Source organism: Microbacterium karelineae, from assembly GCF_009745985.1.
GTDB classification, from domain to species: Bacteria; Actinomycetota; Actinomycetes; order Actinomycetales; family Microbacteriaceae; genus Microbacterium; species Microbacterium karelineae.
Window position 1 is genome coordinate 512,477 of record NZ_WFIX01000190.1, and the last position, 115,343, is coordinate 627,819.

The 115,343-nt window shown below is 71.5% G+C and carries 104 protein-coding genes and 1 pseudogene (2 of these 105 running past the window's edge); 75 read left to right on the forward strand and 30 right to left on the reverse strand.

Annotation, left to right across the window (positions count from 1 at the left end):
• From GB932_RS15535 to mftR, 5 genes are all read right to left on the reverse strand, one after another.
• Nucleotides 1-78: the 5' portion of a hypothetical protein gene (locus GB932_RS15535; RefSeq protein WP_156761581.1), read on the reverse strand. 96 nt of this gene lie to the left of the window's left edge; the window shows 78 of its 174 coding nt (coding positions 1-78); it begins with the start codon at nt 76-78; its stop codon lies off the left edge, out of view.
• Entirely contained in the window at nt 78-2,387 is a 2,310-nt protein-coding gene (purL, locus tag GB932_RS15540) for a phosphoribosylformylglycinamidine synthase subunit PurL (RefSeq protein WP_156761582.1), read from the reverse strand. Before purL ends, GB932_RS15535 begins: the two co-directional genes overlap by 1 nt.
• Before the next feature lie 65 nt (nt 2,388-2,452).
• Complete coding sequence (locus GB932_RS15545) at nt 2,453-3,280, reverse strand: IclR family transcriptional regulator (protein ID WP_156761583.1); 828 nt, start codon at nt 3,278-3,280, stop codon at nt 2,453-2,455.
• A gap of 79 nt (nt 3,281-3,359) precedes the next feature.
• Nucleotides 3,360-4,916 carry a mycofactocin dehydrogenase MftG gene (gene mftG / locus GB932_RS15550; protein ID WP_156761584.1) on the reverse strand — a complete coding sequence of 519 codons (1,557 nt, stop codon included), beginning with the start codon at nt 4,914-4,916 and terminating at the stop codon, nt 3,360-3,362.
• On the reverse strand, nt 4,913-5,542 hold the full coding sequence (gene mftR / locus GB932_RS15555; RefSeq protein ID WP_156761585.1) for a mycofactocin system transcriptional regulator MftR: 630 nt from the start codon (nt 5,540-5,542) through the stop codon (nt 4,913-4,915). Before mftR ends, mftG begins: the two co-directional genes overlap by 4 nt.
• Nucleotides 5,543-5,661: 119 nt before the next feature.
• Between mftR and mftA the strand changes: the two genes are divergently transcribed.
• From mftA to mftF, 9 genes are all read left to right on the forward strand, one after another.
• Nucleotides 5,662-5,763 (forward strand): mycofactocin precursor MftA, encoded by a 102-nt coding sequence (gene mftA / locus GB932_RS15560; protein WP_156761586.1) that lies wholly within the window; start codon nt 5,662-5,664, stop codon nt 5,761-5,763.
• Between the two features lie 11 nt (nt 5,764-5,774).
• Nucleotides 5,775-6,050 (forward strand): mycofactocin biosynthesis chaperone MftB, encoded by a 276-nt coding sequence (mftB, locus tag GB932_RS15565; RefSeq protein ID WP_156761587.1) that lies wholly within the window; start codon nt 5,775-5,777, stop codon nt 6,048-6,050.
• Entirely contained in the window at nt 6,047-7,288 is a 1,242-nt protein-coding gene (gene mftC, locus GB932_RS15570; protein ID WP_156761588.1) for a mycofactocin radical SAM maturase, read from the forward strand. Before mftB ends, mftC begins: the two co-directional genes overlap by 4 nt.
• A gap of 97 nt (nt 7,289-7,385) precedes the next feature.
• Nucleotides 7,386-8,252, forward strand: a complete 867-nt coding sequence (locus GB932_RS15575; protein ID WP_156761589.1) for an SDR family NAD(P)-dependent oxidoreductase — start codon at nt 7,386-7,388, stop codon at nt 8,250-8,252.
• The gene (locus GB932_RS15580) at nt 8,249-9,661 is read left to right on the forward strand and encodes a 3-oxoacid CoA-transferase (protein ID WP_197517515.1); all 1,413 of its coding nucleotides are present in this window, start codon (nt 8,249-8,251) and stop codon (nt 9,659-9,661) included. Before GB932_RS15575 ends, GB932_RS15580 begins: the two co-directional genes overlap by 4 nt.
• Nucleotides 9,658-10,545 carry an amidohydrolase family protein gene (locus GB932_RS15585; RefSeq protein ID WP_156761591.1) on the forward strand — a complete coding sequence of 296 codons (888 nt, stop codon included), beginning with the start codon at nt 9,658-9,660 and terminating at the stop codon, nt 10,543-10,545. Before GB932_RS15580 ends, GB932_RS15585 begins: the two co-directional genes overlap by 4 nt.
• A 5-nt stretch (nt 10,546-10,550) precedes the next feature.
• The gene (gene mftD / locus GB932_RS15590; protein WP_156761592.1) at nt 10,551-11,804 is read left to right on the forward strand and encodes a pre-mycofactocin synthase MftD; all 1,254 of its coding nucleotides are present in this window, start codon (nt 10,551-10,553) and stop codon (nt 11,802-11,804) included.
• Between the two features lie 18 nt (nt 11,805-11,822).
• Nucleotides 11,823-12,503: a mycofactocin biosynthesis peptidyl-dipeptidase MftE gene (gene mftE / locus GB932_RS15595; RefSeq protein ID WP_156761593.1), complete on the forward strand. Its 681-nt coding sequence runs from the start codon at nt 11,823-11,825 to the stop codon at nt 12,501-12,503.
• Entirely contained in the window at nt 12,500-13,936 is a 1,437-nt protein-coding gene (gene mftF, locus GB932_RS15600) for a mycofactocin biosynthesis glycosyltransferase MftF (RefSeq protein WP_197517516.1), read from the forward strand. Before mftE ends, mftF begins: the two co-directional genes overlap by 4 nt.
• A 15-nt stretch (nt 13,937-13,951) precedes the next feature.
• Here the strand turns inward: mftF and GB932_RS15605 are convergent, their stop codons facing one another.
• The 4 genes from GB932_RS15605 to GB932_RS15620 form a co-directional block, all read right to left on the reverse strand.
• Nucleotides 13,952-14,191 (reverse strand): hypothetical protein, encoded by a 240-nt coding sequence (locus GB932_RS15605; protein ID WP_156761594.1) that lies wholly within the window; start codon nt 14,189-14,191, stop codon nt 13,952-13,954.
• A gap of 105 nt (nt 14,192-14,296) precedes the next feature.
• Nucleotides 14,297-15,412 (reverse strand): LacI family DNA-binding transcriptional regulator, encoded by a 1,116-nt coding sequence (locus tag GB932_RS15610; RefSeq protein WP_231916249.1) that lies wholly within the window; start codon nt 15,410-15,412, stop codon nt 14,297-14,299.
• Nucleotides 15,409-15,627: a hypothetical protein gene (locus GB932_RS15615; RefSeq protein ID WP_156761595.1), complete on the reverse strand. Its 219-nt coding sequence runs from the start codon at nt 15,625-15,627 to the stop codon at nt 15,409-15,411. The genes GB932_RS15610 and GB932_RS15615 overlap by 4 nt, the downstream gene beginning before the upstream one ends.
• A 78-nt stretch (nt 15,628-15,705) precedes the next feature.
• Nucleotides 15,706-16,611 (reverse strand): SDR family NAD(P)-dependent oxidoreductase, encoded by a 906-nt coding sequence (locus tag GB932_RS15620; protein WP_156761596.1) that lies wholly within the window; start codon nt 16,609-16,611, stop codon nt 15,706-15,708.
• 158 nt (nt 16,612-16,769) lie between these two features.
• Here GB932_RS15620 and GB932_RS15625 point away from each other — a divergent pair, with 158 nt between their 5' ends.
• The 12 genes from GB932_RS15625 to GB932_RS15680 all read left to right on the forward strand — a co-directional run bounded on the left by GB932_RS15625 (nt 16,770) and on the right by GB932_RS15680 (nt 30,242).
• Nucleotides 16,770-17,924, forward strand: a complete 1,155-nt coding sequence (locus tag GB932_RS15625; protein WP_156761597.1) for an NDMA-dependent alcohol dehydrogenase — start codon at nt 16,770-16,772, stop codon at nt 17,922-17,924.
• A gap of 19 nt (nt 17,925-17,943) precedes the next feature.
• Entirely contained in the window at nt 17,944-19,434 is a 1,491-nt protein-coding gene (locus GB932_RS15630) for an aldehyde dehydrogenase family protein (protein ID WP_156761598.1), read from the forward strand.
• Between the two features lie 14 nt (nt 19,435-19,448).
• Complete coding sequence (locus GB932_RS15635) at nt 19,449-20,570, forward strand: NDMA-dependent alcohol dehydrogenase (RefSeq protein WP_156761599.1); 1,122 nt, start codon at nt 19,449-19,451, stop codon at nt 20,568-20,570.
• Between the two features lie 5 nt (nt 20,571-20,575).
• The gene (locus GB932_RS15640; RefSeq protein WP_156761600.1) at nt 20,576-21,112 is read left to right on the forward strand and encodes a UGSC family (seleno)protein; all 537 of its coding nucleotides are present in this window, start codon (nt 20,576-20,578) and stop codon (nt 21,110-21,112) included.
• Nucleotides 21,109-22,158: a hypothetical protein gene (locus GB932_RS15645; protein WP_156761601.1), complete on the forward strand. Its 1,050-nt coding sequence runs from the start codon at nt 21,109-21,111 to the stop codon at nt 22,156-22,158. The genes GB932_RS15640 and GB932_RS15645 overlap by 4 nt, the downstream gene beginning before the upstream one ends.
• A gap of 34 nt (nt 22,159-22,192) precedes the next feature.
• On the forward strand, nt 22,193-23,299 hold the full coding sequence (locus tag GB932_RS15650; RefSeq protein ID WP_156761602.1) for a zinc-dependent alcohol dehydrogenase: 1,107 nt from the start codon (nt 22,193-22,195) through the stop codon (nt 23,297-23,299).
• Nucleotides 23,300-23,329: 30 nt separating this feature from the next.
• Nucleotides 23,330-24,334 carry an amidohydrolase family protein gene (locus GB932_RS15655; protein WP_156761603.1) on the forward strand — a complete coding sequence of 335 codons (1,005 nt, stop codon included), beginning with the start codon at nt 23,330-23,332 and terminating at the stop codon, nt 24,332-24,334.
• Between the two features lie 132 nt (nt 24,335-24,466).
• The gene (locus GB932_RS15660) at nt 24,467-26,242 is read left to right on the forward strand and encodes an ABC transporter substrate-binding protein (RefSeq protein WP_156761604.1); all 1,776 of its coding nucleotides are present in this window, start codon (nt 24,467-24,469) and stop codon (nt 26,240-26,242) included.
• On the forward strand, nt 26,239-27,291 hold the full coding sequence (locus tag GB932_RS15665) for an ABC transporter permease (protein WP_156761605.1): 1,053 nt from the start codon (nt 26,239-26,241) through the stop codon (nt 27,289-27,291). Before GB932_RS15660 ends, GB932_RS15665 begins: the two co-directional genes overlap by 4 nt.
• Nucleotides 27,278-28,159, forward strand: a complete 882-nt coding sequence (locus GB932_RS15670; RefSeq protein ID WP_197517517.1) for an ABC transporter permease — start codon at nt 27,278-27,280, stop codon at nt 28,157-28,159. The genes GB932_RS15665 and GB932_RS15670 overlap by 14 nt, the downstream gene beginning before the upstream one ends.
• Entirely contained in the window at nt 28,156-29,223 is a 1,068-nt protein-coding gene (locus GB932_RS15675; RefSeq protein WP_156761606.1) for an ABC transporter ATP-binding protein, read from the forward strand. The genes GB932_RS15670 and GB932_RS15675 overlap by 4 nt, the downstream gene beginning before the upstream one ends.
• Entirely contained in the window at nt 29,220-30,242 is a 1,023-nt protein-coding gene (locus GB932_RS15680) for an ABC transporter ATP-binding protein (protein ID WP_156761607.1), read from the forward strand. Before GB932_RS15675 ends, GB932_RS15680 begins: the two co-directional genes overlap by 4 nt.
• Here GB932_RS15680 and GB932_RS15685 read toward each other — a convergent pair.
• The 3 genes from GB932_RS15685 to GB932_RS15695 are packed head-to-tail and all read right to left on the reverse strand — an operon-like array spanning nt 30,211 to nt 32,923.
• Entirely contained in the window at nt 30,211-30,936 is a 726-nt protein-coding gene (locus GB932_RS15685) for a cupin domain-containing protein (protein ID WP_156761608.1), read from the reverse strand. The genes GB932_RS15680 and GB932_RS15685 overlap by 32 nt on opposite strands.
• A complete protein-coding gene (locus GB932_RS15690; protein WP_156761609.1) occupies nt 30,933-32,021 on the reverse strand; it encodes a Gfo/Idh/MocA family protein in 1,089 nt (362 codons plus the stop codon). Before GB932_RS15690 ends, GB932_RS15685 begins: the two co-directional genes overlap by 4 nt.
• Complete coding sequence (locus GB932_RS15695) at nt 32,018-32,923, reverse strand: DUF6807 domain-containing protein (protein WP_156761610.1); 906 nt, start codon at nt 32,921-32,923, stop codon at nt 32,018-32,020. Before GB932_RS15695 ends, GB932_RS15690 begins: the two co-directional genes overlap by 4 nt.
• Nucleotides 32,924-32,998: 75 nt before the next feature.
• On the opposite strand from GB932_RS15695, the gene GB932_RS15700 reads away from it, so the two are divergent.
• Nucleotides 32,999-34,012, forward strand: coding sequence for a LacI family DNA-binding transcriptional regulator (locus GB932_RS15700; protein WP_156761611.1), 1,014 nt, complete (start codon nt 32,999-33,001; stop codon nt 34,010-34,012).
• Here GB932_RS15700 and GB932_RS15705 read toward each other — a convergent pair.
• Entirely contained in the window at nt 34,003-35,613 is a 1,611-nt protein-coding gene (locus tag GB932_RS15705) for a GH35 family beta-galactosidase (RefSeq protein WP_156761612.1), read from the reverse strand. The genes GB932_RS15700 and GB932_RS15705 overlap by 10 nt on opposite strands.
• 199 nt (nt 35,614-35,812) lie before the next feature.
• Between GB932_RS15705 and GB932_RS15710 the strand changes: the two genes are divergently transcribed.
• The 5 genes from GB932_RS15710 (at nt 35,813) to GB932_RS15730 (ending at nt 41,731) form a co-directional block, all read left to right on the forward strand.
• Nucleotides 35,813-36,790: an ABC transporter permease gene (locus GB932_RS15710; RefSeq protein WP_156761613.1), complete on the forward strand. Its 978-nt coding sequence runs from the start codon at nt 35,813-35,815 to the stop codon at nt 36,788-36,790.
• A complete protein-coding gene (locus tag GB932_RS15715; protein WP_438616720.1) occupies nt 36,784-37,710 on the forward strand; it encodes a carbohydrate ABC transporter permease in 927 nt (308 codons plus the stop codon). Before GB932_RS15710 ends, GB932_RS15715 begins: the two co-directional genes overlap by 7 nt.
• Before the next feature lie 54 nt (nt 37,711-37,764).
• The gene (locus tag GB932_RS15720) at nt 37,765-39,414 is read left to right on the forward strand and encodes an extracellular solute-binding protein (protein WP_156761614.1); all 1,650 of its coding nucleotides are present in this window, start codon (nt 37,765-37,767) and stop codon (nt 39,412-39,414) included.
• Between the two features lie 87 nt (nt 39,415-39,501).
• Nucleotides 39,502-41,031 carry a GH39 family glycosyl hydrolase gene (locus GB932_RS15725; protein ID WP_156761615.1) on the forward strand — a complete coding sequence of 510 codons (1,530 nt, stop codon included), beginning with the start codon at nt 39,502-39,504 and terminating at the stop codon, nt 41,029-41,031.
• A gap of 10 nt (nt 41,032-41,041) precedes the next feature.
• Nucleotides 41,042-41,731, forward strand: a complete 690-nt coding sequence (locus tag GB932_RS15730; protein WP_231916250.1) for a glycosyltransferase — start codon at nt 41,042-41,044, stop codon at nt 41,729-41,731.
• On the opposite strand, the gene GB932_RS15735 is transcribed toward GB932_RS15730, so the two are convergent.
• From GB932_RS15735 to GB932_RS15745, 3 genes are all read right to left on the reverse strand, one after another.
• Nucleotides 41,718-43,211 (reverse strand): hypothetical protein, encoded by a 1,494-nt coding sequence (locus tag GB932_RS15735; protein WP_156761617.1) that lies wholly within the window; start codon nt 43,209-43,211, stop codon nt 41,718-41,720. The genes GB932_RS15730 and GB932_RS15735 overlap by 14 nt on opposite strands.
• A 58-nt stretch (nt 43,212-43,269) precedes the next feature.
• Nucleotides 43,270-43,860, reverse strand: coding sequence for an LOG family protein (locus GB932_RS15740; protein ID WP_156761618.1), 591 nt, complete (start codon nt 43,858-43,860; stop codon nt 43,270-43,272).
• Between the two features lie 105 nt (nt 43,861-43,965).
• Nucleotides 43,966-48,102 carry a CshA/CshB family fibrillar adhesin-related protein gene (locus GB932_RS15745; RefSeq protein ID WP_156761619.1) on the reverse strand — a complete coding sequence of 1,379 codons (4,137 nt, stop codon included), beginning with the start codon at nt 48,100-48,102 and terminating at the stop codon, nt 43,966-43,968.
• Nucleotides 48,103-48,327: 225 nt separating this feature from the next.
• Between GB932_RS15745 and GB932_RS15750 the strand changes: the two genes are divergently transcribed.
• The 4 genes from GB932_RS15750 (at nt 48,328) to GB932_RS15765 (ending at nt 52,402) form a co-directional block, all read left to right on the forward strand.
• Complete coding sequence (locus GB932_RS15750; RefSeq protein ID WP_156761620.1) at nt 48,328-49,047, forward strand: GNAT family N-acetyltransferase; 720 nt, start codon at nt 48,328-48,330, stop codon at nt 49,045-49,047.
• Between the two features lie 51 nt (nt 49,048-49,098).
• The gene (locus tag GB932_RS15755) at nt 49,099-50,385 is read left to right on the forward strand and encodes a sigma-54-dependent transcriptional regulator family protein (RefSeq protein WP_156761621.1); all 1,287 of its coding nucleotides are present in this window, start codon (nt 49,099-49,101) and stop codon (nt 50,383-50,385) included.
• Between the two features lie 92 nt (nt 50,386-50,477).
• Nucleotides 50,478-52,025: an acetaldehyde dehydrogenase ExaC gene (gene exaC, locus GB932_RS15760; RefSeq protein WP_156761622.1), complete on the forward strand. Its 1,548-nt coding sequence runs from the start codon at nt 50,478-50,480 to the stop codon at nt 52,023-52,025.
• A complete protein-coding gene (locus GB932_RS15765; RefSeq protein WP_156761623.1) occupies nt 52,025-52,402 on the forward strand; it encodes a DUF779 domain-containing protein in 378 nt (125 codons plus the stop codon). Before exaC ends, GB932_RS15765 begins: the two co-directional genes overlap by 1 nt.
• A 27-nt stretch (nt 52,403-52,429) precedes the next feature.
• Here the strand turns inward: GB932_RS15765 and GB932_RS15770 are convergent, their stop codons facing one another.
• Nucleotides 52,430-53,557, reverse strand: a complete 1,128-nt coding sequence (locus GB932_RS15770) for a phage holin family protein (protein WP_156761624.1) — start codon at nt 53,555-53,557, stop codon at nt 52,430-52,432.
• A gap of 156 nt (nt 53,558-53,713) precedes the next feature.
• Between GB932_RS15770 and GB932_RS15775 the strand changes: the two genes are divergently transcribed.
• Genes GB932_RS15775 through GB932_RS15800 form a run of 6 tightly spaced genes read left to right on the forward strand, consistent with a single transcriptional unit; the run spans nt 53,714 to nt 58,629 of the window.
• The gene (locus GB932_RS15775; protein ID WP_156761625.1) at nt 53,714-54,631 is read left to right on the forward strand and encodes a phosphate/phosphite/phosphonate ABC transporter substrate-binding protein; all 918 of its coding nucleotides are present in this window, start codon (nt 53,714-53,716) and stop codon (nt 54,629-54,631) included.
• A complete protein-coding gene (locus GB932_RS15780) occupies nt 54,628-55,434 on the forward strand; it encodes a phosphonate ABC transporter ATP-binding protein (RefSeq protein ID WP_156761626.1) in 807 nt (268 codons plus the stop codon). The genes GB932_RS15775 and GB932_RS15780 overlap by 4 nt, the downstream gene beginning before the upstream one ends.
• Complete coding sequence (gene phnE, locus GB932_RS15785; RefSeq protein ID WP_156761627.1) at nt 55,434-56,282, forward strand: phosphonate ABC transporter, permease protein PhnE; 849 nt, start codon at nt 55,434-55,436, stop codon at nt 56,280-56,282. Before GB932_RS15780 ends, phnE begins: the two co-directional genes overlap by 1 nt.
• On the forward strand, nt 56,279-57,055 hold the full coding sequence (locus GB932_RS15790) for a tyrosine-protein phosphatase (protein WP_156761628.1): 777 nt from the start codon (nt 56,279-56,281) through the stop codon (nt 57,053-57,055). Before phnE ends, GB932_RS15790 begins: the two co-directional genes overlap by 4 nt.
• Nucleotides 57,056-57,066: 11 nt before the next feature.
• The gene (locus GB932_RS15795; protein WP_197517518.1) at nt 57,067-57,675 is read left to right on the forward strand and encodes a TetR/AcrR family transcriptional regulator; all 609 of its coding nucleotides are present in this window, start codon (nt 57,067-57,069) and stop codon (nt 57,673-57,675) included.
• Between the two features lie 9 nt (nt 57,676-57,684).
• On the forward strand, nt 57,685-58,629 hold the full coding sequence (locus tag GB932_RS15800; RefSeq protein ID WP_156761630.1) for a hypothetical protein: 945 nt from the start codon (nt 57,685-57,687) through the stop codon (nt 58,627-58,629).
• Between the two features lie 320 nt (nt 58,630-58,949).
• Here GB932_RS15800 and GB932_RS15805 read toward each other — a convergent pair whose 3' ends face one another.
• Entirely contained in the window at nt 58,950-59,297 is a 348-nt protein-coding gene (locus GB932_RS15805) for a DUF488 domain-containing protein (protein ID WP_156761631.1), read from the reverse strand.
• 151 nt (nt 59,298-59,448) lie between these two features.
• On the opposite strand from GB932_RS15805, the gene GB932_RS15810 reads away from it, so the two are divergent.
• The 3 genes from GB932_RS15810 (at nt 59,449) to GB932_RS15820 (ending at nt 63,168) form a co-directional block, all read left to right on the forward strand.
• Complete coding sequence (locus tag GB932_RS15810) at nt 59,449-60,975, forward strand: MmgE/PrpD family protein (protein WP_156761632.1); 1,527 nt, start codon at nt 59,449-59,451, stop codon at nt 60,973-60,975.
• A gap of 139 nt (nt 60,976-61,114) precedes the next feature.
• Entirely contained in the window at nt 61,115-62,014 is a 900-nt protein-coding gene (prpB, locus tag GB932_RS15815) for a methylisocitrate lyase (protein WP_156761633.1), read from the forward strand.
• Nucleotides 62,015-62,040: 26 nt separating this feature from the next.
• Nucleotides 62,041-63,168, forward strand: coding sequence for a bifunctional 2-methylcitrate synthase/citrate synthase (locus GB932_RS15820; RefSeq protein WP_156761634.1), 1,128 nt, complete (start codon nt 62,041-62,043; stop codon nt 63,166-63,168).
• A 64-nt stretch (nt 63,169-63,232) separates the two neighbouring features.
• On the opposite strand, the gene GB932_RS15825 is transcribed toward GB932_RS15820, so the two are convergent.
• Complete coding sequence (locus tag GB932_RS15825; protein WP_156761635.1) at nt 63,233-64,498, reverse strand: mechanosensitive ion channel; 1,266 nt, start codon at nt 64,496-64,498, stop codon at nt 63,233-63,235.
• Between the two features lie 304 nt (nt 64,499-64,802).
• On the opposite strand from GB932_RS15825, the gene rpsF reads away from it, so the two are divergent.
• The 17 genes from rpsF (at nt 64,803) to GB932_RS15910 (ending at nt 89,397) form a co-directional block, all read left to right on the forward strand.
• Entirely contained in the window at nt 64,803-65,147 is a 345-nt protein-coding gene (rpsF, locus tag GB932_RS15830; RefSeq protein WP_156761797.1) for a 30S ribosomal protein S6, read from the forward strand.
• A gap of 10 nt (nt 65,148-65,157) precedes the next feature.
• Entirely contained in the window at nt 65,158-65,682 is a 525-nt protein-coding gene (locus GB932_RS15835; protein WP_156761636.1) for a single-stranded DNA-binding protein, read from the forward strand.
• 56 nt (nt 65,683-65,738) lie between these two features.
• Nucleotides 65,739-65,993, forward strand: a complete 255-nt coding sequence (gene rpsR, locus GB932_RS15840) for a 30S ribosomal protein S18 (protein ID WP_110588148.1) — start codon at nt 65,739-65,741, stop codon at nt 65,991-65,993.
• Nucleotides 65,994-66,002: 9 nt separating this feature from the next.
• Nucleotides 66,003-66,458 carry a 50S ribosomal protein L9 gene (gene rplI / locus GB932_RS15845; protein ID WP_156761637.1) on the forward strand — a complete coding sequence of 152 codons (456 nt, stop codon included), beginning with the start codon at nt 66,003-66,005 and terminating at the stop codon, nt 66,456-66,458.
• Between the two features lie 132 nt (nt 66,459-66,590).
• Complete coding sequence (locus tag GB932_RS15850; RefSeq protein ID WP_156761638.1) at nt 66,591-67,613, forward strand: LacI family DNA-binding transcriptional regulator; 1,023 nt, start codon at nt 66,591-66,593, stop codon at nt 67,611-67,613.
• The gene (locus GB932_RS15855; RefSeq protein WP_306769967.1) at nt 67,610-69,160 is read left to right on the forward strand and encodes a sugar ABC transporter ATP-binding protein; all 1,551 of its coding nucleotides are present in this window, start codon (nt 67,610-67,612) and stop codon (nt 69,158-69,160) included. The genes GB932_RS15850 and GB932_RS15855 overlap by 4 nt, the downstream gene beginning before the upstream one ends.
• Nucleotides 69,161-69,316: 156 nt before the next feature.
• Nucleotides 69,317-70,309, forward strand: coding sequence for an ABC transporter substrate-binding protein (locus tag GB932_RS15860; RefSeq protein ID WP_156761639.1), 993 nt, complete (start codon nt 69,317-69,319; stop codon nt 70,307-70,309).
• A gap of 95 nt (nt 70,310-70,404) precedes the next feature.
• A complete protein-coding gene (locus GB932_RS15865) occupies nt 70,405-71,967 on the forward strand; it encodes a sugar ABC transporter ATP-binding protein (protein ID WP_156761640.1) in 1,563 nt (520 codons plus the stop codon).
• The gene (locus tag GB932_RS15870; protein ID WP_156761641.1) at nt 71,964-73,034 is read left to right on the forward strand and encodes an ABC transporter permease; all 1,071 of its coding nucleotides are present in this window, start codon (nt 71,964-71,966) and stop codon (nt 73,032-73,034) included. The genes GB932_RS15865 and GB932_RS15870 overlap by 4 nt, the downstream gene beginning before the upstream one ends.
• The gene (locus tag GB932_RS15875; protein WP_156761642.1) at nt 73,031-74,071 is read left to right on the forward strand and encodes an ABC transporter permease; all 1,041 of its coding nucleotides are present in this window, start codon (nt 73,031-73,033) and stop codon (nt 74,069-74,071) included. Before GB932_RS15870 ends, GB932_RS15875 begins: the two co-directional genes overlap by 4 nt.
• 116 nt (nt 74,072-74,187) lie before the next feature.
• Nucleotides 74,188-77,052 carry a LamG-like jellyroll fold domain-containing protein gene (locus GB932_RS15880; RefSeq protein WP_156761643.1) on the forward strand — a complete coding sequence of 955 codons (2,865 nt, stop codon included), beginning with the start codon at nt 74,188-74,190 and terminating at the stop codon, nt 77,050-77,052.
• A 40-nt stretch (nt 77,053-77,092) separates the two neighbouring features.
• Complete coding sequence (locus GB932_RS15885) at nt 77,093-80,551, forward strand: family 43 glycosylhydrolase (protein ID WP_197517520.1); 3,459 nt, start codon at nt 77,093-77,095, stop codon at nt 80,549-80,551.
• A 120-nt stretch (nt 80,552-80,671) separates the two neighbouring features.
• Nucleotides 80,672-84,139: a family 43 glycosylhydrolase gene (locus GB932_RS15890; protein ID WP_156761645.1), complete on the forward strand. Its 3,468-nt coding sequence runs from the start codon at nt 80,672-80,674 to the stop codon at nt 84,137-84,139.
• Nucleotides 84,140-84,360: 221 nt separating this feature from the next.
• Nucleotides 84,361-84,975: a hypothetical protein gene (locus GB932_RS15895; protein ID WP_231916251.1), complete on the forward strand. Its 615-nt coding sequence runs from the start codon at nt 84,361-84,363 to the stop codon at nt 84,973-84,975.
• A gap of 71 nt (nt 84,976-85,046) precedes the next feature.
• Nucleotides 85,047-86,114: a WxL protein peptidoglycan domain-containing protein gene (locus tag GB932_RS15900; protein WP_156761646.1), complete on the forward strand. Its 1,068-nt coding sequence runs from the start codon at nt 85,047-85,049 to the stop codon at nt 86,112-86,114.
• Between the two features lie 311 nt (nt 86,115-86,425).
• Nucleotides 86,426-89,068 (forward strand): replicative DNA helicase, encoded by a 2,643-nt coding sequence (gene dnaB / locus GB932_RS15905; protein ID WP_156761800.1) that lies wholly within the window; start codon nt 86,426-86,428, stop codon nt 89,066-89,068.
• Nucleotides 89,069-89,112: 44 nt separating this feature from the next.
• Nucleotides 89,113-89,397 carry a hypothetical protein gene (locus GB932_RS15910; RefSeq protein WP_156761647.1) on the forward strand — a complete coding sequence of 95 codons (285 nt, stop codon included), beginning with the start codon at nt 89,113-89,115 and terminating at the stop codon, nt 89,395-89,397.
• Between the two features lie 4 nt (nt 89,398-89,401).
• On the opposite strand, the gene GB932_RS15915 is transcribed toward GB932_RS15910, so the two are convergent.
• Complete coding sequence (locus GB932_RS15915; protein ID WP_156761801.1) at nt 89,402-89,755, reverse strand: MerR family transcriptional regulator; 354 nt, start codon at nt 89,753-89,755, stop codon at nt 89,402-89,404.
• Between the two features lie 192 nt (nt 89,756-89,947).
• Here GB932_RS15915 and GB932_RS15920 point away from each other — a divergent pair, with 192 nt between their 5' ends.
• From GB932_RS15920 to GB932_RS15930, 3 genes are all read left to right on the forward strand, one after another.
• Complete coding sequence (locus GB932_RS15920) at nt 89,948-91,498, forward strand: SulP family inorganic anion transporter (protein WP_156761648.1); 1,551 nt, start codon at nt 89,948-89,950, stop codon at nt 91,496-91,498.
• Nucleotides 91,499-91,582: 84 nt separating this feature from the next.
• Nucleotides 91,583-92,530, forward strand: a complete 948-nt coding sequence (locus GB932_RS15925; protein WP_156761649.1) for a CPBP family intramembrane glutamic endopeptidase — start codon at nt 91,583-91,585, stop codon at nt 92,528-92,530.
• A 71-nt stretch (nt 92,531-92,601) separates the two neighbouring features.
• The gene (locus GB932_RS15930; RefSeq protein ID WP_156761650.1) at nt 92,602-93,081 is read left to right on the forward strand and encodes a hypothetical protein; all 480 of its coding nucleotides are present in this window, start codon (nt 92,602-92,604) and stop codon (nt 93,079-93,081) included.
• 75 nt (nt 93,082-93,156) lie between these two features.
• Here the strand turns inward: GB932_RS15930 and GB932_RS15935 are convergent, their stop codons facing one another.
• Nucleotides 93,157-93,933 (reverse strand): aminotransferase class IV family protein, encoded by a 777-nt coding sequence (locus tag GB932_RS15935; protein ID WP_156761651.1) that lies wholly within the window; start codon nt 93,931-93,933, stop codon nt 93,157-93,159.
• A 157-nt stretch (nt 93,934-94,090) separates the two neighbouring features.
• On the opposite strand from GB932_RS15935, the gene GB932_RS15940 reads away from it, so the two are divergent.
• The 7 genes from GB932_RS15940 (at nt 94,091) to GB932_RS15970 (ending at nt 100,996) form a co-directional block, all read left to right on the forward strand.
• Nucleotides 94,091-94,837, forward strand: a complete 747-nt coding sequence (locus GB932_RS15940) for an anthranilate synthase component II (protein ID WP_197517521.1) — start codon at nt 94,091-94,093, stop codon at nt 94,835-94,837.
• Nucleotides 94,830-96,305, forward strand: a complete 1,476-nt coding sequence (locus GB932_RS15945) for an anthranilate synthase component I family protein (RefSeq protein ID WP_231916253.1) — start codon at nt 94,830-94,832, stop codon at nt 96,303-96,305. The genes GB932_RS15940 and GB932_RS15945 overlap by 8 nt, the downstream gene beginning before the upstream one ends.
• Nucleotides 96,306-96,594: 289 nt before the next feature.
• A complete protein-coding gene (locus tag GB932_RS15950) occupies nt 96,595-97,779 on the forward strand; it encodes a thiolase family protein (RefSeq protein ID WP_156761654.1) in 1,185 nt (394 codons plus the stop codon).
• 13 nt (nt 97,780-97,792) lie between these two features.
• A complete protein-coding gene (locus GB932_RS15955) occupies nt 97,793-98,545 on the forward strand; it encodes an SDR family NAD(P)-dependent oxidoreductase (RefSeq protein WP_156761655.1) in 753 nt (250 codons plus the stop codon).
• 151 nt (nt 98,546-98,696) lie between these two features.
• Nucleotides 98,697-99,299, forward strand: a complete 603-nt coding sequence (locus tag GB932_RS15960; protein ID WP_156761656.1) for a TetR/AcrR family transcriptional regulator — start codon at nt 98,697-98,699, stop codon at nt 99,297-99,299.
• A 171-nt stretch (nt 99,300-99,470) separates the two neighbouring features.
• On the forward strand, nt 99,471-100,265 hold the full coding sequence (locus GB932_RS15965; RefSeq protein WP_156761657.1) for an ABC transporter ATP-binding protein: 795 nt from the start codon (nt 99,471-99,473) through the stop codon (nt 100,263-100,265).
• Nucleotides 100,262-100,996 carry an ABC transporter permease gene (locus GB932_RS15970; RefSeq protein WP_156761658.1) on the forward strand — a complete coding sequence of 245 codons (735 nt, stop codon included), beginning with the start codon at nt 100,262-100,264 and terminating at the stop codon, nt 100,994-100,996. Before GB932_RS15965 ends, GB932_RS15970 begins: the two co-directional genes overlap by 4 nt.
• A 100-nt stretch (nt 100,997-101,096) precedes the next feature.
• Here GB932_RS15970 and GB932_RS15975 read toward each other — a convergent pair whose 3' ends face one another.
• Entirely contained in the window at nt 101,097-101,996 is a 900-nt protein-coding gene (locus GB932_RS15975) for an EamA family transporter (RefSeq protein WP_156761659.1), read from the reverse strand.
• Nucleotides 101,997-102,074: 78 nt separating this feature from the next.
• On the opposite strand from GB932_RS15975, the gene GB932_RS15980 reads away from it, so the two are divergent.
• The 3 genes from GB932_RS15980 (at nt 102,075) to GB932_RS15990 (ending at nt 104,445) form a co-directional block, all read left to right on the forward strand.
• Entirely contained in the window at nt 102,075-102,959 is an 885-nt protein-coding gene (locus GB932_RS15980; RefSeq protein WP_156761660.1) for a LysR family transcriptional regulator, read from the forward strand.
• 95 nt (nt 102,960-103,054) lie between these two features.
• Nucleotides 103,055-103,516, forward strand: a complete 462-nt coding sequence (locus tag GB932_RS15985) for a GNAT family N-acetyltransferase (protein WP_156761661.1) — start codon at nt 103,055-103,057, stop codon at nt 103,514-103,516.
• A gap of 164 nt (nt 103,517-103,680) precedes the next feature.
• Nucleotides 103,681-104,445 carry an LLM class flavin-dependent oxidoreductase gene (locus GB932_RS15990; RefSeq protein WP_156761662.1) on the forward strand — a complete coding sequence of 255 codons (765 nt, stop codon included), beginning with the start codon at nt 103,681-103,683 and terminating at the stop codon, nt 104,443-104,445.
• Nucleotides 104,446-104,641: 196 nt separating this feature from the next.
• Here GB932_RS15990 and GB932_RS15995 read toward each other — a convergent pair whose 3' ends face one another.
• On the reverse strand, nt 104,642-105,544 hold the full coding sequence (locus tag GB932_RS15995; protein ID WP_156761663.1) for a LysR family transcriptional regulator: 903 nt from the start codon (nt 105,542-105,544) through the stop codon (nt 104,642-104,644).
• Between the two features lie 27 nt (nt 105,545-105,571).
• Nucleotides 105,572-106,246 (reverse strand): SDR family NAD(P)-dependent oxidoreductase, encoded by a 675-nt coding sequence (locus tag GB932_RS16000; protein WP_156761664.1) that lies wholly within the window; start codon nt 106,244-106,246, stop codon nt 105,572-105,574.
• 171 nt (nt 106,247-106,417) lie between these two features.
• On the opposite strand from GB932_RS16000, the gene GB932_RS19670 reads away from it, so the two are divergent.
• Both GB932_RS19670 and GB932_RS16005 read left to right on the forward strand, forming a co-directional pair.
• Nucleotides 106,418-106,564 carry a hypothetical protein gene (locus GB932_RS19670; protein WP_306769968.1) on the forward strand — a complete coding sequence of 49 codons (147 nt, stop codon included), beginning with the start codon at nt 106,418-106,420 and terminating at the stop codon, nt 106,562-106,564.
• Nucleotides 106,565-106,582: 18 nt separating this feature from the next.
• Nucleotides 106,583-107,251: pseudogene (locus tag GB932_RS16005) on the forward strand (aldo/keto reductase); the annotation flags it as partial.
• A gap of 73 nt (nt 107,252-107,324) precedes the next feature.
• Here GB932_RS16005 and GB932_RS16010 read toward each other — a convergent pair.
• From GB932_RS16010 to aztB, 5 genes are all read right to left on the reverse strand, one after another.
• A complete protein-coding gene (locus GB932_RS16010) occupies nt 107,325-108,824 on the reverse strand; it encodes a phosphatase PAP2 family protein (protein WP_231916255.1) in 1,500 nt (499 codons plus the stop codon).
• 203 nt (nt 108,825-109,027) lie between these two features.
• The gene (aztD, locus tag GB932_RS16015) at nt 109,028-110,263 is read right to left on the reverse strand and encodes a zinc metallochaperone AztD (protein WP_156761666.1); all 1,236 of its coding nucleotides are present in this window, start codon (nt 110,261-110,263) and stop codon (nt 109,028-109,030) included.
• 26 nt (nt 110,264-110,289) lie between these two features.
• On the reverse strand, nt 110,290-111,351 hold the full coding sequence (gene aztC / locus GB932_RS16020) for a zinc ABC transporter substrate-binding protein AztC (RefSeq protein ID WP_156761667.1): 1,062 nt from the start codon (nt 111,349-111,351) through the stop codon (nt 110,290-110,292).
• Entirely contained in the window at nt 111,348-112,517 is a 1,170-nt protein-coding gene (locus tag GB932_RS16025) for an ABC transporter (protein WP_156761668.1), read from the reverse strand. The genes aztC and GB932_RS16025 overlap by 4 nt, the downstream gene beginning before the upstream one ends.
• A gap of 182 nt (nt 112,518-112,699) precedes the next feature.
• Nucleotides 112,700-113,641: a zinc ABC transporter permease AztB gene (gene aztB / locus GB932_RS16030; RefSeq protein WP_156761669.1), complete on the reverse strand. Its 942-nt coding sequence runs from the start codon at nt 113,639-113,641 to the stop codon at nt 112,700-112,702.
• 51 nt (nt 113,642-113,692) lie between these two features.
• Between aztB and aztA the strand changes: the two genes are divergently transcribed.
• The 3 genes from aztA to GB932_RS16045 all read left to right on the forward strand — a co-directional run bounded on the left by aztA (nt 113,693) and on the right by GB932_RS16045 (nt 115,333).
• The gene (gene aztA / locus GB932_RS16035; RefSeq protein ID WP_156761670.1) at nt 113,693-114,310 is read left to right on the forward strand and encodes a zinc ABC transporter ATP-binding protein AztA; all 618 of its coding nucleotides are present in this window, start codon (nt 113,693-113,695) and stop codon (nt 114,308-114,310) included.
• A 76-nt stretch (nt 114,311-114,386) separates the two neighbouring features.
• Nucleotides 114,387-115,004 (forward strand): acyl-CoA synthetase, encoded by a 618-nt coding sequence (locus GB932_RS16040; RefSeq protein WP_156761671.1) that lies wholly within the window; start codon nt 114,387-114,389, stop codon nt 115,002-115,004.
• A complete protein-coding gene (locus GB932_RS16045) occupies nt 115,001-115,333 on the forward strand; it encodes an amino acid transporter (RefSeq protein WP_156761672.1) in 333 nt (110 codons plus the stop codon). The genes GB932_RS16040 and GB932_RS16045 overlap by 4 nt, the downstream gene beginning before the upstream one ends.
• A gap of 6 nt (nt 115,334-115,339) precedes the next feature.
• Here GB932_RS16045 and GB932_RS16050 read toward each other — a convergent pair whose 3' ends face one another.
• Nucleotides 115,340-115,343: the 3' end of a hypothetical protein gene (locus GB932_RS16050; RefSeq protein ID WP_156761673.1), read on the reverse strand. Its footprint extends 761 nt past the window's final position; only the last 4 of its 765 coding nucleotides appear in the window; the start codon falls outside the window, past its right edge; its stop codon occupies nt 115,340-115,342.

Below are 115,343 nucleotides of genomic sequence, written 5' to 3' on the forward strand. Positions count from 1 at the left end.
TCGGTCGAGGCGCGACGACCTCTCGTCGTCGCCGTCGAGCTCGGGGGGCACGCGCAGGCTCTCGTGGTCGGGATCCATCAGGCGACGGGCTCGGCGATCGTCGGTCCGAAGTGCGCCGGCAGCGTCGATGCCGACATCTCGCGCAGCTGGGCGGCGGGGAACGTGAAGACGTCCTGCACCTCGAGATCGGGCTCGGTGTCGGTCACTCCGATGCGCAGCACGGGGTAGCCGCGTCCCTCGCAGAGGCCGCGGAACTTGACGTCCTCCTCGCGCGGCACCGTCACGAGCACGCGGCCCGTCGACTCGGAGAACAGGGCGCTCGCGAGGTCGATGCCGTCGCGCTCCATCAGTTCGGTGAGCCAGACGCGCGCGCCGACGCCGAAGCGCATGACGCCCTCGGCGAGGGCGAGGGCGAGGCCGCCCTCGGACAGGTCGTGTGCGCTCGAGATCAGCCACTCGTCGCGCGCCGCCTGCAGCAGGCCGGCGAGGCGCTTCTCGCCCGCGAGATCGACCTTCGGCGGGGTGCCGCCCAGGTGGGAGTGCACGACGTCGGCCCACGCGGATCCGTCGAGCTCCTCGCTCGTGACGCCCAGCAGGTAGATGTTCTCGCCCGCGTCCTGCCATCCGCTCGGGATGCGGCGCGACACGTCGTCGATGATGCCCAACACGCCCACGACAGGCGTCGGGTGGATCGGGGTGTCGCCCGTCTGGTTGTAGAACGACACATTGCCGCCCGTGACGGGGACCGAGAGCTCCTGGCAGGCGTCCGACAGACCGTCGACGGCCTGCGAGAACTGCCACATGACCTCGGGGTTCTCGGGGCTGCCGAAGTTGAGGCAGTCGGTGACGGCCGTCGGCACGGCGCCCGTGACGGCGACGTTGCGGTACGCCTCGGCGAGCGCGAGCTGCGCGCCCGCGTACGGGTCGAGCTGGCAGTAGCGGCCGTTCGCGTCGGTCGCGATCGAGAAGCCGAGGCCCGAGGTCTCGTCGACGCGGATCATGCCGGCGTCGTCGGGGAACGACAGGGCCGTGTTGCCGAGCACGTAGTAGTCGTACTGGTTGGTGATCCAGCTCGTGTCGGCGAGGTTCGGGCTCTTCACGAGGGCCGCGAACTGCTCGGCGAGCTCCGCGGGATCCTGCGTGCGGGGCAGCGCGCTCGCCGTGTCCTGCTGCAGCGCGTCGATCCACGTCGGGTACGCGACGGGGCGGTCGTAGACGGGGCCGTCGACCGCGACGGTCGAGGGATCCACGTCGACGATCGTCTCGCCGTCCCACGTGATGACGAGGCGGCCATCGCCCGTGACCTCGCCGAGCACGCTCGTCTCGACGTCCCACTTGTCGACCACGGCCATGAACGCGTCGAGCTTCTCCGGCGTCACGATCGCCATCATGCGCTCCTGCGACTCGCTCATGAGGATCTCCTCGGCCGTGAGCGAGGGATCGCGGAGCAGCACCTTCGTGAGCTCGACGTTCATGCCGGATCCGCCGTTCGCGGCGAGCTCGCTCGTCGCGCAGGAGATGCCGGCGGCGCCGAGATCCTGGATCGCCTCGACGAGCTCGCCCGCGTACAGCTCGAGGCAGCACTCGATGAGCACCTTCTCGGCGAACGGGTCGCCGACCTGCACGGCGGGGCGCTTCGTCGGGCCGCCCTCGCTGAACGAGTCGGACGCGAGGATCGATGCGCCGCCGATGCCGTCGCCGCCCGTGCGGGCGCCGAAGAGCACGACCTTGTTGCCCGCGCCGGTCGCGTTGGCGAGGCGGATGTCCTCGTGGCGCATGACGCCGACCGCGAGGGCGTTGACGAGGGGGTTCGCCTGGTAGCAGGCGTCGAAGACGGTCTCGCCGCCGATGTTCGGCAGGCCGAGGCAGTTGCCGTAGGAGCTGATGCCGGCCGTGACGCCGTGCACGACGCGCGCCGTGTCGGGGTCGTCGATGGCGCCGAAGCGCAGCTGGTCCATCACCGCGACGGGGCGGGCGCCCATCGAGATGATGTCGCGCACGATGCCGCCGACGCCGGTCGCGGCGCCCTGGAAGGGCTCGATGTACGACGGGTGGTTGTGGCTCTCGACCTTGAAGGTGACTGCCCAGCCCTCGCCCACGTCGACGACGCCGGCGTTCTGGCCCATGCCCACCATGAGGCGCTCGCGCATCTCGTCGGTGACCTTCTCGCCGAAGCGCTTCAGGTACTTCTTGCTCGACTTGTACGAGCAGTGCTCCGACCACATCACCGAGTACATCGCGAGCTCGCCCGACGTGGGTCGGCGGCCCAGGATCTCGCGGATCTGCGCGTATTCGTCGGCCTTCAGGCCCAGGGCCCCGTACGGCTGCTCGCGGTCGGGAGTGGCGGCGGCGTGCGAGGTGGTGTCGGCGACGTGTTCGATGGTCACGCGAGAGGCTCCAGGAGTGCGGCGGGACGGGGTGGGTTCAGTCTAGTTGGCTGGCCCCCGCCACCTCACCCCCGCGCCCGGGCGCGGGCCGATGGCGAGCCGAGGGCGCGCGAGATCGCCCTCGCCGTCGTCGACAGCGCGGGCAGCACCGATTCGGGCGGGCAGCTGCCGCGGCGGATCGTCGCGCCGACCGCCGAGACGACGCGGTCGCCCGCGCCGCGCACGGGCACCGCGATCGCGACGGCGCCCGCCGTGATCGACTCGTCGACGATCGTGAAGCCCGAGCGGCGCACATCGGCGAGCGTGCGGCGCAGGGCGTCCGGATCCACGCAGGTCTTCGCCGTGTATCGCTTGAGCGGGCCGTGCAGCACGCGCTCCTGCAGCTCGGGCTCGGCGTGCGCGAGCAGGATCTGTCCCGTCGCCGTCGCGTGCAAGGGCCAGCGCCCGCCGAGCCGCGTGAGCACGGGGGCGCCGTGCCGCGAGCGCAGCGACTCGACGTAGATGACGTCGGTGCCGTCCCTGACCGACAGGTTCACGTCGGTCGCCAGCGCCGCGTGCAGGTCGCCGAGATACGGCAGGGCCGCCGTGCGCAGCCGCAGCCCCTTCGGCTCGAGCGATCCGAGCTCGAGCACGCGCATGCCGATCGCGTATCGGCCGTCGTCGCTGCGGTCGAGCGCGCCCCACGAGCGCAGCTCGCCGACGAGCCGGTGCGTCGTCGACAGGGTGAGCCCCGAGCGTCGCGAGATCTCGCTGAGCGTGAGGACGAGGTGCTCCTGATCGAACACGTCGAGGATCGCGAGGACGCGCTGCGCCGCGGTGGGGCGCGCGTCGTGTCGCGGGCGCCGCGCGGTGAGCGCGGGCGAGGGAGCGGGAACTGCGGCAGTGATGGTCATCGTCGACCAGCCTCCTGGGGGTGAGGCGGCACATCGTCGTGCCGCGCGATCTCGAGTCGGGGGAGCGGGACGTGCGGGATCAGGCGGGCAGCGGCGTCACCTCCTCGGCGCGCAGGGCGCGGGCGATGATCTCGCCGACGAGCACGGCGCTCGCCGCGGGACCGCGTGTCGGGGCGACCGGCAGGAGGGAGGTGTCGGCGATGCGCAACCCGTCGATGCCGCGCACGCGCCCCGCGCCGTCGGCGACGGCGAGCCGGTCGTCGTCGGATCCCATCCGCGCGCTCCCGCAGGCGTGGACCGCCGTGCCGAGATGCGCGGCGGCCCAGCCGTCGAGCGCCGCGTCGTCGCCGAGCACGTCGTCGTCGAGGTCGAGCCATCCGCCCGAGACGCGGGAGAAGGCCCGGGTGGACGCGAGCCCGGCCGCGAGGCGCAGGCCGTCGCGCGCGGCAGCGCGGTCGGCGGCCGACGCGAGGTACCCGTACGCGATCCGCGGCGCCCCTCGCGGATCCGGCGACGCGAGGCGCACGGATCCCCGGGAGGCCGGCGACTGCAGCCCGAGCGTGAGGGGCAGCGCGTCGGGCATGCCGGATCCGGGGAACAGGGCGTCGAGCGGGCTCGTCGACAGCAGCAACTCGAGGTCGCCGTGGGGCGTGCTCGCGTGGAGCGCCGTCGTGAAGGGGGAGCCCTGCGCGACCGGGAAGGCGCCCCTGGCGCGCCACAGCAGCACGAGGTCGGGGTGATCGGAGAAGTCCGTGCCGACGCCGGGCAGGTCGGCCACGACGGGGATCCCGTGGGCGCGCAGGTGATCGGCGGGGCCGATGCCGGACAGCAGGAGGAGGTGCGGGGTGCCGAAGGCTCCCGCCGAGAGGACGACCTCGCCGGCCGAGATCTCGACCGTCTCGCCCGTGGACTCGTCGATCGCCTCGATGCCGCGCGCCCGCCCGCCGTCGGAGAGCACGCGCGTGGCGCGGAGGCCGCCCCGCACCTCGAGGTGGGGCCGGTCGAGGGCGGGCAGCAGGTACTGCATCGCCGCGCTGCGCCGCACGCCGTCCGTGACGTTGAGCGGAACGGGCCCGATGCCGGGCTCGCCCGGTGCGTTCTTGTCGGCCTCGAACGGGTGACCGAGCAGCGTCGCGGCCTCGGTGAACGCGTCGGAGAGGGGGTGATCCTGCGCGGCGCGCGCGACCGGCATCGGCCCCGCCCCGCCGTGCAGCGCGGTCTCGCCGTAGTCTCGGTCGCTCTCGAGCTCGCGCATCGCGGCGAGCGCCGCGCCCCACGACCATGCGGGTCCGCCGGCCTCCGCCCACGCGGCGAGGTCGGCCGGCCGTGGGCGCACGAAGTATCCGCCGTTGACGGCGCTGGATCCGCCGAGGATCCGCCCCCGCGCGACCGTGTAGTCGCGGCCGGGCGCGAGCTCGGCAGGGTACGACCACGCGTGCGGGGATCCGGGGAACGACGCCTCGAGCGTGCGGGCGTCGCGCGTCGCCGCGGGCAGATCGCGCACGCGGCGCGGCGCGGCGCCGGCCTCGACGAGCAGCACCCGGCGGTGCGGATCCTCGCTGAGGCGCGCGGCGAGGGCGCAGCCGGCGGATCCGCCCCCGACGACGATCACGTCGTGCGCCGCCGCGGTCGTCACGGGGCGGCGCTCCGTGCGAAGAGCCCGGCGCCGAAGGTCTCGCCCACGCGGTCGAAGCCCTCGGCGATGAGCGCCGTGAGCACGAGGGACTCGTCCGCGAGCCACGCCTCGTAGGCGGCGAGCGAGATCGCGAGGCACACGCGGCCGCTCGTCTGCGCCGCGATCGACGAGGGGTGCTCGCCTCGGCGGGCCGCCACGAACTCGGCGATCGTCTGCCGCCATTCCGCGTACTGCAGGGCGGAGTAGGCGACGAGCGTCGGGGTCTCGAGCAGCAGCCGCATGCGGCGGCGGTGATCGGGGAGGGTCTCGGCCGGGAAGTCGTTGAACGCGACGACCGTCTCGCGCAGCGCGCCGGCGAGCGGGACGTCGTCCGGGATCTCGGCGAAGCGCTCGCGCATGCGCCGCAGGAGCGCATCGAAGTCGCCCCATGGCACGTCGCTCTTGGAGCGGAAGTACCGGAAGAAGGTGCGGCGACCGATGCCCGCGGCGGCGGCGATGTCGTCGACCGTGACGGCCTCGAAGCCGCGCTCGAGCATGAGCTCGAGGCCGATGCGCCCGAGCTCGTCGCGTGAGGTGGCGGAGGCGCGACCGACCCGGCCCGCGGTGCGATTCGCGTCAGCCGACATGGAAGACCCCCTTTCTTTTCGGCACCGAGTGCCATTAGCATCGTGCGCCATACAGTAGACCGCCCTCGCGACGGTCGCAATGGATGCCGTCGACGATGGCGGCGGAGAAGGAGACGACGATGTCCCACCAGGTTCCCGAGCACACGACCGCCGACGAACCCGTCGAGGCCGACGCCCTCATCGAAGAGGTGTCGATCGACGGCATGTGCGGCGTCTACTGAGGCCGCGGATCATGTCGGCCTTCGATCCCGACCGCGCCTGGGGGCTCCATCCCCAGGTCGCGGTGCGCCCCGAGCCCTTCGGCGCGCTGCTGTACCACTTCGACACGCGCAAGCTGTCGTTCCTCAAGGACCGCACGCTGCTCGACGCCGTGCGGGCCCTCGCCGACCACCCGACCGCCCGGCAGGCGCTCGGCGCGATCGGGCTCGGCGACGCTGCCGCGACGCCGTACCTCGGCGCGCTCGGCGCGCTCGCCGACTCGCGCATGATCGTGGAGCGCGAGCGATGAGCCTCGCGGCGCCCCCGCGGCCGGGGCGGCTCGTCGACCACTTCGAGAGCGGTCTCGACGCGCCCATCTGCCTGACCTGGGAGCTCACATACGCCTGCAATCTGTCGTGCGTGCACTGCCTGTCGAGCTCCGGCAGGAGGGATCCGCGCGAGCTGACGACCGAGGAGTGCAAGGCGATCATCGACGAGCTCGAGCGCATGCAGGTGTTCTACGTGAACATCGGCGGCGGCGAGCCCACGGTGCGCAGCGACTTCTGGGAGCTCGTGGAGTATGCGACCGCGCATCGCGTCGGCGTGAAGTTCTCGACGAACGGCGTCAAGATCACGCCCGAGGTCGCACGCGACCTCGCGGCGAACTCGTACGTCGACGTGCAGATCTCCCTCGACGGCGCGACGCCCGAGGTCAACGACCACGTGCGCGGCCCCGGATCCTACGAGACGGCCCTGCGCGCGATGGCGAACCTGCGCGACGCCGGCATGGAGAACTTCAAGCTGTCGGTCGTGTGCACGCGCCAGAACATCCCGCAGCTCGACGAGTTCAAGGCGATCGCGGACCGCTACGGCGCGCAGCTGCGCCTGACGCGGCTGCGGCCGTCCGGTCGCGGCGCGGATGTGTGGGACGAACTGCACCCGACGCAGGAGCAGCAGCGCGAGCTGTACGACTGGCTCGTCGCCCACGGCGACGGCGTCCTGACCGGCGACTCGTTCTTCCACCTCTCGGCCTACGGCCAGTCGCTGCCCGGGCTGAACCTCTGCGGCGCGGGCCGCGTGGTGTGCCTGATCGACCCGGTCGGCGACGTGTACGCGTGTCCCTTCGCGATCCACGACGAGTTCCTCGCGGGCACGGTGCGCGCCCCGGGCGGATTCCAGGAGGTGTGGCGCTCGTCCGAGCTGTTCGAGCGGCTGCGCTCGCCGCAGCAGGGCGGCGCGTGCACCTCGTGCCAGTTCTTCGACACGTGCAAGGGCGGGTGCATGGCGGCGAAGTTCTTCACGGGGCTGCCCCTCGACGGGCCCGACCCGGAATGCGTGCAGGGATACGGCGAGGAGCTCCTCGCGGCCCGCGACGGCGACAAGCCGAAGCCGACCGGAGATCACTCCCACCGCACATCGCCCCCGCGCCCCCGCACGGGCATGGGCCCCGTCCGGGTCACGATCGGACGCCGCGACGACATCGCGGCACCGCCCGTCTCGGCGTGCGAGGAGAACCCCCTCGCCGGCGTCTCCCTCCCCCGGGGATGACGCGCGGCATCCCCCTTCCGCGTCGCGGAATGCGACAACCGTCGCGCACCGGGCGCCCCGAATATTGGGGGACCACCCGCAGACCTGGAGGAGGGGCATGAGCACCACCGATGACTGGGCCGCCCAGACCACGGCGGACCCGCTCGCGACGACGGAGGGCGAGCGGCTCGACGGTCGCGTCGCCCTCGTCGCGGGCGGCGGACTGAGCGGGCCGCTCGGTGGCGTCGGCTTCTCGATCGCGTGGCTGTGCGGATCCGCCGGAGCCCACGTGGCCGTCGTCGACCGGGATCAGGCCGCGGGGGTGCGCGCCGTCGCCGCCATCCGCGACGCGGGGGGCGAGGCCGAGTGGTTCTCGGCCGACGTCACCGACTCGGCCTCGGTCGAGTCGGCCGTCGACGCGGTCGTCCGGCGCTTCGGACGGATCGACCTCGTCGCCGACTCGATCGGCGGGGGCGGCGCCGTGCCCGCCCTCGAGATCGACGACGACGAGTTCGACCGGGTGATGCAGCTGAACTTCCTCTCGGCATGGCGCATCATCAAGTTCGCCCAGCGGCACATGACCGCCGGCGGATCCGTCGTGACGATCTCGTCGGGCGCGACGGAGGGCCGCGGCCCCACGATGCCGTACACGATCGCGAAGACGGCGCTCGAGAAGCTCACGGTCGGCGCCGCGTCGTCGCTCGCGCCTCGCGGGATCCGCGTGAACGGCGTGCGCGTCGGCATGATCTGGGGCGCGTTCGCGGCGCGCGGCATGACGGAGGAGCAGCGCGAGCTGCGCCGCCAGAACGTCGCGCTGCAGACCGAGGGCACCGTGTGGGACATCGCCTCTGCCGCCTTCTTCCTCCTCAGCGACCGGGCGCGATGGGTCTCGGGGCAGGTGCTGGCGGTCGACGGAGGCGGCTTCGCCATGAAGGCGAACACGGGGGCCGCGGGATCCGCGCCCGCGAGGAAGGCGGCGTCGTGAACAAGGTCTTCGATTCCGCCGCGGCGGCCGTCGCGGACATCCCCGACGGCGCCTCGATCGCCGTCTCCGGCTTCGGCATCACGCACTCGTTCCCCTCGACGCTCATCGTCGCGCTGCGCGATCACGGGGCGAAGGGGCTCGAGGTCTTCTGCAACGGCCTCGGCGCCTCCGGGCACCCGACGGCGCAGATCCTCGCCGAGAACCACCAGATCTCGCGGCTCGTCGCGAGCTTCTCGGCACGGCCCGGACCGATCACGCCCGCCGAGGAGCAGATCCTCGCGGGAGAGATCGAGTTCGAGGTCGTGCCGCAGGGCACGCTCGTCGAGCGGATGCGCGCGGGCGGCGCCGGGATCCCGGCGTTCTACACGCCCGTCGGCGTCGGGACGGCCGTCGCCGAGGACAAGCCGATGGGCGAGTTCGACGGATCCGCCTATGTCCTCGAGCGCGGCATCACGACCGACTACGCGCTCCTCCGCGCGCACCGCGCCGACCGCGCGGGGAATCTGCAGTTCCGGGGCGGCAGCCGCAACTTCAACGACAGCTTCGCGAAGGCGGCGCGCGTCGCGATCGTCGAGGTGGACGAGATCGTCGAGGTCGGCGAGCTGAGGCCGGATGACATCGACCTGCCCGGCGTGTGGGTCTCGCGCATCGTGCGCTCGACCGTGCGCGTGGATCCCGCGAAGCTTCCCCGGAAGGCCGAGCGCGGGGGCGACAGCCGCCGCGAATACGCGGGCAAGCCCGCGCTCAGCCGCGCCGAGATCGGCCGCCGCGCCGCCGCCGAGATCCCCGATGGCGGGATCGTGAACCTCGGCGCGGGCCTGCCGAACCAGATCGCGACGTGGATCGGCGGCCGCGGCGTCACGCTGCACGCCGAGAACGGGATCCTCGGATACGGCGGCTTCGTCGACATCGACAGCGCGGATCCGGATCTGCACGACGCGGGCGGGAACTTCATCGATCTGCACGACGGCGCGAGCTTCTTCGACTCCGTGTCGTCGTTCGAGATCGCCCGCGGCAAGCGGCTCGACGCCGTCGTGCTCGGCGCGTACCAGGTCGACGCGGCGGGCGACCTCGCGAACTGGGCCCAGCCGGGCCGGCCCGGCGGCGGCATCGGCGGGGCCATGGACCTCGCCGTCGGGGCGCGCTCGGTCATCATCACGATGGAGCACGTCGACAGCAGGGGGCGCCCGAAGCTCGTCGAGAGGGCCGAGTACCCGATCACCGCACCCGGCTGCGTCGACCTGATCGTCACCGACCTGGCGCTGCTGCGCCGCGACCGCGAGTCGGCCGACGGCGGCTTCGTGCTCGAGGAGATCGCGGCGGGGTTCACGGTCGACGAGGTGCTCGAGATGACCGACATGACGGTGCGCGTGCCGCGCGCCCCGCGAGTGATGCAGGAGAACTGGTGAGCGCACTGGCCGACGACGTCGTCGCGATCGACTTCCACACCCACGTGCAGCGGTCGGCCCGCACGGGCCCGACCGCTGCCGCGTCCGACGACGCGGAGGCGATGGCGGCCTACTTCGGGACCGACGCGCTCACCCCCACCGTGCATGACCTCGCGGACGAGTATCGCGCGCGGAACATGATGTGCGTCGCCTTCTCGGTCGACACGGGGTGGGCGACGGGCGACGAGCCCGGCGTGACGAACGACGAGGTGATCGAGCTCGCGCAGGAGCACGCCGACGTCGTCATCCCCTTCGCGACGGTGGACCCGCACGGCGGGAGGCGCGCGGCGCGCGAGGCGACGCGCCTCGCCGAGAAGGGCGCGCGGGGGTTCAAGTTCCACCCGAGCGCGCAGGAGTTCGACCCGGGCGACCGCGGCGTGTACCCGATCTACGAGGCGATCGCGGAGGCGGGCGCCATCGCCCTGTTCCACAGCGGCCACACGGGGGCGGGCGCCGGAACGCCGGGCGGCGGGGGGATCCGCCTGAAGTACGGCAACCCGATGCTCGTCGACGACGTCGCGGTCGACTTCCCGACGCTGCCGATCGTGCTCGCGCACCCGTCGTTCCCCTGGCAGGACGAGGCCCTGTCGATGGCGCTGCACAAGCCGACCGTGCACATCGACCTGTCGGGATGGGCGCCGAAGTACTTTCCGCCGAATCTCGTGCAGTATGCGCGCACCCTGCTCAAGGACAAGATGCTGTTCGGCACCGACTATCCCGTCATCACGGCGGATCGATGGATGCGCGACTTCGACCAGCTGGGTTTCGACGACGACGTGCGCCGGCGGATCCTGAGGGACAACGCGGCGAGGCTGCTCGGCTGGGCGAGCCGCGGAGAGGAGTGAGGATCATGGCGAACGGATGGTTCGAGACGGTCGCCGAGGCGCAGCGCCGGGCGAAGCGGCGGCTGCCTGCCTCGGTGTACGGCGCCCTCGTCGCGGGGAGCGAGCGCGGCGCGACGATCGAGGGCAACCAGGACGCGTTCGCGCGGCTCGGCTTCGCGCCGCGCATCGCGGGCCATCATGCCGAGCGCGACCTCTCGACGACGATCCTCGGCGTCGACGCGGCGTTCCCCGTCGTCATCTCGCCCACGGGCGTGCAGGCGGTGCATCCGGAGGGCGAGGTCGCGGTGGCGCGCGCCGCGGCGGCACGGGGGATCCCCATGGGGCTCAGCTCGTTCGCCTCGAAGGCGGTCGAGGACGTCGTCGCCGCGAACGAGAGCACGTTCTTCCAGCTGTACTGGTCGGGCACGCGCGACGTCATGGTCCAGCGCATGGAGCGCGCGAAGGCGGCCGGTGCGAAGGCGCTCATCGCCACGCTCGACTGGTCGTTCTCGAACGGGCGCGACTGGGGCAGCCCGTGGATCCCCGAGCGCCTCACGTGGCGGGCCGCGCTGCGCTTCGCGCCCCAGGCCCTCGCCCGCCCCGGCTGGCTCGCGGCCTTCGCGAAGACGGGGCACATCCCCGACCTCACGGCGCCGAACCTGCAGCCGCCCGGCGGCGAGGCGCCCACGTTCTTCGGCGCGTACGGCGAGTGGATGTCGACGGCCCCGCCGACCTGGGAGGACATCGCGTGGCTGCGCGAGGAGTGGGGAGGCCCGTTCCTGCTGAAGGGGATCTCGCGCCTCGACGACGCGCGGCGCGCGGTCGACGCCGGCGTCACGGCGATCTCCGTCTCGAACCACGGCGGCAACAACCTCGACACGACGCCGCCGACGATCCGGCTCCTGCCCGGCATCGCCGACGCCGTGGGGAGCGAGATCGAGGTGCTGCTCGACGGCGGCGTGCGCCGCGGCGGCGACGTCGCCAAGGCCCTCGCCCTCGGCGCGTGCGCCGTGCTCATCGGCCGCGCCTCCCTCTGGGGCCTCGCGGCGAACGGGCAGGCCGGAGTCGAGAACGTGCTCGACATCCTGCGCGGCGGGCTCGACTCGGCCGTGCTCGGCACGGGGCGCGGATCCGCGCACGACCTCGACGCGAGCGACCTGCACGTCCCCGACGGCTTCGCGATCGAGCTGGGCGCGGCGGGGGCGCGTCGATCGCGCGTGGATCCCGCCGCCGACGAACCGGCCGACGACGAGGCGCCCGTTCCGGTCGGGAGCGCCTGACGTGCCACACTCGGCACCATGACGGATCTGGGGCGCCGCGCCTGGCCCGACGTGGACTGCGCCGTGGTGCTGCTGCCCGTCGGCTCGCTCGAGCAGCACGGGCCGCATCTCCCGCTCGACACCGACACGCGCATCGCGGTCGCCGTGGCCGACGGGGTCGCGGCCGCGGTCGGCGACGCCGTCGTCGCGCCCCCGCTCGCGTACGGCTCCTCGGGCGAGCATGAGGGCTTCCCGGGGACGGTCTCGATCGGGCGCGAGGCGCTCGCGGCGGTGCTCGTGGAGGCCGGCCGCTCGGCCTCGTCGTGGGCGCGCCGGCTGGTGTTCGTGAACGGCCACGGCGGCAACGTCGACGTCGTGCGCGACGCCGTCCGGCTGCTGGCGGACGAGGGGCGCGACGCCAGCTGGATCCCGTGCGCCCCGGGCGCCGGATGGGAGATCGACGCGCACGCGGGCCGCGCCGAGACGTCCCTCCTGCTCCACCTCGCCCCCGAGACGGTGCGCCTCGACCGGGCCGAGCCGGGGGAGACGGCCCCGATCGGCGAGATCCTGCCGCGGCTCGTCGCGGGCGGCGTGCGCGCCGTGTCGGCCAACGGCGTGCTGGGCGACCCCTCGGGGGCCACTGCCGAGGAGGGCGGGCGCCTGCTCGCCGCGATGGTCGGCGCGGGGCTCGCGCGTCTCGACGCCGGGATCCGGCCGTGACGTCGCACCAGGAGCGCGCCCTGCCCGACGGCGCCGTCGTGCGGCTCGCGCGCCGCACGCGCGTGATCGACGGCGGTGCCGCCCTCATCGGGGGTGCGCCGCCCCGCGTCTCCCGCCTGGCTCCCGCCGCGCGGCGCCTGATCCGCGACCGCGCCATCAGCGTCACCGGCCGCGCCGGTCGTGCGCTCGCGGCGCGGCTCGTCGAGGCCGGCCAGGCGGATCCGGATCCCGCGACCCTGCCCGAGGGCGACCCGCGCGACGTCACCGTCGTCGTGCCCGCCTTCGGCCGATCCCGGCAGCTCGGCCGCCTCCTGGACAGCGTGCGCGACGACCTCGGCGACACGCGGATCATCGTCGTCGACGACGGATCCGCCCCCGCGGACGCCGCGCGCATCGCCCGCGCGGCCTGCGCGCGCGACGCCGAGCTCGTCGTGCTCCCCGAGAACCGCGGGCCCGCCGATGCGCGCAATGCGGGCCTGGCGCTCGTGAGGACCTCGTTCGTGCTCTTCGTCGACACCGACGTCGTGCTGCGGCGCGGATCCGTGCGCCTCCTGCTGCGGCACTTCGCGGATCCGCGGCTGGCCGTCGCGGCCCCGCGTGTCGTCGGCCTCGAGGGGCCGCGACCGAGCTGGGTGCTGCGCTATGAGACCGATCGCTCATCGCTCGACCACGGCGGGGATCCGTCCCTCGTGCGCCCGCATTCGCCCACCGCGTGGGTGTCGACGACGTGCGTGCTCGCCCGCGTCGCGGCGCTCGCGGACGGCTTCGGCACGGGCATGCGCGTCGCGGAGGACGTCGACCTGGTGTGGCGTCTCGTCGAACGGGGCTGGCGGGTGCGCTACGAGCCGCGCGCCGCGGTCGAACACGAGCATCGCGCGAGCGTGCGCCGCTGGCTCGCCCGCAAGTTCGTCTACGGCACGGGGGCGGGAGCGCTCGCGCACCGCCACGGACCGCTCGCCGCACCCGCGGTGCTCGCGCCGTGGGCGGTCGGCGTGCTCCTCGCGCTGGGCGCGCAGCGGAGCTGGTCGCTGCCGGTCGCCGCGGCGATCGCGGCCGTCGCGGCCGGGCGCATCGCGCACCGGATCCGCGGCGTGCGGCACCCCGGGCGCGTCGCGGCGCGCCTCACCGCGGAGGGCACGAGCGCCGCGCTCTCGCAGGGATCCGCCCTCGTCGTGCGCCACTGGTGGCCGGCCTTCGCGGTCGCGGGCCTGTTCTCGCGCCGCGCGCGCCGCCTCATCGTCGTGTCGGCGATCGCGGACGCCGCCGTCGAGTACGCGCGGCTGCGCCCGCGGCTGGATCCGCTGCGCTTCCTCGTCGCGCGCCGCCTCGACGACCTCGCCTACGGCGCGGGCGTCTGGTGGGGCGCACTGCGCGACCGCTCGCCGCGCGCCCTCGCGCCGTATGTCTCGTCGCGGCCGGCGCGCGGGCGCTGAGGCGCGATGCGGGCCTCACTCGCCCGCATGGACCTCGACGGGGTAGGTCATCTCGATGCGCTCGGGGGCGACGCCCAGCATGGGCGACAGCATCCGCTTCATGAGCTCCTTCGGCACGAGGCACTCCGCGCAGGCGTCGGGCCCGGCCGTGATCGTCGCGGACGCGGCGTCGCCGTCGACCGCGACGTCGAGGTGGTAGTCGTCGGCCTCCAGCGACTGGCGCAGGCCCTGGATCAGCGACTCATCGATCGACATCTTCGCTCCTTCGCGTGGGCGGCGGGGCCGCCGCCGATGCCCCGACGATAGGCGTCCCGCCGTGCCCGGAGGCGCCGCTCTGCCACCTGGTGGAAGGCCAGGGCGTCAGCGCGTACGCGGGGCCGTCGTCGTCTCGCGGACGACGAGCGTCGTCGGCAGGGGGTCGATCCGCGGCACCGCCTCGCCGCGCAGCTGCGCGAGCAGGAGGTCGGCGGCGAGCTCGCCCTTGCGCACCACGTCCTGGTGCACCGTCGTGAGGCGGGGGCGCACGCGCTCGGCGATCGGGTTGTCGTCGAATCCGATGACCGACAGCTCGCTCGGCACGTCGATCCCGCGCGCCTGCGCCTGCTCGATCACCTCCATCGCGGCGAGGTCCGAGTACGCGAGGACGGCCGTGGGTGCGCTGTCGAGCATGCGCCCGATGCGCCTGGTGAGCGTCGTGTCGAGGTCCGGACCGGGCGTGCCGACGTACCGCGGGTCGACGCCGGCGGCGCGCAGGGCCGATTCCCATCCCTCGATGCGCCGCTCCATGGGTGCGTGCGGCGTGTCCGGTGCCGCGGGTAGCGTCTCGTCGTCGGCGTCGACGCCCGTGACGATGAGCGCGATGTCGCGATGGCCGAGGTCGAGGAGGTGGCGCGCGGCCTCCGCGGCCCCCGCCGCGTCGTCGAGCGAGACATCGGCGACGCCCGCGACGGGGAGCCCCTCGACGCGGACGATCGGCAGCCTGCGGCGCAGCAGGTGCTGCACGGCCTCGCTCTGCGGCGTGCAGGCGTAGACGATGGTGCCGTCCATCGCGACGTCGCGCGCCGGGATGTTGTCGCCCGAGCCGCTGTGCAGCAGCGCGAGCGAGTAGCCCGCCTCGGCGAGCCGCTCCGTCGCGGCGCGGACGAAGCCGATCGCGACGTCGTCGCGGAAGGCGTCGCGGGGGTCCTCCGTGAGGACCATGCCGACGACGTTCGTGCGCCCCCGCACGAGGGCGCGGGCCGATGGATCCGGCCCGGCGTATTCGAGCCGGCGAGCGGTGTCGAGGATCTTCTCGCGCAGCTCGGACGAGAGCTGGTCGGGGCGCGAGAACGCGTTGGACACGGTCATCCTGCTCACGCCGACCTCGTCGGCGATCGTCTGCAGGGTCACGCGTGCCAGGGGAGCCTCCTCGTCGGGGTGCTCCCATTCTGTCGGATCCGCGGGCCCGCGCGTCGCGCCGGCGGGCGGCGAGGTCACGTCGCGTCGGCGGGCCGCGGCGCGGGGGCGCCGGCCGCGGTGCGCGGTTCGAGGGCCTGGGCGACGCGTTTCAGCGCCCACGCGATCCCCCGCAGCGCCCGGGCGATCGCCCGGCGTGTGCGCGGCATCCGCTCGCGACGGGGTGGGCGCGGCGGCAGCTCCCAGGCCTCCTGGTAGGCGAGCTGTGTGACCGCGGTGACCATGAAGGGATCCATGACATTCTCCTTTACCGGTACAGACTGTATCGGTAAAGATACGCGCCCCGCGCCGAGAGCGCAAGGCGCGCGATCCGCTCACCCGCCGTGGCGGGGCGATGGCCTCTCCTGCTCGGCGCGGTAGGCGGTCGCGTCCGTGAGGAAGGGGATCGCCCGGGCGCGGACCTCGTCGATCGGCTCGTCGGGGAACGCGTTCTCGATCGCCGCGTGCCGCTGCGCGACGCCGTCGGCGAACTCGGGGTGCGTGAGGATGAACATGTCGCCGCGGCGCACGCCCTCGAGGACGCGCTCGCCCGCCTCGCGCGCGCTCATATACGGCTGCGCGAGATCGGCGCCCGGACGCGATACGTCGGGCGGCGGATAGCCCGACTCGCCGTACCGCGCGGGGCGCCGCGCCGTGCCCGCGCCGATGTTGCTGTGCACGGGGCCGGGGCAGTAGGCGGAGACGCCGATGCCCTGCGGCGCGAGCTCGATGCTCATCGCCTCGCTCAGGGCGATGATCGCGGCCTTCGTCATCGAGTACAGCCCCGCGACGATCGGCATGAGGCCGCCCATCGACGCCGTGTTCACGATGTGTCCGCCCTCGCCGTGCTCCTGGATCCGGGGGAGGAACGCGAGGATCCCATTGCCGACGCCGCGCACATTGACGTCGAGCAGCCAGTCCCAGTCGTCCGGCGTCGCGGTCGCCACGGGCCCCGTGAGGCCGATCCCCGCGTTGTTGACGAGCACGTCCACGCGCCCGTGGCGCGCTGCGACGTCGTCCGCGAGGCGGCGCATCGCCTCGCGATCGGTGACGTCGACCGTGTGCGCGTCGACCTCGAGCCCCTCGGCGGCGAACTCCTCGCGCGTGGAGGCGATGTGCTCGGCCCGGCGGCCCGTGACGACGGCCCGGGCGCCGGCCCGCGCGAACGCGAGCGCGATGCCCCGCCCGATGCCGCTCGTCCCGCCCGTGACCACGACGACCTTCCCCATGACATCTCTCATACGGGCATCCGATCGCGGCGGCGGGCGCCGGCCCAGTTGTCTTCCGCGAGGCAGAAGATGCGTGTCCGTTCGCCGGGAGCCGATCCACCGTGGACTCAGCACGCGAGGGAGCGGCACCGGAGGACGCGTGCCACCGGACAACGAGCGGAGAAGGTTCTATGAGCATCACTGCAGAGGCGCCCGCGACGGCCTCAGAGGAGCTGACGGCGGTCACCACCCGCGCGGCCGTGTGCCGCGCCCCGGGCGAACCGTGGGAGGTGACCGAGCTCACGCTCGACCCGCCCCGCGCGAACGAGGTGCGCGTGCGCATCGTCGCGGCGGGGATGTGCCACTCGGACGACCACATCCAGAAGGGCGACGCCCCCATGCGCATGCCCGTCGTGGGCGGGCACGAGGGCGCCGGCATCGTCGATGCGGTCGGGCCGGGGGTGACGCGCACGAAGGTCGGCGACCACGTCGTGTTCTCGTTCATCCCCGCGTGCGGCACGTGCCGCTACTGCTCGACGGGGCACCAGAATCTCTGCGACGAGGGCAAGAACGCGGCGACAGGCGAGTTCCCCGACGGCACCTTCCGCTTCCACCAGGACGGCGAGGACTTCGGCGGGCTGTGCGTTCTCGGGACCTTCTCCGAGCGCACCGTCGTCTCCGAGTACTCGGTCATCCCGATTCCGAAGGAGATCCCGTTCGAGGTCGCATGCCTCGTCGGCTGCGGCGTGCCGACGGGATGGGGATCCGCGGTGCACGCCGCGGGCGTGCGCGCCGGCCAGACGGTCGTGATCTACGGATCCGGCGGCGTCGGCAGCAACGCCGTCCAGGGTGCCGCGCTCGCGGGCGCCGAGCGTGTGATCGTCGTCGACCCCGTCGAGTTCAAGCGCGACATGGCGAAGGTCTTCGGCGCGACGCACACCTTCGCAACCGCGGAGGAGGCGCAGGCCTTCATCGTCGATGCGACGTGGGGCGAGCTCGCCGACCACGCGATCATCACGGTCGGCAGCCTGCACGACGAGGTCATCGCGAGCGCCATCGCCGCGGTCGGCAAGACGGGGCAGGTCACGATCACGGCCGTCGGCAACGGCTGGATCGACGAGAACCCCGGCGCCCTCATCGGGTTCCAGCGGCGCATCCAGGGCGCGATCTTCGGCGGCTGCAACCCGCTGTTCGACGTCCCGCGCCTGCTGGGCCTCTACCAGGCGGGGAAGCTCAAGCTCGATGAGCTCGTCACCCGCACCTATGCGCTGGAGGACGTCAACCAGGGCTACCAGGACATGCTCGACGGCAAGAACATCCGCGGCGTCATCAGGATCGCGCAGTAGGTGAAGGGAACGCACCATCATGACCATCACGACAGAACTGCAGGACGTCGTCGCCGAGTCGCTCGTCGTCGACGGCGCCCAGCTCATCGACGGCGAGTGGGTGCCCTCGCACACGGGGCGCACGATCGACGTCATCAACCCCGCGAACCGCGCGCTCATCGCGCGCGTTCCCGAGAGCGATGCCGAGGATGTCGAACACGCCGTGCAGGCGGCCGAGCGGGCGTTCCCCGCCTGGCGCGACCTCAACGCGACGGCGCGCGGAGCGCTCATCTTCCGATGGGCCGACCTCATCGAGCAGAACGGGGCGGCCATCGACAGCCTCGAGTCGCAGGAGGTGGGTCGCCCGAGCTGGGGGCCGCCGCCCATGGCCGCGCAGCTGCGCTTCATCGCCGGCCAGGCCGACAAGGTGCAGGGCGTCTCGCTGCCGACCTACTCGCCCGACACCGTCGGGTACACGCTCCGCGAGCCGTACGGCGTCGTCGGCGCGGTCATCCCGTGGAACGCACCCGGCCCGATGTTCGCGACCGAGGTCGGATCCGCGATCGCCGCCGGCAACACGATCGTGCTCAAGCCCGCCGAGGACGCGCCGCTCACCCCCCTCGCCCTCGCGAAGCTCGCGCTCGACGCCGGGATCCCCGCGGGCGTCGTCAACGTCGTCACCGGTTACGGCGCGGAGGCGGGTGCCGCGATTCCCGCGCACCCGCGGATCCGCCGCGTCGGCTTCACGGGCTCGCCCCAGACGGGCCGCTCGATCATGGAGGCCTGCGCGAAGAACCTCACGCCGCTGCACCTCGAGCTCGGCGGCAAGTCGCCGCAGGTGATCTTCGACGACGCCGACCTCGATACGGCGATCCCGGCGATCGCCGCGGGCATCACGCTCAACACGGGCCAGATCTGCGCCGCCGGCTCGCGCGTCGTCGTCGACCGCCGCGTCCACGCCGAGGTCGTCGACCGCCTCGCGGCCGCGATGCAGAAGGTGACCGTCGGGCCGTGGCATCAGCAGGTGAACATGGGGCCGCTCATCAACGCCAGGCAGCACGAGCGGGTCTGCGGCTACATCGACATCGGCCGCGAGCAGGGAGCGACGATCGTCACGGGCGGCGGGCGCCCGGCGGGCGCCGACTTCGCCGACGGCTGGTTCGTCGAGCCGACGCTCTTCGACGGTGTGACCCCCGATATGCGCATCGCCCAGGAGGAGATCTTCGGGCCCGTGCTGTCGGTGATCCCCGTCGACGACGAGGCGCAGGCGATCGAGGTGGCCAACGGCGTCGACTACGGCCTCGTCGCGTCCGTGTGGACGCAGAGCGTCGGTCGCGCCGTGCGGATGACGCGCGCGCTGCAGGCCGGCCAGGTCGGCGTCAACAACGCGCTGGGCGCCGGCGTCATCGGCGCCCCGTTCGGCGGATACAAGAACAGCGGCTTCGGCCGCACGATGGGCGCCGACTCGGTGCTCGACTGGACCCAGGTCAAGACGGTCTCGATGCGGGAAGCGCCGCTGCCGCGGTTCTGAGAAAGGGCACCACCATGGCAACCATCACGACAACCGCGGCCGTCGCCCACGAGGCGCACACGGGCTGGCAGCTCACGGAGCTGCAGCTCGACGACCCCCAGGAGCACGAGGTCCGGATCAGGTTCGCGGCGAGCGGGCTGTGCCACTCGGACGACCACATCACCCACGGCGACGCGCCCGTGCGCATGCCGATCGTCGGCGGACACGAGGGCGCGGGCGTCGTCGAGTCGGTCGGACCGAACGTCACGCGGGTCAAGCCGGGGGACCGCGTCGTCTGCTCGTACATCCCGGCCTGCGGATCCTGCCGGCCGTGCTCCCTCGGGCATCAGAACATGTGCGTCAAGGGCCTGAACGCCGGCACGGGCATGTTCCTCGACGGCACCTATCGCTTCCACAAGGACGGCGAGGACTACGGCGGGTTCTGCTCGCTCGGCACGTTCTCGCAGTACGCGGTCGTCTCCGAATGGGCGACCGTGCCGATCCCCGATGACATCCCGTTCGAGGTGGCGTGCCTCGTCGGCTGCGGCGTCCCGACAGGGTGGGGATCCGCGGTCTACGCCGCCGGGGTGACGGCGGGCGACACGGTCGTGATCTTCGGCGCCGGCGGCGTCGGCAGCAACGCCGTGCAGGGCGCCAGGTACGCCGGCGCGAAGACGGTCGTCGTGATCGACCCTGTCGCGTTCAAGCGCGACAACGCGCTGTCCCTCGGCGCGACGCATGCCTTCGCAGACCCCGACGAGGCGCACGAGTTCGTCGTCGCCGAGACGTGGGGGCAGCTCGCCGATCACGCGATCATGACGCCGGACGCCGTCACGGAGGAGATGGTCAACCGCGCCGTGCTCATGACGGGCAAGGGCGGCAAGACCACGATCACGGCCGTCGGGCACATCGACGAGAGGGCCGTGCACGTGCACGCGGGGCTCCTCATCAGCTATCAGCGCCAGATCCGCGGCGCGCTCTTCGGCGACTGCAACCCGCTCTACGACATCCCCAAGATGTTCGGCCTGTACCGCGCGGGTGATCTGAAGATCAAGGAGCTCATCACGAACACCTACCGGCTCGACCAGGTGAACGAGGCCTACGACGATCTGCACGCCGGGAAGAACATCCGCAGCGTCATCCTGCACGAGGAGTGATCCGCATGGTGAACCCGATCCTGGACCCCACGGGCGGATCCGTCGAGAAGGCCACGGGCGGGCTCGCGGCCCGGCGCCCGCTCGCGGGGGCGCGCGTCGGACTGCTCGACAACACGAAGCACAACGCGATGGCCTTCCTGCAGGAGGTCGGCCGGCTGCTCGTGGACGAGGTCGGCGCGCAGGGGGTGTCGATCGTCGAGACGAAGGCGAGCTTCTCGGTGCCGGTCGACGAGGAGATCGTCGACCGGTACCGCGGGGCGGCGGACGTCGTGATCACGGGCATCGGCGACTGCGGATCCTGCAGCGCCGCGGCCGTGGCCGACGGGATCCAGTTCGAGAAGGCCGGCATCCCCGCCGCCGTCGTCCTCACGGACGCGTTCACGACGACGGGCCGCACGATGGCGGGCGTGCACGGGAACCCCACCTATGAGTGGATCACGACGGCGCACCCGGTCGCGGTGCTCGAGGAGGACGAGGTCCGCGCCCGCGCCCGCACCCTCCTGCCGGAGATCGTGCGCACCCTCGAGGGAGCGACGGCGTGACGGCCCCCGATCCGGACGTCGCGCAGGAGGCGATCGAGTTCGCCTACGCGCAGGGCTGGTCCGACGGACTGCCGCTCGTGCCGGTGAGCCAGCCGCTTCTCGACCGATTCCTCGCCGAGACGACACGCGACCCGGGCGAGGTGATCGGGCACATGCCGCAGGTCGATCGCGAGGTGACCGTGACCACCGCCGCCGTCAACGCCGCCATGGCGGGCTGCGAACCGGCGTACCTCCCGATCGTGCTCGCCGCGTGGGACGCCCTCATGCGAGAGCGCGCCGCGAAGGGCGGCGGCTGGCAGTCGACGAGCGGTCCCGCGCCCCTCATCATCGTCAACGGCGCCGTGCGCGAGCGCATCGGCCTCAACAGCACGGGCGGGATCTTCGGCCCGGGCTTTCGCGCCAACGCGACGATCCCGCGCGCCATCGGCCTCATCGTGCGCAACGCCTTCGGCGTGCGCCCGCACGAACTCGAGCAGGCGACGCAGGGGATCCCCGGGCGATGGTCGCTCTGCTTCGGCGAGAACGAGGAGGACAGCCCGTGGGCGCCCCTCGCGGAGGAGCTCGGCACACCCGGCGACGCCGTCACGACGACGCTCCTGCGGACAAGCGAGTTCGTCGACAACCGGCACACGCAGGACGCGGAGCAGCTGCTCGGAGACTTCGCCGACACGATCGGCCGGACGGGGCCGTGGATCTTCCGCCACGCGCAGGTCGGCCTCGTGCTGTGCCCCGAGCACGCCGAGCGCCTCGCGGGCGCCGGCTTCGATCGGCGCGCGATCCGCGAGTGGCTCGCCGAGCGCTCGGGCCGCACGACGGCGCAGCTTGCGCTCGCGGGCAAGGACCACGCCGACGGCGGTGTGCGGTTCCCCTCCGGCGACGGCGATCCGGACGCGTTCCAGTGCACGATCGCCGACCCGGACAGCATGCTCATCGCCGTCGCGGGCTCCCGTACCGCGGGCATCTCGATGGTCGTGCGGTACTTCGCCGACTGGTCCGGCGGATCCGTGCCGGTCGAGCCCCCTGTCGCCGTCGCGGCTTCCCGCTGACGGCTCGATACGACGACGAACGAGGAGAGAGTCGATGACGCAGATGGTGCGCGCGGCCGTGCAGACGGGACCGCGGAGAATCGAGATGCGGGAGTTCCCGCGCCCGCAGATCGGGCCCGACGACGGCCTGCTGCGTGTGGAGGCGAACGGCATCTGCGGGAGCGACGTCGAGATCTACCGCGGCCACATCGGCGCGCCCGATCGGGGGCCGTTCATCCCCGGGCACGAGCCGATGGGCATCGTCGAGGAGATCGGCGATCGTGCCGCCGAGCGCTGGGGCGTCGCGGCGGGAGACCGCGTCGCCCTCGAGGTCATCGTGCCGTGCCGCGCCTGCGGCGACTGCCTGACCGGCCGCTACCAGGCGTGCCGCTTCCGCAGATACGGCCACGGCGTGACGGGCATCGAGGTCGAGCCCACCCTCTGGGGCGGGTTCGCCGAACGCATGTACCTCTCGCCGACCTCGGTGATGCACCGCGTCTCGAACGACCTCCCCGTCGAGGTCGCCGCCATGTACAACCCGCTCGGGGCGGGCGTGCGGTGGGCCGCGCAGCTCGGCGAGATCGGCCTCGGCGAGACGGTCGTCATCCTCGGATCCGGACAGCGGGGCATCTGCGCGGCGGCCGCGGCGAAGGCGGCGGGCGCCGGGACGGTCATCATGACGGGGCTTGCGAGCGACGGGCACAAGCTCGAGCTCGCGCGGGAGTTCGGCGCCGACCACACCGTCGTCGTCGACGGCGACGACGGTCGCGAGATCGTCGACGTCGTCTCCGAGCTGACGAACGGCCGGATGGCGGATCTCGCCCTCGACCTCACGCCCATGGCGGCCGGGCCCGTGACCGATGCGATGCACGCGGTGCGCCACGGCGGGACGGTCGTGCTCGCCGGGCTCAAGGGCGGACGGGAGATCCCTCTGGTCACCGACCACATCATCAACCGCGCTCTCACCGTCAAGGGCGCGTTCGGCGTCGACGCCGGCGCGAACGAGAAGGCGATCGCGCTGCTCGAGTCGGGTCGGTACCCGTTCGAGAAGCTGCACACCCACACGTTCGGGCTCGACGAGGTCGGTCTCGCGATCGACACCCTCTCGGGTGAGGCGGGCGACGGATCCGCCGTGCACGTCTCCGTGCACCCCGACGCCTGATCCGCCCCGACACCTGCCGAAGGAGCCACCGTGATCGTCGACGCCCACACCCATTTCCTGCCGTCCGGCTACCCGGATGACGCCCCGTCATGCTTCCCGCGCATGGATCCCATCGACGGATCGGACGACCTGCTGCTCGTCTTCGACCAGATGCGCTTCCCTGCGAAGCAGGTGTTCTTCGAGGCGGAGAAGCGCATCGAGGCGCAGGAGGCGTCCGGCACCTCGGCGGAGGTCGTCAGCCCCATGCCGCCTCTGCTGCGATACGACCTCCCGGCCGCCGACGGGCTCGCGCTCGCGCGACACGTCAACGACTTCGCCGCGGCGCTGTCCTCACACGACCCCGAGAGGATCATCGCGCTCGGAATGGTGCCGATGCAGGATCCCGAGGCGGCCGCGGGCGAGCTGCGGGCGATCAGGGACCGCGGGCTCGCGGGGGTGGAGATCGCATCGAACATCCTCGGCAGATCGATCGGCGACGCGCGCTTCCTGCCGTTCTTCCAGGAGGCGGAGCGGCTGGGCCTCGCCGTGTTCGTGCACGCGATGCCCTCGCCGATCGACCGCCTGCCGGCGAGCGCCACGGGCACGTACGTCGTCGGCATCGAGGGCATGTACGCGGCGGCGTCGCTCATCCTCGGCGGCACCGCCGCCGCCTGCCCCGATCTGCGGCTGTCGTTCAGCCACGCGGCGGGCGGATTCGCGATGTCGCTGCCGCGGGCGAACTACTTCTGGGGCGGGTCGTGGAACGAGGAGCCGCGCGACCTGGAGCGCGCCGTGATGCCCGACGACGGGCCGTCGCCGCTCGAGTACGCGCGGCGCTTCTACTACGACTCGATGGTGTTCGACCGGCGGGCCATCCGCTATCTCGTCGACCTCCTCGGCGCGGACCGGCTGCTCATCGGATCCGACTTCCCCGCGATGCTGCGCGAGGAGCCGATCGCCCGCACGCTGCGCACCGTCGGCCTCAGCGATGACGAGTGGCGCGACGTCGCCGCGCGCAACGCCTTCCGCTGGCTCGGGATCCCCGAACGCGCCTGAGCGCCGGTGTCTCCCGCCGGACGGAAGAGGCATGGCCCGCGCGCCGGGCGGTGACGAGACTTCCACACAACCCGACCGGGGTCGTGCCCGGACGGACCCCCACGGAATCCGAGCTCGAAGGAGAGCATCGCGATGATCAGGACACAGACATCACCCGGACGGCCTCGCCGCCTCGCGGGCGCCGCGGCGCTCGCCGCGACCGCCGCGCTCGCCCTCTCGGCGTGCACCGGCGCAGAAGCCGATCCCGACACGGGCGGCGAGGTCGGAGAGCCGCAGGCGGGCGGATCCCTCACGGTCCTCCTCGACGCGGGCTTCGCGGGCGGCTGGGCGACCGGCCTCGACCCCGCCACGAGCAACGGCACGGGCGCCAACCTCGCGCAGAACGCGTCGGTCTTCGGCGGCCTGTTCACGCTCGAGGCCGACGAGAACGGCGAGAACGCCGAGATCGTGCCGAACCAGGCCGAGAGCTACGAGTGGAAGGACGACGGCCTCACCCTCGAGGTCACGCTGCGCGACGGCATCGAGTTCAGCGACGGCACGCCCCTCGACGCCGAGGCCGTGCTCTGGAACTGGATCCGCGAGCTGAGCTCGGGATCGACCGGAGCGCCCGTCCTGCAGCTCGATCTCGATCGCGAGCCGCAGGAGCACAGCGAGGAGTTCATGGACAGCCTGTGGGCTGCGCTGCCGGAGGATGTCGACCGCGACCTCATCCAGCAGCGGCTCGGCGCGATCCAGACCATCGACGACCTCACGCTCGAGATGCACTTCACGCAGGTGAACGGCGCCTTCGTCAACGGATTCCCGACGGCGAACCTCAATCTCATCGCGTCGCCGAGCGCATACGCGGAGCTGGGGGCCGACCAGTTCAAGATCGCGCCTGTGGGAGCCGGCCCGTTCGTGATCGAGGAGAACCGCCAGAGCGAGCGCCTCGAGCTCGTGCGCAACGAGAACTACTTCAAGGACGGGTTGCCGTACCTCGACGAGCTCACCTTCCAGTCGATCGCCGGCGACCAGGTCATGTACCAGACGCTGCTGTCGGGGCAGGGCGACGTCGTCGAGGGCCTCTCGGCCGTGACCCTCATCGAGGAGGCGGGGAACAACCCGCAGGTCGAGGTGCACCCCGGCGCCCCCACCTCGCCGTACGTGATCCAGCTGAACACGCGCCAGCCGCCGTTCGACGACATCCGCGCCCGACAGGCGATCTATCACGCGACCGACTTCTCGGCGATCCAGGAGGGCCTCTTCGGCGGCGAGGGCGAACTGAGCCAGTCGTTCACCGCATCGGGCGGCCTGTTCCATGCCCCCGAGGTCGAGGGTTATCCGGAGTTCGACGTCGAGAAGGCGCAGGAGCTCGTCGACGAACTCGGGGGTCTCGAGGTCGAACTCGGCACGACCGACATCGTGACGGCGCGCTCGGTGACGACGGCGCTGCAGACGCAGTGGGAGCAGGCGGGGATCGACGTCACGATCGATTCGAAGCCGCTCGGCGACGTCATCACGAAGTTCACGTCGGGGGAGTGGGAGTCGATGCTCCAGACCGCAGGCGCATGGGATCCTGCGACGGGAATCGGCGTGCAGGTGCGGTTCGGATCGACGTCGCCGTTCAGCGGCACGCCCCTTCCCGACGGCGCGTCCAGCGCGGCCGACGCCATCGCGCGGGGCCTCACGACGCCGCTCGACGACCTGCTCGCCGACGCCGTCGCGACGGTCGATCCCGCCGAGCGCGAGGCCGCGTACGTGACCGTCGCCGAGACGATCGCCCAGGAGGCGTACGGGCCGTTCGGCATCGCGTTCTCGCCCGCGCAGGTCGTGCGGAAGGGCGTGCACGGGCCGGGCCTCACGACGCCCATCCCCGCGCTCGCCGTCAACTCGGGTGTGCTCTACGACAGGGTGTGGGTGGAGCAGTGACGACGAGCGCACCCGCCGGCCGCGCCGCGGCGCCGCCGGCGGAGGCCCCGACAGGCGGGCGCGCGGGGCCGCTCGCCCGCCTGTCGGGCTCGCCCCTGCTGCGCCTCGTCTTCCGACGGGTGCTCATCGCGATCCCGCTGCTGGTGGCGGTCAGCGTGCTCGTGTTCGTGCTGCTCGAGGCGATGCCGGGCGACCCGGCCCGCAATCAGGCCGGCATGGACGCGACGGAGGAGGAGGTCGAGGCCGTCCGCCGTTCCATGGGGCTCGACCGCCCCGCGCACGAGCGCTACCTCTCGTGGCTGTTCGGCGCCCTGACGGGGAACTTCGGCCGTTCGATCGTGAGCGGGCTGCCCGTCACCCAGCTGCTGACGGAGCGGGTGCCCGTCACCTTCGAGGTCGTGTTCCTCGCGTTCGTCATCTCGATCGCCGCCGCGCTTCCGGTGGCGATGCTCGCGGCGCGCAGGCCAGGAGGCGTCTTCGACCGCATCGTCATGGTCGGGGCGATGACCCTCCTCGCCGTGCCGAACTACGTGCTCGGCCTGCTGCTCGTGCTGCTGTTCGCCGTGACGCTGCGCGTGCTGCCGTCGATCGGGTTCACGCCGCTCTCGGCGGGGCTCGGGCCGAACCTCGCGTCCGTGATCATGCCGACGCTCGCGCTCGCGATCCCTCTCGCCTGCTTCTACGCCCGCTTCCTGCGCGGCGACCTCGTCGAGCAGATGAACTCGGCCGACTACGTCGACACGGCACGCGCCAAGGGCCTCGGGCCGTGGCGGATCCTGTGGCAGCACGCGTTCCGCAACTCGTCCTTCGGGCTGCTGACGATCGTCGGCCTCAACATCGGCACGCTCGTCGGCGGCACCGTCATCATCGAGCAGATCTTCGCGATGCCCGGCCTCGGCCAGCTCATGCTGCAGGGCGTCGGGGCGCAGGACACCCCCGTCGTGCAGATCTGCGTGTTCATCTTCGCGGCCGTCGCCGTCTTCGCCAACCTGGTCGTCGACGTCATGTACGCCGTGCTCGATCCGAGGATTCGCCATGGCGGTCGCTGACCTCTCCACGAAGGCCCTGCTCACCCCGGCGGCGGTCGATCGCTCCGTCCGGCGCGCGCGTCTCATGAAGCGGCTCACGGTGGGGATCCCCCTCGCCGTCGTGCTGCTCCTGTTCGCCGCGTGCTTCCTCGGCCCCGTCCTCCTCTCCCTCCCGCGGCCCATCGGCGGCGACGTGCTCAGCAGTTCGCTGCCGCCCGGATCCCCCGGTCATCCCCTCGGAACCGACATCAACGGCAACGACGTGCTCTCGCGCCTCCTGCACGGCGGGCAGGCCTCGCTCATCGTCGCCGTCGCCGTCAACGCCATCGGCCTGACGATCGGCGGGCTCATCGGCGCTCTCGCCGCCTACCTCGGCGGCAAGGCCGACACCGTCATCATGCGAGCGCTCGACGTGCTCATCGCCTTCCCTTCGCTCGTGCTGACGATCGCCATCGCGCAGGTGCTCGGGCCGAGCCTGCCGAACACCATCCTCGCGCTGTCCGCGTTCGCGATCCCCGGCGTCGCGCGCGTCGCCCGATCATCGACCCTGCGGGTGACGGCGATGCCGTTCGTGCAGGCTGCGGCGCTCGGCGGCAGCCCCTGGTGGCGCACCCTGCTGTTCCACATCGCCCCCAACGTCCTGCCGCAGCTCATGAACTTCGCGATGCTCGGCATGGGAATCGTCATCGTCACCGAGGGCGCCCTGAGCTTCCTCGGCCTCGGGATCCCCGCCCCCGCGCCGAGCTGGGGGAACATGATCTACGAGGGACAGCAGTCGCTCTCGGCCACACCGCTCCTCGTGCTCTGGCCGAGCCTCGCGCTGCTCGTCGCGGTGCTCTCCTTCAACCTGCTCGGCGAGAACCTGCGAGACGAGATGAGCGGCCGATGAAGACGATCGACGTGTCCACCGAACAGGCTCCCGCCGTCGGCGCGCCAGCCGACGATGCCGTCCTCCGCGTGGACGATCTGCGCGTCACCTTCACGCGCGGCGGGCGCGAGATCCGCGCCGTCGGAGGGCTGTCCTACACCGTCCGGCCCAGTCGGATGCTCGCGATCATCGGTGAATCCGGATCCGGGAAGTCGGTGAGCGTGCGCGCCCTCATGGGCCTGCTGCCGCCCAGCGCCCGCGTCGAGGGATCCGCGCGGCTCGGCGACATCGAGCTCGTCGGTCGATCCGACAAGGCGATGCGCGCGATCCGCGGCGACGACATCTCGATGGTGTTCCAGGACCCCGCCCGATCGCTCAACCCGACCATGAGCGTCGGGGCGCAGATCGTCGAGGCCGTCCGCGCGCACCGCGCCGTCTCGAAGAAGGACGCGGCCGCGCGCGCCGTCGAGCTGCTCACGCTCGTGAAGCTCTCGGCGCCGGAGCGCCGCTTCCACGAGTACCCCCACCAGCTGTCCGGCGGCATGCGCCAGCGCGTCATGATCGCGATCGCGCTCGCCGCGGATCCGCGGGTTCTCATCGCGGACGAGGCGACGACCGCGCTCGACGTGACCACGCAGGCGCAGATCATGGAGCTGCTCGTCGACCTGCAGACGCGGCTCGGCACGGCGATCATCATGATCAGCCACGACCTCGGGCTCGCCGCGAGCTATGCCGACGAGGTGCTCGTGATGTACGCGGGCCGCGCCGTCGAGCACGCGCCGTCCGAGACGCTCTTCGGCGATGTGCGGATGCCGTACACGGCCGCTCTGCTCGGCGCGATCCCGCAGCTGACGACGCCGTCGCACGCGCAGCTGACCGTCATCGGCGGCCAACCGCCGGACCTCTCGGCGCTTCCCGAGGGCTGCGCGTTCCGCGACAGGTGCCCGCGTGCGACGGAGCGCTGCGCGGAGCGGCCGCCGCTCACCGACGAGGCCTCGCCGGGGCACAGCTTCGCCTGCTGGCACCCCGTCGACCAGCGGGGTCGCGACGTCGCCAGCGCCCTGAACGAGGAGGAGACCCCGTGAGCGAGGACACCACGCCGCTGCTCGAGGTGAGCGGCCTCGTGCAGGAGTATCCGACGCGCGGACCGGGCGGCGTGAAGCGCGGCGTCGTGCACGCCGTCTCCGATGTCTCGTTCGAGCTGCGCGCCGGCGAGACGCTCGGCATCGTCGGTGAGACGGGATCCGGCAAGTCGACGCTCGCCCGCGCGATCATCCAGGTCGAGCGGCCGACGAGCGGATCCGTGCGGTTCGAGGGGCGGGAGCTCACGACGGCCTCGAAGCGCGAGCTCGTCGGCGTCCATCGCGACATGCAGATGGTGTACCAGGATCCGTTCGGCTCCCTGAACCCGCGCTGGCGCATCGAGGACGTCGTCGCCGAGCCGCTGCGGGGACACACGAGCATGACGCGGGAGCAGCGCGCGGCGCGCGTCGACGAGCTGCTCGACCTCGTCGGCCTGAACCCGGATCGCTACCGCCGCAGCCGGCCGATGGAGCTGTCGGGCGGGCAGGCGCAGCGCGTCGCGATCGCCCGCGCGATCGCCCTCGAGCCGAAGCTCATCATCTGCGACGAGGCGATCTCGTCGCTCGATGTGCTGATCCAGGCGCAGGTGCTCAACCTGTTCGAGAAGCTGCGCGACGAGCTCGGCATGGCCTACCTGTTCATCGCGCACGATCTCGCGACCGTGAAGCAGGTGAGCGACCGGGTCGCGGTGATGCATCTGGGGCAGCTCGCGGAGTTCGCGCCGTCCGACGCCCTCTACGCGCACCCTCGCCACCCGTACACGCGGGCGCTGCTCGATTCCGTCCCCGTGCTCGATCCGGTCACGGGGCGGGCGACACGCCCGATCCCGCTCGAGGGCGACCCGCCCTCGCCGATCGACCCGCCATCGGGGTGCCGCTTCCGCACGCGCTGCCCGATCGCGCAGGACGTGTGCGCGCGGGAGGAGCCGGTCCTGCGCGACGCGGGCGGCGGACAGATGGTGTCGTGCCACTTCCCGCTCGCGGCGCTCGTCAGCAGGGGAGCAGGTCCGGGAAGACCGTGAGCCGGCCGCACATACCCCAGGCCTCGGCCGGCGCCGCGTCCGCGTCGCCGACCGTCGCCTCGATGAGGTGGGATCCGTCGCCGCGGGCGAGCGCGTCGAGCTGCGCACCCGTGCGCTCGGCCTGGGCGAGCGGCCCGCGCCGCCAGGTCTCGCGCCAGCGGTCGATGCGGTCGGCGACGATCGCGGCCGCCCGCTCGTAGTACGGCGCGAGCGCCGCGCGGGCGCCGACCTCCTCCGCGCGGCCGCGGAGCTCCGCGAAGCCCGCGAGGGCGAGGTCCCGTCGGGCGCGCGCGGCCTCGCCACGGCGATCCGGATCCTCGGGGAGCGCCGCGGCGGCGCGATAGTCGTCGACCGACGCGAGCACCTCGAGCGGGAAGGTGAACACGGCGTCGCCCGATTCGGGCAGCCCCGCGTTCTGCATGAGCGTGACGATCTCGAGCCCGCCGTCGTTCACGAGGCGGTGGATCGTGCCGGGATCGAACGTGACGACGCGCCCCTTCTCGAGCGGCGTCTCGCGGGATCCCCCCGCCGTGAGGGTCTGCACGCGGCCGGCGCCGCCGATGACGACGTACCCTTCGCGTGAGACGGTGTGGAAGTGCGGGGATCCGCCGTGCTCGCCGTCGGCCGCCTCCCAGTCGTAGACGCGGAGGATCGACGTCGACACGCCGCCCGGCAGCTCGAGGTGATCGCTCATGCCGTGACCTTCTCCTCCCACGGCGCGCCGGATCCGCGCATGCTGGCCGCGAACGGGCTCGCCGCGTCGATCTCGCCCTTCGCGACGGGGCGGCCCTCGAACGCCGACGCGTAGATCGCCGCGAGCAGCTCGAGGGTGTCGCGCGCATCCGCCGTCGTGACGGGCAGCGGCCGCCCCTCCGCGAGGGCGGCGTAGGTCTCGACGAACTGGGCGCCGTGGCCGGATCCGCGCCCCGTCGCGCTCCGCTCCCACTCATCCGCGAGACCCTCGGGTGCGCCGGGCGCGGCCGTGAAGCGCCACGCGTCGTCGCCGTAGCCGTAGAGGTGCTCGAGCTCGACCGTCGCGTGCGTGTAGTCGAAGCGCAGGTAGCTCGTCTCGCGCGGCGAGAGCAGGCTGTTGACGATGCTCACGACGGCGCCGGACTCGAGGGTCACGAGCGCGGCGGAGAGGTCCTCCGTCTCGACCGGTCGCGCGCGGCGGGCCGCGACGGCCGTGACCTCGCGCCAGGGACCGAGGATCGACAGCATCGTGTCGATCTGGTGGATCCCATGGCCCATCGTCGGGCCGCCGCCCTCGCTCGCCCACGTGCCGCGCCACGGCATGTCGAAGTACGACTCGGGGCGGTACCAGAGCGTGTGGCACACGGCCGTCATGGCGTCGCCGAGCGCGCCGTCGGCCGTGCGCTCGGCGAGCCACCGGGCGCGCCCGCCGAAGCGGTGCTGCGAGACGGTCGCGAACCAGCCGGATGACGCCTCCTCGGCGGCGCGGATCCGGTCGAACTCCGCCAGCGACAGCGCCGGCGGCTTCTCGCTGAGCGCCGAGACGCCCGCGCGGAGCACCAGCTCGCCCTGCGCGACGTGCAGGCCGGGAGGCGAGCAGAGGTGCACGATGTCGACGCCGCCGGTCTCGAGCATCGCCTCGAGCGACGCGTCGACGCGCCCGCCCCACTTCGCCGCGAACTCCCGCGCGCGACCCTCGTCGATGTCGGTCACGGCGACGATCTCGGCGTCGTCGATCCGCGACAGGCTGTCGGCTTGGACGCCGGCGATGCCGCCGGTGCCGACGATCCCCACGCGCGTGGTCATCGTGCATCTCCTTCTGCGCGGGCAGCCGCGATCAGGCCCTCCGCGCGCTCCGTGTCGCTCGCGCCGTCGGCGATGACGACGTCGTACCGCATGCTCAAGCCGTCGCCGTCGGCGACGGGCACCTCCTCGTCGAAGAACGGCGCGGGGCCGAGGCAGGCGAAGATCCCCGAGCGGACGAACCACTTCGGCGTCTCGTCGAGGTCCGCCATGATGACGGTCGACGAGGCGTCGTCGCCGTCGTGCTTCCCGACGAAGCCCATCCACCGGTGCCGCGTGCCGCGGAGGTCCTCCGCATCGGCGAGACCGTCGACCGTGAGGACCTCGCCGCCGCTGAACGAGCGGGGCCCGCGCCAGAACACGCCGCCGTAGCCGGCGTTCTCGCGGCCCTCGGTCGTGGGCGATCCCATGCGGATCTCGTCGCCCGAGACGTTGCGCAGCGCGGTCTCCCAGCGCAGCGCCCACGCGTCGTCGTCGAGGATCGTCGTGGTGATGCGGCGCTCCTCGGTGAAGACAAGGGATCCGTCCTCCGCGCGCCACTCGAGTGCGTGGGCGTAGGCGCCCTCCGGCGCCGCGAGGTGGTCGATGTGCTGCTGCGTTCCGTTGTTCGGGAGCTGCTCGTACCAGCCGGCGCGGCGCGTGTAGGTCGGGCCGCCCCAGAAGTTGTGGGGGCCGGCGTTGGGCAGGGCGAGCGAGATGCCCTTGTGCCACACGTGGTCGTGCGGGCGGAACAGGCTCACGAGCCGGCCCGACCGCGTGCGCAGCGGGTGCAGGTACGGCTTCGGCGACTCGAACTGCACGGTGTCGGGACGGTAGACATATCGGGCCAGTTCGACGTCGTCGGCGAGCATGCGGACGGTGGTGTCATCGGCATCGATCAGAGTTTGCGAAAATGTTTCGATCATGGCAGGATCGAGCATAGAGGCCGCGCCGGTCGATCGTCAATCCCCGCGGCGCATCGATTCACGAGAGGATCCGTCATGGCCGCATCGCGACCCACCCTCGCCGACGTCGCCCGTGCGGCGGACGTCTCCGTTCCCACGGTCTCCAAGGCCATCTCCGGGCGCTCCGACGTCGCCGAGGGGACGCGCCAGCGCGTGCTCGAGGCGATGCGCGAGCTCGGCTACCACGCGCGGGTCGGCCTCGGTGGAAACGAGCGGCATGGGATCATCGAGCTGCTCATCGGCGGCGTCGGAACCCTGTGGGCGATCGAGATCGTGCGCGGCGCCGAGGAGGCCGCCGCCCGCTACGGCAGGTCGCTCGTCGTGACGAGCTCGCTCCGCGAGACGTTCACCGTCGACGGGTGGGTCGACGCCGCACTGGCGCACAAGGCCTCGGGCGTCATCATCGCGACGAGCCGGGTGACGGGCGGCTTCGAGCGGCTGACGGCGGCCAGGGTGCCGATCGTGCGCCTCGACTCCGCCGGCTCGGGGGGCAGCGACGAGGCGGAGGTCGGTGCGACGAACTGGGCCGGGATGCGCGACGCGACCCGGCACCTGCTCGACCTCGGCCACAGGCGCATCGGATTCATCGGCGGCGAGGCGCAGGTGCAGGTCTCCCAGGATCGGCTCGAGGGCTACAGTGCGGCCCTGCGCCGCGCGGGGATCGCCGTCGATCCCGAGCTCGTGTGCGAGGGCGATTTCATGATCAGGAGCGGCGAGGATTCGGGCCGCCGCCTGCTCGACCTCGCGGATCCGCCGACCGCGATCGTCGCCTCGAGCGATCTCGAGGCGATGGGCGTGTATCACGCGGCTCACGAGCGCGGGCTGCGCGTGCCCGAGGATCTCTCCGTGATCGGCTTCGACGACACGGTGCTCTGCGGGTACCTGTCGCCGCCGCTCACCTCGGTGCGCCAGCCCCTCGCCCAGATGGCGGATCAGGCGGTGCGCCTGCTGAGCGACATGGCGCGCGAGGATGCGTCGGCGCACCCCCGCATCGAGCTGTCGACCGAGCTCATCGAGCGCGGCAGCACCACGGCGCCGCCTCAGCGGTAGCGGTACAGCGCCACCCGCTGGATCGTCACGGCGCCTGGCACGAGGCGCACGTGACGGCCCTGATGCGTCTCGTCGCCGTTGAGCCGCCGCCGCGTGCGCCAGTCGCCGGCGTCGTCGAAGCCGCCCTCATCGCAGCGCAGGATCCCGATCACGTCCGGCGACGGATCCGCGCCGGCGAAGGTGATGGTGACGCCGATCCCCGCGATCACGAACTCGTCGTCGCCCGTGCGGATCACGATCGCGGCGGCGGGGAGGCGGGCTCGATCCGCTGCGCGGTCGTCTGCCTCGTTGATGACGCCGTCGGCGAGGCCCGGAGACACCTCGTGCTCGTACGTCGCGCTGAGCTCGAGGTCGCCGAGACGCACGCGGTGGGGCGGGCGGTGGCCGCCCTCCGGCGGGAGGAGTCCGATCATCGACGCGCCCCCGACGTGCTCGGAGATCAGCGGTGACAGCTGGCGGATCGCGTCATAGCTCGCCGAGAGCAGCTCGCCTGCGCGATCGTCGATCTGCTCGATCCCGAACGCGGAGAAGCCGATCGCGCCGTGAGCGCCGAAGGCATAGAGGGCGTTCGCCGCGGCGTCGATGCTGCGCAGCGCCTCCGGCACGAAGAGGGGATGGCCGCTGTCGACGTAGCGGGTGGCCCACTCGGCGAAGTTCGGGAAGTAGATGTCGGGGGCGAGGAAGTCGAGCGAGGGCGCCCCGGCGCGCCAGACATCGGAGAGGTGCGGCAGCGGACCCGCGCTCGGGTACTGGCCCGGTGCGCTGCCGGGGCGGATGAGCGCCGCGTTCGCATAGAGGGGCAGATCGAGCTCGACCCGGCCGGCAGCGGCGACGCCCTCGACATAGCGCGCGTAGGCCCAGGCCATGAAGATCTCGTCGGTCTCGGCGCCCGCGCCGAACACCTCGGTCCACGTGCCGGCCGTGCGGGCGCCGGCCGCCTCCCAGCGCGCACGCAGCGAAGGCTGGAGCGAGGCCGGTTCCTCGGCGAGTCGAGCGAGGAGGGCGTCGGGAACGGCGGAGGCGAACGCACGTTCGGCCAGATCGCTGTGCTCGCGCGCCTCGCGGATCATCCCGATCTCATTCTCGACCTGCACCATCACGACGGTGCGGTCGGTGTCGTGCTCGCGCAGGTGCGCCATGAGCGCCGCGAAGGCGCGCGCGTCGGCGTCGCGGCTCTCGTCGCCGAAGGGCGTGAGGATCTCGAGGGGCCGTCCCTGCGCGTCGCGGCCGCGCGGAAACCGCGCCGTGTCGGTCTTCACCCACTCGGGTGCGTAGCAGGACATGCTGTTCTTCCAGGTGCCGAACCACAGCAGGACGACGCGCATCCCGTGCGCCGCTGCGTCCTCGATCAGCTCGTCGACCGTCGACCAGTCGAATGCGCCCTCGGTGGGCTCGACGAGCTCCCAGTAGGCGGGGGCGACGACCGCGTTGAGGCCGAGGCGCTCCAGCTCCTCCCAGCGACCGGCGAGGTAGGCGCGGTGCGCGGCGGAGTTGCCGAGCTCGCCGCCGCGGATGAGGAGAGGACGCTCGTCGACGATGAGGCGGGCGGAGGTGCCGCGGCGTTCGAGGCGGGGGAGCGGGGTGGGAGAGGGGGACGGCATGGGCGCGCCTTTCCGTGCGTGTGCGCTGCCGGGACCATCAGCGGCTTTCGGAAGTGTTGCGAAACTACTTGTCCGGCAGGGATTGACTGTGGCGCACCATGCCCCTAATGTCAAGGAAATGACCGCGGAAAACTGGGGCGAAACTTTCGTCTGACCGCACCGAACCCGCCACGGAGCCGTGCGGGCATCAGGAGGATGGATGTCACTGAGGACAGTCACCGCGACGGAGGTGCTGCGCACCGACGACCGTCGCAGGCGCTCGCCGAGACATCGCTCAGGGAGCTGGAAGTCGGCGCTCCGGCGCGAGTGGCGGCTCTACACGCTCGCGGCGCTGCCCGTCGCGTTCCTGCTGCTGTTCAAGTACGTGCCGATGGTCGGAAACGTTATCGCCTTCCGGCGCTACGTCCCCGGCGGGTCGATCTTCGGCGAGCAGTGGGTCGGCTTCGCGTACTTCGAGCGGTTCCTCGCGGATGCGAAGTTCTGGGAGGTGTTCGGCAACACGATCATCATCGGCGCGCTCGCCCTGATCATCGTCTTCCCGCTGCCCATCGTGCTCGCGCTGCTCCTCAACGAGGTGCGGATCCGATGGTTCAAGAAGCTGGTTCAGACGGTCAGCTACCTGCCGCACTTCATGTCGATCGTCATCGTCGCGAGCTTCGTCTTCGAACTCACCTCGCTCGACGGCAGCATCAACGCGATGGTGAAGGCGATGGGCGGCAGCCCCATCTCGTTCATGCAGGAAGCCGACTGGTTCCGCGCCGTGTACGTCGTCTCCGAGGCCTGGCAGACCGTCGGCTGGGGAACGATCCTCTACCTCGCCGCCCTCACGACGATCGACGACCAGCTGTACGAGGCGTCGAGGATCGACGGCGCGAACCGCTGGCAGCAGACGTGGCATGTGACCCTGCCGGGCATCCAGCCGACCATGATGGTCCTCCTCGTGCTCAACATCGGCCAGTTCATGGCCGTGGGCTTCGAGAAGATCTTCCTGCTCTACAACCCCCTGACCTACCCGACGGCCGACGTGATCTCGACATACGTCTACCGCATCGGCCTCACCTCGGGCCAGCCCAGCTACGCGACGGCGATCGGCCTGTTCGAGGCGCTCATCGGCCTCGTGCTCGTGCTGGGCGCCAACCTCGTCTCGCGCCGACTCAGCGGGAGCTCCCTGTGGTGAACACGACCTCATCCGCACCGCTCGACGTCGCGGGCGTCCGCACATCGACGCGTCAGATCCGATCCACTCCCGGCTACCGCGCATTCACGATCGCCAACTTCGGGGTCCTCGTCCTCGTCGGCGCGCTCACGCTCTACCCGTTCCTCAACCTCGCGGCCCGCGCCTTCAGCGCCGAGGCGGCGATCAGCGCGGGCGAGGTGTTCGTCTGGCCCGTCGGGTTCAACACGACGACGCTCCTGAGCGTCGTCGAGCAGGAGATGTTCTGGCTCAACTATCGCAACACCATCGTCTACACGGTCGTCGCCACCGTCATCGCGATGGCCCTCACGACGACGTTCGCGTACGTGCTGTCGAAGAAGCACCTCAAGGGGCGAGCATTCCTCATCGGGCTGGCCCTCTTCACGATGTTCTTCTCGGGTGGCCTGATCCCGAACTACATGCTCATCACGGGCCTCGGGTTCAAGAACACGATGTGGGCGATCGTCCTGCCGCAGGCGATCAACGTCTTCAATCTGCTCATCATGAAGTCGTTCTTCGAGAACTTCCCCGCCGAGCTCGAGGAGGCGGCGGCGATCGACGGGCTGTCGACCTACGGGATCCTCTTCCGCATCGTGCTGCCCCTCAGCAAGGCGGTGATCGCGACCATGGTGCTGTTCTACGCGGTCGCGTTCTGGAACTCGTGGTTCCCGGCGTTCCTGTTCATGGACGAACCGAGCCTGTATCCCGTCACCGTGTTCCTGCGCAACATCATCGCCGGCGCGAGCGGCACGGGCGAGGGCCTCTCCGACAGCGCCGTGCAGATCGGCGCGAACATCAAGGCCGTCACGACGATCCTCACCGTCCTGCCCATCGTCTGCCTCTACCCCTTCATCCAGAAGTACTTCGTGTCGGGCGTCATGCTCGGCTCGGTCAAGGGCTGACGCCCGCCCCACCCCTGTCGTGAACAGCGACGTTCCCGCATCACCGGAGGAAGCATGACCATTCGAACCCGAACCCTCGCCGTCGGCACCGCCGCCGTGCTCGCGCTCGGCCTGAGCGGCTGCTCGGGGGGCGACGCCGCCCCCGACGGCGATGGGACCGTCGACGAGGACCGCTCTGTCGGCGCCATGGAGGACTTCGGCGTCGGCGACACGTTCGTCGCGACCGAGCCCGTCACGTTCGGCCTCGCCTACCGCGACCACCCGAACTACCCGTTCAGCAAGAGCTGGTCGATCATCGAGCACCTCGCCGCCGACAACGGCGTGTCGTTCGACGTCCAGTCGATTCCCCTCGCCGACTGGCAGCAGAAGCGCGCCCTCCTCATCAGCTCGGGCGAGGCAGCCGACCTCATCCCGTCGACGTACGTCGCCGATGTGCAGAACCTCACGGCGGGCGGTGCGCTGCTGCCCGTGTCCGACTACCTCGACCACATGCCGAACTTCCAGGACAAGATCGAGAAGTGGGGGCTGCGGGAGGACCTCGACCGCACGCGCGATGCGAACGGCGACTTCTTCGTCCTCCCGGGCCTGCTCGAGCAGGCGAAGCCCGACTACACGATCGCGATCCGCGCCGATCTGTGGGAGCAGGCGGGGCTCGAGGATCCGAAGACATGGGACGAGTTCGCCGAGCAGCTCGAGGTGATCAAGGAGGAGTTCCCCGACCTCCAGTACCCGTACACGGAGCGGTGGAGCATCAACGGCCCGATCGAGGGCACGATGCAGGCGGCGGCGGGCAGCTTCGGCACCGAGGCCGGATGGGGCTTCGGCGACGGCGTGACCTGGAACGGATCCGAGTACGAGTACACCGGGGCGCAGGACGGCTACCGCGATCTCGTCACCTACTTCCACGGCCTCGTCGAGGACGGTCTGCTCGACCCCGAGGGCGCGACGCAGGACGACGACTCGGCCAAGGCGAAGTTCACGACGGGCAAGGCCGCGGCGATCGGCTCGAACTCGCAGGAGATCACGACCTATCGGCAGGGCCTCGCCGAGACGGGCAACGATGACGCGGTCGTCCGGAACATCGTCGTGCCGGGTGGACCCGCGGGCGACACGATGGATGCCACGACGGGCGGCCGATTCGAGTCGGGCATCGCGATCGCCGCGAGCGCGGCCGACAAGCCGTACTTCAAGGCGCTCCTGCAGTACGTCGACTGGCAGTACTACGGCGACTCGGGGCTCGAGTTCGCGCAGTGGGGTGTCGAGGGCGAGACCTACACGGTCGACGGCGGCGAGCGAGCGCTCCTCGAGGGCATCGACTGGAACGGCACGAACCCGGATGCGGGCGATGACCCGCAGCTGCTCAACACCGACTTCGGCTACTACAACGGCGTCTGGTCGCTCGCCCACGGCTCGACGGCCGAGCTCGTCAACTCGATGGTCGACGACGAGGTGGCGGCGTTCCGCGAGGAGATGAACGCGCGGAAGGAGGTCGCCGAGAACGGTCCCGCGATCGTGCTCGACGATATGCAGCGCGAGGAGATCGCGATCACCCAGACGAACCTGGAGGACCTCGTCATGACGGCGACCGCGCGATTCATCACGGGCGCCCGGTCCCTCGACGAGTGGGACGCATACGTCGGGGAGCTCCGCGCCGCCGGCATGGACGGCTTCGTCGAGACGATCAACGAGGCCGCGGCCTCCTGAGTCGCGGCGCCCGCGCGCCGCATACGACATCGCCGGGGGCGGGAATCCATCCCGCCCCGGCGCCCATCCGCGCCCCGAGGAGGAAGCGTGCCCGCACCCAACGTCATCCCGTCCGAGCCGATCGGATCCCTGTCCGACGCGTGGCGCTCGTGCGTCGGATCCGGACGCATGAACCTCGCGCTGCGCGCCGACGTCCGCGACGCGCTCGCCGTCGCGCAGCGGGAGATCGGCTTCCGGCGGATCCGCGGGCACGGCCTGCTGTCCGACGACATGGGCGTGCATCGACTGTACGACGTCGACGGCCACGCGGGCACGCGATACGGGTTCGCATACGTCGACCAGGTGATCGACGCGCTCCTCGAGGCGGGGCTCGATCCGTTCCTCGAGCTCGGCTTCATGCCCGCCGCGCTCGCCTCGGGCGAGGAGACGGTGTTCTGGTGGCGCGGGAACATCACGCCGCCCGCCGACCACGCCGAGTGGGCGCGCCTCGTGTCGGCCCTGCTGCGGCACCTGATCGATCGCTACGGCATCGAGCTCGTGCGCACGTGGCCGATCGAGGTGTGGAACGAGCCGAACCTCGAGCAGTTCTGGGTGGGCGCCGACCGCGAGGCGTATCTCCGCCTGTACGAGGCGACGGTCCTTGCGGTGAAGGACGTCGATGCGGGTCTCGAGGTGGGAGGCCCCGCGCTCTCGCCGGGCGCCGACGACTGGTGGCTGCCGTTCGCCGACTTCGTCGCGCGCCGCGACCTGCCCGCCGACTTCCTGTCGTTCCATGCCTATGCGTCGAACCCCGCGCAGCACGTGCCCTTCGGCGTCTACCAGTCGATGCGGCGCGGCTCCGACCTGCTGCGGCAGTTCGCGCGGCCGACCGAGATCCTCGCAGGCACGGCGCTCGCGGGCCGGCCGATGCATGTGACCGAGTTCAATACGAGCTATCGGCCCGACAACCCCGTGCACGACACGGCGTACAACGCGGCGGCGCTCGCGCCGGTGCTCGCGGCCGGCGGGGATCACGTGAGCTCGTTCTCGTACTGGACGGTGAGCGACACCTTCGAGGAGGTGGGCGTGCCGATGTCGATCTTCCACGGGGGCTTCGGCCTGCTCACGCACCGCCAGATCCCGAAGCCGACCTTCCACCTCTACGCGTTCATGGCGCGCATGGGCGGCGAGGTGCTCGCGCGCGGTGATGATCACCTCGTCACGCGGCACCCCGACGGCCGCGTCGCCGTGCTCGCCTGGCAGCCCGTCGGGGGCTCGGACGACCCCGAGGAGCCGGAACGGCACGAGCTGAGCCTGTCGATCCCGCTCGGCTCCGCGGGCATCCCCGGCTCGGCGTTCCTCGCCCGCGCCGAGGTGGACGTCGCGCGCGGCAACGCGTTCGCCGCGTGGGGTGAGATGGGGCGGCCCGCGAGCCCGAGCAGGCGCCAGGAGGAGGCCCTGCGCGAGGCGGCCGAGCCCGTGCGCTCGCACGCGGCGCTGCCTGTGACGGGCGGCCGCGTGCGCCTCGACGCGAGCCTCGGCCGCCACGGCGTCTCCCTGTTCGAGCTGTCGCTCGTCGCAGACGAGACGCCCGCCTGGGTCGACGATCGGCGGATCCTCGGGCGGAGCGGATCGTAGGATGAGCGGCATGAGCCAGGCGCGCGGTCGCGAGTTCGGATCCGGCGTGCTCGCGCGGGCGGCCCTCTTCATCTACTGGCATCTCGTCGTCGGCGCGCTGCTGTGCGCGGGCACGTTCCCGACGGGCGTTCTCCTGTTCTTCCTCGCCCGGAGCGTCGGGAACGTCCCCCTCGTACCGCTCTGCGCGATCCTCCTCGCACCCGCCCTGTCGGCCGGCATGTACGCGCTGAACGATCGGTCCCGCGCCGATGGCCTGTCGCCGGCCCCTGCCCGCTCGTTCCTGCGCGGGCTCCGGCTGGGCTGGGCCGATGCGCTGCGGGCCTGGACGCCGCCGATGGCGGTGCTCGCCATCGTCGCGGGCGGCATCGTGGCCGTGGGCGCCGGTGGGATCCCCGGGGGCTACGCGGGTGTGCTGATCGGCATCGGCGTCATCGTGCTGCTGTGGGGCGTGAACGCGCTCGTCATCGCGACGTTCTTCTCGTTCCGCTGGCGCGACACGGCGCGCCTCGCCGTCTACTATCTCGGGCGGCGGTGGATCGTGACGCTCGGCGAGCTCGCCCTGCTGATCGTCGCGGTCGCCGTCGTGTTCTTCACGACCGAGGCCGTGCTGTGGCTGTGCCAGGTGGTGTGGGTTGCGTTCCTCGTCGTGATCGCGCGCCCGCTCATCGCCGACGTCACCGCGCGGTTCACGGCGGGCTGAGGCGCCGGCGCGCCGCGAACCGCCGCTGCCGCGCCTTCCACAGCGCGTGCTTCGCCGCTGTCATGGCCGCGTAGGCGAGGATCGCGGCGCCCGTCGCGGCCCAGATGCCGGGCACGAGCAGCGCCGCCGCCGTCGCGGCCGCGAGCGCCACGGCCGCCCGCGCGACTCGGACGCGGCGCATGAGTCGGCGCGCGGAGCGGCGTGCGCCGGCGGCGACGGGATCCGCCGTGCGGTCCGAACCCGCGCCCGTGATCTGGCGATCGATCTCGGTGAGCACCTCGACCTCATTGGCGAAGTAGAGGGCGTGGTCGATCAGCGAGGCCGATTGCGCGATCTTCGCGACGCGAGCCGGCGATCCGAGCACGGTGAACGGGTGGCAGACGGGATCGAAGCGGGCGCACATGTCGACGCCGGGGACGTTCGGGCGGCACAGCTCGCGCACCCCCTGCACCGCGGGTGCGAAGGTGCGGGCGTAGACGACGACCGTGAGGGCCACGAGCGGAAGGCACGCGAGCAGGATGACCACGTCGGGGGAGAACACGATCGCGGCGGCGGCATCCGCGATGCCCTGCCACGCCGCCGCCGCGTGGTCGGCGGCGGAGGCCGGATCCGTCGCGAGCGCCCACGCGGCGCTCACCAGGCGCGCGAGCGATGCGACGATCGCGACGAGGAGCCCCGCGGCTCCGAGCAGGAGGGTGCGCATGATCGCGACGACCGAGCCGACGTAGACGATGATCGCCCCGACGAGGGCGAGGATCGACGACCACGGCACGTCGAGCGAGGCCCGGATCGGCGCGAGCAGGGCCTGGCCCGTGCCCACGGTCACGAGCGTCGTCGTCTCGGGATCGAGCACGTGCGCCGCGTTGGCCGCGATCGCGGCGCCCTGCGAGTGGCCCACGAGCACGGCGTGCCGCGCGTCCGTGTCGAGCACGCGGCTCGTCACTCGCTCGATGACGCCGAACCGGGTCTCGGGGTCGCTCGTCCATCCGAGCGCGTCGGTCGCGAGCTCGCGCACCCGCGGGACGCCGGCGACCGCGAGGGTGAGCGGGAGCGCGAGCACGACGGCGAGGAGCCCGATCACGAGGATCCACGCCATGGCGCGCAGCGCGCGCCAGAGGTACGGCGGCAGGCCGCGGAGCGTCGGGGCATCCACGAGCACCTGGCCGTTCACGAGCAGGTGCACGGCGCACAGCACGAACAGCGCGCGGAGGAACCACCAGGCGGCCCGCCATCTCGACGGCTCGCGGATCTCGGTGAACCAGGTGAGGGGGTCCACGACGAGGTGCCGGCCGCCGGCGTCGCGGAGGTGCGCGTGCCCCGGCTCGAACCCGTCGCAGCCGGCGGGGCACGCGTCGCGCCGCCAGCCCGTGTCGGACGCGTTCAGGTGGTCGGCGATCGCCGACACGTCGTTCTCGACGAAGTCCTGGCGATCGCGCACGCCGATACCGTGGATGACGGGCGCGTAGATGTCGATCGGCACCGTTCATTGATAGCCCAGACCGCCGACATCGGCCGGATCGGTCCGCGGGCGTGCCGGGTTACGCGCTGCTGGCGGGCTGCGACCACTTGGGGACGGGCGCCTCCCATGACCGCAGCTCGTCGAGGAGCTGGCGGGGATCCGATACGACGATGAGCGCGTCGCGGAACTGCTCGCTGATGAAGCCCTCCTGGACGATCCTGTCGAGCATCGCGAGCATCGGATCCCAGAAGCCGCCGACGTCGTACAGGGCGATCGGCTTCGCGTGGATGCCGAGCTGCAGCCACGTCCACACCTCGAAGAACTCCTCGAGCGTGCCGACGCCGCCCGGCAGGGCGACGAACGCGTCGCCGAGCTCGGCCATGCGCATCTTGCGCTGATGCATGTCGTCGACGACCTCGAGGCGCGTCAGCTCGTGGTGTGCGATCTCCTTGTCGACGAGCACCTTCGGGATGACGCCGATGACCTCGCCGCCGGCGTCGCTCGCGGCGGTCGCGACGGTGCCCATGAGGCCGACGTTGCCGCCACCGTAGACGACGCCGATGCCCTCAGCGGCGAGGACGGATCCGACGGCCTCGGCGGCCGCGCGATACGACGGATCCGCCCCGGGGGCCGATCCGGTGAACACGGTGATGCGAGCAAGCGACGACATGACACCAGCGTAGGGCGCGCGGGGTGCGGCCGACGCCGTGAGCCCGCCGATGACAGCGGCCCGTCACTCCGGATGGGGTGACGGGCCGCTGCGGTGCGCCGGACCTCAGCGGGCGTCGCGCTCGCGTCGGCGGGACGCCAGGAGGAGCCCGCCGCCGAGGAGGGAGGCCAGCAGCGCGGCCGTCACCACACCGGCCGCCGGGCTGCCACCCGTCGCCGCGAGGTCGTCATCGCCATCGGGCGATTCGGACGGGGTCGGCTCCGGTGCCGGGGCCGGCGTGGGGTCGGGACTCGGCTGGGGCGTCGAATCCGGTGTCGGCTCGGGCGTCGGGACCGGCGTCGGCTCGGGCGTGGGTTCCGGCGTGGGGACCGGTGTGGGTTCGGGCGTCGGCTCGGGCGTCGGCTCCGGCGTGGGGACCGGTGTGGGCTCGGGCGTCGGCTCGGGCGTGGGTTCCGGGGTCGGTTCCGGCGTGGGCTCGGGCGTGGGCTCGGGTGTCGGCTCGGGAATCGGGTGCTCCGTGCACAGGCGGCCGTCGGGGTCGCAGACGGCCGGCGGCTCCTCGCCCGCGCGGGTGAGGAAGTTGCCGAGCAGGTGATCGCCCTGCTCGTCATACGAGCGCACGTCGACCGAGTAGGTCACGGTGCCGATCGCGCCCGCCTCCAGCGTTCCCGTGACCTCGAGCGTGTCGCCGTCCCGGTTCGCGTCCACGCCCTCCGCGACGGGGCCGTCGGCGAACGTCGCGTCGTCGAGCACGCCCGACAGGTCATCGGTCCACGCCAGCGGCGCGGCCGCCTCGCCGTCGTTGCGGAAGGTGAGCGTGTACGTGACGCGCTGCCCGTCGTCCACGACCGTCCCGGACTCAGGATCCGACGACTTCTCGGCGACGATCCGCCCGATGGGCGTGAGCGTGCAGTCGGCGCGCTCCGCGTCCTCCGGCTGGCAGGACGGATCCGTCGGCGGCGCCGGCGGGTCTGCGGGATCGTTCGGGAGCAGGAAGTTCGCGGCGATGTCGTCGCCGCGCTCCCCGTCGGCCCGCACCGTCACGACGTAGGTGACGCTGGCCGTCTCGCCCGGCTCGACGGATCCCGTGATCGCGATCGCGGCGCCGTCGCGGACCACCGTCAGAGTGTCGCTCGTCGGCTCGGACGTCACGTCGGCGTCGTCGAGCACGTGGACGAGGTGGTCGACCGCGTCGACGGTCGCCGGCGCCGTCCCGGTGTTCTCGAAGTGGAGCGTGTAGCTCAGCTCCGTGCCCGCGACGACGGGGTCACCGCCGGCATCGACGGTCTTCCACTGCGACAGTTCGGGGACGGGGTGCGTCGTGCAGGACACGGCGTCGTCATCGCAGGACGGATCCGTCGTGCTGGACGGGAACAGGACGTTCGCGAGGCGGTCGTCGCCGCGCGCGCCGTCGTCGCCGACGATGACCGTGTAGGTGACGGTCGCGGTCTGGCCCGACTCGAGCGAGCCCGTCACCCGCAGCGTCGTCTCGTCGAGGCTCGCCGTCAGGTCCTCCGAGGAGGGATCCCCGGCGAGCTGCGCGTCGTCGAGCACGCCGGCGAGCTCGTCGGTGTAATCGACATCGCCGGTGCCGGTTCCGTCGTTGCGGAACTCGAGCGTGTACGTGACCTCCTGGCCGGCGACGACGGTCTCGCCCGAGGAGGGGTCGGCCGTCTTCGCGCCCGAGATGATCGGCATCGGCGTCGTCGTGCACTGATCCGAGTCGACGCACGCGGCGGGCGGTTCCTCGCCCGGGGCGAGGAGGAAGTTGTCGGCGCGGCTGTCGCCACGCTCGGCGACATCGCGCACCGTCGCGGTGTAGGTCACCGTGGCCGTCTCGCCGGCGGGAACGGATCCCGTGATCGAGAACCGGCCGTCCTCGATGGCGCCGACGATGAGCGAGTCGGTCGTCGTGGTCGGGTCGACGGTCACATCGGCGTCGTCGAGGACGCCGCTGAGGTCGTCGATCGCGTCGACGGTCGCGTCGGCGGCGCCGGTGTTCTCGAAGTGGAGGGTGTAGCGCAGCTCCGTGCCGGCGACGACGGGGGCATCGCTCGCCTCGACGGTCTTCCACTGCGTGAGCGCGGCGGCGGGGACCGTCGCGTCGTCGCACGCGGCGTCCGCGGACAGTGCGTCGTCTTCGGGCACGCACGCCGTGTTGCGGAGCAGGTGATCGCCCGTGCCGTCGTAGGTGACGGAGTAGTCGATCACGACCGCGGCGTCGCTGGCGAGGGCGCCTTCCCACGTGAGGAAGCGCTCGCCGTCGAAGACCGGCTGCGGATCGCGGTCGGAGCTCGCGGTGCCGAACGTCGCGTCGTCGAGCACGTCGACGAGGTCGTCCGTCATGCGCGCCGGCGCGGCTTCCGTGAAGTCACCGGGGCCGACGTTCGTCACCTCGATGCGGTACTCGGCCGTCTCTCCCACGGCCGTCAGCCGCTCGGTGAGGGCCGTCTTCACGATCTCGAGCTTCGGCAGCAGGTGCTCGGTCGCGGCGCAGGGCTGGCCCGTGTCGGGATCCGCGCCGCCCTCGGCGGGGTCGCAGGACGGCGGGGTCGGGTCCTCGGGGTCGTTCGGCTCCCACGCGACGTTGCGCGCGGTGCCGTCTCCTCCGGCGGCGACGGTCGTCGTGTAGGAGATCTCGACCGCATCGCCGGCGGCGAGAGCGCCGGTCCAGGACAGCAGCGGCTCCGCGTATGACAGCTCTCCGTCGCGGTCGGCCGTCGCGTCGTCGCCGTATTCGGCGTCGTCGAGCACGCCCGACAGATCGTCGAACACGACAGCGGGGTAGTCGGCCGTGTAGTCGGTGGCGCCCGTGTTCCGCGCCGTGACGGTGTAGCGCACGGTGTCGCCGGGGCGCGTGTCGGCCGTCGCGTCGGAGGTCTTCTCGATCGCGAGGTGCGGCAGCGCGAGCGTCAGGGCGTGGTCCTCGACCTCACCGGACGTCGTCATGCCGACAGGCGACGCGACATCGGCCTCATCGCGCGCGATGCGCAGGCGCAGGAAGCTCTCGCCGTCCGCGGCGTCCATCGGCACCGCCCAGGCGAGGTCGACGGATCCGCTCTGCGGGCACTCCACGGCGGCGGATCGCTCGTCGTCGCCGAATGCGCCGTCGCGATTCCAGTCGATCCAGCCTGCGACGAAGCCCGGCCCCGTGCACGCGATGTCCTCGACGACGTGCGTCTGGCCGGGGGTGACCGCGACCTCGCCGAGCGGCGCGATCGCATCCTCGTCGGCGAGCCCGTTCCGGTCATCGCCCAGCGCGTCGTCGGAGTGCTGGTGGCCGTTGTCGGAGTCGGTCAGAGCGCCCAGACGCGTGCGGGGCTGGCCCTGCGTCGCGAGCGCGAACGATTCGGCCGAGACGTTCGTGGATCCCTGCGGGACCTCGCCGCCCTCCCAGGCGCGCTCGAACAGCGCTCCGGCGGAGCCGTAGCTCTCGGGGGCGTCGCCGAAGTCGGCCTCCAGCACGACGCCGAGCGCGACGGCGCTCTTGCCGCCGCCCTTGACCTGCACCGCGGCGCCCGTCGCGCCGTCCATGAAGCCGATCGCCATCGGGCCGGACCCGGTGCTCTGCCGGGACGAGCACTGCTCGGCGTCCGGGTGCAGACGCAGCGTCCGGTCGGCCGCGAGATCCGCGAGCACGTTCGTGTCGCACGTGCGGGCCCGTTCGATGACGCGCCACGTCGTATCGGCCTCGTCAGGTCGTGCCTGGACGTACTCGCCCTGGCTGCGGTTGCTCGACTCGGCGTCGGCCACGACGAGCCCGCCGAGCGGCACGAGCTCTCCGTTCAGCGTCGTCTCGCACGAGAAGTGGAAACTCACCGTTGCGCCGTTGGCCCGATTCACGAGGCCGTAGACCATCTCGTTGCTCGTGCCCGCGCCGCCGATGTTGTACAGATCGTCGAGCGAGTCGCCGCGATAGTCTCCGGAGCGGTAGGCCGCGACCTGGCCGACGACGTCCGTGATCGTGCAGGTCGTCGCGAGCTCCTGACCGGCGATGTCGCGCGTGCTCGTCGTGGTCGTGCCGTCGACGATCCCCTCTCCGCTCTCACCCCACTCGATCCAGTCGATCGCGCCGACGTACGCGCCGGATCCGCCCTGCGCATAGGCGGCCTGCGCGGCGTCGTTCGTCGTGAACGACGCGGTCGCGCCGAGCAGGCCGGCGACGAGCGCGGTCGCCGCGCCGACGGCGAGGAGGCGTGCGGACCGACGTGCGGGCACGCCGGATGTGGGATGGGTATGCATCGATGTCCCCCCGAACATCTCGGAAACAGAGGTCGCCGAGGGGACATCGCGTGCGCGCTGCCGGCCGTCGACCGGCCTCGAGCGCACGCTCGGGATGATGAGCCCCCCGACTCGGTTCGAACGCTAGTCGCTCGGGTCCGGAACTGCAATACGAGATGGGGAGCCGTCGGAACATCCACAGCGAGCCGGGCGTTGAATGGTCTCGACACTCGACGAAAGGCGCATATGAGCACGGTTCTCCCGGATCCCGATCGGACGCACGCGGCCGACGCCGTCCTCGACGCCCCCGCCTGGTCATCCCTCACGGGCGCGCACGCGCGCTTCGCCGTCGGGAACGACCTCGTCCGGCGCTATCAGGACGACGTCTCGCCGTTCGCGGGCGTCGCCTCCTGGGCGGACCCGGATGTGTGGGACGCGGTGATCGACGAGTACGGATCCGCATCCGAGCTGATGATCTCGCACGCGGATCCGGCGCTGCCGGCCGGATGGGACGAGGTGTGGCGCGGACACGGCCTGCAGCTCGTCGAGACGGATCGCCTCGACACCGCTCCCTGCGATGAGGCCGTCGAGCTCGGCGCCGACGACGTCGAGGAGATGCTCGCGATCGTCGGCCGCAACCAGCCCGGGCCGTTCCTGACCCGCACGCATGAACTCGGCCGCTATGTCGGGATCCGCCGCGACGGGCGCCTCGTCGCGATGGCGGGGGAGCGCCTGCACCCCGAGGGGTGGACCGAGATCAGCGCCGTGTCGGTCGACGACGACTTCCGCCGCCAGGGGTTCGCGTCGGCCCTCACCCGCGATGTCGCGCACCACATCCGCTCGCGGGGCGACCGCGCCTTCCTCCACGCCTCGGAGTCGAACGAGGGCGCCGTCCGCGCATACGAGAAGCTCGGCTTCGAGCTCCGCCGCCGCGTGCCGTTCCTGCGGGTGCGCACGCCCGCCTGATCCGGCTTAGACTGGCCGCGCTCACCTCCTTCGACGGCGATCGGAGCGTGCATGGTCTCTCCCTGGCTCGCGCCGCGCGGCGGGTCCCCGCGGCTGACGCTCGAGCGCGCCTGCGACGAGCTGCTCGCCGGTCACCTGCAGGATCCGCGCCTCCAGGACGTGCGCGACGTCGTGCGCGAGTCGTGGATCCGCTCCCTCGGATCCCACGTGGCGCCCGAGGGCGTCCCCGAGCTCGACTTCGAGGACGCCGCGCTCGAGGAGCACCGGCGCGCGCACCCGCTCGCGGCGAGCATCGAGATGATCCGCGGCCTGCTGCTGCCGGGCGATGCCGAGGAATCGGGCGTCGTCGTCGCCGTCGGCGACGCCGCGGGACGCCTGCTGTGGGTCGAGGGGGACCGGGAGGTGCGCGCGGACGTCGGCGCCATGGGCTTCCTCGCCGGCGCGAACTGGTCCGAGGAGCAGGTCGGGACCGCCGCGCCCGGAACGGCGATCGCCACGGGACACTCCGTGCAGGTGCGCGGCCCCGAGCACTTCAACCGCCGCGTGCGCCCCTGGTCGTGCACCGCGGCGCCCGTGCGCGACCCGGAGACGCGGGCGCTCATCGGCGTCATCGACGTCACGGGGCGCGAGCCCGCGGCGGCGCCCCAGGCGCAGCTGCTCGTCGACGCGACGGTGCGGGCCGTCGAGAGCGATCTGCTCGTCGCGCGCATGCGCCAGCGCGCGGAGGTGCCGCGCCGCCGCCGGCCGCGCCGGGATCACGCGATCCTGCGCGTCCTGGGCCGCGACCGTGCGACGCTCGACACCGACGGCGGATCCGTCGAGCTGAGCGAGCGCCACGCCGAGATCCTGCTCCTGCTCGCGACGCACCCCGGCGGGCTGAGCGCCGAGCGCCTCGCGGAGCTCGCGTACGGATCCCCCGGCGCGGTCGGGACCCTGCGCCCCGAGATCGTGCGCCTGCGCCGCGTCCTGCAGGCGCACGCGCCCGCCCTCGTGCTCGAGTCGCGTCCGTACCGCCTCGCGGCGCCGCTCGACACGGACGCGCGCGGCGTCCTCTCGCTGCTCGACCGCGGCGCGCACCGCGTCGCCCTCGCGGCGTGGGAGGGCGACGTGCTCCCCGACTCGCGCGCCCCGGGCGTCGAGGCGCTCCGCGAGACCGTGCGCTCCGCCGTCCGCGAGGCCATGCTCGACGACGCGGGCGTCGACGTGCTGCTGCAGTACCTCGGCACGGACGCCGGGTCCGACGACGTCGAGGCCATGCGGCTGTGCCTCGGGATGCTCCCTCCGCGCTCGCCCCGGCGCGCGGGCCTCGTCGCGCGGCTCGAGGCCGCGGCGCGCTGAACCGGCCTCGCGCAACCGCGTGCAACCCCCGCCGCAATAACGTCGGGGCAGGCGCGGCAGAGCGGCCGCGGAACCAGTCGAGGGAGACAGCGATGACCATCGTCGAAGAGAGCGTGTCGAGCATCTACGCGGCCCCCGGGACGGAGGGATCCCGCGCGAGCTATCGGCCCCGATACGGGCACTACATCGGCGGCGAGTTCGTCGACCCGGTGAAGGGCCAGTACTTCGAGAACGTGACCCCCGTCACGGGCAGGCCGTTCACCGAGATCGGCCGCGGCACGGTCGAGGACATCGACCGGGCGGTCGACACGGCCTGGAAGGCGTTCGAGGGATGGAAGCGCACCTCGGCGACCGAGCGCGCGATCATCCTCAACCGGATCGCCGACCGGATGGAGGAGAACCTCGAGGCGCTCGCCGTCGCCGAGACGTGGGAGAACGGCAAGCCCGTCCGCGAGACGCTCGCCGCCGACATCCCGCTCGCGATCGACCACTTCCGCTACTTCGCCGGCGTCCTCCGCGCGCAGGAGGGATCCATCGGCGAACTCGACGGCGACACCGTCGCGTACCACTTCCACGAGCCGCTCGGAGTCGTCGGGCAGATCATCCCGTGGAACTTCCCGATCCTCATGGCCGTGTGGAAGCTCGCCCCCGCGCTCGCCGCGGGCAACTGCGTCGTGCTGAAGCCGGCCGAGCAGACCCCCGCATCGATCCTGTTCCTGTTCGAGATGATCGGCGACCTCCTCCCGGCGGGCGTCGTGAACATCGTGAACGGATTCGGCATCGAGGCGGGCGCCCCGCTCGCATCGCACAAGCGGATCCGCAAGATCGCCTTCACGGGCGAGACGACGACCGGCCGCCTCATCATGCAGTACGCGTCGCAGAACCTCATCCCCGTCACGCTCGAGCTCGGCGGCAAGAGCCCGAACCTCTTCTTCGAGGACGTCGCGGCGAACGACGATGCCTACTACCAGAAGGCGCAGGAGGGCTTCGCGATGTTCGCCCTCAACCAGGGCGAGGTGTGCACATGCCCGTCGCGGGCCCTCATCCAGCGGTCGATCTACGACCGCTTCCTCGGCGACGGCGTCGAGCGGGTGGGGAGGATCGTACAGGGCAACCCGCTCGACCCCGACACGATGATCGGCGCGCAGGCGTCGAACGACCAGTTCGAGAAGATCCTCTCGTACATCGACATCGGCCGGAAGGAGGGCGCGAAGGTGCTGGCGGGCGGTGAGCCCGTCGACCTCGGCGGCGAGCTGTCGGGCGGCTTCTACGTCGCGCCGACGATCTTCGAGGGCACGAACGACATGCGGATCTTCCAGGAGGAGATCTTCGGCCCCGTCGTCTCGGTCACGGGCTTCGACGACTTCGACGACGCGATCGGGATCGCCAACGACACGCTCTACGGGCTGGGCGCCGGCGTCTGGAGCCGCAGCGCCGACACCTGCTACCGGGCGGGGCGCGCGATCGAGGCCGGGCGCGTGTGGACGAACACGTATCACCAGTACCCCGCGCACGCCGCGTTCGGCGGGTACAAGCAGTCGGGCATCGGGCGCGAGAACCACCTGAAGATGCTCGAGCACTACCAGCAGACGAAGAACCTCCTCGTGTCGTACGCCGAGGGGCCGATGGGGTTCTTCTGATGTCCGATCCTGTTCAGCGGGTGGCGGTCTCGGACGAGGCCGCTGCCCTGCTGCGCGAACTCACGGGGCAGCACGGCGCGCTGATGTTCCACCAGTCCGGCGGCTGCTGCGACGGCTCCTCGCCCATGTGCTACCCGAAGGGGATGTTCCTCACCGGCCCGAGCGACGTGCTCCTCGGTGCGCTCGACGTCGGCCTCGACGACCCGATCGAGGTGTACATGTCGGAGAGCCAGTTCGAGTACTGGCGCCACACCCACCTCACGATCGACGTCGTCGACGGGCGCGGATCCGGGTTCAGCGTCGAGGCGCCGACGGGGAAGAGGTTCCTGACCCGCTCGCGCCTCCTGACAGACGAGGAGGTGACGGCGCTGGGGTGAGGGGGCGGATCCGCGTGGCGGGCCGGTTCACTCGAGCAGGCGGGTGACGATCTGGAAGACGATGACGGCGGCGATGAAGACCCCGCCGACCCACCCGATGCGGCGCTGCTTCAGCCGCTGACCTGCGCGCGCGACGCCCTTCGGCGGGCGCAGCGTCGGCGGGTCCTGCAGGGGCGGCGCCTCGACGTGATCTGCGGCGACGGGGGCGACGGATCCGGCCACGTGCGGGCGCTGCGCGGCGCGGATCCGCTCATCGCGCCAGCGCCCCCACCGGGCGATCTTGTCGAGCATGGCGCCGGCGACCGAGAACTGCCAGGCCCACTGATCCGGGTCGACGGTCGACATCCCGCGCCCCGAGTAGAAGAACAGCCAGTCGTCGACGATCTCGACGTCGAGGTGCGCGGCGCTGCTCATGAAGCGCTGCATGATGTCGGGCGTGAACAGGTACAGCGCGTCGGCCTCATACCCCTCCGGGCAGTACAGGCTGAAGTGCTCGTCGAAGTCGCCCTCGAGGCTCAGCCGCTGATCCTTCCGGAACCCGATCGGCAGGTTCGAGCCGAACAGGCTGTTGTTGCCCTTCGCATCGAGCACGATGTGGGGGAGGGGCGCGTCGAGCCGCACCGCGATGTATCCCCATGTGTGGGTCTTCTCGTTCTTGCCGGATCCGGTCGTGTACCGGTAATTGCCGAACTCGACGAAGCGGGGCGTGTCTCCCCGGACGAGGCCCGAACTGGCTCGCTTGCGCCCGACGTCGAAGAGCATGCCGGGCAGCTGCGGGGACGCGTATCCCGGGTGGAATCGCATGCCGTTCGCCTGCGCGAAGCGGTCGAGCCGGTACATCGGAGCGTCGTGCCGGGCGCGGACCGCACCGATCCCCGCTACGACGAACACGACGCCGACGATGGCGAAGATCATCCCGACCATCGGCATCGAGTCCGTCGCGATCGTCACGGCGAGCACGCCGGCGCCGATGAGGGCGAAGACGGCCCCCATCGCGATGAGCGCGACGCCGATGAACACCTGGCTCGTCCCGCGGCGGGCGTTCGAATCGGGGAACCGCACGGGGAGGGATTCCCGGAACGCGCGCACCGCGTGGCGGTCGATCGGATCCGTGAGCGGACTCGCGTCGAACCCGTATCTCTGCCCCTGCTGCATGGCTCTACGTTATGCGGAGCCGCCGACGGCGACCGGCGTCACCATCCGTTCACCGAGTCTTTCGTTCTCGTATCGACGGTCTCGTAATTGCGCGTCACCCGCGCCGGGTTGCATCCGAGGTGTCCACGACGGACGCCCTCGACCCGAAAGAGACCCATGCGACTCCGCGCTCCCCTCGCCGCCGGCGCACTTGCCGCCGGCTCCCTCCTCATCGTGACCGGCTGTGCGGCGACATCCGCCGACACGGCGTCGGACGACGACGTGATCCGATTCGCCACGATGCCCGTCACCGACGACCCCTCCGTCGAGACGCCGATCGACCAGATGGCCGCCCTCCTCGAGGAGGCGACGGGCATGATCGTCGAGATCACCGACGTCCCCAGCTACTCCGCCGTCATCGAAGCCGTACGCGCGGGCCACGAGGACATCGGCATCATGAGCGGCTTCCCGTCGGCGCTCGCCGTCGGCACGGGCGAGGTCGACTCCCTCGTCGCATGGCCCGGGCTCGACGAGCCGGTCTCGACCTGCCTCGTGCTCGACGACTCGCCCCTCCGGTCGCTTGAGGACATCACCCCCGACACGACGATCGCGTTCGCCGATCCCGCCTCCAGCTCCGGCTTCTTCATGCCCACGCACATGCTCGACGAGGCCGGTCTCACGGCGGGCGACGACTTCGAGGAGCTGTTCTCCGGCGGCCACGACCGCAGCTTCATCGCGCTGCAGGAGGGCCAGGCCGACGTCGCCTGCACCTCGACGATCTTCCCGTCGATGGCGGGACTCGGAGATCCGATGTTCCCCTTCGAGGAGGGCGAGACGCGCTCGATCGGCGAGAGCATCTCGATGCCGATCTCGATATCGTTCCTCGGCAGCCAGCGCATGTCGGACGCGAAGCGCGAGGCGCTCCTCGAGGCGATCCCCGCCGTGTTCTCGGACGAGAACCGCGACGAGCTCGGCGTGTACATGGAGGCGATGCCCGAGGGCATCGAGCCGATCGTCGAGCCGGACAGGACGCTCTTCCAGCCCTTCGTGGACATCGCCGCCGTCGCCGACGTCGACATCTCGGACCTCGGATGAGCGCGCCGATCACGATGTCCGCGCCGGCGCGCGCGGGCGCCGACGAGCCGCGCATCCGCATCCGCGACCTGACCGTGCGCTACGCGCCGGGCGAGCCGCTCGTGCTCGATGGCATCGACCTCGACCTGTTCTGCGGCGAGACGGTCGCGCTTCTCGGGTCGAGCGGATCCGGGAAGTCGACGCTCATGAAGACCATCACGGGCTTCGCCCCCATCACGTCCGGATCCGTCCGCGCGGGTGACTTCGACGTCGCCGACCTGCGGCGCGGTCAGCTCCGCTCCCTCCGCTCGCACGTCGGCCAGGTGTTCCAGCAGTTCAACCTGATCGGGCGCCTCAGCGTGCTGACGAATGTGCTCATGGGAGCCCTGCACGTTGCCGGGCCCGTCAACATGCTCGGCACATTCCGGGCCGCCGACCGCCGCCGCGCCCTCGAGCTGCTCGACCGCGTCGGCATCGCGCACAAGGCAGATCAGGAGGCGCGGTCGCTGTCCGGCGGCCAGCAGCAGCGCGTCGCGATCGCGCGGGCGCTCATGCAGAATCCGCGCGCCATCCTCGCCGACGAGCCCGTCGCGTCGCTCGACCCGACGATGAGCCGCATCGTGCTCGAGCTGCTGCGCTCGATCGCGCGCGAGGAGCGGATCCCCGTGCTCGTCAGCCTGCACGTCGTGCCGCTCGCCCTCGCCCACTCCGACCGGATCGTCGGCCTGCGCCACGGCCGGGTCATCGTGTCCGGGCGCACCGCCCATCTCGACGCGGACCAGCTCGCCCCCGTGTACGAGACCGAAGACGAGGAGGCCGCGTGATGGAGACGCTCGAGACCCCCGCGCCGCGCCGCGACACCGCCAGCCGCCAGCAGCTCGATCCCCGCGCGCGCGAGCGCATGGAGCGCGCGTTCCGGATCCCCCGCGCCCGCTTCGTCGTCGGCGCGGTCGCGGCCGTCGCGATCATCGTGTGGTCGGCGAACGGGGCGCAGTTCGACTTCCTGAAGCTCGGCGCGGGCGCCGCGAACATGGGCGAGTTCATCGCCCGCATGTTCCCGCCCGACTTCTCGAAGATCGGGAAGATCCTGCTGCTCCTCCTGGAGACGCTGCAGATGGCGATCGTCGGCACCGTCCTCGGATCCGTGCTGTCGCTCATCATGGCGTTCGGCGCGGCCAGCAACATCGCACCGTCCTGGCTGTACTACCCGTGCCGCTGGGCGATGAACATCATCCGCGCGCTGCCCGACCTCGTCATCGCCCTCATGTTCGTGTCCGCCGTGGGCCTCGGCCCCTTCGCGGGGATCCTCGCCATGACGATCGGCTCGATCGGATCCATCGGCAAGGTGTTCGCCGAGGCGATGGAGGCGACAGATCGCGGGCCCATCACCGCGATGGAGGCGGTCGGCGCGTCGCGGCGGCAGGTGATCCAGTACGCGATCGTGCCGCAGGCGCTGCCGCTGCTCGTCAGCTATACGCTCTTGCTGTTCGAGGGCAATGTGCGGGGCGCGACGATCCTCGGGCTCGTCGGCGCCGGCGGCATCGGGCTCGAGCTGACGACCGCCATGAATCGCTACGAATACGGACACCTGTTCGCCATGGTCATCTGCATCATCGTTCTCGTGACGATCATCGACCAGGCGAGCGCCATCATCAGGAGGAAGATCACATGACCCTCGACGCCCTCGACGTGCCCCTCACCGCCCCCGCCAACCTCCGCGACCTCGGCGGGATCCCCGTCGCCGGCGGATCCGTGCGGCCCGGCTTCGCCATCCGCGCCGACGACCTCTCGACCGCCGACGCCGGCTCCGCGGCCGACCTCGTCGACGGGGGACTCGCTGCGATCGTCGACCTGCGCTCGCACCACGAGGTGCGGTTCACGGGCCGCGGCCCGTTCGCCTCGATGCCCGTGACCTACCATCACCTGCCGTTCCTCGCCTCACTCGCCGACGCCCGCGAGACGGGCGGATCGGACATGCTCGACCAGTCCACGTTCGAGGCGATGTACATCCGGATGTACGAGTCGGCGGCGCCGCGGATCGTCGCGGCATTCGCCATCATGGCGACCGCGCCTGGCGCGACCGCTTTCCACTGCGCGGCGGGCCAGGACCGCACGGGCGTGCTCGCCGCGTCGCTCCTCCTCACGCTCGGCGCCTCGCCCGACGCGATCGTCGACGACTACGTGCGCACGGGCCGGAACTCGCCGGCGATCATGCGGCGCCTCGCGCCCGTGATGGGGCCGATCATGGCCGAGCACGGCCTCGCGCTCGAGGATGCGGCGACGGCCGCGACGCGCGCCGAGTTCTCGCCGGCGCCCATGGAGGGGCTGCTCGCGCACCTCGAGCGCGCGTACGCGGATCCGCTCGCGCCCCTCCGCGAGGCCGGCCTGACGGACGGACTCGTCGCGGCGCTGCGCGAGCGCGCGGTCGACCCAGGGGCGGCATGACGCTGGTGTCGATGCCCGCCGCACCGGAACGCGGTCCGGGGCGTCCGCGGAAGGAGGGCCACGACGAGCGGATCCTCGACGCCGCCATCGCGCTCATCGACGCCGGTGATCAGGTCACCGTGGGCGCCGTCGTCGCCGCCAGCGGGGTCTCTCGCGCGGCCCTCTATCGCCGGTGGCAGAGCGTGACCGACCTCGTCGCGGCCGCGCTCGACCGCGGCCGGGCGCCCATCGAGATCGACACGAGCGCGGGCGTCAAGGAGGGGATCCTCGCCCTGCTGTTCGGGGATCCCCGCACGGTCCGCGGCGCGACCTACAGCGAGCACCGCTTCCGCACGCGCATGGCCCTCGTCATGCAGAACCCCGATCTGCAGAGGGCGTACTGGTCATCGCACGTGCGCCGCCGCCGCGTGGCGATCCGTGCGGCGCTCGACGAGGCCGTTCGCCGCGGCGAGCTGCGCGACGACCTCGACCTCGACGCGTGCATCGACCTCATCAACGGCGTCCTCTACTACCAGGCGGTCGTGCGCGGCGCACGGCTGGACGAGCCCGAGACGCGGGCCCGGTGCCGCGAGGCGTTCGAGATCGCGTGGCGGGGGATGGGCGGCGCCGCGCGCCCGTAGCCTGTGAGCATGGAGTGGACGAGCGATGTCGCGGCCGGTGACTGGATCCGGGAGCGGGTGGATCCGGAGGGATGGTCGATCCACCATTTCATACCGCAGGGGATGCCGGCCTACGCGCGCATCTTCCATCCCGTCTATCGCGAGCGCGTCGTCGGGGCATCATGGCCGACGGACGACGAACCCGCGGCGTGGGAGCGACTGGCGGGCGCAGAGGTGGACACCGAGCGCGTGACCTGGCAGCAGACGGCCGATGCGTTCGGGACGACGATGCACGAGCTCGCGCAGTGGCGCGCCCTCATCGGCGCCGAACCGCGCGATCGGAGCCCGGCCTCGCCCGTCGATGGTGACGGCTGGCGCTACGACGGACCGGGCGGCGGCGGGGTCATCTCCGACGCGCTCGAGGTCGTCGCACCGCACCTCGTCGCCCACACCACGACACCGGACGAGGGGTACGCGGCCGTCTGGGAGGGCTGGGGTGGCATCGTCGGCGCCATGTCGACGGCGCCGTCATCGGGGAACCTCGCGCGGCAGTTCGGGGACGCGCGCCACGACGCGATGTTGAAGTCGAGTGTCACGGACGTGTTCAACAACGTCTTCCGACGCCGGAAGACGTGGCGGCCGGGCGTTCTGTCCGACGAGATCTCCCGCGGCCCGCGCCTCGAGCTCCCGCATCGGGATCACGTGCTCTTCCGTGCCGCGCCCCGGGTGTGGGCGGATCCCTCGTGGGAGCAGAACGTTCCGTGGCGCGACTCGGGGTCGACGTACCCGCCGAGCCTCATCTGGCCGGCGGACCGGTCCTGGGTCGTGACGGGGGACGTCGACGACGATACGTCCCTCGTCGCCGGCTCCGCCGAGCTCATCCGGGCGATCTGCGCGGATCCACGGATCGAGGCGCGCGAGATCCCGCCGGGCACGACCCTCCATGCCGATGTCGATCCGCTGAACTGGGTCTGAGGTGCGCCGGCGGAGCCTCGCCACCCCGAGATCAGGCCGATGCGCCGACAGAAGGCAGATCTCGCCCCCGCACACGATTCTCAGTGATCCTGCCTTGTCTCGGAACGGACGTCTGAGGCGAGGCCGTGGGCCCGGGTCAGGTGGGGCCGTCCGCGGCCCGCCGGGAACTCTCGTGGCAGGGGACTGGAACGCCGGGGGATCCGGATGCTCCGACGCGAGCGGACACGTCAGCAGGCGATGCGCGCCCCGTGCGACGATGACCCCTTCGCAGTGCGTGAGGCGATCGACGACGCCCTGCACCTTCACCTGGGCCTGTGTGATCACCGCGCGAGATGATCGCGCAGGACGGCCGCGTGGCTCACGCGCGGGTCCCGAGCCCCGTAGACGAGCGTGACGACGGGGTGCGCGTCGATCGCCGCGCGCAGCTCCGCGACGGCGGGGTTGTCGTCGAGCTCGGCGCGATAGCGGGCGGCGAACTCGTCGAGGCGGGCGGGGTCGTGATCCCACCACCGGCGCAGCTCGGGTGTCGGAGCGACGTCCTTCATCCAGGCGTCGAGCGCGGCGCGCAGTTTCGAGACGCCCCGTGGCCACATCCGGTCGACGAGCACACGGAAGCCGTCGTCCGGCTCCGCGGCGTCGTATGCGCGCGCGATCCGCACCTCGCCCATGTCCGCGAGGATATCGCGGGCGCCAGCCCGGTCGCTCGCCAGGCCCTCCGCGCACCCCGCGCTCGGTAGTCTGGCGGGTGGGCGCGTGGCGAACCCCGCGCCTGACAGCTCGCCTGGCGACACCCCGCACGACGACGTGGAAGGATCCTCGATGACCGTCTCGCATCCCGTTCGCACCTATCGCAGCGACGAGGGCCTGCCCCGCGAGGAGCAGCTCGCCTGGAAGATCGCGCAGGTCGCGGTGGATCCCGTCGCCGTCGATGACGAGGTCGCCGACATGGTGATCAACCGCGTGATCGACAACGCCGCCGTCGCGGCCGCGTCGCTCACACGGGATCCGGTGTCGGCGGCGCGGGCGCAGGCGCTCGACCACGGCGTCTCGCGCGGCGGCGAGGGCTCCACGGTGTTCGGATGTGTTCTCGGGACGAAGACGAGCCCCGAATGGGCGGCGTGGGCGAACGGCGTCGCTGTGCGCGAGCTCGACTATCACGACACGTTCCTCGCGGCGGAGTACTCGCATCCCGGCGACAACATCCCGCCGATCCTCGCCGTCGCACAGCATGCCGGATCCGACGGTGCGGCGCTCGTGCGCGGGATCGCGACGGGGTACGAGATCCAGATGGACCTCGTGCGCGCGATCAGCCTGCACACGCACAAGATCGATCACGTCGCGCACCTCGGCCCGAGCGCCGCCGCGGGCATCGGCACCATGCTCGGGCTCGACACCGAGGTGATCTTCCAGGCCGTGTCGCAGGCGCTGCATACGACGACGGCGACGCGGCAGTCGCGCAAGGGCGAGATCTCGACCTGGAAGGCGCACGCGCCGGCGTTCGCGGGGAAGATGGCGATCGAGGCGGTCGACCGGGCGATGCGCGGGCAGACCTCGCCGTCGCCGATCTACGAGGGCGAGGACGGCGTGATCGCCTGGATGCTGGACGGCCCGGACGGCCGGTACGAGGTGCCGTTGCCGGCGCCGGGGGAGGCGAAGCGGGCGATCCTCGAGTCGTACACGAAGGAGCATTCTGCGGAGTATCAGGCGCAGGCGTGGATCGACCTCGCCCGCCGCCTCGGCGCTGAGCGGCCCGAACTGCGGGATCCCGCGAACGTCGCGTCGGTCGTGCTGCACACCTCGCACCACACGCACGTCGTCATCGGATCCGGCGCGAACGATCCGCAGAAGTACGACCCAGCCGCGTCGCGCGAGACCCTCGATCACTCGATCCCCTACATCTTCACGGTCGCGCTGCAGGACGGCGGGTGGCACCACGTCGACTCGTACGCGCCCGAGCGGGCGGCGCGCCCCGACACGGTCGCGCTGTGGCGGAAGGTGACGACGGCGCTCGACGAGGAGTGGACGCGCCGCTACCACTCGGAGGATCCCGACGAGAAGGCCTTCGGCGGCCGCGTCGAGATCACCCTGACGGACGGATCCACGGTCGTGGACGAGATCGCCGTCGCCGACGCGCACCCGCTCGGCGCTCGCCCGTTCTCGCGCGAGAACTACGTCGCGAAGTTCCGTCTGCTCGCCGAGCCGGTGCTGAGCGCCGACGAGATCGAGCGGTTCCTCGACCTCGCCGGGCGCCTGCCCGAGCTGACCGCGGCAGAGGTCGCGGAGCTGTCGATCGTCGCGAACCCGGGCGTGCTCGACGACGCCCCGAGCCCGCGGGGGCTGTTCTGATGGGCATCTCGCGCGTTGTGCCGCAACACAATGCAGTCACTCCGGAGCTCGGAGCCCCGATGAACGGGTCTCCGAGCAGGCGGACCGGCGGATCGACTGCGTTGTGTTGGGGGCGGTCGGCAGCGGGAGGGGCGAGCTGATGCTATACGCGCAGACTCCGGCGCACGAGAAGCGGCGCCTGTTCCGCGAGCGGCTCGCATCGGGCGAGCTGCTGCGGTTCCCCGGCGCGTTCAACCCCCTGTCGGCGCGGCTGATCGAACGGAGGGGCTTCGACGGCGTCTACATCTCGGGCGCCGTGCTGTCGGCCGATCTCGGATTGCCTGACATCGGGCTGACGACGCTGACCGAGGTCGCGGCGCGCGCCGAGCAGATCGCGCGGATGACGGAGCTGCCGGCGATCGTCGACGCCGACACGGGCTTCGGCGAGCCGATGAACGTCGCCCGCACGGTCCAGACGCTCGAGAACGCGGGCCTCGCGGGGCTGCACATCGAGGATCAGGTGAACCCCAAGCGGTGCGGCCACCTCGACGGCAAGGAGGTCGTCGACGAGCCCACGGCGCTCGGCCGGATCCGCGCCGCCGTCGACGCACGCCGCGACGAGAACTTCCTCATCATGGCGCGCACCGACATCCGCGCCGTCGCAGGGCTCGACGCGGCGATCGACCGGATCCGGAAGCTCGCAGACGCGGGCGCCGATGCGATCTTCCCGGAGGCGATGCGGGATCTCGACGAGTTCCGCGCCGTGACCGAGGCGGTCGACGTGCCCGTGCTGGCGAATATGACCGAGTTCGGCAAGAGCGAGCTGTTCACGGTGGATCAGCTGCGCGAGGCGGGGATCCGGATGGTCATCTGGCCCGTGTCTCTGCTGCGGATGGCGATGGGCGCCGCCGAGCGCGCGCTCGACACCCTCGAGGCGGAGGGGAACCTCGCCTCCCAGCTCGGGGCGATGCAGCACCGTGCCGACCTCTACGACCTCATCGACTATGAGGGCTACAGCCGCTTCGACGCGGGGATCTTCGACTTCACGATCGAGAAGTGACCACCTCTGGGCAAGGGAGCACCAGCATGACCGATGACATCAGGAAGGGCCTCGCGGGCGTCGTCGTCGACGAGACGGCGATCAGCAAGGTCAACCCCGACACGAACAGCCTCCTCTACCGCGGGTATCCTGTGCAGGAGCTCGCCGCGACGCAGCCGTTCGAGGCCATCGCGCACCTGCTCTGGCACGGCGAGCTGCCGACCGATGACGAGCTGGCGGCGTTCCGCGCCCACGAGCGGGCGCACCGCGCGCTCGCACCCGAGGTGCGGGCCGCGATCGACCTGCTCCCGACGTCCGCGCATCCGATGGACGAGGTGCGCACGGCGCTCAGCGTGATCGGCGCGCGTGACGAGACGGGATCCGGATCCGTCCTCGACGCCGCCGGATCCGTCGAGGACAACCTCGCCCGCAGCGCGCTGCTGTTCGCGCAGCTGCCCGCGATCGTCGCGTACGGACAGCGCCGGCGCCGGGGGGATCAGCTCGTCGAGCCCCGCGACGACCTCGACTACGCGGCGAACTTCCTGTGGATGACGTTCGGCGAGGAGCAGGATCCCGTCGTCGTCGACGCGTTCAACCGATCGATGATCCTGTACGCGGAGCATTCGTTCAACGCGTCGACGTTCACGGCGCGCGTCATCACGTCGACGATGAGCGACCTCTCGTCGGCGGTCGTGGGCGCGGTCGGCGCGCTGAAGGGCCCCCTGCACGGCGGCGCCAACGAGGCTGTCATGCACCTGTTCGACGAGATCGGATCCGCGGATCGCGTCGCCGCGTGGCTCGACGAGGCGCTCGCGCAGAAGCGCAAGATCATGGGCTTCGGGCACCGCGTCTACAAGAGCGGCGACTCGCGCGTGCCGACGATGAAGGCCGCGCTCGATGCGCTCGTCGCGCATTACGACCGCCCCGACGTCGCTGCGCTCTACGACGCGCTCGAGAGCGAGTTCGTCGGCCGCAAGGGCATCTACCCGAACCTCGACTACCCGTCCGGCCCCGCCTACAGCCTCATGGGCTTCGACACGGTCACCTTCACGCCCCTGTTCGTCGCCGCGCGCGTGACGGGGTGGACGGCGCACATCATGGAGCAGCAGGCGTCGAACGCGCTGATCCGGCCGCTGTCGGCGTATGTGGGCCCCGACGAGCGGCACATCGCGTAGCGTCCCGGACGCGACTCGGCCCGGTCTCCCGCGGGGAGGCCGGGCCGAGTCGTTCCGCACGTGGTCAGACCTGCGGGGGAGTCGGAGGCGCCTGCGGCGCCGAGGACTCCGCGGGCGGGGGCGGGACGTCCGCCTTCTTCGCCTGCAGCTTCTCGAGCGACTTCGCCGCCGCCTCGCGGCCGCCGAGGCCGTAGGCGAGAGCCGCGGCCAGCGCGCCGCCGACGACGACGGCGCCGAACGCGAGCGTGATGATCTCGTCGGCGATGCCCATGTAGCTCAGGCCCATCGCCGTGAACAGCGCGATCGTCGCCCACTTGAGCACGTTCGCGACGGTCGAGGATCCGACGAGCTTCGCAATTAGGTTCGCGATGAGGAAGCCCGCGGCGACGATCGCGCCGCCGAAGACGACCTTGCCGCCGAGCTCGAGAACCTCGTTGAGGATGTTCGTCACCTCGGGGAAGCCGAGAGCGCGGGTCGCCATGATCGCGAAGAACACCATGATCGCGACCTGCACGATCCGCGTGATGACCTTCGAGGCGCTCGCACCCTGCGGGAGGATCTCGAGCTTCTCGACCGAGCGGTCGACGCCGAGGCCCGAGAGCGTCGACTCGAGCAGCCCGCCGAGGAACGACGAGATCAGGTAGCCGAGGCCGAGGATCAGCGCGGCCGTGATGATGGCAGGCAGGGCCGCGAGGAACATGCCGAGCATCTGCTCGGCGGGCTCGGAGATGGCCGAGATGCCGAGGATCTGCAGGGCCGCGATCGCGACGACGACGAGGATCACGGCGAACACGAGGTTGCCGATGATGCTCGGGATCTTCGACGGGGCGGCGGGGGGCTCGGCGCTCGCATGCTTCGCCGAGGCGCGCTCGCCCGTCGCCTCGCCGACGACGGTGCTCGCGCCGGACCTGGCCTTCTCTGTGAGCTTCGAGAAGTTCACGGTGCCGAGGGCGGTCTCGATGAGCTGGCGGACGATCTTCGCGAGCACGAAGCCGATCACGAAGACGAACGCCGCTCCGATGAGGTTCGGCAGGAAGCCGAGGATCCCGTCGAGCAGGCTCTGGATCGGTGCGAGCACCTGTGTGAGGGCGAACAGCTGGAGGACGGCCATGAGGCCGAAGAGCCAGATGAGGAGCGACGCGATCGAGCCGATCGAGTCGCCGACGGCCTTGCCGTCATTGCCTTGGCGCTGGAGGAAGCCGACGCGTGCGACGAGCTTCTTGATCGCCCACCGGACGATGCTGGCGATGATCCATGTCACCGCGATGATGACGACTGCGAGGACGACCTTGCCGAGGATGCCCACCCAGTCGATGTCTGCGAAATTCACGATCGACTCCTTACTCGGTTCGACGGTGCGTCGCGCTGCGACGCTCGTGCACGGCTGAACATAGCGAAATCGCGGTATCCGCCATAGGGGGGTCGCTCGCACTTCTGATCACCGGGGTGAGGCGCGGGCACCCGGGGTCGCGAGGGGGTCTCCGATCCGCTAGACTGTTCAGGTTGTCCGTCGTGCCTCCGATCTGGAGCGCATCGCGGGCGACGTGCAGCACACCCTCCTGGTGTCGGGAAATGCCCGGCACCCGTTCGAGTCCGAAGGAGGTGGGACAGTGACGCACACGCACCAGTACGAGATGATGGTGATCATCCAGCCTGAGGTGGACGAGCGCCAGGTTCCCGCGTACCTCGACAAGTACCTCAAGGTCATCACCGATGCCCAGGGAACGATCGAGAACGTGGACATCTGGGGCAAGCGCAAGTTCTCCTACGAGATCCAGAAGAAGAACGAGGGCATCTACGCCGTCGTCGACTTCACCGGGACCAGCGAGGCCACGCAGGAGCTCGACCGTCAGCTCGGTCTCGCCGAAGACGTGATCCGCACCAAGATCCTCCGCGCGGAGGAGGCCATCGCGATGGTCGCGTCCGAGGCCAAGCGGGCCGAGGCGAAGGCCGCGCGCAAGTCGGCGGCGAAGGCCTGAGGCTGATCGCATGGCAGGCGAAACCGTCATCACCGTCGTGGGCAACCTGACGGCCGACCCCGAGCTGCGCTACACGCAGAGCGGTGTGCCGGTCGCGAACTTCACGATCGCGTCGACTCCGCGCACGTTCGACCGACAGGCGAACGAGTGGAAGGACGGCGAAGCCCTGTTCCTGCGAGCCAGTGTCTGGCGCGACTTCGCCGAGCACGTCGCGGGTTCGCTCACGAAGGGCATGCGCGTCATCGCGCAGGGCAACCTCCGTCAGCGCAACTACGAGACGCGCGAGGGCGAGCGCCGCACGTCGATCGAGCTGGATGTCCAGGAGATCGGCCCGTCGCTGCGGTACGCGACCGCTCAGGTCACCCGCGCTGCCGGAGGCGGAAACTACGGTCGGGGCGGCGGAAACGCGCCCGGCCAGGTCTCCGGCGGTCAGCAGGCCCCGCAGGCGAACGGCGAGCCCTGGGCGACGCCCGGCTCGGCGGGCGGCGACGCGTGGAGCACCCCGGGCTCGTTCTCGGACGACACCCCGTTCTAGATCTCAGTTCTCGATCGCAGATCGAGATTTCTGCTTTATTTTCGTAAGGACCCACAATGGCTGGAAAGTCGAGCGGCGATCGCCGCAAGCCGCGCAAGGGCGGCAAGAACGCCGCCCCCGCGAAGCACATCCGGGTCGGCGTCATCGATTACAAGGATGTCGCGACCCTTCGCAAGTTCATCTCGGAGCGCGGCAAGATCCGCGCCCGTCGTATCACCGGTGTGTCGGTGCAGGAGCAGCGCCTCATCGCTCGCGCGATCAAGAACGCGCGTGAGATGGCACTCCTCCCGTACGCGGGCGCCGGGCGCTAAGGAGAACCCATGTCGAAGCTGATTCTCACTCATGAGGTCGACGGCCTGGGCAGCGCCGGAGACGTGATCGAGGTCAAGGACGGGTACGCCCGCAACTACCTCATCCCCCAGGGTTTCGCCGTGGCGTGGACCCGTGGCGGCCAGAAGCAGGTCGACCAGATCCGCGCCGCCCGCAAGGCGCGCGCGATCGCGACCCACGAGGAGGCCGAGGTTCTCAAGCAGAAGCTCGAGCAGGCTCGTGTCCGCGTGTCGGTCAAGGCCGGCGCCGAGGGGCGTCTGTTCGGCTCGGTCAAGCCCGCTGATGTGGTGTCCGCCGTGTCGGCCGCGGGTCTCGGCGAGCTCGACAAGCGCCGCGTCACCCTCCCCGCGCCGATCAAGGCCGTGGGCGACCACGAGGCGCTCGTCCGCCTGCACGACGACGTGAGCGCCGTCATCAACCTGCAGGTTGTGGCGCTCAAGAAGTAGCGACCTCCGCGTCTGAGAACCGGCGTCGCTCCCCTCGGGGAGCGGCGCCGGTTCCGCGTCGGACGAGGGATTCGGGCGCGCGCGTGCGGGATATGCTGACGGGCGACGATGGCGCGGGATGAGAGGGGCGAGGTGTCGGACACCGGAACGGCGAAGCCGAACATCCGCCAGGTGGCGGCGATCGCCGGCGTCTCCCACATGACGGTGTCGCGCGTGCTCAACGACTACCCGCACATCAAGGAGGCCACGCGCCGTCGCGTGCTCGACGTCATCGAGGAGATGGGGTACCGGCCGAACATGGCCGCGCGTGCGCTCGCGACGCAGCGGACGCAGCGCATCGGCGTGCTCGTCGAGAGCGCCGTCGAATTCGGGCCGACGAGCACCCTGCGCGCCGTCGAGGCCGCCGCGCGCGGCGCGGGATACGCCGTCAGCTCGATCGCCGTCGGTGACGAGGACGAGATCAGCCCGCAGGACGCCGTCGACAACCTCACCGCCCAGGGGGTCGACGCCCTCTGCGTCGTCGCCCCGCGGTCGTCGTCGATCGCGGCCCTGCGGAAGATCTCGATCAGCGTCCCAGTTCTCGTCGTGAAGCCCGACGACGACCCGACCTTCCTCACCGTCTCGGTCGACCAGCACGGCGGCACGGTGCTCGCCGTCGACCACCTCGTGTCGCTGGGCCACCGCGACATCCTGCACCTGTCGGGGCCGCTCGACTGGCTCGACGCCCGCGCGCGCGAGCGCGCGTTCCACGCGCGGGCGAAGGAGTGGGGGATCCGGCAGCGCCCGATCGTCGTGGGCGACTGGTCTGCCGACTTCGCATACGACTTCGCGCGCGGCCTGCGCGAGCTGCCCGAGTACACGGCCATCTTCGTCGGCAACGACTCGATGGCCGTCGGCCTCATGCACGGCCTGCACGATCGAGGCTTCTCGGTGCCGGGCGACATCAGCGTGGTCGGCTTCGACGACGTGCCGCTCGCGCGCCACGTCATCCCACCGCTGACGACCGTGCGGCAGAACTTCCACGCGCTCGGCGCCTCGGTCGTCGACATCCTCCGGGCCGCGATCGAGAGGCGCGACATCCCCCAGGTCACACGGATCCCCGCCGAGCTGTGCGCGCGCGCGTCGAGCGCCGCGCCGCGCGAGGGCAGGGCGTGAGCGCGGTGAAGCCGGCCGTCGAGATGTCGGGCATCACGGTCGAGTTCGCGGGTGTGCGGGCCCTCGACGAGGTCGACCTCACACTCTTCCCCGGTGAGGTGCACGCGCTCATGGGCGAGAACGGGGCGGGCAAGTCGACCCTCATCGGCGCCCTCACGGGGCGCCACCCCATCCGATCGGGTGTCGTCCGCATCGACGGCGCGGAGCGCTCGCCTTCGGGCATCGCCGACAGCCGCGCGGCGGGGATCGCGACGGTGTTCCAGGAGACGCACCTCAGCCCGAGCCTCACGGTCGCCGAGAACGTCATGCTGGGGAGCGAGATCCGCGGCCGCTTCGGCATCGACTGGACCGCGAATCGCGGCCGCGCGTCGGAGGTGCTCGCGCAGCTCGGCCTGCCCGACCTCGACCCGCGCGCCCGGCTGTCATCGTTGTCGCCGGCGGTCGCACAGCTCGTCGCGGTCGCCCGCGCGCTCGTCCTCGAGCCGCGCGTGCTCATCCTCGACGAGCCGACGTCGAGCCTCGACGTCGCCGAGGCGCGCACCTTGCTGCGGGTCGTGCGTCGACTCCGCGACGCCGGCACCGCGATCCTGTTCGTCTCTCATTTCCTCGAGCACGTCTTCGCCGTCGCCGACCGGCTGACGGTGCTGCGGGCGGGCCGCGTCGTCGCAGAATACGCGGCGGAGGACGTCGAGCGCGCCGAGCTGATCTCGCAGATGATCGGCGAGGACATCGACGCGCTCCGCGAGCTGCGCTCGCAGCGGCTCGCACACCACTACGCGCCGGGTGGTCCCGCGACGCTGCGCGCGGATCATCTCGGGCGACGCGGCGTGCTCGATCCGACGGACCTCGAGCTCTCGCGCGGCGAGGTCGTCGGCCTCGCCGGGCTGCGGGGATCCGGGCGCACCGAGCTGGCGCGCCTCGTCGGCGGCGCCGACCGCGCCGACAGCGGTGAGCTGTGGCTCGACGGATCCCGCGTCAGCCTGCGCAGCCCGGGCGCGGCGCTGCGGCATCGCGTGGCGCTGTCGACCGAGAACCTCCGTGAGGAGGGGGTCATCGGCGGCCTCACGGCCCGCGAGAACATCGTGCTCGCGCTGCAGGCGATGCGCGGGTGGTCGCGCCCGCTCTCGCGTGGCGAGCAGGACGCGCTGATCGACACCTACCTCGACGCGCTGCACCTGGCGCCCGAAGACCTCGACCGCCCCACCTCGACGCTGTCCGGGGGGACGCAGCAGAAGGTGCTGCTGGCCCGGCTGCTCGCGACCCGGCCCCACGTGCTGATCCTCGACGAGCCCACGCGCGGCATCGACATCGGTGCGAAGGTCGACATCCAGCGCCGTATCGCGAAGCTCGCGGGCGAGGGTGTCGCCGTCGTGTTCATCTCGTCGGAGCTCGAGGAGGTCGTGCGCCTCAGCGACCGGATCGTCGTGCTGAAGGATCGCGAGAAGATCGGCGAGCTGAGCAATGGACCGGGAGTCACGGTCGACACGATCGTCGAGATGATCGCCGCGGACCTCGCGGGCGAGGGTCTCGGCGACGTCGACGAGTAGACACGCGGCGGATCTTCGTTCGGGGCTTGTGCGGAAGAAATTGTTCCCGGTAACATTCCTGGAGCGACGCACCTGTCGTCACAGCAATCGACATCGGATCCACGACGGATCCGCTGAACCGGGCGGTCCCGAGCCCGGATTCTCGAGGAGGAGAACATGTCCGCACGTACGCGCATCTTCCAGGTGGCCGGAGTGGCCGCCGTCGGCGCACTGTCCCTCGGCCTCGCCTCGTGCTCCGGCGGCGCCGCCGGCAGCGGGGGCGACGGTGACCTGACCACGGTCGGCTTCGTCGCGGTCGGCCCGGAGGGCGACTGGCGCGCCGCCAACGAGCAGAACATCCAGGACACCTTCACGGAGGACGCCGGATACGAGCTCAAGTACGCGCCCGCCGCCAACCTCGACCAGAAGTCGCAGATCGACGCGTTCACGTCGTTCGTCGACGAGGGCGTCGACGTCATCCTGCTGTCCGCGACGGAGGGCTCGGGCTGGGAGGACTCGCTCGAGCGCGCGCAGGAGGCCGAGATCCCTGTCATCCTCATCGACCGCGGCATCGAGCCCGACGACACCGACCTCTACGTCACGCGCATCGCGCCCGACAACCCCCAGGTCGCGGCGGGCGTCGCCGAGTGGGCCGCGGGCGAGTTCCCCGACGGCGCGAAGTACTTCGTGCTCGAGGGCCCCGCCGGCGTCTCGGTCGTCAACGAGCGCAACGAGGGCTGGGATTCGGTCATCGGCGACGATTCGAGCTTCGAGAAGCTCGGCGCGCAGACGGCCAACTGGTCGACCGAAGAGGGCAAGAGCGTCTTCGAGACCGTGCTCAAGTCGAACGGCAACGACGTCCAGCTGCTGTTCGCGCAGAACGACGAGATGGGTCTCGGCGCGATCCAGGCCGTCGAAGAGGCGGGCCTCACCCCCGGCGAGGACGTCAAGATCGCGACGATCGACGGCACGAAGGGCGCCATGGAGGCGCTCGCGGCCGGCGAGCTGAGCTTCGTCGCCGAGTACAACCCGCTGTTCGGCGAGACCGCGCTGGACGCCGTCGAGAAGGCGCTCGAGGGCGAGGACGTCGAGCCGTACATCATCGTCCCGAGCGAGACGTTCGACTCGCCCGAGGCGGCCGAGGCCGCGCTGCCCGACCGCCAGTACTGATCCTCGGATCCGACCCTCACGGTGCGGGGCCGCTCGGCCCCGCACCCCCGAACGCTCTGCGGCGTGCGCCGCGGACACCTGATGTGGAGCAGGCGATGACCAGGTCCAGGCCGATCGTCGAGATGTCCGGCATCTCGATCACCTTCCCCGGAGTCAAGGCGCTCGATCGCGTCGACTTCCGTCTCTTCCCGGGCGAGGTCCACACCCTCATGGGCGAGAACGGCGCCGGCAAGTCGACGACGATCAAGGCCCTCACGGGGGTCTACCGCATCGACGAGGGCGAGATCCGCATCGACGGCGAGGTGCGCCGCCTCGGCGGCACCGCCGACGCGCAGGCGGCGGGCATCTCGACCGTGTATCAGGAGGTCAACCTCTGCACGAACCTCACGATCGGCGAGAACGTGATGCTCGGGCAGGAGGTGCGCGGCCCGCTCGGCATCAACTGGCGCGCGACCCACCGCGCGGCCCGCGCCGCGCTCGAGAAGCTCGGGCTCGGGCACCTCGACCCGCGCAGCCCCCTCTCGACCCTGCCGCTCGCACTGCAGCAGCTCGTCGCGATCAGCCGCTCCGTCGTCGCCGAGTGCAAGGTGCTCATCCTCGACGAGCCGACCTCGAGCCTCGACGCGGCCGAGGTCGAGCAGCTGTTCGGCGTCATCCGCCGGCTGCGCGACGAGGGCGTCGCGATCCTCTTCGTGTCGCACTTCCTCGACCAGGTCTATGCCATCAGCGATCGCCTCACGGTGCTGCGCAACGGGATGTTCATCGGCGAGCACATGACGCGTGACATCTCGCGGGCCGACCTCATCTCCCAGATGATCGGCAAGGACTCGGCCGCGCTCACCGTCGTCGGCGCGGCCGGAGCCCGTCGCGAGCGCGCGGAGGCGGATCCCGTGTACTCCGCACGCGGAATGGGACGGAAGGGCGCCCTCGACGAGGTCGACATCGACCTGCACCGCGGCGAGGTCGTCGGGCTCGCGGGCCTGCTCGGATCCGGGCGCACGGAGCTCGCTCGCCTCGTATACGGGGCGGACAGGCCCGACACCGGCACCGTGACGCTGCGCGGGGAGAAGGCCGAGATCGGCGCACCCGCCGCGGCGCTCGCGCACGGCATCGCCTTCTCGAGCGAGAACCGCCGCGACGAGGGGATCATCCGCGACCTCAGCGTGCGCGAGAACATCATCCTCGCCGTCCAGGCCAAGCGCGGCTGGGCGCGCCCGCTCCCGCGCCGCGAGCAGGACGAGATCGTGCAGAGGTACATCACGGCGCTGGGCGTGCGGCCCGCAGATCCCGAGCGCGCGATCGGCAACCTGTCCGGCGGCAATCAGCAGAAGGTGCTCCTCGGGCGCTGGCTCGCGACACAGCCCGACATCCTCATCCTCGACGAGCCGACGCGCGGCATCGACGTCGGGGCGAAGGCCGAGATCCAGGAGTACGTGGCGCAGCTCGCCGACGACGGCGTCTCGGTCGTGTTCATCTCGTCCGAGCTCGAGGAGGTCGTGCGGCTCAGCGACCGCATCGTCGTCATGAAGGACCACCGCAAGATCGCCGAGATCGACGGCGGCGGAGACGTCTCGGCCGACGAGATCATCCGGATCATCGCCGAGGATCCATCCACCGCCGACGCGCGCGAGCGCGCACACGAGGAGGTCGCGTCGTGAACGACAGCGCCCACGGTCCGCTCGCGATCCTGAAGGGGATCGCGCGGCACCAGTACGTCTGGGGCATCGCGGCGATCGTGCTGCTGCTCGTCGTCAACCTCGTCAACGATCCGGGCTACCTCGCGATCTCGATCAGCGCGCGCGGCGACCTCGTCGGCAACTCGATCGACATCCTCCGCGCCGCGGCCCCGATCATGATGATCGCGGTCGGCATGTGCCTCGTCGTCGCGACGAAGGGCATCGACCTGTCGGTGGGATCCGTCATGGTCGTCGCGGGCGCCGTCTCGATGGAGTTCCTCTCCGCGGCGGGCGCCCCCGACTCGGTCGGCGCCATGTTCGGCGCGCTCGGGCTCGTCGTCCTCGTGAGCGGCGCGCTCGGGGCGATCAACGCGACCCTCGTCTCGGTCATCGGCCTGCAGCCGTTCATCAGCACGCTCGTCCTGATGCTCGCCGGGCGCGGGCTCGCGAAGGTGATCACGGGCGGCCAGAACACCTCGGCGCAGAACGAGGCGATGTCGTGGATCGCAAACGGCCGCGTACTCGGCTTCCCCGTCATCTTCATCATCGCGCTCGCGATCGTGATCCTCGTCGGCCTCCTGGTGCGCCGCAGCGCGCTCGGTCTCATGCTCGAGGCGATCGGCATGGACGCGCAGGCCGCGCGGCTCGCGGGCGTGAACCGCCGCGCGCTGCTCTTCACCGTGTACATCCTCAGCGGCGTGCTCGCCGGCATCGCGGGTGTCTTCGCGACGTCGACGGTCATGACGGTCGACGTGTCTCGCACCGGCTACCAGCTCGAGCTCGACGCGATCCTCGCCGTCGTCATCGGCGGCACGTCGCTCGCGGGCGGCAAGTTCAACATCACGGGCGCGACGATCGGCGCGCTCCTCATCGCGACGCTCGACAAGACCGTCGTCTACCTCGGCGTCGACTCGGCGGCCACCCCGGCCTTCAAGGCCGTCATCATCGTCGCGCTCGTCCTGCTGCAGTCCGAGCGGGTGCGCGGCGCGTTCCGCAGGCGGCGTATCACGCGGCCCCAGCCCGAGAAGAAGGAGGAGGTCGCCGCATGAGCTCGCTCACCGCGCCCCCCGCGACGCCCGAGACGCCGAGCGGCCCCCGCTCGATCGCGAAGCGGCTCTCGCTCCACCTCGACGCGCTCCCGACGGTCGCCTCGATCGTCATCTTCGTCGCCATGATCGTCTTCGGTGAGCTCGCCTACGGTCGCATCCTGCAGTTCAACACGATGTCGAACCTGCTCATCAACAACGCGCACCTCGTGATCCTCGCCGTCGCGCTCACCTTCGTGATCCTCACGGGCGGCATCGACCTCTCCGTCGGCGCGATCATCGCATTCAGCAGCGTCTCCGGGGTGATGCTGATCAACGCCGGGTGGAACCCGTGGCTCGTCGTGGTCCTGATGATCCTCATGGGATCCGCGTTCGGCGCGATATCCGGGGTGCTCGTGCAGTACTTCGGGGTGCAGCCGTTCATCGCGACGCTCGCGATGATGTTCCTCGGGCGCGGGCTCGCGTCGATCCTCAGCACCGTCCCCGAGCGCGTCGCGGAGGGCTCGCAGCTGATGCTGCTCGGCGAGAAGATCAAGCTCGTCGACGGCCCCAAGGTCAATGACGTCGTCATCACGCCCGGCGTGATCATCGCGGTCGTCGTCGTGATCGCGGCGTTCCTCGTGCTGCACCGCACCCGGATGGGACGCACGGTCTACGCGATCGGCGGATCCGAGCACTCGGCCGCGCTCATGGGCCTCCCCGTCGCGGCGACCAAGCTGTGGGTGTACATCATCAGCGGCAGCCTCTCCGGCCTCGCGGCGGTCGTGTACACGGCCCGTCTCGGCAGCGCGCAGAACATCACGGGCATCGGCTGGGAGCTCGACGCGATCGCGGCGGCCGTCATCGGCGGCACCCTTCTCACGGGCGGCGCGGGCTTCGTGCTCGGATCCGTCGTGGGCGCCCTCGTCCTCGGCCTCATGATCGTGCTCATCACGCGCGATGGCGGCGTGCCGCCCGAGGCCACCACCATCATCACGGGCGGGATCCTGCTCGTGTTCGTGCTCCTGCAGCGGGCCGTCACCGCCCGCCGACGGGAGTAGCGCGAATCCGCACGTCTCCGTCACGTCCGTCGCGAATCGCAGCGGACTCGCCGAAGACTTGTGGATTCGCCGGGCGCGCCGCGCCCCACACCGATCTCAACGATGAGAGGAACGCAGTGAAGAAGAATCTCCGTCCCGCCGCGCTCGGCCTCGCGGCCGCGATGGGCCTCGGCGCCGTCGTGGCCCCCGCGGCCGCCGCCGAGCTGCCGGATCCGATCGCGCACTTCGATTTCGACGAGGCGCCTGCGGGTGGGGTGTTCACCTCGGGCGACGCGATCGCGACGGTGAACGGCACCGCTTCCCTCGTGGACTCCCGGGACGGGCGCGGAACCGCGGCCGAGCTCGGCAGCGGCTTCTGGCTCGACGTCACCGATGCCGGCGGCGGCCCGCTCCTCGCCGGCCTCGACCAGGCGACCATCTCCTACGACTCGCGTCCGGCGGCATCGGGGAACACCGGCTGGACCGTGTTCGCCGCGGCTTCCGCGGACGCCCCCGTGTACCAGCAGGAGCAGTACCTCGGCATCCTCGACACCGCCGACGGCCTCACCGTCGAGCGCTACGACAACGCCGGTTCGCGCGACACATCGGGCAACCTCGCCGCGCCCGGCACGACGGGCGAATGGCGTCACGTCGACCTCGTGCTCGACGGCACGAGCGCGAAGCTCTACGTGGATCAGCGGCTCGTCGACACCACGACCTCGGGGCCGACGCTCACCGAGATGCTCGGCGACGGCGGGGTGCTCCAGCTCGGGAAGGCGAACTGGGGCGGCGGCGAGCACTTCACCGGACTCCTCGACGACGTCACGATCTATGCCGAGGCGCTCACCTCGACGCAGCTCGGGCTCCCCGCTCCGGAGTCGGTCGCGGTCGCCGGATCCGACGTGGCCGACGGTGCCGTCCAGATGTGGGCGGGCGAGAGCACCGCCCTCACCGCGTCGGTGTCGCCGGAGGGCGCCGAGAGCGCTGTCACGTGGACGAGCGCCGATGATCTGGTGGCGACGGTCTCAGGCGGCACGGTGACCGCCGTCGGCCCGGGGACGACCACCATCACCGCGTCGGCGGACGGAGATCCGAGTGTGACAGGGGAGGTCGAGGTCGTGGTGACCGAGGTGACGGACGAACAGCGGGCACAGCGCGACGCCGACGGGCTCGCGACCCCGATCCTCGACGACATCCGCGGCGACTTCTCGCTGCCGATCGTCGGCGCGTACGGATCCGCCATCTCCTGGGAGGTGGTCTCCGGAGGGGCGCACGCGGCGATCGCCGATGGTGTGAACGACACCAGCGTCTCGGTGGACGTGACCCGCCCCGCCGCCGGTGAGGACGCGGTGCCGGCGGAGCTCGTCGCGACCGTCGTCGCGGGGGATGCGGCGCTGACGCGCGCGTTCACCGCCTGGGTGCAGCCGATGCCCGCCGACGAAGGGGAGGACGAGGCGTATGTCTGGGCCTTCTTCACGGGCGAGGGCGTCGGCGGCGAGAAGATCAGCCTCGCCGCTTCGAAGGGCGACGACGCGCTCGACTGGAACACGCTGAACGACGGCGAGCCGCTGTTCACCTCCACGCTCGGCGAGGAGGGGCTGCGCGACCCGTTCATCCTGCGCTCGCCCGACGGCGACACGTTCTACATGATCGCCACCGACCTGAAGATCGACGGTCGCACGGGCGGCTTCATGGGCGCGCAGACCCACGGATCGCTCGCCGTCGAGGTGTGGGAGTCGACCGACCTCGTGAACTGGTCGGACCAGCGCCACATTCAGGTCAGCTCGGAGCACGCGGGCAACACGTGGGCCCCAGAGGCGTTCTGGGACGAGGAGCGAGACGCCTTCGTCATGTACTGGGCATCGAACCTGTACGACACGACGGACGTCGCCGACCGGACATCGCCCACCTACAACCGGATGATGTACGCCACGACGAAGGACTTCGTCAGCTTCTCCGAGCCGCAGGTCTGGATCGACGTGGACCGCCGCGGGCAGGCGGGCTCCGGATCGATCGACGTCAGCGTCGCCCAGCACGACGGCGACTACTACCGCGTCTACAAGGACGAGAACGACATGTCGCTGCGCCAGGAGCGCTCGGCCGACCTGCTCGCCGCCGTCGAGGGCGGCTACCCCGCGACGAGCGGCGCGGCCGACGAGTGGGTCGAGCTCGGCACGCACCTCGGGGCGGGCCAGCCCAACGGCTACGGCGGCACCTTCGCCGAGGGGGAGGGCCCGTCGCTCTTCCCCGCCAACTCGGGCGACGTGAACGGCTACCAGTACTACCTGTTCGCCGATCAGCCCGGCTACCACGGCGGCCCGAACCACTACGTGCCGATGGCGACGCACGACATCACCGACGCCTCCGCGTGGCGGGTCATCGGCGACGAGATGCCGGAGTCGCAGTTCCCGCAGAACATCGACGGCGGCATGCCCCGCCACGGCACGATCGTGCCCGTCACGCGCGAGCAGTACGAGCGCGTGCTGGCGGCCTACGCCCCGGGCCTCGCGGTCGCCGCGGTCGATGCGGTCGACGTCGCGACGTCGGCCGGGATCGCGCCGGTGATGCCGGAGACCGCGCGCCTCGTGAAGGCGAACGGCGACGTCGAGGACGCGCCGGTCGTCTGGGACGCGGTGCCGGAGGCGGCGTACGCCGAGGCCGGCGTGTTCACGGTCGCCGGCACGGCACAGGACGCCTCGCGGGCGCCCGTCGAGGCGACCGTGATGGTCGTCGACGGCGCGGGGGTCTCCGCCTCGGCCGCCACGCGGTGTATCGCCGGCACGGCATACGTCGTCGCGAAGGTCGCGAACGACTCCGCGGATCCGATCGACGCCGAGATCTCGACGGAGTTCGGATCGCGCACGGCATCAGGCCTCGAGCCGGGCGCGAGCGCCTCGGCGACCTTCTCGGCTCGCGCGGCGGAGATCCCCGCCGGCGCCATCGACGTCACGGCAGGCGACGCCGTCGCCGGCGCGAGCTATGAGGCGGCGAACTGTGGCTGACACCCGACGCCTCCCCGCTCGAACGACAACGAAGGACACCATGAAACCGCTGTCTCCACGTCGCGCCGCCACCGCCACCGCCGTCGCCGTCGCCGGCGCGATGATCCTCGGCCCCGCGGCGGTCGCACAGGCCGACGTCCCCGCGGGCGGCCTGGTCGCCGAGTACCTGTTCGCACAGGACTCGGGGGCGGAGGTGCCTAACACCGCCCCCGGATCCACGCTCGGCGCGGCCGTCGTGAACGAATCCGACGACGCCGACTGGACGGGAACGGCCCTCGCGCTGCGCGGGGGAGCCAAGGACTCCGGCGGCAACTGGGTCGAGCTGCCGGATGACATCCTCGCCGGCGCGGAGCAGGCGACCGTAGTCGCCGAGGTGAAGGCCTCCCAGGCGATGCTCGACGGCTACCACTTCCTCTGGAACATCGGCAGCGAGTCGTCGGCCACCGAGTACTTCTTCGCGACGCTCAACTGCGCGAACGGGCGCGCCCCGCTCGTCGGCATCAAGTCGGGCGGCGCAGAGAACCTCGTGCAGTCGTCGTCCTGCGGTGTCACGGCCGATCGCTGGGTGAACGTGGCGTCGGTCGTCGACGCCGACGGATCCGCAGCGCTCTACATCGACGGCGCGCTCGCCGCCGAGGGCTCGGTCGGGTTCGCACCCGGCGACGTCGTGGACCAGTCGGTGAACACGATCGGCCGATCGCCGTGGCCGGACCCCCTGTTCGAGGGGGCCGTCTCCGCGTTCCGCGTCTACGACCGCGCGCTCGGCGCGGACGAGGTCGCGGCGCTCAGCGCCGACGACGCCGAGCGAAACCACGCCGAGATCCTCGCCGAGGCGCAGTCCGCGCTCGACGGGCTCGACGAGGTGCCGTCGACCGTCGACGATGACTACCTCGCGCTGCCCTCGGCGGGCGGCGAGCTCAGCTGGGCGAGCAGCGACGAATCGGTCATCGCGGCGGACGGACGCGTGACGCAGCCCGAGCAGGGATCCGATCCCGTGACGGTCACGCTCACGGCGACGGCCGTGATCCGCGGGATCGCGGCCACGGCCGACTTCGACGTCGAGGTGCTCCCCTCGACCGCGACCGCAGAGCAGCGCGCGGCGCAGGCGGCGGAGCGCTACGCGGTGCCGTCCGTGGTGGCCGACGGCGCAGCGCTGCCGGAGGCGCCCGACGGCCTCACGGTGACGCCCATCGAGGCGACGGGCGTCGTGCTCGACGGCGGCGCCCTGACGCTGGACGGCGGCGAGGCGGCCGACGCGACCGTGACGGTCGAGATCGCCCGCGAGAGCGCGCCGGACGTCACGGTCGCGAAGACGTTCGACGTCACGGTCCTTCCCGGCGACGAGGCCGCACGGCTGGTGGCATACCACCGCACGCCGACGAGCGAGCAGGAGGCGAACAACGCCGACATCGCCCTCAGCATGCACCTCGCGCTCTCCTCCGGAGACGAGTGGACGCCGTTGAACGAGAACTACGGCATCTTCTTCCCGAAGACATCCGCGCCGCTCCCCGCGTCCGGACCGAGCTCGGCGCTGATCCGCAGCCTGACGGATCCGGCCGTGTTCGCGATGTCCGACGGCGGCTACGGCATCGTCGCGACGCGCGTCGCGCGCGGCGGCGGGCACGACGGCACGCAGGCGGACTCCGTGCTGGTGGCGACCTCGGAGGACCTCCGCAGCTACGACGAGGTCGGGATGCTCCGGCTCGACGAGGCCGGCGGCGTGAACGAGCCGACCGCGGTCTACGACTCGGCAGACGACGTCTACCGCGTCTCGTGGACGACCGACTCGGGCGCCGAGCGTCACCAGTCGTTCGCCGACCTCGCGGCGGCCGTCGAGCAGGACGAGCAGGGGCAGTCGGCCAGCGGTCGCGTCACCGGCACGGACGCCGCGGTCGAGACGGGCATCGATGACCTCGCCGCCGGCGTCGAGCTGACGGTGCCGCAGGGCATCGCGGACGGCCTGGTGCAGCGCTTCGGTCGCGTCTCGAACACGGGATACGCGCCCTTCGATGACGTCTCGGTCGAGGCGGGATCCGAGATCGACGCCGCGTCGCTGCCCGCGTCGGTCGCCCTCGACTACTCCGACGGCTCGACGCGCGAGCTGCCGCTCGGAGAGTGGGACCTCGCGGGCGTGGACACGTCGACGTCGGGCACCTACGAGGCCGCGGCGACCGTGAAGCGGGCCGACTACCCGACTCCGTTCGCCGACGAGCGGGCCGATCCGTCGGCCTACAGATACGACGTGGGTGGGGAGACGCGCTACCTCATGGTCGCGACGAACGACCCGAACCTCGACGTGGTGAACCAGCGCGGGGCGGCGTTCCTGCCGATCCGCTCGGCGGACACGCTCGCGGGCCTCGCCGACGATGCGGACCCGACCGAGGTGCACCTGCTCGACCGGGGCGACGTCGACGCGCACGGCGGCGTGATGACCGGCTGCTTCTGGGCGCCGGAGCTGCACGAGATCGACGGCCGGCTGTCGATCCTCTTCATGCCCTGCTACGGCGAATCGCCGGACTACATGAACGGGCGCGCGTCGATCATGCAGCTCGCGCAGGACGCGAACGGCGACGACCTCGACCCGATGGATCCGGACAACTGGTCGACGCCCGAGCACGTGACGCGCGCCGACGGATCCGACCTGAACGCCGTCAGCGGCATCTCGCTCGACATGACCTTCTTCACGGACGCCGACGGCCAGGCGTACTACGCGTGGCAGCAGGTCTGCGCGACGTGGATCGCGACGGTCGACCCGACCGATCCCACGCGGGTGACGAGCGAGCCCGTCATGATCGTCGAGCCGGAGTACGCGTGGGACAACGTCTGCGCGGAGGGGCCGAACGTGCACACGCGCGACGGCGAACTGCTCCTCATCTACTCCGGGTCGAGCGTCGGCAACACGTACACGACCGGCCTCGCGACCGCGGCCGCCGGCGGCACGGACCTCACGGACCCGGGGTCGTGGCAGAAGCTGAACTATCCGCTCCAGAAGTCGGGTCTGTACGACGGCGAGTGGCAGCTCGGCACGGGCCACGGCATGTGGTCGGAGGACGAGGACGGCAATCTGATCTACGTCTTCCACGCGCGAACCGACCACAACGGGCTCACGGGTCGCGACATGTTCGTCCGCCGCGTGCACTTCGACGCGGAGGGCATGCCCGTGATGGACATGGAGCGGGACGAGGAGCTCGCGGACGAGACCGTGCGACTGACCGTGACGGTCGTCGGATCCGGTGCGGACGTCTCCGCGGAGGCCTCGACCCGCTGTATCGCCGGATCGGCATATGTCGTCGTCGCGGCGACGAACGACGGAGAGGGTCCGGCCGACATCGAGATCGCGACACCGTATGGCGCGCGGACGCTCGCGGGCGTCGACCCGGGCGAGCGCGGATCCGTCGCGATCTCGTCGCGTCAGCCGGCGATCGACGGCGGCGCGGTGACCGTGACCGCCGACGGCGCCCCTGTCGAGGCCGCCTACGACGCCGTCACGTGCGGCTGATGGGCTGATCAGTCCCCGCCGCGCCCCCTCGGGGAAAGCGTTTGCCCGAGGGGGTGCGGCTCCCCTAGCGTTGAGGCCGGTGACCCACACCGGCGCCACGACCGACTCGAAGGAGAGCGCATGGTCACCATACGAAGCGCGTCGCGCACGGCACTCGCCGCCGCGGCGGTTCTCGGGATCCTCATGACGGGGATGACGTCCGCGCACGCGGCGTCGCCGGATCCGGGCATCCGCGCCGCGTCGACCGCGGCCGCGCAGGCCGATCTCGACGCGATCGCGATCCCGAACGCCGACGACGTCCGCGGCAACATCACCCTGCCGACGTCCGCGGCGAGCGGGGCGGCGATCTCGTGGGCGGCCTCGCCCGCGGGCGTCGTCACGACCGCGGCCGACGGCGAGATCGCCGCGGGCGTCGTCACCCGCGGCGCCGCCGACCAGGAGGTCGTGCTCACCGCCACGATCGACGGCGCCAGCCGTGAGATCCCCCTCACGGTGCGCGCCGCGCACGAGCGGCCCGAGTACGAGGGCTACGCGTTCTCCTACTTCACCGGCAACTCCGTCGCGGGGGAGAACATCCACTTCGCGGCGAGCGAGGGCAACGACGCGCTCGCGTGGAACGAGCTGAACGGCGGCCAGCCCGTGCTCACCTCGGAATACGGCGAGCAGGGTCTGCGCGACCCCTTCCTCATCCGCTCGCCCGAGGGCGACAGATTCTTCCTCATCGCGACCGACCTGTCGATCGGGCGCGACGGCGACTGGGGGCGCGCGCAGCGCCACGGCAGCCAGCACATCGAGGTGTGGGAGTCGCGCGACCTCGTCAACTGGTCGGAGCAGCGGCACGTGAAGGTCGCCCCCGACAACGCGGGCAACACCTGGGCACCCGAGGCGTACTACGACGAGACCCTCGGCGCATACATCGTGTTCTGGGCGTCGAAGCTCTACGCCGAGGACGACCCCGATCACACCGGCAGCACGCACAACAGCATGATGTACGCGGTCACGCGCGACTTCGTCACCTTCAGCGAGCCGCAGATCTGGCAGGACGGCATCTCGCGCATCGACTCGACGGTCATCGAGGACGACGGGGTCTTCCACCGCTTCACGAAGGACGAGGGAGCGGGCACCACGGGATGCTCCGACATCATCCAGGAGAGCTCAGCGAGCCTCCGGGCGCCGCTCGAGGACTGGACGATGGTCGATTCCTGCATCGGGCGCGACGCCGGCACCAGCGCGGTCGAGGGCCCGACGATCTTCGAGTCGAACCCGGATGATGTCCACGGAGGCGGCCGGCACTACCTGTTCGTCGACGAGTACGGCGGGCGCGGCTACATCCCGCTCGAGACCGACGACATCTCCGCGGGCGACTGGCGCGTCTCCGATGACTACGACCTGCCGGCCAGCCCGCGCCACGGCACCGTGATCCCCGTGACGGCCGACGAGCTGGCGGGGCTCAACGAACTCGACGTCCGACCGGATCCCATCTCCTCGAACGAGGACGGCGAGGTCGTCCGGTACGACTTCGCGGGCGGATCCGGGACGACCCTGGCCGACGTGTCCGGCAACGGGCGCGACGCGACGATCGAGGGCGCGACGTGGTCGGGGGAGTCGCTCGTCCTCGACGGGGCCGACGACTACGTCGACCTGCCCGACGACCTGATGTCCGGCCTCGAGGGCATCTCGGTGGAGGCCGATGTCTGGATCGACGAGAGCCAGAGCGGCAACTACTTCGTCTGGGGCCTCGGCAACACGGGCGCGGACGGCGTCGGCGACGGCTACCTCTTCACGACGGGCGACAGCCGGTACCGCACGAGCATCGCGACGGGCAACTGGTCGACCGAGCAGACGGCGGGATCCGGATCCCCGCTGCCGCGCGGGCGATGGGCGCACCTCGCGTACACGCTCGCGGACGAGACGGCGCGGATCTATCTCGACGGCACGCTCGTCGACGAGCAGGACGGCGTGACGCACGATCCGGGCGACATCGGGCTCGGGAGCACCTCGGCGAACTACCTCGGACGCTCGCAGTACGCGGCCGACGGCCGCCTCTCGGGCCGCTTCCGCGAGTTCGCGATCTACGACCGCGCGCTGACGCCCGCGGAGGTGCTCGAGGCCGCCGGTCAGACGGGCGGCCTGACCGATGTCTCGCTCGCCGATCCCTCCGCGCTCGCCGTGGATCCGATCGTCGACGCCGAGGCGCGCACCGTGATGCTCCCCGTCGTGCGGGGCACCGACCTCTCCGCGCTCGCGCCGACCTTCACGATCGCGCACGGCGCGACCGCGTCGCCTGCCTCGGGGACGACGGTCGACCTGAGCGCGCCCGTGGAGTACGCGATCACCGCAGACGGCGAGACGAGCACGTGGACGTTCTCGGCGCAGGAGGTGACGACGCCCGTCCTCGACGGCCTGTACGCAGATCCGAACATCGCCGTCTTCGGCGACACCTACTACATCTACGCGACCTCGGATGGCTACGACGGCTGGGGCGGCAAGGAGTTCTACGTCTGGAAGTCGACGGACCTCGTCGACTGGACGCGATCGGACGAGCCGTTCCTCACCCTCGACGGCGAGAACGGCGACGTGCCGTGGGCCACCGGGAACGCGTGGGCTCCGACGATCATCGAGCGCGACGGGAGGTACTTCTTCTACTTCTCGGGCCACAACCCGGCATACGACCGGAAGGCGATCGGCGTCGCCGTCGCCGACAGCCCCGAGGGCCCGTTCGTCGCGGAGCCCGAGGCGATGATCCTGAACGACGAGGAGGTCACCTCGGGCCAGGCGATCGACCCGGCGGCCTTCCACGACCCGGTGAGCGGCGAGTACTTCCTCGCCTGGGGCAACGGCGGCCCGTCGAACGGCCCCGTCCTCGCGAAGCTGAACGACGACATGGTGTCGCTCGAAGAGGGATCCTTCCAGCGCATCGAGGGGCTCACGGGCTTCCGCGAGGGGCTGTTCCTCAACCACCGCGACGGCGTCTACCACCTCACCTACTCGATCGACGACACGGGATCCGAGAACTACCGCGTCGGATACGCCACGTCCACGAGCATCGACGGTCCGTGGACCTCCCGCGGGGTGATCCTCGAGAAGGACGCCTCCCTCGGGATCCGGGGCACGGGTCACAGCTCGATCCTCAACGTCCCCGGTACCGACGACTGGTACATCGCCTACCACCGCCACGCGCTCGACGGCGGCGACGGCACGCACCGCGAGACGACGATCGACCGCCTCGAGATCGGCGAGGACGGCCTCTTCCAGCCCGTCACGCCGACCCTCACAGGCGTCGAACCGCACCCCGTGCCCGCCGACGGAATCGAGATCCAGACGGAGGTCGGATCCCGATGCGTCGCGGGCCGCGCGGTGCTCACCGCCACGGTGACGAACATGGGCGACGCGGACGTGTCGGCCAGCGTCGCGACCGCATACGGCGAGAAGTCGTTCGCCGCGCTCGGCGCGGGCGACGCGCGCTCGGCGGCGTTCCCGACGCGCCAGGGCGACATCCCCGCGGGCGTCGTCGAGGTGACCGCCTCGGACGCCGACGGCGGTGAGGATCTCACGACGGTCGAGTACGAGGGGGTGTCCTGCGGATAGGTGACCGGGGTGCCGCCGCCGACCGGCTGCGGCACCCGATCCCCCGTCGGGCCTCCGGGTCGGACGCGGGCGGTGATGATCGAGTCCGACCGACTGGGCTCGATCGAACGTGGCGCCGTCTCATCAGAGGCGGCGGTGCACTTCGATACGGACGAGGCGGGACGATGGTCGTCCCGCCGACAGGAACACGGCGGCACGCCGCCGAGTGAAGGAGATTCGCAGTGAAGAAGACAGCGATGTGGAAGCGTGTGTCGGCCGGAGTGGCCGGAGGCGCGCTGCTGGCGGGAGTCGCGGGCGCGGCGTTCGCCGAGGAGCAGATCGGCGGCGGCGACGTCGACGTCAACGTGACGATCGAGGACGCCGACGAGGGCGTGCTCGCGATGAGCGTCGCGGGTGCCGATGCGCCCCTCGCCGAGGTCGAGTCCGGCGACCCGGCGGTCCGCGAGTTCGCGGGCCAGCTGCCGACCGTGACCGTCACGGACACGCGCACGGCCGAGGAGATCCCCGACGGCGCCTTCTGGTACGTGACGGGAACCGCGTCGAGCTTCGCCGGTGACGCCGGCCAGGCCGAGATCACGTCCGACCATCTCGGCTGGCAGCCGTCGGTCGCGGACGACGGATCCGGAGCGGTCGCGGTCGGCGGCGACGTCGACACGGTGCTCGACGAGGGCCCGAACAACGTCGGCCTCGTCGGGCAGGAGCTGCTCGAGATGGCGATGACGTCGGAGGAGGCCATCGGCTCGTGGGAGGCGACGGCCGGCCTCACGCTGAAGGTGCCGGCGGAGACCGCGGCGGGTTCGTACTCGTCGACGCTCACGCTGTCGCTGTTCGAGTGAGGTGACCCGGGCGGGCGCTCGCGGTGCGGGCGCCCTCCCGGCACGTCGACGCCGCTGACCGGAAGGACACCATGAACCCCCGCCGCCGATCCGGCATCCCCCGTCGCGCCCTCGGAGGCGCCCTTGCGGGGATCCTCGCGTTCGCCGCCGCGCTCGCCGCGGCGCCCGCCGTCGCCGACTCGGATGACGGATCCTCCGACGGCACGATCACCTGGTCGGTGCGGCCCGCAGACGGCGACGGCGCCGATGGGCGCGCGTGGGTCGAGCAGACCCTCGACCCGGGCCAGAGCGCGACCGAGCGCATGGCCGTGCAGAACTTCAGCGACGAGGACGTCACGTTCCAGCTGTCGACGGCCGACGGCTACTTCCGCGACAACGGCCGCTTCGCGATGCTCGAATCGGGCGAGGAGTCGACGGCCGCGGGCACGTGGATCGACCTGCCGGACGAGGTCCGCGTCGCGGCGGGGGAGACGGTGATCGTGCCGTTCACGACGGCCGTTCCGGGCGATGCCACGCCGGGCGATCACGCGGCGGGCGTCGCGGCGTCGATCCTCTCGCGGAGCGTCGATGAGAGCGGCGCGTCCGTCGGGGTCGAGAGCCGGATCGGATTCCGCGTCATGACGCGCGTGACGGGCGAGGTGACGCCGTCGGCCGAGGTCGTCGGCGTGGACGCGTCGTACGACACCTCGTGGAACCCCCTCGCGCCCGGATCGGCGGTGGTGCGGTTCGAGGTCGAGAACACGGGGAACACGCGGCTGATGATCGCGGGATCCCTCGACGCCGGCGGGCGCAGCGCCGCGTTCCCCGGCGAGGGCGAGGTCGATCAGGAGCTCATGCCCGGCGACCGCCGCGTGATCGCGGTGCGCGTCGACGGGGTGTGGCCCCTGTTCTACGTGCCGGTGGGGCTCGACGTGGCGGCGAGCGTGACCGGCGAGGGGGAGGGCACGCGGGTCGACCCCGTGCGCGTCGACGCGGGCGTCTGGGCGCTTCCGCTGCCCCAGCTGATCGTCCTGGCCGGGGTCGTGCTGATCCTCGGATCGGTGGTCTGGGGGAGGATCCGCGCGAGGCGGCGCCTGCAGGCGCTGCTCGCCGAGGCGCGGGCCGCGGGACGGCGCGAAGCGGGCCGGAACGAGGCCTGAGCTGGGTCACAGCCGTGTGATTCATCCACAGCATCACTGAATGTTCAAGTCTCAACGATTGGTTCAATCACATATCTCTCCACAGGGTGTGGGGAGATCAAACCCCTGGTCAGAAACGCTTATTTCGACCTCATGGGGATCATCCCGCGCGTTCTCCACAGGCGCCGTCCACAGGATCGTCGGCGTTTTGCCCAGGACTCTCCACAGGGTTATCCACAGGCGGCGTTGAGGGACCGACGCGGGGGCCCATAAGGTGAACCGTCGGCACTGGCGAAGGCGTGCCGATTCGAATGTCAGAGGTATCCGCTGACATGGTCGCGGGGCCTCGAATCAGGCCCACCGCATGCGGGTCGGATCCGCGGGGAGGAGTGCCTGTGTCGATCAACGACGTCGTCGCCGAACGCCTGGGTGGGGGGCGCGAAGCCGAGCGCACGCCGCCGCACGACCTCCTCTCCGAGCAGTCGACGCTCGGCGGCATGCTCCTCTCGAAGGACGCCGTGGCCGACGTCGTCGAGACGCTCCGCGGGGCCGACTTCTACATCCCCAAGCACGAGGTCGTCTTCGAGGCGATCCTGTCGCTGTACTCGCACGGCGAGCCGACGGACGTCATCGCGGTCACCGACGAGCTGATGAAGACGGGCGACCTGCAGCGGGCCGGCGGCGTCGACTACCTGCACTCGCTCACGTCGATCGTCCCGACGGCGGCGAACGCCGGCTACTACGCGTCGATCGTGCAGGAGCGCGCCCTCCTGCGGCGCCTCGTCGACGCCGGCACGCGCATCGTGCAGATGGGCTACGACGGCGAGGGCGAGGCGACCGAGCTCGTCAACCAGGCGCAGGCCGAGGTCTACGCCGTCACAGGGCAGGACCAGACGGAGGACTACGTGCCCCTCGAGACGGCCATCTCGGCCGCCGTCGAGGAGATCGAGATGGCCAAGGGCCGCGACGGCGAGATGACCGGCGTCCCCACGGGCTTCACCGAGCTCGACGAGCTCACGAACGGCCTGCACGGCGGCCAGATGATCGTCGTCGCCGCGAGGCCCGCGATGGGCAAGGCGCTCGCGCTCGACACGCCCCTGCCCACGCCCACGGGCTGGACGACCATGGGGGATGTCCGGGTCGGCGACGAACTCTACGGATCCGATGGGCGCCCGACGCGCGTCGTCGCCGCGACGGAGTTCATGGAGGGGCGGCCCTGCTACGAAGTCGAGTTCTCCGACGGATCCACGATCATCGCCGATGCAGAGCACCAGTGGGTGACCGAGACGCGGGCGGCGCGCCGCTCGCCGCGCGGCATGCCCGAGATCGTCACCACGGAGCAGATGCTCGAGACGCTCACGGTCGGCGCCGATGCGCGCGCGAACCACTCGGTCCGCAACGCCGCGCCCCTGCAGGGTGTCGAGGCCGACCTCCCGATCCCGCCGTACGCGCTCGGCGCCTGGCTCGGCGACGGCCACAGCGCGGGCGCCCGCCTCACGAGCGAGACGGCGGAGATCCCCGCGCTCGTCGCCGCCGCAGGCGTGCGCACCCAGCCCCGCGGAGGCATGCTGTACTCACTGCAGCTGCCCGAGCGGGAGCCGCTCGTGCGCAGCTGCGAGGTCTGCGGTGGCGAGTTCACGGCGCGTCACCCGCACGTTCGCACCTGCGGTCGCACGTGCGGTCCGAAGAACAAGGGCGCGCACCCCGAGCGCATGGCCTGTTCCGACTGCGGGTCGCCGTACTCGGGCGAAGCGCAGCGCTGCGACGCGTGCCACCGCGACCATGGCTCGTTCGCCGCGCTGCTGCGCAAGGCCGGCGTCCTCGGCGCCAAGCACGTGCCAGCCGCGTACCTCCGGGCGTCCGAGGCGCAGCGACGCGAACTGCTCGCCGGGCTGATGGACACCGACGGAACCGTCGTCCGGGGCGTGGGCTCCTGCCAGTTCGCGGTGACGGACAAGCGCCTGGCCGACACGGTGTACGAGCTCATCGTCGGCCTCGGATACAAGTGCGGCCGCACGTCGAAGCGCGTGGCTGGGCGGACCGAGGCGTCGTCGACCTGCTACATCCTCAACTTCTCGACGACCGACGAGGTGTTCCAGCTCGAGCGCAAGCGCGTCCTGCACGCGCAGGAGCGCCCCTCGAGCGCCGTGCGCATCGGACGTCGCTATGTGAAGGCCGTGCGGAAGATCGCGAGCATCCCGGTGCGGTGCGTGCAGGTCGATAACGACGACCACATGTACCTCGCCGGCGAGTCGATGGTCCCGACGCACAACTCGACACTCGCCCTCGATTTCGCGCGGGCGTCGGCCATCACGCACAACCAGCCCGCGATCTTCTTCTCGCTCGAGATGGGCAGGTCCGAGATCGCGATGCGCCTGCTCAGCGCGGAGGGGCAGATCCCGCTCCAGAAGCTGCGCAAGGGAGACCTCGACTCGCGCGACTGGACGAAGCTCGCCTCGACGCGGGGGCGCATCAACGACGCGCCGCTGTACGTCGATGACAGCGCGAACATGACGCTCGTCGAGATCCGCGCGAAGTGCCGCCGCCTCAAGCAGCGCGTCGGCCTGCGCATGATCGTGATCGACTACCTGCAGCTGCTGACGAGCGGCAAGAAGGTCGAGTCGCGCCAGCAGGAGGTCTCGGAGTTCTCGCGCGCGCTCAAGCTCATGGCGAAGGAGCTGCAGGTGCCCGTCATCGCGCTCTCGCAGCTGAACCGTGGATCCGAGCAGCGCCAGGACAAGCGCCCCATGGTGAGCGACCTCCGCGAGTCGGGCTCGATCGAACAGGACGCCGACATGGTGATCCTCCTGCACCGCGACGAGGTCTACGACAAGCAGAGCCGCCCCGGCGAGGCCGACCTGATCGTGGCGAAGCACCGAAACGGCCCCACGGCCGACATCGCGGTCGCATTCCAGGGCCACTTCAGCCGTTTCCACGACATGGTGCACATGGAGGGCGGGTTCGGTGAGGAGTAGGTCGGGGCTCCCCGTCGGCGCCCCCGTGATGCCAGGATGAGGGCATGGGATTCGTCATCGTCGTCATCGCGAGCATCGTCCTGACGGTCGCCGCGATCACGCTCACGCGCGAGAACCGCGGCGTGCGGATCCCCTACATCGGACGGGCCGCCACCGACACGCATCGCGCGAAGGTGCAGCGCACCGTCGGAATCGTCGCTCTGATCGTCGGCGGCGGGATCATGACCTTCGGCAACCCGTTCAACGCGGCGGGTTTCGTCATGCTCGCGCTGGTGCCGCCGCTCATCGTCCTCGTCCGCCACAACGGGCGGATCCCACCGGTCAGGTGACGCCTCAGCGCGCGTCCAGCTCTTCGATGAACTCGTCGGCCATCGCGAGCTGCGCCGCGAGCTTCTCGCGCCGCTCGCGCGCGTCGCGCCGGAAGCGGCCGAGCGCCGCCTCGGCGGCGGGAGTCTCGTCGCCATCCGCGCCGACGTCGATCGCGGCGAGGAGCTCGGCCATCTGCTCGAGGCTGTATCCGAGCGGCTTCATGCGGCGGATGAGCATGAGGCGACTGAGGTCGGCTGGCCCGTATTCGCGGAATCCGCCATCGGAGCGACCGGACGGCGTCACGAGTCCGACGTCGTCGTAGTGCCGGATCGTGCGGAGCGACAGCCCCGTGAGCTCGGCGATCTCGCCGATGTGCATCACCGTCGTCCTGGGCACCGGTCCTCCTGCCGCCGTGCGTCGAACTCTACCCTCACGTTACGGTAGAGTTGCGTCGATCCCGCTCGGAGATCCTCCCCATTCTTCCGTGCCGACCTGTGTCGGTGATCCGCGCGATGGCGCACTGACGGAGAAGCCCCTGTTCGCGTCACGCCACCACCCGCAAGGAGCCGCATGACCACGGTCACGACACCGACGGACCCCGCGTCCCGGTACCGCACACGACCCACCGTCCTCGAGGCGCTGGGCAGTCCGCGCGTGCTCACGCGCGAGGTGCTCGCCGGCCTCGTCGTCGCGATCGCGCTGATTCCGGAGGCGATCGCGTTCTCGATCATCGCGGGCGTGGATCCGCGCGTCGGCCTGTTCTCGTCGTTCGTCATGGCCGTCGCGATCGCGTTCGTCGGCGGTCGTCCCGCCATGATCACGGCGGCGACCGGCGCGATCGCGCTCGTCGTCGCGCCCGTCGCCCGCGAGTACGGCCTCGACTACCTCATCGCGACGGTCCTGCTCGGCGGTCTCATCCAGATCGTCCTCGGCGCGCTCGGCGTCGCGAAGCTCATGCGCTTCATTCCGCGATCCGTCATGGTCGGCTTCGTCAACGCGCTCGCGATCCTCATCTTCCTCTCGCAGCTGCCGCAGCTCGGGCTCGACAACCACGACTGGACCTGGCACGGCGTGCCGTGGCTGGTTTACCCGCTCGTCGGGCTCGGCCTCGTTCTGATCTTCCTCGTTCCGAAGCTCATCAAGGCCATCCCCGCCCCGCTCATCGCGATCGTCGTCGTGACGGCCATCGTCGTGATCTTCGACATCGACGTCCCCACGGTCGGCGACCAGGGCGATCTGCCCGACAGCCTGCCCGCGCTGCTCTTCCCCGATGTGCCGCTGACGTTCGAGACCCTGCAGATCATCGCCCCCTTCGCCCTGGGCGTGGCCGTCGTCGGCCTGCTCGAGTCGCTCATGACGGCGAAGCTCGTCGACGACATCACCGACACGCACTCGCGCAAGCCCCGCGAGGCCGTCGGCCAGGGCATCGCGAACGTGCTCTCGGGCCTGTTCGGCGGCATGGGCGGCTGCGCCATGATCGGCCAGACGATGATCAACGTGAAGGCATCGGGAGCGCGCACCCGCATCTCGACCTTCCTCGCGGGCGTCTTCCTCCTGATCCTCGTCGTCGCCCTCGGCGACATCATCGCGATCATCCCGATGGCCGCGCTCGTCGCCGTCATGATCGTCGTGTCGTACCTCACCTTCGACTGGCACAGCATCCGCCCGTCGACGCTCAAGATGATGCCGAAGAGCGAGACGGCCGTCATGGTCATCACGGTCATCGCGACCGTGCTCACCGACAACCTCGCGATCGGCGTGATCCTCGGCGTGCTCACCGCGATGGTGATGTTCGCGCGCCGCGTCGCCCACTTCGTCAGCGTGACCCGCGTCGTCGACCTCGACGCTCAGGTCCCGACCGCCCGATACACCGTCGTGGGCGAGCTGTTCTTCGCCTCCAGCAACGACCTCACGACGCAGTTCGAGTACGCCGACGACCCCGACCGCATCGTCATCGACATGTCGCAGTCGCACGTGTGGGACGCCTCGACCGTGGCGGCGCTCGACGCCGTCGTCACGAAGTACGAGCAGCACGACAAGCGCGTGATCATCGAGGGCATCGAGGACGAGTCGGGCGACATCCACCGGCGCCTCTCCGGCGGCCTCGGCGGCGGTCACTGATCCGCTGAGGCGCTGCGCTCGCGACCCCACGATCTCCCCCGCGCGACGGATGCGGGGGAGATCGTGCGGCGCGACGATGAGGGCATGAACGCCGCAGATCTCTTCTCTCCGCACGAATCCCGCCCCGGGATCCCGCCCACGCGCGTGCCCTGGGGATCCGTCGCCGTCTTCCTCGCGATCGCCTACGCGCTCGGATGGGCGGTGAGTCTGCCGCTCTGGCTCGGCGACGGGCTCGCGTCGCCCCTCTTCCAGGTGTTCGCGGTGGCGCTCATGGCGACACCCACGATCGGCGCCCTCATCGTCACATTCGCGACCGTGCCGAAGGGGGCGCGGGCGCGCTACCTCGGGCTGCTGCCGTTCCGGCCCATCGGGCGCAAGATCCTGCTCTTCCTGCTGTGGCCGGCCGTCTTCCTCGCCATCGCGTTCGGGGCGATGCTCCTCGCCGATGCGCTCGGGTGGGCCGAGATCGACCGATCCCTCGCGACCCTCACGGCGCAGCTCGACACCATCGGCATGACCGACGTCGAGCTGTTCCTCGTGACGCAGTTCCTCGCGCTGCCGCTGGGTGTCGTCATGTCGTCCGTCGCGGCGTTCGGCGAGGAGCTCGGCTGGCGCGGATACCTCACGACGGCGCTGGCGCCGCTCGGGTTCTGGCCGTCGGCGCTCCTCATCGGCGTCGTGTGGGGGCTCTGGCACGCGCCGATCATCCTGCTCGGGTACAACTTCGGGCGGACCGACGCGCTCGGCCTCGTCTGGATGTGCGTCTTCACGATCATCGTCGGCGTGCTGCTGCAATGGAGCCGCTATTTCACGCGCAGCGTGTGGCCCGCGGCGATCGGGCACGGCGCGCTCAACGCGACGTTCGCGTACCCGCTGTTCTGGGCGACGCCCGACATGGATCCGCTCCTCGGCTCGGCCGTCGGCCTGCCGGGGTGGATCCTCATGGCGGTGCTGATCCTGATCCTCCTCGCTGCGCGCGCCTTCCGGCCCGGCCCGGACTGGCAGCCGAAGCGGGATCCGCGCGAGGCCTGACCGCCGAATGGCGGAGGCGAATCCGCCTTGCGGGGGAGGCGGCGGCGCCCCGGACGCGGTGGGATGGATACATGATCGAATCGCTTCAGAGCTTCACCGAATCCCTCCCCGCCGCGCTGCAGTGGCTCGGACTGATCCTGCTCGGGGCGATCCCGTTCGTCGAGTCGTACTTCTCCTCGTTCATCGGGGTCCTCACGGGCATCAATCCGTTCATCGCGATCGCGGCCGGCGTCGTCGGCAACGTCGTGTCGATGATCGCCTTCGTGCTCTCGGCCCACGGGATCCGCGCTGCTGCGACGAGGAACGGCACGCCGAAGGAGCTCTCGCCGCGCCGCCAGAAGATCAAGGCCCGCTTCGACAAGTACGGGGTCGCGGGCGTGAGCCTGCTCGGTCAGGCCGTGCTGCCGAGCCAGATCACGTCGGCGATCATCGTGGGCTTCGGGGCTCCGAAGAACCGGGTGATCTTCTGGCAGGTCATCTCGATCATCCTGTGGGGCGTCGCGTTCGCGCTGCTCGCGCTCGGCGGGGTGGAGATCGCCGGCCGGTTCTGACGCGCAGCCCCAACCCTTCATTTCTGGCACATCTCCGCACGGGAATCCGTGGGGGGATGTGCCAGAAATGAAGAATCAGAGGGGGTTGCCGGGGATCGCGGCGTAGGCGGTGCGGAGGCGCGCGAAGGTCGGGTGGTCCGTCGGCCAGGCGCGGTCGTCGATCGACGCGATCGGGCGGATCCCCGCGCCAGAACTCGTCGCGAAGGCCGCGTCCATCCTCGCGAGCTCGTTCACGCGCACGGGCTCGGTGCGGCCGCCCGCCACCTCGGCGAGGAGCGCGCGCGTCACGCCGGGCAGAGCGTCGCCGCCCGCCCACACGACCTCGTCACCCGACACGAAGCCGATGTTCCAGGTGGGCCCCTCCGACAGGATCCCGTCGTCGTCGACGAAGAGGGCATCGTCGAATCCCGCGCGCTGCGCGATCCGCCGCTGGTGCAGCGCACCGAACAGGCCGGTGTGCTTGATCTCAGGGGCCTGGCGCCCGAACGGCACCGACCGGACCCGCATCGGCGCCGGTGCACCCGTCGGCGCCGGCCGCGGCGACACGAGGATCCGCGGGTGCGCATCGGCGCCCGGATTCGTCAGCGTGAGCGCGGGGTCGAAGATCGTCACCCGCACGACGACCGCGGCGGGCTCGTCGGCGATCGCCGCGCGGATCCGCTCCCGCAGGACGCCCTCGTCGAGCGCGGCGTCGAAGAGCGTGCGCGCGTCGGTGACGAGCCGCGCGAGATGCAGGGGGAGGCCGCGCACCCGCCCGTTCTCGACGAGCATCGTCGTGAAGTGGCCGAGACCCGTGAACGCGAGCGCCTGGAGGTCGGGCGCCGCGACCGGGCCGCCGTCGATCTGCTGCATAGCGCCAGTGTCCCATCCGCGTCTCGCCCCCGCCCCCATCACAATGCAGTCGATTTCGCTCCGGAACGACGCAATCGGGCCCGAATCGGGGTGGCCGGCACCGAATCGACTGCGTTGTGTTTCGGCGCCGACTCGGAGAGCGCGGCACAATGGACGGATGACGACAGCGCTGCGCCCCCGCGTGCTCCTCGTCGACAACTACGACTCGTACACGGGCAGCATCGAGCAGCTCATCTGGGCGTCGACGGGCGACCGCCCCCACCTCGTGCAGAGCGATGCCGTCGACCTCGACGCGCTGGATCGGTACACGCACATCGTCCTCGGCCCCGGCCCCGGCACGCCGCACCACGCGGACGACGTCGGCGCCGGCCTCGAGATCCTGCGTCTCGCGGAGGTTCCCGTCCTCGGGGTGTGCCTCGGATTCCAGGAGATGGCGGTCGCGCTCGGCGGTCGTGTCATCCCCGCGCCCCGCCCCGCGCACGGCGTCGTCGAGACCGTGACGCACGACGGATCCGCGCTCTTCGCGGGCGTGCCGGAGCGGTTCGAGGCCGTGCGCTACCACTCGCTCGTCGTCGAGGAACCTGCGCCGCTGCGCATCACGGCACGGGCGAGCGACGGCCTGCCGATGGCAGGCGAGGCGTCGGATCGGCGCTGGTACGGCGTGCAGTTCCACCCCGAGTCGATCGGCACGGGATCCGGCGCACGCATCATCGACGCGTTCCTCGCGATGGGCGACCCTCCGTCTGCACAACGACGCCAGATTTCGGCCGCTGTGGTCGAAACAGGCCTGCGCCGACGGATCGACGCGAGTTCTGGCGTCGTTGTGTATGACGACGCGGGGCAGGACGAGGCCCTCGTGGACGGCGGCGCGGGTTCCGCACCGGAAGGGGAGGCCGATGGCTGAGCATCCGCGCGGCGCGTGGCGGGCGTGGTCCGAACGGCTCGACACCTTCGTCGGCGCCGAGGCCCTCTTCTCCCGGCTCTACGGCGATCGCGAGGTCGCGATCTGGCTCGACAGCGCCCAGCAGGCCTACGGCATGGGGCGGTTCTCGATCATGGGATCCCCCGAGGGCCAGCGCGACCACGTCATCGAACACGCCGCCGCGGGCATCGTGCGCATCGACGGACACGTCGCCGGATCCGACATCTGGGACGTGCTCGCCGATCGCGTCGACGCGCACCCGATCGAACCGCGCACCGATCTGCCGTTCGTCGGCGGCTACGTCGGATCCATCGGATACGGCGCGAAGGCCATCGGGCGCGCGCGGGGAGCCTCTCCCGACGCGCAGCTCGTGCATCTCAGCCGCTTCGTCGTCCTCGACCATGTCGAATGGCGGATCCACGTCGTCGCGGTCGGGCCCGACGAGGACGCGCAGGACGCGCGGGCGTGGATCGCGGCGACGAGCGAGCGGATCCTCGCGGTGCGCGATGCTGAGGCGGCCGACGGCGGCGCGACACGGGAGTTCGACGCCCCTCGCCGCGACACCGACGGCGATTCACCGCACGTCGCGCCCGCGGACCGCACCGACCCGGCCCCCGCAGCGGCCTCCGTCACCCGGGACCAGTACGTGCGCGATCTCGCGACGGTGCGCACCTGGCTCGCGACAGGGGATTCGTACGAGGCCTGCTACACCTACACGCTGCGGTTCCCGTTCGACGGCGACGCGCTTGACGCATACCGGCGCCTGCGCCGGACGAATGCCGCGCCGTACGCCGCGTTCCTTCGGCTGCCGGGGCGCGAGATCCTGTCGTGCTCGCCGGAGCGCTTCCTCACCGTGACGAGCGCCGGCTGGGCGGAGACGAAGCCGATCAAGGGCACGGCCCGCCGCGTCGCGGATCCGCCCGCCGACGCCGAGGCGGCGCGAGCGCTCGCCGCGGATCCGAAGACTCGGTCCGAGAACCTCATGATCGTCGACCTGCTGCGCAACGACCTCGGTCGGATCAGCGCGCCCGGCACCGTGACGGTGCCGTCGCTCATGGCGGTCGAGAGCTATGCCACGGTGCACCAGCTGGTGACGTCCGTGCGATCCGAGCTGCTCCCACGCGATGCGGTCGGCGTGCGCGCGGCCGAGGCGCTGTTCCCGCCGGGGTCGATGACGGGCGCCCCGAAGAAGCGCACGGTGGAGCTGCTCGACGAACTCGAGGCGGAGCCGCGCGGCGTGTATTCGGGCGTGATCGGGCTCTTCTCGCGCTGCGGATCGGTGGACCTGTCGGTCGTGATCCGCACGGCGGTCGTCTCCGGCGGCGAGGTGTCTATCGGCACGGGTGGTGCGATCACGTACGACAGCGATCCCGACGCCGAGGCGGACGAGACGGTCGCGAAGAGCACGCCCCTCCTCCGCGCCTTCGGTCGTGCTCACCCGTTCGCCTGAGCGTCGCCACGGCACAACGCAGTCGATTCGAGAGCTCGCCACCCTCTGAACCGGTTCCGCCGGCTCCGCGTGACAGGAATGACTGCGATGTGTTTGGGTGCCACCCGGCGACTCGCTCCCGGGTCGGGCGCCGACTCGTGGCCGCGCGGGGCCTGCCCTCAACACAATGCAGTCGATTCCGGTCGGCGAAGGTCGCGGAACCGATTGCGCGCGGGCGAACCGGCCGAATCGACTGCATTGTGCTGCCCCGGCGTACGCTGGGGGCGGACCCGCGACGAGGAGGGCGACGATGGACAACGCGCGAGAGCGGATCGTCATCGCGGCCGGCGCGCGCACACCCGTGGGGAGCTTCGGAGGCGCGTTCCGCGATGTCCCCGCGCACGTGCTCGGCGCCCGCGCCGCGGCGGAGGCGCTGCGTCGCAGCGGAATCGACGGATCAGACGTCGGCGAGGTCGTCATGGGCTGCATCGCGCAGATCGGGCCCGACGCATTCAACGCGCGCCGCGTCGCCCTCGAGGCGGGCCTCGACGTCCGCGTCCCCGCGTTCACGGTCAACCGCCTCTGCGGATCCGGCCTGCAGGCGATCTGGTCGGGCGCGCAGGAGCTGCTGTGGGGCGGCGTCGACGTCGTCGTGGCGGGCGGAGACGAGAGCATGTCGCGCACACCGTTCCTCGACTACGGATCCCGCGGGAACGCACGCCTCGGCGACCGCACCCTGCTCGACGGCACGCTCGCGATCCTCACGGACCCGTTCTCGGGCCTCCACATCGGCACGACGGCCGAGAACGTCGCCGAGCGATTCAGGGTGTCGCGGCGCGAGCAGGACGAATTCGCAGCGGAGAGCCAGCGTCGTGCGGCCGCCCCGGAGGCGCGCGCGGCGTTCGCGGAGGAGATCGTGTCCGTCTCGTCGGGCGGCTCCGTCGAGGTCACGGCCGACGAGCACCCGCGCCCCGAGACGACCGCCGAGACACTGGCGGGCCTGCGACCGGTCTTCCGCGAGGGCGGATCCGTCACGGCCGGCAACTCGTCGGGGATCAACGACGGCGCGGCGGCGACGGTGCTGCTGCGGGAGTCCGATGCGCGCGAGCGGGGGATCCGCGGCCTCGCGACGATCGAGGCCGTGGCGACGGCGGGCATCGAGCCGGAGATCATGGGCTACGCGCCCGTGATCGCCCTCGAGCGCCTGTGGCGGCAGACGGGGCTCGGGCCGCGCGACGTGGACGTGATCGAGCTGAACGAGGCGTTCGCCGCGCAGGCGGTCGCCGTGATCCGCGACGCCGGGCTCGATCAGGAGCGCGTGAATCCATACGGCGGTGCGATCGCCCTCGGGCATCCCGTCGGCGCGACGGGCGCGATCCTCACGGTGCGTGCGGCGATGGATCTGCACCGCCGTGATCTCGAGTTCGCGATCGTGACGATGTGCATCGGCGGGGGACAGGCCCTCGCGGCGCTGCTGCGTCGGTGGGACGGATGACGAAGGGACGGACATGGAGCTGACAGGATCGGCGGCGCTCGTGACGGGCGCGGCTTCGGGGCTCGGCGCCGCGATGGCGGCGCGCCTCGCGGGCGAGGGCATGCGCGTCATCGGGGTCGACCTCCCCGCGGCGATCGAGGGGGCGGGAGAGGCGCCGGCCGGCGTGCACCTCGTGGCCGCCGACGTGACGGACGAGGTCGATGTGGCGGTCGCCCTGGCGGTCGCCGAGGGTGAGCTGCGCCTCGTCGTGAACTGCGCCGGCATCGCCCCGGCCCGCCGGATCCTCTCCTCTCACGGAGCCCACGATCTCGCGACGTTCCGGCGCACGCTCGAGGTCAACCTCGTCGGCACCTTCAACGTGCTGCGGCTCGCGGCGGAGGTCATGGCGGGTCACGAACCCGATGCGGACGGCCACCGCGGGCTCATCGTCAACACCGCCTCGGTCGCGGCGTATGAGGGGCAGATCGGGCAGATCGCCTATGCGGCGTCGAAGGGCGGCGTCGTGTCGATGACGATCGCGGCGGCGCGCGACCTCGCGCGGTCAGGGATCCGTGTGAACACGATCGCGCCGGGGATCGTCGACACCCCCATGCTCGCGTCCCTCGGCGACGAGGTGCGCGCGTCGCTCGAGGCGACCGTGCCGTTCCCGCATCGTCTCGCTCGCCCGGATGAGTATGCGCAGTTGGTCGTCATGCTCGCGCAGCACGACTACCTCAACGGCGAGACCATCCGCATGGACGGCGCCCTGAGGATGGCGCCGCGGTAGAGGGGCGACACAACGACGCCAGAATTCGCGCCGCGCGGGCGACACGCCGCGCGGACCCCCTCCTCGGCGCAGATCTGGCGTCGTTGTGCAGGGACGTGTGCCCCGCGACGTCTCGGGTGAGGGGGCGAGCCTCCATGCGTACCCTGGGGGCATGACGTCAGAGGCGCGCCGGTTCCGGGGCCGCGGTCGGCCGCGCGCGGGTGAGTCGGACGGGCGGGAGCGGATCCTCGAGGCCGCCGCGCACGAGTTCGCCGAGCACGGCTACGACGGCGCGACCACGCGGGCGATCGCCGCGCGCGCGGGGGTCGATCCGGCCGCGATCCACCACCATTTCGGGAAGAAGGCGGATCTGTTCGCCGAGGTGATCGGCGCCCCGATGCGCCCCGACCGGGCGCTCCCCGCGATCCTCGACGGCCCGATCGACGGCGTCGGCGAGCGGCTCGTGCGCTATATCCTGACGGCCCTCGAGGATCCGACCACCCGCACGCGCGCCGTCACGCTCCTGCGCAGCGGTGTCGGAAAGCGCGCGATGACGCCGATGCTGGCGTCGTTTCTCGAACGCGAGGTGATCCGGCGCATCGCGGTGCGCGTGGGCGGCGACGATGCGGAGCTGCGCGCGTCCCTCGTCGGGAGCCAGATCGGCGGCATGGTCCTCGCGCGATACGTGCTGAAGTTCCCGGCCCTCGCCGACGCCCCGATCGACGAGGTCGCGCGCCGCGTCGGCGCCGCGATCCAGACGTACCTCGCGGGCTGAGCCGCCGGGTGCCCGACGCCCGAATGCACAACGACGCCAATTCTGTGCGGAGAAGGCCGACACACCCGGCCCTGAGGGCCGGATGCACCGAATTGGCGTCGTTGTGCAGGTGAGTTCTCCGAAACCCGGACCCCCTTGACGTCCGCGATGTCCGGATCAATAATTCATCGTATGGTGAATAAAGCGGCGGTGGAGGTGCGCGGGCTGCGCGTCCGGCGCGGTTCCACGCCGGTCTTCGACGGCCTCGACGTCGACGTCGAGAGCGGTGTCATCACCGGGCTGATGGGGCCCTCCGGCTGCGGGAAGACGACCCTCATGAGATCGATCGTCGGCGTGCAGAAGACCCGCGGCGGGTCCGTCACCGTGCTCGGTGAGCCCGCGGGATCGCGCGGGCTGCGCCGCCGCGTCTCCTACGCCACGCAGTCGGCCGCCGTGTACGACGACGTCAGCGTGCGCGACAACCTGCGGTACTTCGCCCGCATCGGAGGGATCCCGATCGCCGATGTCGACCGCGCCCTCGAGGTCGTCGGCCTCACGGATCAGGCGCGGCAGCTGGCGGGCGACCTCAGCGGCGGCCAGCACAGCCGAGTCTCGCTCGCCGTCGCGCTGCTCGGGGATCCGGAGGTCGTCGTGCTCGACGAGCCGACCGTCGGGCTGGATCCCGTGCTCCGCGCGGACCTCTGGGAGACGTTCCGCGGGATCGCCGACGCCGGCGCGACCCTTCTCGTGTCGAGTCACGTCATGGACGAGGCCGCTCGATGCGACCGGCTGATCCTGCTGCGCGAGGGGCGGCTGATCGCCGACACGACGCCGCGCGCGCTGCTCGACGAGACCGGCGCCGACGACCCCGACGAGGCGTTCCTCGCGCTCGTCCGGCGCGACGAAGGTGCGGCGTCCGCGGATCCGGTGCGGCAGGGCGACGCCGCCCGACCCCGCACCCGCCGCGACCTCAGGAGGCGGTCATGACCCTCACCCGCACCTTCGCGACCGCGGGACGCGTGCTGCGGCAGCTGCACACGGATCGCCGGTCGATCGCGCTCATGCTCGCCGCGCCGAGCCTGCTCGTCGGCTTGTTCGCGTGGATCCTCCTCGACCAGGGGGCGGTGTTCCAGAAGGTCGGCCCGGCGATCCTCGCGCTGTTCCCGTTCATCGTGATGTTCCTCGTCACGTCGATCACCACGCTGCGCGAGCGGCGCTCCGGCACGCTCGAGCGGCTCATGACGACGCCGCTCGGGAAGGGCGACTTCGTCTCGGGGTACGCCCTGGCCTTCGGTGCCGCGGCCGTCGTGCAGGCGGTCGTGACGGTCGCGTTCGCGGTGTGGGTGTGCGGCCTCGAGGTCGAGGGGCCTGTCTGGCAGCTGGGGCTCGTCGCGGTCGTCGACGCCCTGCTCGGCAGCACCCTGGGGCTTCTCGCGAGCGCCTTCGCCCGCACCGAGTTCCAGGCCGTGCAGTTCATGCCTCTGATCGTCTTCCCGCAGGTGCTGCTCGGCGGGGTGATCATGCCCCGCGATGACATGCCCGACGTGCTGACGGCGATCTCCGACTGGCTGCCGCTGAGCCACGCGATCGACGCGAGCCTCGCCGTGACCGCGGGCGACGATGCCGCGGACGTGTTCGGCCCCCTCGCCATCGTCGGGGCCTTCGTCGTCGGCGCCGTCGTGCTCGCCTCGCTCACGCTCCGCCGCCGCACGCCGTAGGCGGCACCCCGAAGCACAATGCAGTCGATCCGGCCGGTGGGTTGGAGTAGAACCGGTTCCGCGGGCCGTGCGGGCCGAGATCGACTGCATTGTGCTGGGTTCAGGGCGCGACCGGCGTCGGCCGCGGCGCCAGAGCCCCGCGGCGCGGACGCGCCGCCCAGAGCTGCCCGGCCACCAGGGCCGCGATCGCGAGGGCGAAGCCGGCCGATTGCGCGAGGGTGAAGCTCTCGCCCAGCAGGCCGAGGCCGAGGGCTGCGGCGACGAGGGGCGACAGCGTCGGCAGCAGCCCCGACGCGGCGATCGGCAGGCGCTGCACCCCGCGGAACCACAGCGTGTACGCGAGCACACCGCCGACGAGCGCGAGCCAGAGGTAGCCGGCGACGCCCGCGGCGTCGACCGAGGCGGGAACGCTGTCGAAGACGAGGAAGATCGGGAGCAGCACGATGCCGCCCGCCGTGAGCTGCCAGCCGGCGAACGCGAGCGCGCTGACGCCCTCGGGCCGGCCCCACCTCTTCGTCAGCACCGTGCCGAGCGCCATCACGCCCGCGCCGCCGAGCGCCGCGACCAGGCCGAGCGGATCGAGCCCGGCCGCGGGGCCGAGCGCGACGAGCGCGACGCCGATGGCCCCCGCGGCGGCGATCGCGAGCGCCGCGGCGCGGGTCCGCTCCCCGAGCAGCAGCCCGCCCAGCAGGATCGCGGCGAGCGGACCGACGCCTGCCGCCGCGCCCGCGACGCCGCCCGGCAGGCGCTCCGCCGCGATGAACAACAGGGGGAAGAATGCGCCGATGTTCAGCGCTCCGAGCACGAACGCTCTTCCCCACCAGGACCCGCGCGGCAGCGTGCGCGAGATCGCGATCGCGAGGATCCCCGCCGGCAGCGCCCGCATGAGCGCGGCGAAGTGCGGGTGCCCGGCGGGCAGCAGTTCGGTCGTGACGGCATAGGTGGTGCCCCAGGTCGCGGTTGCGAATGCGGCGAGCAGGAGAGTGGCGGTGCGGCTCATGCATCCAGGTTCGCGCGCAGATTGACATGAGTCCAACGCATTCTCTGCATGAACATGATGAGGTGAGATCATGAAGGTGTGGAGCTGCAGCAGCTGAGATACGCCGTCGCGATCGCCGAGGCGGGATCCTTCACGCGCGCCGCCGAGGCCTGCCGCGTCACGCAGTCGGCCCTGAGCCACCAGATCGCGGCTCTCGAGCGGGAGCTCGGCGCGCGGCTGTTCGTGCGGAGGCCGCGCGAGGTGCGCGCGACCGCGGCGGGCGAGGCCCTCATCACGCAGGGCCGGATCGCGCTCGCCGCCGTCGACAGGGCCCGCGACGATGTTGCGGCCGCCGAGGGCGTCGTGCGCGGGACGCTGCGGATCGGCGTGATCCCGACCGTCGTCGCGATCGACGTTCCGGCGACGGTGCGGGCGTTCCGCGAGCGGTTCCCCGAGGTGCGCGTCGAGGTCGCGCTCGGGGCGAGCGATGAGATGACCGCGCAGATCGACCGCGGCGAGCTCGACGTGGCGCTGCTCGGCCTGCATGCCGACATCCGGCCGGGCGGCGCGGTGCGCGAGCTGCGCCGCGAGAGGCTCGTCACGATCGTGGCGCGCGACGGCCGACTCGCGCGCCGCCGTCGCCTGCGGATCGCCGAGCTCGACGGAGCCGTGTTCGTCGACTTCCCTGCATCGAGCCCGGGACGCGCGCAGACCGATATGGCGTTCGCGGCGGCGGGCGTGGCCCGCGATGTCGCCTTCGAGGCGTGGCAGGCAGATCACATCCTCGGCATCGTCGCGGCCGATCTCGCGATCGCGATGGTCGCGCCGGGCGTCGCGGCGCGGGCGGAGGGCATCGTCGCGATCCCGACCGATGGGGCGCCGGAGCGCGTCGAGTATCTCGCCTGGCATCCTTCGGATCCGAGCCCCGCCGCGCGGGCCTTCGTCGCGGTCGTGGGCAGTTCCGAGGCAAGTCAGAATCGCTGAGACCTGCGATAACGGGCAGATCCGGCCTCTTCTCGGCGATCTCGCCTCACCTCGGGACACGGGACCGTGCCGGATCCGCGCGGCAGAATGGATCCGTGACCTTCAAGATCCGCCCTGACGACCTCAGCCATCCGGCAACCCGACAGCTCGTGTCGTCGCACGTCGACGAGATGCGGGCCGGATCCGAGCCCGAGGCGGTGCACGCCTACGATCTCGAGAGGCTGCGCGATCCGGCGGTGACTCTGTGGTCGGCGTGGCACGGTGAACGCGTCGCGGGCGTCGGCGGGCTCGCCCACCTCGACGATGAGCGCGGCGAGCTGAAGTCGTTCCGCACACATGTCGACTTCCTCGGGCGGGGTGTCGGGCGGCGGATCCTGCGGCACGCGATCGGTGAGGCCCGGATCCGCGGGTATCGCACCCTGTGGCTCGAGACGGGCACGGCCGCGTCGTTCGACGCCGCGCGCCACCTCTACGCGAGCGAGGGCTTCGAGCCGTGCGGCGCGTTCGGCGACTACGCCGAGCATCCCGAGTCGGCATTCATGACGATGCGGCTCTGACCGACGATCGCGGGAGTCCGGGCCGGGTCGCCTCCCGGTGCCGCGCAGCACAGTGCAGTCGATCCGGGCGTCGCGGGCCCAAGAACCCGGTTCCCCGGCTCGAACCCGGCCGAATCGACTGCGTCGTGTTTCCGGAGGGGCGAAGACCTGCCACGCTGGGATCCATGCATCCGACACGCATATCGCTGGGAATCGCGGGCGGGATCGGGACCGAGAAGGCGGCGGCCCTCGCACCGCGCCTCGAGGAGGCCGGGTTCCACTCGCTCTGGATCAACGAGACCCCCGGCGTCAACGCCCTCGAGGTCGCGGCGGCCGCTGCGCGCGAGACCGACCGCCTGCGGGTCGCGACGGGCGTCATCCCCGTCGATCGGCGCCCCGCGAGCGAGCTCCTCGACGACGTCGCCCGGCTCGGCATCTCGGAGGACAGGCTGACGCTCGGCATCGGCGCGGGACAGCGCCGCCGCGGCGCGCTCGCGATGATGGAGCAGACGCTCGAGGATCTGCGCGACGGCACGGTCGCGTCGCTCGCGCTCGGCGCTCTCGGCCCCAGGATGCGCGGGCTCGCCGCCGCGCACGCCGACGGGGTCGTGCTGAACTGGCTCACGCCGGCCGCGGCGGCCGCGCAGCGCCGTGAGTTCGACGGATCCGCGACAGATGTGGTCCTCTACGTGCGCACGAACGTCGACGGATCCGCGCGCGAACGCCTCGAAGAGGAGGCCGATCGGTACGCGGGCTTCCCCGCGTATCGCGCGAACTTCGAGCGGCTCAGGTTCTCGGCGCGGGACACCGTGCTGCCGGCGCCCGGGTCACCCGATATCGCGCCGCGGCTCGCGGAGTACGCCGAAGCCGTCGACGAGGTCGTGCTCCGCGCGATCACGCCGGGCGATCACCTGGACGAGCTCCTGAGGTTCCTCCCGCTCGCTGCCTGACCCGCGAGCCGATCCGCCCCCAGGTCGGGCAGCACGACGCAGTCGATTCGTCGGGGTCCGAGCCCAGACACCGGCGTGTCGGCCGTCTCGCACGCGGATCGACTGCATTGTGCTGGCCGGGCCCGCGTGCTGCGACCGCCGCACGCGGATCGACGGCGCGCCGGACATGGCGCCGGACCATGCCACCCGACCCGCCCTATGCGACGGTGACGAGCTCCTCGCGCAGCGCGGTGACGGCCGCGTACGGCATGAGCATGGCGGCGAACGCCTCGGCGAGCGGCGTCGGATCCGCGCAGAGCGCCGCGTGGATCTCCCACTCCGGCGCGCCCACGAGGGGCGAGACCGCGAGCTCCGACGCCGCCTGCTTCGCCGCGATCGACTCGGGCACGACGGCACGTCCGAACCCCCGCCCGATGAGGCTCAGCAGCATGTGCACGTCGCCGACCTCGACGACGGTGCGGCGCTCGATCCCGCGCTCGGCGAGGGCGCGGTCGAGCACCCGGCGGGCCTCCCACGTGGGCCCGAAGTCGACGAGCCGGGCGCCGTCGAGGTCGTCGAGCGATGCGGGGTGGGGCGACGCGTCACCCGGATCCGACAGCAGCACGAAGGGTTCGCGCCGCAGCAGCGTTCCCTCGGACGAGGGGGAGTCGGAGCCGCGTGCGACGAGCGCGACGTCGAGCCGGCCGCTGTCGACGAGCGGCGCGAGCCGCGACGATGTGTCCTGCACGAACTCGAGGTCGGCGGCGGGATGCCGCTCGGCGAACGTCGTCATGAGGTCGGCGATGTCGACGAGGCCGCCGAAGCACTGCTCCGCGCCGATGCGCACGGCGAGGCCGCGCGGGGCGCCGCCCGCAAGCGCCCGCTGCGCCTCGCGGACATCGTCGAGGATCCGCTCGGCGCGCGGCAGGAAGCGCGCCCCGGCGGGCGTCAGCTGCGCCCCGCGCCGCCCCCGCTCGAACAGCGGCACCCCGAGCTCGCGCTCCAGGGAGCGGATCGAGGAGGACAGGCCCGGCTGCGACACGAACGAGCGCTCGGCCGCGCGCGTGAAGCTGCCCTCCTCGGCGATCGCGAGGACGAATTCGAGCTGGCGCACATCCATGCGCCTATCCTCTCGTGGTTCGCGGAATCAGTACGGCTGCTCCTCGAGCTCCGTCGCGAAGTGGCGGAACTCGCCCCGCTCCGCGTGCATCCGCCACAGCTTCTCCGCGAGCACCTCGGGATCCTTGTCGGGGTGTCCCGCGATGATCCCTCCGGGGATGATCAGCTGGCCCACGTGGATCGGCTCGTCGGCCATCGCCTGGCGCAGCATCTCGGCGTAGGCGGTCTCGCCCGCGAACGCGATCGAGGTGCCGGCGAAGTGCTGCACGGGCTGCACGGCGCTGCCGCCGTTGACGAACAGCACGGTGCCGCGGCCGAGCACGCGCATACCCTGCAGCACCTGGTGCACGGCCGCAAGGGGACCGTAGACGCTGAACTCGATCGCCGCGCGCACATCGGCGACGGTCGACTCGAGGAGCGGGCGCAGGAACTCCTTCTGCGGGAGCGGGTTGTACGAGAGCACCTCGATCGGGCCGAGCTCCTGCGAGGCGCGGTCGAGCGCTTCGACGAGCGCCTCGGGATCGCGGACGTTCGCGGCGTATCCGCGTGCCGTGAGCCCTTCGGCGCGGAGGTCGTCGGCGAGGGCGTCGACGCGCTCCTGGCTGCGCGAGATGAGGGCGAGGTCGAAGCCCTCGCGCCCGAAGCGGCGGGCGAGCGCGGCGCCCAGATTGCGGCCCGCGCCGATGATGGCGAATGTGGTCATGGTGGTGCGTCCTCTCGTCGGATGACGTGTCCGAGCCTAGGAAGGATCCCGCGCCGCGGGGCGGGCCGACCGATAGCGATCTGCTATGGATCCGGGGGAATCGCGCGCGGAGGCGCCCGATTCTGATTCGATGCGTGCGGGGCGGATGCCCCGATGCGAGAGGAGAGCACGATGACCGCAGTTCCCACGATCGAGATGAACACGGGCAGGGCGATCCCGCAGCTGGGATACGGCACCTATCAGGTGGCGCCCGAGGAGACGAAGGATGCCGTGCTCGCGGCGTTCGAGGTGGGCTACCGCCACATCGACACGGCGTAGGGCTACCGCAATGAGCAGGGCGTGGGCGACGCGCTGGCGGCCTCGGGCCTCGAGCGCGACGAGGTGTTCCTCACGAGCAAGCTCACCAACGGCGCGCACCGCCGCGACGACGCGCTGCGGGCCACCGATGAGAGCCTCGAGAGGCTCGGCGTCGACGCGATGGACCTGTACCTGATCCACTGGCCGCTGCCGACGATCGACGTCGACTTCGTCGACACGTGGAAGACGATGATCGAGATCCGCGACGCCGGCAGGGCGCGCGCCATCGGCGTCTCGAACTTCCAGGTCCCGCACCTGCAGCGCCTGTTCGACGAGACGGGAGTCGTCCCCGCCGTGAACCAGATCGAGGTGCACCCGTACCTCACGAACGAGGCGGTGCGCGCGTTCGGCGCGGAGCACGGGATCCGCACCGAGGCGTGGTCGCCCATCGCGCAGGGGGCCGTTCTCGGCGACCCGGTGCTGCAGGAGATCGCGGACCGCGTGGGCCGCACGACGGCGCAGGTCACGCTCCGCTGGCACATCCAGCGCGGCGACGTCGTCTTCCCGAAGTCGATCACGCGCTCGCGCGTGGAGGAGAACTTCCGCCTCTTCGACTTCGAGCTGACGGGCGACGACGTCGCGGCGATCTCGGCGCTCAACCGCGACGAGCGCACGGGCCCCGACCCCGACACGTTCGACATGGTGTGACGCCCCCGTCCAGATGACCCGCACCGACCGCTTTCGGCACGGAAGCCGTCGGTGCGGGTCATCTGAGGCGGTGTCAGCGGCGCACGAGCTTCTCTGACGACTCCCGCGTGGTCGTGCCGTCCGTGACGGCGACCGCCAGCGACGCGCCGCGATCGGCGTCTGTCACGTCGTACGTCCGGCCGTCGGCCCCGGGGATCGGATCCCCGTCCCGGAGCCACTGGTACGCGAGGTCGGCGCGCACCGCCCAGGATCCGGTGACGGCCTTCAGCGTGTGACCGACCTTCGCCGCGCCCGCGACGACCGGTCGCGGTCCGCGCTCCTCGCCCGCGAGCGACACGGATCCGTCGTCGCCCACGACGATCTCGGCGGTCATCGCCGCCGCGAGGTCGATGCGCTGCCAGCTCTCCTCCTCGCCCACGTCGAGGGGGTGGCCCGAATCGATCGCGGTGAGCGCGAGCACCTCGCGACGCTGCGCATCGGTCAGCTCGGGGCGGCTGCTGATGAGGAGCGATTCGGCGCCGTCGGGGACGACGACGTCCTCGCCGCGCTCGCCCGTGAGGGGGAACCCGTAGCTCAGCTTCTCCTGGAAGAACGCGAGCGCGTCGCGGGTGCTCATGTACGGCGTGTCCTCGGAGATGCAGACCTCGAGCGTCGCGCCGCAGCCCTCCTCGAGCACGTCGTGCAGCTCGGACGAGGCCTCTTCCATGAGCCCGGCGAACTCCTCGTCGGCCCAGCGCAGCTGGACGATCTTCTGGCCCATCATCCGCCCACCGACCACGTCGAGGGCGAAGTGGGCGCCCATCACGATGCGGTTGTCGCCCGCCTCGGCCGTGCGGGCGAGGATCTGCGGAGCGAGCTCCGGCAGCATCGTCGCGAGCGCGGTGCCCTGCCAGTACGCCTGAGACGTGTGGCCGGACGGGAACGCGCCGCTCGTGGAGGCCCAGGCGTCGCCGCCCTCCTTGTCGACGAGCGTCAGCCGACCGCCGTCGTCGGTGCTGTACACGAGCTCACCGTCCACCATGTTCATCTGCAGGTAGGGGCGATCGAAGTCGAAGAACGTCTTCGGCGGATTGGTCGACGCGTAGTAGCCGATGAGGCCGCCGCTCTTCGTGAGCAGCGCCCGGGTCTTCGGCAGCTCGCCGTTCGCCATCGCGCCGGCGTAGATCGCGCCGAGGTCCTTGCCGAGACCGTCCGCCATCGTCAGCGACATGTCGCCGTACTGGTCGACGATCGCGCGCTCGTGCTGTTCGTCGCTCGCCGTCGTGTTGATCTCGGCGGTGACGTCCTCGTTGAAGGCCATCACCTCCGCGTCGCCGGTCTCGGCATACGCCCCATCGGTGCGCAGGGCGTCGAAGACGTCGAGCATGCGGATCGACCAGTTCTCGGGATCCGGGTCGGTCTTCGAACCCGTGCTCGTGGTGTCGTTCGAGGCGTACGGCTGGGTCAGCTGTTCGTCGGTGAAGCCGTCTGCGGCATGCGCCGCTGTCGCGCCGACGATGCTGGGGAGGAGCACGCCGGCTCCGAGGGCGATGGCCGCGGCCCTGCGGGGCCGGGTGAGAGGAGAGGTGGTCACGGGGATCCTTCGTCGTGGTGGTCGAATCGGATCCACGGTGCCGTGCATGGCGGAACGCGAGATGAACGACACATGACGACGGCGTGCGGACCCTGTTGACGTACATCAGGGGAACACGAAGCGGGCGGGCGCGGTGACCCGCGCCCGCCCCGTGGTCCGTCGTGAGGCGGACCGCGCGCGGAGCCCCATCTCCGCGCGAGTCATCAGCCGATGTTGACCGCCATCTCGTTCGGCTGCGCCGCGAGCGCGTCGCTCTCGGCGAGCACCTCGCCGGTGGCGAGGTCGACCGACACGACGCGGTCGTTTGCGACATCGGCGACGTAGGCGACGGATCCGTCGGTCGTCAGCGCCGGGTGCGGCTCCTGCCACTCTGCGGGCGACTCCCACGCGTCGATGACCGGGTGCTCGTCCGTGATCTCGCCCGTCGCGGGGTCGAGGACGTGGATGGATCCGTCGGAGCCGAGGATGTAGGCGTTGTCCTCGGGACCGCGGACGACGCCGCGCCACGTGTACTCGATGCCGTCGAGCTCGACGACCTCGTATTCGTGGGCCGCCGTGTCGATCAGCGCGACCTCGTGGAGGAAGTAGCCCTCCGCGTCGGGGTCGTTCTTGTAGTCGCCGACGATGATCGGGCTCGTCTCGGACACGTACGCGTTGCCCATGCGGCCGTACTCGTCCGGCGCGGTGAACTTCTCGAACTCACCGTCGTGGTACAGCAGCGCGCCGTCCTCGCAGCCGAAGATCACGGCCTCGCCCTGCGCGGTGCCTTCGCCGTGGATGCCCGGGCACTCGTCCGACGAGGCGGCCTCGTCGAAGTGTCCGTCGTGCGGGTGGAGCGCGACGGCGCCCGAGCGCGAGGTCTCGTCGCCGACGGTCGTGAGCAGCGTGCCGTCCTCGAGGACGATCGAGACGCCGTGGTGCGCGTCCTCCGCCTCGTATGTCTGCACCTCGGGCAGCTCGCCGCCCGCGTCGAGCAGCGCGTCGGTGTCGAAGATCGTCGTCTCGCCCGTGCCGTCGGCGAACAGCGCGGTCGTGCCGCCGTGGCGCACGACGTGGCCCGCGGCGTCCGCCTTGAAGACGAGATCGGTCAGCTCGGGCGTGGCGGTGTCGAGCACCTGGAAGCCGGCCGTCGTCGTCACGAAGACGTGGCGGCCGTCGCCGGCGGGGTTCAGGCGCGTGAACTCCTCGGAGTCGAACGAGGCGACCTCCTCGAGGGTGGCGGCGTCGAGCACGACGACCTGGCCTTCGAGCGAGACGGCGAGGCGAGAGCCCGCCGCGACGTCGGCGGCGGCGGCCTCCTGCGAGGCGGTGGCGTCGTCCGCTGGGGCGTCGTCGCCGGATCCGTTCGATCCGGCGCCGGACGCGCAGCCCGTCGCGATGAGCGCGAGGACGGCGAGCGAGGCGACACCCGCGGCGAGGCGAGTGGGGGTGGGGGTCATGGTGTTCCTTTCGGCTGGTGTGGCGCTCACGGGGTGAGGCCGTCGGAGATGCGGCGCGTGTTCTCGCGCAGCATCGTGAGGTAGGTGTCGGCACCCTCGCCGGGTTGCGTCAGGGATTCGGTGAAGAGTCGGGCGACGTCGACCTCGATGCCCGCCTCGTCGGCGAGCACCTGCATGAGGCGGTCCGGCTGCGACGATTCGGCGAAGATCGTCGGCACGCCCGCGGAGGTGATGGCCGTCGAGAGCTCCTCGAGGTCGGCCGCCGAGGGCGACGCGAGCGTCGAGCCGCCGGGGATCGCGGCGCCGACGACCTCGAAGTCGAAGCGCTCGGCGAGGTACCCGAACACGTGGTGGTTCGTCACGAGGGCCCGGCGCCCGGCGGGGATCGCGTCGAACGCCGCCGTCATCTCGGCGTCGACCGCGGCGAGGTCGTCGCGATACGCGTCGGCGTTCTCCGCGACGGCGGCCGCGTCGATTCCGTCGATCCCGACGAGCTCCTCCTCGAGGGCGTCGACGACATCGACCATGCGTGCGGGATCCGTCCAGAAGTGCGGATCCGCCGCGCCCTCGGAGTAGTCGAGGACGTCGATGTGGTCGCCCGCGACGAAGCGCTCGGCGCCCGCGTCGGCTGCGGTCTCGAGGTGCTGTTCGACGGCCTCTTCGAGGCCCAGACCGTTCGAGACGAGCAGATCGGCGTCGGCGAGCATCGCCGCCTCCTGCGCGGAGATCTCGAACGAGTGCGGGTCGGCATTGCGCTTCATGAGGGTCGTGACCTCGGCGGTGTCGCCGACGAGCTCGGTGGCGACGTCGCCGAGGATGTTCGTCGTCACGATGATCTGCGGCGCGTCGGATCCGCCTGTCGCGGGCGCGCACCCGGCGAGTGTGAGCGCCGCGATCCCCGTCGCGGCGAGCGCCCGTACATGACGACGCCAATTCTGTGCGGAGATGCCGGATCGGGTCGAACTGCGGCCCTGTGGACGAAGATCGGCGTCCCCACCGCCGCTCGGCCCGCCGCTGCGCGCCGGGCCGAGCCTCGCGGCGGCGTGGGCCCAGTCATGCAGATGGGGGATCAGGGCGCGGGCGCTCATCGGCCGACCTCGATCGCGACGGCGAGGGCGGTGGGCGTCTCGATCTCGCGGGCGATGCGCGCGCCGTCGGCGAAGTCGATCTCGTACACGACGCCGGCCTCCGGTGACGAGACGTACGCGCGGGTCGTGTCGACCGTGAGGGTGGACCCCTCGTCGGCGATCGGCTCGGTCGCGCCGAGCTCGGTGCCGTCCGGCCCGAACACGCGCACGCGGCCCTGAGCATCGAGCGCGACGACGTGCTCGTCGGCATCGTCGGCCGCGACGACCTGCGTCAGCTCGGCGTCGACGGCGACGCGCCGCATCGTCTCGGCGCGGGTGTCGAGGAGCCAGAAGCCGTCGGAGCCCGACAGCGCCGCGACCGTCGGGCGGTTCTTGCGCCCGCCGAAGTCCGTCGCCGGCGCGCCGTCGGCGGACGCCTCGATCCGGTCGAAGGCGATGGATCCGTCGTCCTCGGTCGCGAGGAGCGCGCCGTCCGCGCAGCCGATGAGCGTGCCCACGCGCGTCGTGATGCCGCCCGACGGATCCGTGCACTCCTCCTCGGCGCCGCCGACGATCTCGCCCGATGCGTCGTGCACCCGGGCGATGCCGGCGTCGGATCCGTCGGCGAGGGCGATGATCGTGAGCTCGCCGACAGGCGCGACGACGCCGGCCGTCGCGTCGGTGTCGAGGCGGAACCGCTCGGCGATCTCGCCGTCTGCGAGGGTCGCCATGTCGAGGGCGACGGCCTCGCCGGATCCGGCGAAGAACACGCCGGTCGTGCCGACGGTGGCGAGCTGCGGCGTGACGATCGTCGCGGGCCCATCGCCCGGGAGCGAGCCGACGATCGCGGGGTCGGCGCGGTAGTAGTGGAAGTGGTCACCGTGATCCCACGTCCAGGCGCCGCCGTCGACGACGTCGAGCCCTGAGTCGACCTCGACGAATGCGAAGCGGCCGTCGGACGCGATGCCGGTGGGGGATCCGATCTCGCCGAGGCTCTGATCCTCCTCCGTGAGCAGGTCGACGAGGCCGACCTCGCCGGACGACGAGACGGACAGGAGGCGCGACTGCGGCTCTGACATCTCGGCGGCACCGCTCACCTCGCCGTGGCCGCCGCTCGCGGCCGTCGGCTCGGGAGTCTCGGCGTCGGCGGTGCCGGAGGGCGTCCCCGCGCAGCCAGCGAGCCCCACGGCGACGGTCGTCGCGAGGAGTGCCCCTGCACAACGACGCCGATTCTGTGCGGAGAAGCGGAATCGGGCCGATTTCGGGGCGTGCGGGCGAGATTCGGCGTCCCCACCGCCTCTCGGCCCGCCGCTTCGCGCCGGACCGAGCCTCGCGGCGGCGTGGGCCCAGTTATGCAGGGGGTGTCGGGTCATGAACTGCTTTCCGTGACGGTGGCGGACGTCCGCTCGGCCGGGGTGCGGTCCGCTGCGGAGGAGGTGCGGGGGTGGAAGGTGTGGACCGGATCCTCGGCCGGATGCGCCGCGGTCGATGCGCGGAGCCGCGCGGTGAGAGAGGCGACGAGCGCCGACGCGCCGGCGAGGAGGATCGCCGTGCCGGCGATCGTCGGCCCGGCCGCGGTGGCTGCGTGCCACGACACGAGGAGGCCGACGGCGACGGCCACGGATCCGAAGACCGCGGCGAGGGCCATCGTCGACACGATCGTGCGCGTCCACTGGCCCGCCGCGACGGCGGGGGCGAGCAGCATGCCGACGACCAGCAGGGATCCGACGGCCTGGTAGGAGGCGACGATCGCGAGCGTCACGAGCCCCGTGAGGACGACGTGGGCGAGACGGGGCCGAAGGCCGAGCGTCTGCGCGATGCGCGTGTCGAAGGCGGCCGCGACGAATGAGCGGTGCATGATCCACGCGACGGCGAGGGTGATGACCAGGGCGGCCGCGATGAGCGCGATGTCGCCGACGCGGACGGCGAGGATGTCGCCGAAGAGGATCACGGTCGCGTCGGTCGCGAAGCTGCGCGAGTGGGAGACGATGATGATCCCGAGCGACAGCATGCCGACGAAGAGCAGGCCGATCGTCGTGTCGTAGGAGAGGCGCCCGCGTCGCTGCAGCGCGCCGATCGCGGCGCTCATCGCGATCGCGCTGGCGGCGCCGCCGATGAGCGCGGGCCATCCCGCGAGCGTGGCGATCGCGACGCCGGGGAGCATGCCGTGGCCGATGGCCTCGCCGAGGAACGCCATGCCGCGCGTGACGACCCAGGTGCCCACGATGGCGCAGAGGCACGCGATGAGCACGCCGCCGATGAGAGCGCGCGTCATGAAGTCGGCGGCGAAGGGGGCGATGATCCAGGGCACGAGGAGACACTCTACATGGAAATGAGAACGGTTATCAATTACTGTAGGGGCATGAGCTCCCCCTCGATCGCCGCGACCGGAATCTGCTTCGCCTACGACGGCGTCGACGTGCTGCACGAGGTCGACGCGCGCGTCGAGAGCGGGCTCCTCACGGCGATCGTCGGCGCGAACGGATCCGGGAAGTCGACCCTCGTCGAGATCCTCGCGGGCGTCAGGGCGCCCCGGGCGGGGACGGTCGATCGCGAGGGCGACCTCGCCCTCGTCGTCCAGCGGGTCCGGGTCTCGGAGACGCTCCCGCTCACGGTGCGCGAGGCGGTCGCGATGGGGACCTGGCGGCGGCGCGGCCGGCGCCGGGACGCGCGGAGGGTGGTCGACGACGCGCTCGAGCGCGTCGACCTGGCGGCCTATGCACGGCGCTCGTTCCACGCCCTCTCAGGAGGGCAGCGGCAGCGCGCGCTCATCGCGCAGGGCATCGCGCAGGAAGCGGACATCATGATCCTCGACGAGCCCGCCGCGGGGCTCGACGCCGACAGTCGCGAGCGGGTGCGCGACATCCTCGCCCGCGAGGCCGGTCGCGGTCGCGCCATCGCCTGGGTGACGCACGACGATGCGGACATCGCTCGGGCAGACAGGGTCGTCCGCCTGGTCGAGGGGCGTCGCGTCGCGTGAGCGGGCGGGCGGCCGGATCGCTCCCAGCCGCGGCGAATAGGATGGGGGGATCCCGCACACCGCCACGAGGATCCGCATGCCATCCCGCACCGCTTCGCCGCGCGCTGCCCGCGCGCTGCTGATCGCGCGGGCGCTCATCGCCGCGGCGGCCGCGCTGGCCGTCACCTTCGTCCAGGATCGCTCGGCCGGCTTCGCGCTCGCCGTCTTCGGCGGCTTCGCGCTCGCGACGGGGCTCATCCTGTTCGTCGACGCGCTCGCCGTCCGTTCGCGGGGCGGGACGAGGTCGACGGCGGTGCTCGCCGCGATCCATCTCGCCGCCGCGGCGTTCTGCCTCCTGCTGCCGATCGCCGCCGATGCGCGGTTCCACTGGGTGCTCGTCGCGTGGGCCGTTCTCGCCGGCGCGGGCGAGCTCGTCGCGGGCGTGCTCGGGCGTCGCCGCGGGACCGCCGACGCGCGCGATCGCATCACGATCGGCGCGCTGACGCTCGTGCTCGCGGCCGTGTCGCTCGTCGTGTCTCCCCAGTACGCGCTCGAGTACGTCATCGAGGAGGCGGGGCGTGAGTTCACCCTCACCGGGACGATCGTCGGCGTCGGCCTGTTCGGCGGCTGGGCCGCGATCGTCGCCGTCTACCTCGGGATCGGCGCGTTCTCCCCCGCGCCGCAGAAGACTCCGCTCACGAAGGACGCCGCATGACCGACAAGCCCACCCGCCGCGACCTCATGAAGCCCGTGCATCTGCTCGGGTTCGCATTCGCGGCGGCCCTCTTCGCGGGCTTCGTCACGGCCCTCTCGACGGGCGCGTTCACGGAGCAGCCGGGCGTGGTCGGATCCGCGTGGCGCCTCGCCGCGATCGTCGCCGGCATCGTGTTCATCGTCGTGCTGCTGTCGCTCGCGCTGCTGCTGCTCGTCGTGGACCCGCGAGACGTCGTCCGGCCGCACGACGGGCCCGTGATGAAGCCGGGCGCGGACGAGGACCAGCGCGAGGGCGACGGCGAGGCGAAGGCCCCGGACGGGCGCGAGTAGTCGCGCTCAC

Bases quoted from the DNA above. Each gene is read 5' to 3' on its own strand.
- GB932_RS15545 (WP_156761583.1), bottom strand. From the start codon at position 3,280: ATGACCATCACTGCCGCAGTTCCCGCTCCCTCGCCCGCGCTCACCGCG.
- mftR (WP_156761585.1), bottom strand. From the start codon at position 5,542: ATGTCGGCTGACGCGAATCGCACCGCGGGCCGGGTCGGTCGCGCCTCC.
- mftA (WP_156761586.1), top strand. From the start codon at position 5,662: ATGTCCCACCAGGTTCCCGAGCACACGACCGCCGACGAACCCGTCGAG.
- mftB (WP_156761587.1), top strand. From the start codon at position 5,775: ATGTCGGCCTTCGATCCCGACCGCGCCTGGGGGCTCCATCCCCAGGTC.
- mftC (WP_156761588.1), top strand. From the start codon at position 6,047: ATGAGCCTCGCGGCGCCCCCGCGGCCGGGGCGGCTCGTCGACCACTTC.
- GB932_RS15575 (WP_156761589.1), top strand. From the start codon at position 7,386: ATGAGCACCACCGATGACTGGGCCGCCCAGACCACGGCGGACCCGCTC.
- mftD (WP_156761592.1), top strand. From the start codon at position 10,551: ATGGCGAACGGATGGTTCGAGACGGTCGCCGAGGCGCAGCGCCGGGCG.
- mftE (WP_156761593.1), top strand. From the start codon at position 11,823: ATGACGGATCTGGGGCGCCGCGCCTGGCCCGACGTGGACTGCGCCGTG.
- GB932_RS15605 (WP_156761594.1), bottom strand. From the start codon at position 14,191: ATGTCGATCGATGAGTCGCTGATCCAGGGCCTGCGCCAGTCGCTGGAG.
- GB932_RS15615 (WP_156761595.1), bottom strand. From the start codon at position 15,627: ATGGATCCCTTCATGGTCACCGCGGTCACACAGCTCGCCTACCAGGAG.
- GB932_RS15620 (WP_156761596.1), bottom strand. From the start codon at position 16,611: ATGAGAGATGTCATGGGGAAGGTCGTCGTGGTCACGGGCGGGACGAGC.
- GB932_RS15625 (WP_156761597.1), top strand. From the start codon at position 16,770: ATGAGCATCACTGCAGAGGCGCCCGCGACGGCCTCAGAGGAGCTGACG.
- GB932_RS15630 (WP_156761598.1), top strand. From the start codon at position 17,944: ATGACCATCACGACAGAACTGCAGGACGTCGTCGCCGAGTCGCTCGTC.
- GB932_RS15635 (WP_156761599.1), top strand. From the start codon at position 19,449: ATGGCAACCATCACGACAACCGCGGCCGTCGCCCACGAGGCGCACACG.
- GB932_RS15640 (WP_156761600.1), top strand. From the start codon at position 20,576: ATGGTGAACCCGATCCTGGACCCCACGGGCGGATCCGTCGAGAAGGCC.
- GB932_RS15650 (WP_156761602.1), top strand. From the start codon at position 22,193: ATGACGCAGATGGTGCGCGCGGCCGTGCAGACGGGACCGCGGAGAATC.
- GB932_RS15660 (WP_156761604.1), top strand. From the start codon at position 24,467: ATGATCAGGACACAGACATCACCCGGACGGCCTCGCCGCCTCGCGGGC.
- GB932_RS15670 (WP_197517517.1), top strand. From the start codon at position 27,278: ATGGCGGTCGCTGACCTCTCCACGAAGGCCCTGCTCACCCCGGCGGCG.
- GB932_RS15675 (WP_156761606.1), top strand. From the start codon at position 28,156: ATGAAGACGATCGACGTGTCCACCGAACAGGCTCCCGCCGTCGGCGCG.
- GB932_RS15685 (WP_156761608.1), bottom strand. From the start codon at position 30,936: ATGAGCGATCACCTCGAGCTGCCGGGCGGCGTGTCGACGTCGATCCTC.
- GB932_RS15690 (WP_156761609.1), bottom strand. From the start codon at position 32,021: ATGACCACGCGCGTGGGGATCGTCGGCACCGGCGGCATCGCCGGCGTC.
- GB932_RS15695 (WP_156761610.1), bottom strand. From the start codon at position 32,923: ATGATCGAAACATTTTCGCAAACTCTGATCGATGCCGATGACACCACC.
- GB932_RS15700 (WP_156761611.1), top strand. From the start codon at position 32,999: ATGGCCGCATCGCGACCCACCCTCGCCGACGTCGCCCGTGCGGCGGAC.
- GB932_RS15705 (WP_156761612.1), bottom strand. From the start codon at position 35,613: ATGCCGTCCCCCTCTCCCACCCCGCTCCCCCGCCTCGAACGCCGCGGC.
- GB932_RS15710 (WP_156761613.1), top strand. From the start codon at position 35,813: ATGTCACTGAGGACAGTCACCGCGACGGAGGTGCTGCGCACCGACGAC.
- GB932_RS15720 (WP_156761614.1), top strand. From the start codon at position 37,765: ATGACCATTCGAACCCGAACCCTCGCCGTCGGCACCGCCGCCGTGCTC.
- GB932_RS15730 (WP_231916250.1), top strand. From the start codon at position 41,042: ATGAGCCAGGCGCGCGGTCGCGAGTTCGGATCCGGCGTGCTCGCGCGG.
- GB932_RS15740 (WP_156761618.1), bottom strand. From the start codon at position 43,860: ATGTCGTCGCTTGCTCGCATCACCGTGTTCACCGGATCGGCCCCCGGG.
- GB932_RS15745 (WP_156761619.1), bottom strand. From the start codon at position 48,102: ATGCATACCCATCCCACATCCGGCGTGCCCGCACGTCGGTCCGCACGC.
- GB932_RS15750 (WP_156761620.1), top strand. From the start codon at position 48,328: ATGAGCACGGTTCTCCCGGATCCCGATCGGACGCACGCGGCCGACGCC.
- GB932_RS15755 (WP_156761621.1), top strand. From the start codon at position 49,099: ATGGTCTCTCCCTGGCTCGCGCCGCGCGGCGGGTCCCCGCGGCTGACG.
- exaC (WP_156761622.1), top strand. From the start codon at position 50,478: ATGACCATCGTCGAAGAGAGCGTGTCGAGCATCTACGCGGCCCCCGGG.
- GB932_RS15765 (WP_156761623.1), top strand. From the start codon at position 52,025: ATGTCCGATCCTGTTCAGCGGGTGGCGGTCTCGGACGAGGCCGCTGCC.
- GB932_RS15770 (WP_156761624.1), bottom strand. From the start codon at position 53,557: ATGCAGCAGGGGCAGAGATACGGGTTCGACGCGAGTCCGCTCACGGAT.
- GB932_RS15775 (WP_156761625.1), top strand. From the start codon at position 53,714: ATGCGACTCCGCGCTCCCCTCGCCGCCGGCGCACTTGCCGCCGGCTCC.
- GB932_RS15780 (WP_156761626.1), top strand. From the start codon at position 54,628: ATGAGCGCGCCGATCACGATGTCCGCGCCGGCGCGCGCGGGCGCCGAC.
- phnE (WP_156761627.1), top strand. From the start codon at position 55,434: ATGGAGACGCTCGAGACCCCCGCGCCGCGCCGCGACACCGCCAGCCGC.
- GB932_RS15790 (WP_156761628.1), top strand. From the start codon at position 56,279: ATGACCCTCGACGCCCTCGACGTGCCCCTCACCGCCCCCGCCAACCTC.
- GB932_RS15795 (WP_197517518.1), top strand. From the start codon at position 57,067: ATGCCCGCCGCACCGGAACGCGGTCCGGGGCGTCCGCGGAAGGAGGGC.
- GB932_RS15800 (WP_156761630.1), top strand. From the start codon at position 57,685: ATGGAGTGGACGAGCGATGTCGCGGCCGGTGACTGGATCCGGGAGCGG.
- GB932_RS15805 (WP_156761631.1), bottom strand. From the start codon at position 59,297: ATGGGCGAGGTGCGGATCGCGCGCGCATACGACGCCGCGGAGCCGGAC.
- GB932_RS15810 (WP_156761632.1), top strand. From the start codon at position 59,449: ATGACCGTCTCGCATCCCGTTCGCACCTATCGCAGCGACGAGGGCCTG.
- prpB (WP_156761633.1), top strand. From the start codon at position 61,115: ATGCTATACGCGCAGACTCCGGCGCACGAGAAGCGGCGCCTGTTCCGC.
- GB932_RS15820 (WP_156761634.1), top strand. From the start codon at position 62,041: ATGACCGATGACATCAGGAAGGGCCTCGCGGGCGTCGTCGTCGACGAG.
- rpsF (WP_156761797.1), top strand. From the start codon at position 64,803: ATGATGGTGATCATCCAGCCTGAGGTGGACGAGCGCCAGGTTCCCGCG.
- GB932_RS15835 (WP_156761636.1), top strand. From the start codon at position 65,158: ATGGCAGGCGAAACCGTCATCACCGTCGTGGGCAACCTGACGGCCGAC.
- rpsR (WP_110588148.1), top strand. From the start codon at position 65,739: ATGGCTGGAAAGTCGAGCGGCGATCGCCGCAAGCCGCGCAAGGGCGGC.
- rplI (WP_156761637.1), top strand. From the start codon at position 66,003: ATGTCGAAGCTGATTCTCACTCATGAGGTCGACGGCCTGGGCAGCGCC.
- GB932_RS15860 (WP_156761639.1), top strand. From the start codon at position 69,317: ATGTCCGCACGTACGCGCATCTTCCAGGTGGCCGGAGTGGCCGCCGTC.
- GB932_RS15865 (WP_156761640.1), top strand. From the start codon at position 70,405: ATGACCAGGTCCAGGCCGATCGTCGAGATGTCCGGCATCTCGATCACC.
- GB932_RS15875 (WP_156761642.1), top strand. From the start codon at position 73,031: ATGAGCTCGCTCACCGCGCCCCCCGCGACGCCCGAGACGCCGAGCGGC.
- GB932_RS15885 (WP_197517520.1), top strand. From the start codon at position 77,093: ATGAAACCGCTGTCTCCACGTCGCGCCGCCACCGCCACCGCCGTCGCC.
- GB932_RS15890 (WP_156761645.1), top strand. From the start codon at position 80,672: ATGGTCACCATACGAAGCGCGTCGCGCACGGCACTCGCCGCCGCGGCG.
- GB932_RS15900 (WP_156761646.1), top strand. From the start codon at position 85,047: ATGAACCCCCGCCGCCGATCCGGCATCCCCCGTCGCGCCCTCGGAGGC.
- dnaB (WP_156761800.1), top strand. From the start codon at position 86,426: ATGGTCGCGGGGCCTCGAATCAGGCCCACCGCATGCGGGTCGGATCCG.
- GB932_RS15910 (WP_156761647.1), top strand. From the start codon at position 89,113: ATGGGATTCGTCATCGTCGTCATCGCGAGCATCGTCCTGACGGTCGCC.
- GB932_RS15915 (WP_156761801.1), bottom strand. From the start codon at position 89,755: ATGCACATCGGCGAGATCGCCGAGCTCACGGGGCTGTCGCTCCGCACG.
- GB932_RS15920 (WP_156761648.1), top strand. From the start codon at position 89,948: ATGACCACGGTCACGACACCGACGGACCCCGCGTCCCGGTACCGCACA.
- GB932_RS15925 (WP_156761649.1), top strand. From the start codon at position 91,583: ATGAACGCCGCAGATCTCTTCTCTCCGCACGAATCCCGCCCCGGGATC.
- GB932_RS15930 (WP_156761650.1), top strand. From the start codon at position 92,602: ATGATCGAATCGCTTCAGAGCTTCACCGAATCCCTCCCCGCCGCGCTG.
- GB932_RS15935 (WP_156761651.1), bottom strand. From the start codon at position 93,933: ATGCAGCAGATCGACGGCGGCCCGGTCGCGGCGCCCGACCTCCAGGCG.
- GB932_RS15940 (WP_197517521.1), top strand. From the start codon at position 94,091: ATGACGACAGCGCTGCGCCCCCGCGTGCTCCTCGTCGACAACTACGAC.
- GB932_RS15945 (WP_231916253.1), top strand. From the start codon at position 94,830: ATGGCTGAGCATCCGCGCGGCGCGTGGCGGGCGTGGTCCGAACGGCTC.
- GB932_RS15950 (WP_156761654.1), top strand. From the start codon at position 96,595: ATGGACAACGCGCGAGAGCGGATCGTCATCGCGGCCGGCGCGCGCACA.
- GB932_RS15955 (WP_156761655.1), top strand. From the start codon at position 97,793: ATGGAGCTGACAGGATCGGCGGCGCTCGTGACGGGCGCGGCTTCGGGG.
- GB932_RS15960 (WP_156761656.1), top strand. From the start codon at position 98,697: ATGACGTCAGAGGCGCGCCGGTTCCGGGGCCGCGGTCGGCCGCGCGCG.
- GB932_RS15965 (WP_156761657.1), top strand. From the start codon at position 99,471: ATGGTGAATAAAGCGGCGGTGGAGGTGCGCGGGCTGCGCGTCCGGCGC.
- GB932_RS15970 (WP_156761658.1), top strand. From the start codon at position 100,262: ATGACCCTCACCCGCACCTTCGCGACCGCGGGACGCGTGCTGCGGCAG.
- GB932_RS15975 (WP_156761659.1), bottom strand. From the start codon at position 101,996: ATGAGCCGCACCGCCACTCTCCTGCTCGCCGCATTCGCAACCGCGACC.
- GB932_RS15990 (WP_156761662.1), top strand. From the start codon at position 103,681: ATGCATCCGACACGCATATCGCTGGGAATCGCGGGCGGGATCGGGACC.
- GB932_RS15995 (WP_156761663.1), bottom strand. From the start codon at position 105,544: ATGGATGTGCGCCAGCTCGAATTCGTCCTCGCGATCGCCGAGGAGGGC.
- GB932_RS16000 (WP_156761664.1), bottom strand. From the start codon at position 106,246: ATGACCACATTCGCCATCATCGGCGCGGGCCGCAATCTGGGCGCCGCG.
- GB932_RS19670 (WP_306769968.1), top strand. From the start codon at position 106,418: ATGACCGCAGTTCCCACGATCGAGATGAACACGGGCAGGGCGATCCCG.
- aztD (WP_156761666.1), bottom strand. From the start codon at position 110,263: ATGACCCCCACCCCCACTCGCCTCGCCGCGGGTGTCGCCTCGCTCGCC.
- aztC (WP_156761667.1), bottom strand. From the start codon at position 111,351: ATGAGCGCCCGCGCCCTGATCCCCCATCTGCATGACTGGGCCCACGCC.
- aztA (WP_156761670.1), top strand. From the start codon at position 113,693: ATGAGCTCCCCCTCGATCGCCGCGACCGGAATCTGCTTCGCCTACGAC.
- GB932_RS16040 (WP_156761671.1), top strand. From the start codon at position 114,387: ATGCCATCCCGCACCGCTTCGCCGCGCGCTGCCCGCGCGCTGCTGATC.
- GB932_RS16045 (WP_156761672.1), top strand. From the start codon at position 115,001: ATGACCGACAAGCCCACCCGCCGCGACCTCATGAAGCCCGTGCATCTG.